At 55.8% G+C, this 115,343-nt stretch carries 76 protein-coding genes (1 of these 76 running past the window's edge); 34 read left to right on the forward strand and 42 right to left on the reverse strand.

Translation table 11 applies throughout. The features are described from left to right. The first annotated feature begins 173 nt into the window (after positions 1-173). Both P1X16_RS25995 and P1X16_RS26000 read left to right on the forward strand, forming a co-directional pair. Positions 174-3,455 (forward strand): SusC/RagA family TonB-linked outer membrane protein, encoded by a 3,282-nt coding sequence (locus P1X16_RS25995; protein WP_277235250.1) that lies wholly within the window; start codon positions 174-176, stop codon positions 3,453-3,455. 19 nt (positions 3,456-3,474) lie between these two features. Next, complete coding sequence (locus P1X16_RS26000; RefSeq protein WP_277235252.1) at positions 3,475-5,181, forward strand: RagB/SusD family nutrient uptake outer membrane protein; 1,707 nt, start codon at positions 3,475-3,477, stop codon at positions 5,179-5,181. A gap of 324 nt (positions 5,182-5,505) precedes the next feature. On the opposite strand, the gene P1X16_RS26005 is transcribed toward P1X16_RS26000, so the two are convergent. Continuing rightward, the gene (locus P1X16_RS26005; protein WP_277235254.1) at positions 5,506-6,354 is read right to left on the reverse strand and encodes an N-acetylglucosamine kinase; all 849 of its coding nucleotides are present in this window, start codon (positions 6,352-6,354) and stop codon (positions 5,506-5,508) included. A gap of 361 nt (positions 6,355-6,715) precedes the next feature. Here P1X16_RS26005 and P1X16_RS26010 point away from each other — a divergent pair, with 361 nt between their 5' ends. The 4 genes from P1X16_RS26010 to P1X16_RS26025 all read left to right on the forward strand — a co-directional run bounded on the left by P1X16_RS26010 (position 6,716) and on the right by P1X16_RS26025 (position 13,438). Continuing rightward, complete coding sequence (locus tag P1X16_RS26010; protein ID WP_277235256.1) at positions 6,716-8,491, forward strand: class I mannose-6-phosphate isomerase; 1,776 nt, start codon at positions 6,716-6,718, stop codon at positions 8,489-8,491. A gap of 58 nt (positions 8,492-8,549) precedes the next feature. Then, complete coding sequence (locus tag P1X16_RS26015; RefSeq protein ID WP_277235259.1) at positions 8,550-9,350, forward strand: DeoR/GlpR family DNA-binding transcription regulator; 801 nt, start codon at positions 8,550-8,552, stop codon at positions 9,348-9,350. Between the two features lie 131 nt (positions 9,351-9,481). Further along, on the forward strand, positions 9,482-10,879 hold the full coding sequence (locus P1X16_RS26020) for a sugar porter family MFS transporter (protein WP_277235261.1): 1,398 nt from the start codon (positions 9,482-9,484) through the stop codon (positions 10,877-10,879). A 183-nt stretch (positions 10,880-11,062) separates the two neighbouring features. Further along, the gene (locus P1X16_RS26025) at positions 11,063-13,438 is read left to right on the forward strand and encodes a GH92 family glycosyl hydrolase (protein WP_277235263.1); all 2,376 of its coding nucleotides are present in this window, start codon (positions 11,063-11,065) and stop codon (positions 13,436-13,438) included. A gap of 45 nt (positions 13,439-13,483) precedes the next feature. On the opposite strand, the gene P1X16_RS26030 is transcribed toward P1X16_RS26025, so the two are convergent. From P1X16_RS26030 to P1X16_RS26060, 7 genes are all read right to left on the reverse strand, one after another. Further along, on the reverse strand, positions 13,484-14,488 hold the full coding sequence (locus P1X16_RS26030) for an AraC family transcriptional regulator (RefSeq protein ID WP_277235265.1): 1,005 nt from the start codon (positions 14,486-14,488) through the stop codon (positions 13,484-13,486). 68 nt (positions 14,489-14,556) lie between these two features. Continuing rightward, entirely contained in the window at positions 14,557-15,378 is an 822-nt protein-coding gene (locus tag P1X16_RS26035; protein WP_277235267.1) for an SDR family oxidoreductase, read from the reverse strand. Between the two features lie 244 nt (positions 15,379-15,622). Further along, positions 15,623-16,528: a helix-turn-helix transcriptional regulator gene (locus P1X16_RS26040; RefSeq protein ID WP_277235269.1), complete on the reverse strand. Its 906-nt coding sequence runs from the start codon at positions 16,526-16,528 to the stop codon at positions 15,623-15,625. 81 nt (positions 16,529-16,609) lie between these two features. Next, complete coding sequence (locus P1X16_RS26045) at positions 16,610-17,593, reverse strand: aldo/keto reductase (protein ID WP_277235270.1); 984 nt, start codon at positions 17,591-17,593, stop codon at positions 16,610-16,612. 58 nt (positions 17,594-17,651) lie between these two features. Continuing rightward, a complete protein-coding gene (locus tag P1X16_RS26050; RefSeq protein WP_277235272.1) occupies positions 17,652-17,849 on the reverse strand; it encodes a hypothetical protein in 198 nt (65 codons plus the stop codon). A 329-nt stretch (positions 17,850-18,178) separates the two neighbouring features. Continuing rightward, on the reverse strand, positions 18,179-19,219 hold the full coding sequence (locus P1X16_RS26055; RefSeq protein WP_277235274.1) for an NAD(P)-dependent alcohol dehydrogenase: 1,041 nt from the start codon (positions 19,217-19,219) through the stop codon (positions 18,179-18,181). Between the two features lie 111 nt (positions 19,220-19,330). After that, on the reverse strand, positions 19,331-20,254 hold the full coding sequence (locus P1X16_RS26060; RefSeq protein ID WP_277235276.1) for a helix-turn-helix transcriptional regulator: 924 nt from the start codon (positions 20,252-20,254) through the stop codon (positions 19,331-19,333). 173 nt (positions 20,255-20,427) lie between these two features. On the opposite strand from P1X16_RS26060, the gene P1X16_RS26065 reads away from it, so the two are divergent. From P1X16_RS26065 to P1X16_RS26075, 3 genes are all read left to right on the forward strand, one after another. Continuing rightward, positions 20,428-21,318, forward strand: a complete 891-nt coding sequence (locus P1X16_RS26065) for a helix-turn-helix domain-containing protein (protein WP_277235278.1) — start codon at positions 20,428-20,430, stop codon at positions 21,316-21,318. A 51-nt stretch (positions 21,319-21,369) separates the two neighbouring features. After that, a complete protein-coding gene (locus P1X16_RS26070) occupies positions 21,370-22,107 on the forward strand; it encodes an SDR family oxidoreductase (RefSeq protein ID WP_277235280.1) in 738 nt (245 codons plus the stop codon). A gap of 114 nt (positions 22,108-22,221) precedes the next feature. Beyond that, on the forward strand, positions 22,222-23,169 hold the full coding sequence (locus P1X16_RS26075) for a zinc-binding dehydrogenase (protein ID WP_277235282.1): 948 nt from the start codon (positions 22,222-22,224) through the stop codon (positions 23,167-23,169). A gap of 57 nt (positions 23,170-23,226) precedes the next feature. Here P1X16_RS26075 and P1X16_RS26080 read toward each other — a convergent pair whose 3' ends face one another. Beyond that, positions 23,227-23,655, reverse strand: a complete 429-nt coding sequence (locus P1X16_RS26080) for a transcriptional repressor (RefSeq protein ID WP_277235284.1) — start codon at positions 23,653-23,655, stop codon at positions 23,227-23,229. A gap of 188 nt (positions 23,656-23,843) precedes the next feature. Here P1X16_RS26080 and P1X16_RS26085 point away from each other — a divergent pair, with 188 nt between their 5' ends. From P1X16_RS26085 to P1X16_RS26100, 4 genes are all read left to right on the forward strand, one after another. After that, positions 23,844-24,689 (forward strand): chromate resistance protein ChrB domain-containing protein, encoded by an 846-nt coding sequence (locus P1X16_RS26085; RefSeq protein ID WP_277235286.1) that lies wholly within the window; start codon positions 23,844-23,846, stop codon positions 24,687-24,689. 99 nt (positions 24,690-24,788) lie between these two features. Next, on the forward strand, positions 24,789-25,601 hold the full coding sequence (locus P1X16_RS26090) for a DUF2490 domain-containing protein (protein WP_277235288.1): 813 nt from the start codon (positions 24,789-24,791) through the stop codon (positions 25,599-25,601). A 365-nt stretch (positions 25,602-25,966) separates the two neighbouring features. Next, on the forward strand, positions 25,967-27,010 hold the full coding sequence (locus P1X16_RS26095; RefSeq protein ID WP_277235290.1) for a DUF1259 domain-containing protein: 1,044 nt from the start codon (positions 25,967-25,969) through the stop codon (positions 27,008-27,010). A gap of 413 nt (positions 27,011-27,423) precedes the next feature. Continuing rightward, positions 27,424-27,684, forward strand: a complete 261-nt coding sequence (locus tag P1X16_RS26100; protein WP_277235292.1) for a hypothetical protein — start codon at positions 27,424-27,426, stop codon at positions 27,682-27,684. A 99-nt stretch (positions 27,685-27,783) separates the two neighbouring features. On the opposite strand, the gene P1X16_RS26105 is transcribed toward P1X16_RS26100, so the two are convergent. The 16 genes from P1X16_RS26105 to P1X16_RS26180 form a co-directional block, all read right to left on the reverse strand. Beyond that, the gene (locus P1X16_RS26105) at positions 27,784-28,383 is read right to left on the reverse strand and encodes a BLUF domain-containing protein (RefSeq protein WP_277235293.1); all 600 of its coding nucleotides are present in this window, start codon (positions 28,381-28,383) and stop codon (positions 27,784-27,786) included. Positions 28,384-28,766: 383 nt separating this feature from the next. Continuing rightward, positions 28,767-31,895 (reverse strand): T9SS type A sorting domain-containing protein, encoded by a 3,129-nt coding sequence (locus P1X16_RS26110; RefSeq protein ID WP_277235294.1) that lies wholly within the window; start codon positions 31,893-31,895, stop codon positions 28,767-28,769. A gap of 577 nt (positions 31,896-32,472) precedes the next feature. Then, the gene (locus P1X16_RS26115; RefSeq protein WP_277235295.1) at positions 32,473-35,196 is read right to left on the reverse strand and encodes an ATP-binding protein; all 2,724 of its coding nucleotides are present in this window, start codon (positions 35,194-35,196) and stop codon (positions 32,473-32,475) included. A gap of 147 nt (positions 35,197-35,343) precedes the next feature. Further along, positions 35,344-36,300, reverse strand: coding sequence for a glycoside hydrolase family 43 protein (locus P1X16_RS26120; RefSeq protein ID WP_277235296.1), 957 nt, complete (start codon positions 36,298-36,300; stop codon positions 35,344-35,346). 47 nt (positions 36,301-36,347) lie between these two features. Then, a complete protein-coding gene (locus tag P1X16_RS26125; protein WP_277235299.1) occupies positions 36,348-38,837 on the reverse strand; it encodes a glycoside hydrolase family 95 protein in 2,490 nt (829 codons plus the stop codon). A 205-nt stretch (positions 38,838-39,042) separates the two neighbouring features. Further along, positions 39,043-40,974 (reverse strand): alpha/beta hydrolase-fold protein, encoded by a 1,932-nt coding sequence (locus P1X16_RS26130; protein WP_277235300.1) that lies wholly within the window; start codon positions 40,972-40,974, stop codon positions 39,043-39,045. A gap of 79 nt (positions 40,975-41,053) precedes the next feature. Continuing rightward, entirely contained in the window at positions 41,054-42,400 is a 1,347-nt protein-coding gene (locus P1X16_RS26135; protein WP_277235302.1) for a family 43 glycosylhydrolase, read from the reverse strand. A gap of 175 nt (positions 42,401-42,575) precedes the next feature. Next, positions 42,576-44,165 carry a glycoside hydrolase 43 family protein gene (locus tag P1X16_RS26140; protein WP_277235304.1) on the reverse strand — a complete coding sequence of 530 codons (1,590 nt, stop codon included), beginning with the start codon at positions 44,163-44,165 and terminating at the stop codon, positions 42,576-42,578. 57 nt (positions 44,166-44,222) lie between these two features. Further along, entirely contained in the window at positions 44,223-46,151 is a 1,929-nt protein-coding gene (locus P1X16_RS26145) for a glycoside hydrolase family 97 protein (protein ID WP_277235307.1), read from the reverse strand. 56 nt (positions 46,152-46,207) lie between these two features. Further along, positions 46,208-48,160: an alpha-L-arabinofuranosidase C-terminal domain-containing protein gene (locus P1X16_RS26150; RefSeq protein WP_277235309.1), complete on the reverse strand. Its 1,953-nt coding sequence runs from the start codon at positions 48,158-48,160 to the stop codon at positions 46,208-46,210. A gap of 109 nt (positions 48,161-48,269) precedes the next feature. Next, a complete protein-coding gene (locus tag P1X16_RS26155; RefSeq protein WP_277235310.1) occupies positions 48,270-49,952 on the reverse strand; it encodes a glycoside hydrolase family 43 protein in 1,683 nt (560 codons plus the stop codon). 64 nt (positions 49,953-50,016) lie between these two features. Continuing rightward, complete coding sequence (locus P1X16_RS26160; protein ID WP_277235311.1) at positions 50,017-52,380, reverse strand: glycoside hydrolase family 127 protein; 2,364 nt, start codon at positions 52,378-52,380, stop codon at positions 50,017-50,019. Between the two features lie 151 nt (positions 52,381-52,531). Continuing rightward, positions 52,532-53,662, reverse strand: coding sequence for an endo-1,4-beta-xylanase (locus tag P1X16_RS26165; protein WP_277235313.1), 1,131 nt, complete (start codon positions 53,660-53,662; stop codon positions 52,532-52,534). A gap of 377 nt (positions 53,663-54,039) precedes the next feature. Continuing rightward, positions 54,040-55,992, reverse strand: coding sequence for a sialate O-acetylesterase (locus P1X16_RS26170; RefSeq protein ID WP_277235315.1), 1,953 nt, complete (start codon positions 55,990-55,992; stop codon positions 54,040-54,042). Between the two features lie 418 nt (positions 55,993-56,410). Further along, positions 56,411-58,219, reverse strand: coding sequence for a RagB/SusD family nutrient uptake outer membrane protein (locus P1X16_RS26175; RefSeq protein ID WP_277235317.1), 1,809 nt, complete (start codon positions 58,217-58,219; stop codon positions 56,411-56,413). A 164-nt stretch (positions 58,220-58,383) separates the two neighbouring features. Then, the gene (locus P1X16_RS26180) at positions 58,384-61,500 is read right to left on the reverse strand and encodes a TonB-dependent receptor (RefSeq protein WP_277235319.1); all 3,117 of its coding nucleotides are present in this window, start codon (positions 61,498-61,500) and stop codon (positions 58,384-58,386) included. Between the two features lie 1,352 nt (positions 61,501-62,852). On the opposite strand from P1X16_RS26180, the gene P1X16_RS26185 reads away from it, so the two are divergent. Next, positions 62,853-67,004: a hybrid sensor histidine kinase/response regulator transcription factor gene (locus tag P1X16_RS26185; protein ID WP_277235321.1), complete on the forward strand. Its 4,152-nt coding sequence runs from the start codon at positions 62,853-62,855 to the stop codon at positions 67,002-67,004. 112 nt (positions 67,005-67,116) lie between these two features. On the opposite strand, the gene P1X16_RS26190 is transcribed toward P1X16_RS26185, so the two are convergent. Then, on the reverse strand, positions 67,117-67,701 hold the full coding sequence (locus P1X16_RS26190; protein ID WP_277235323.1) for a TetR/AcrR family transcriptional regulator: 585 nt from the start codon (positions 67,699-67,701) through the stop codon (positions 67,117-67,119). Positions 67,702-68,085: 384 nt separating this feature from the next. Further along, the gene (map, locus tag P1X16_RS26195) at positions 68,086-68,850 is read right to left on the reverse strand and encodes a type I methionyl aminopeptidase (RefSeq protein WP_277235324.1); all 765 of its coding nucleotides are present in this window, start codon (positions 68,848-68,850) and stop codon (positions 68,086-68,088) included. A gap of 460 nt (positions 68,851-69,310) precedes the next feature. On the opposite strand from map, the gene P1X16_RS26200 reads away from it, so the two are divergent. The 6 genes from P1X16_RS26200 (at position 69,311) to P1X16_RS26225 (ending at position 75,736) form a co-directional block, all read left to right on the forward strand. Beyond that, entirely contained in the window at positions 69,311-69,880 is a 570-nt protein-coding gene (locus tag P1X16_RS26200; RefSeq protein WP_277235326.1) for a biliverdin-producing heme oxygenase, read from the forward strand. Next, positions 69,877-72,177, forward strand: a complete 2,301-nt coding sequence (locus P1X16_RS26205) for an ATP-binding protein (RefSeq protein WP_277235328.1) — start codon at positions 69,877-69,879, stop codon at positions 72,175-72,177. Before P1X16_RS26200 ends, P1X16_RS26205 begins: the two co-directional genes overlap by 4 nt. Next, entirely contained in the window at positions 72,178-72,624 is a 447-nt protein-coding gene (locus tag P1X16_RS26210; RefSeq protein WP_277235330.1) for a response regulator, read from the forward strand. A gap of 7 nt (positions 72,625-72,631) precedes the next feature. Then, positions 72,632-73,882, forward strand: coding sequence for an ATP-binding protein (locus P1X16_RS26215; protein ID WP_277235332.1), 1,251 nt, complete (start codon positions 72,632-72,634; stop codon positions 73,880-73,882). 151 nt (positions 73,883-74,033) lie between these two features. After that, positions 74,034-74,639, forward strand: a complete 606-nt coding sequence (locus P1X16_RS26220) for a Crp/Fnr family transcriptional regulator (protein WP_277235334.1) — start codon at positions 74,034-74,036, stop codon at positions 74,637-74,639. Positions 74,640-75,001: 362 nt separating this feature from the next. Beyond that, the gene (locus P1X16_RS26225) at positions 75,002-75,736 is read left to right on the forward strand and encodes an SDR family oxidoreductase (RefSeq protein WP_277235336.1); all 735 of its coding nucleotides are present in this window, start codon (positions 75,002-75,004) and stop codon (positions 75,734-75,736) included. Positions 75,737-75,994: 258 nt separating this feature from the next. Here P1X16_RS26225 and P1X16_RS26230 read toward each other — a convergent pair whose 3' ends face one another. Further along, positions 75,995-76,717, reverse strand: a complete 723-nt coding sequence (locus tag P1X16_RS26230; RefSeq protein WP_277235338.1) for a DUF434 domain-containing protein — start codon at positions 76,715-76,717, stop codon at positions 75,995-75,997. A 456-nt stretch (positions 76,718-77,173) separates the two neighbouring features. Between P1X16_RS26230 and P1X16_RS26235 the strand changes: the two genes are divergently transcribed. Further along, positions 77,174-78,631, forward strand: a complete 1,458-nt coding sequence (locus P1X16_RS26235) for a hypothetical protein (protein ID WP_277235340.1) — start codon at positions 77,174-77,176, stop codon at positions 78,629-78,631. Between the two features lie 49 nt (positions 78,632-78,680). Here the strand turns inward: P1X16_RS26235 and P1X16_RS26240 are convergent, their stop codons facing one another. Then, positions 78,681-79,244: a hypothetical protein gene (locus P1X16_RS26240; RefSeq protein ID WP_277235342.1), complete on the reverse strand. Its 564-nt coding sequence runs from the start codon at positions 79,242-79,244 to the stop codon at positions 78,681-78,683. A 688-nt stretch (positions 79,245-79,932) separates the two neighbouring features. Beyond that, positions 79,933-80,196, reverse strand: coding sequence for a hypothetical protein (locus P1X16_RS26245; protein WP_277235344.1), 264 nt, complete (start codon positions 80,194-80,196; stop codon positions 79,933-79,935). Positions 80,197-80,681: 485 nt separating this feature from the next. Here P1X16_RS26245 and P1X16_RS26250 point away from each other — a divergent pair, with 485 nt between their 5' ends. Next, positions 80,682-81,626 (forward strand): site-specific integrase, encoded by a 945-nt coding sequence (locus tag P1X16_RS26250; protein WP_277235346.1) that lies wholly within the window; start codon positions 80,682-80,684, stop codon positions 81,624-81,626. An 836-nt stretch (positions 81,627-82,462) separates the two neighbouring features. Here P1X16_RS26250 and P1X16_RS26255 read toward each other — a convergent pair. Together P1X16_RS26255 and P1X16_RS26260 are read right to left on the reverse strand one after the other, a co-directional pair. Further along, a complete protein-coding gene (locus P1X16_RS26255) occupies positions 82,463-83,041 on the reverse strand; it encodes a Crp/Fnr family transcriptional regulator (RefSeq protein ID WP_277235348.1) in 579 nt (192 codons plus the stop codon). 430 nt (positions 83,042-83,471) lie between these two features. After that, a complete protein-coding gene (locus P1X16_RS26260) occupies positions 83,472-86,327 on the reverse strand; it encodes a pitrilysin family protein (RefSeq protein WP_277235350.1) in 2,856 nt (951 codons plus the stop codon). A 284-nt stretch (positions 86,328-86,611) separates the two neighbouring features. Between P1X16_RS26260 and P1X16_RS26265 the strand changes: the two genes are divergently transcribed. From P1X16_RS26265 to P1X16_RS26275, 3 genes are all read left to right on the forward strand, one after another. Next, complete coding sequence (locus P1X16_RS26265) at positions 86,612-87,586, forward strand: NADP-dependent oxidoreductase (protein WP_277235353.1); 975 nt, start codon at positions 86,612-86,614, stop codon at positions 87,584-87,586. Further along, positions 87,583-88,491: a helix-turn-helix transcriptional regulator gene (locus tag P1X16_RS26270; protein ID WP_277235355.1), complete on the forward strand. Its 909-nt coding sequence runs from the start codon at positions 87,583-87,585 to the stop codon at positions 88,489-88,491. Before P1X16_RS26265 ends, P1X16_RS26270 begins: the two co-directional genes overlap by 4 nt. A 278-nt stretch (positions 88,492-88,769) precedes the next feature. After that, the gene (locus tag P1X16_RS26275; RefSeq protein ID WP_277235357.1) at positions 88,770-92,099 is read left to right on the forward strand and encodes a malectin domain-containing carbohydrate-binding protein; all 3,330 of its coding nucleotides are present in this window, start codon (positions 88,770-88,772) and stop codon (positions 92,097-92,099) included. 254 nt (positions 92,100-92,353) lie between these two features. On the opposite strand, the gene P1X16_RS26280 is transcribed toward P1X16_RS26275, so the two are convergent. Together P1X16_RS26280 and P1X16_RS26285 are read right to left on the reverse strand one after the other, a co-directional pair. Then, positions 92,354-95,974 carry a M1 family aminopeptidase gene (locus P1X16_RS26280; protein ID WP_277235359.1) on the reverse strand — a complete coding sequence of 1,207 codons (3,621 nt, stop codon included), beginning with the start codon at positions 95,972-95,974 and terminating at the stop codon, positions 92,354-92,356. Next, positions 95,971-96,897: an ABC transporter ATP-binding protein gene (locus P1X16_RS26285; RefSeq protein WP_277235361.1), complete on the reverse strand. Its 927-nt coding sequence runs from the start codon at positions 96,895-96,897 to the stop codon at positions 95,971-95,973. Before P1X16_RS26285 ends, P1X16_RS26280 begins: the two co-directional genes overlap by 4 nt. Before the next feature lie 264 nt (positions 96,898-97,161). Here P1X16_RS26285 and P1X16_RS26290 point away from each other — a divergent pair, with 264 nt between their 5' ends. Both P1X16_RS26290 and P1X16_RS26295 read left to right on the forward strand, forming a co-directional pair. Further along, positions 97,162-98,184: a histidine kinase gene (locus tag P1X16_RS26290; protein ID WP_277235364.1), complete on the forward strand. Its 1,023-nt coding sequence runs from the start codon at positions 97,162-97,164 to the stop codon at positions 98,182-98,184. Then, positions 98,153-98,881: a LytTR family DNA-binding domain-containing protein gene (locus P1X16_RS26295; protein ID WP_277235366.1), complete on the forward strand. Its 729-nt coding sequence runs from the start codon at positions 98,153-98,155 to the stop codon at positions 98,879-98,881. Before P1X16_RS26290 ends, P1X16_RS26295 begins: the two co-directional genes overlap by 32 nt. An 81-nt stretch (positions 98,882-98,962) precedes the next feature. Here P1X16_RS26295 and P1X16_RS26300 read toward each other — a convergent pair whose 3' ends face one another. After that, the gene (locus tag P1X16_RS26300) at positions 98,963-99,844 is read right to left on the reverse strand and encodes an SDR family oxidoreductase (protein WP_277235368.1); all 882 of its coding nucleotides are present in this window, start codon (positions 99,842-99,844) and stop codon (positions 98,963-98,965) included. A 52-nt stretch (positions 99,845-99,896) separates the two neighbouring features. Then, entirely contained in the window at positions 99,897-100,535 is a 639-nt protein-coding gene (locus tag P1X16_RS26305) for an NAD(P)H-dependent oxidoreductase (RefSeq protein ID WP_277235369.1), read from the reverse strand. A gap of 237 nt (positions 100,536-100,772) precedes the next feature. Between P1X16_RS26305 and P1X16_RS26310 the strand changes: the two genes are divergently transcribed. Next, the gene (locus tag P1X16_RS26310) at positions 100,773-101,132 is read left to right on the forward strand and encodes a helix-turn-helix domain-containing protein (protein ID WP_277235371.1); all 360 of its coding nucleotides are present in this window, start codon (positions 100,773-100,775) and stop codon (positions 101,130-101,132) included. A gap of 344 nt (positions 101,133-101,476) precedes the next feature. Here the strand turns inward: P1X16_RS26310 and P1X16_RS26315 are convergent, their stop codons facing one another. From P1X16_RS26315 to P1X16_RS26330, 4 genes are all read right to left on the reverse strand, one after another. After that, positions 101,477-102,010, reverse strand: a complete 534-nt coding sequence (locus P1X16_RS26315; RefSeq protein ID WP_277235373.1) for a YbhB/YbcL family Raf kinase inhibitor-like protein — start codon at positions 102,008-102,010, stop codon at positions 101,477-101,479. Between the two features lie 263 nt (positions 102,011-102,273). After that, positions 102,274-103,125, reverse strand: coding sequence for an AraC family transcriptional regulator (locus P1X16_RS26320; RefSeq protein ID WP_277235374.1), 852 nt, complete (start codon positions 103,123-103,125; stop codon positions 102,274-102,276). 433 nt (positions 103,126-103,558) lie between these two features. Continuing rightward, positions 103,559-103,876: a hypothetical protein gene (locus P1X16_RS26325; protein WP_277235376.1), complete on the reverse strand. Its 318-nt coding sequence runs from the start codon at positions 103,874-103,876 to the stop codon at positions 103,559-103,561. A 55-nt stretch (positions 103,877-103,931) separates the two neighbouring features. Next, complete coding sequence (locus tag P1X16_RS26330) at positions 103,932-104,792, reverse strand: ParA family protein (protein WP_346771269.1); 861 nt, start codon at positions 104,790-104,792, stop codon at positions 103,932-103,934. A gap of 1,441 nt (positions 104,793-106,233) precedes the next feature. Here P1X16_RS26330 and P1X16_RS26335 point away from each other — a divergent pair. Together P1X16_RS26335 and P1X16_RS26340 are read left to right on the forward strand one after the other, a co-directional pair. Continuing rightward, positions 106,234-107,070: an AraC family transcriptional regulator gene (locus P1X16_RS26335; protein ID WP_277235379.1), complete on the forward strand. Its 837-nt coding sequence runs from the start codon at positions 106,234-106,236 to the stop codon at positions 107,068-107,070. Positions 107,071-107,473: 403 nt separating this feature from the next. Continuing rightward, positions 107,474-108,211, forward strand: a complete 738-nt coding sequence (locus tag P1X16_RS26340; protein ID WP_277235381.1) for an SDR family oxidoreductase — start codon at positions 107,474-107,476, stop codon at positions 108,209-108,211. Positions 108,212-108,683: 472 nt separating this feature from the next. On the opposite strand, the gene P1X16_RS26345 is transcribed toward P1X16_RS26340, so the two are convergent. Both P1X16_RS26345 and P1X16_RS26350 read right to left on the reverse strand, forming a co-directional pair. Continuing rightward, positions 108,684-109,613 (reverse strand): replication initiation protein, encoded by a 930-nt coding sequence (locus tag P1X16_RS26345; protein ID WP_277235382.1) that lies wholly within the window; start codon positions 109,611-109,613, stop codon positions 108,684-108,686. Between the two features lie 1,195 nt (positions 109,614-110,808). Beyond that, complete coding sequence (locus P1X16_RS26350) at positions 110,809-111,687, reverse strand: HD domain-containing protein (RefSeq protein ID WP_277235384.1); 879 nt, start codon at positions 111,685-111,687, stop codon at positions 110,809-110,811. A gap of 298 nt (positions 111,688-111,985) precedes the next feature. Between P1X16_RS26350 and P1X16_RS26355 the strand changes: the two genes are divergently transcribed. From P1X16_RS26355 to P1X16_RS26370, 4 genes are all read left to right on the forward strand, one after another. Next, positions 111,986-112,423: a MarR family transcriptional regulator gene (locus P1X16_RS26355; protein ID WP_277235385.1), complete on the forward strand. Its 438-nt coding sequence runs from the start codon at positions 111,986-111,988 to the stop codon at positions 112,421-112,423. Next, on the forward strand, positions 112,420-112,926 hold the full coding sequence (locus tag P1X16_RS26360; RefSeq protein WP_277235387.1) for a GNAT family N-acetyltransferase: 507 nt from the start codon (positions 112,420-112,422) through the stop codon (positions 112,924-112,926). The genes P1X16_RS26355 and P1X16_RS26360 overlap by 4 nt, the downstream gene beginning before the upstream one ends. 544 nt (positions 112,927-113,470) lie before the next feature. Beyond that, the gene (locus P1X16_RS26365) at positions 113,471-114,844 is read left to right on the forward strand and encodes a sugar porter family MFS transporter (protein ID WP_277235389.1); all 1,374 of its coding nucleotides are present in this window, start codon (positions 113,471-113,473) and stop codon (positions 114,842-114,844) included. Positions 114,845-114,868: 24 nt separating this feature from the next. Then, positions 114,869-115,343: the start of a DUF5107 domain-containing protein gene (locus P1X16_RS26370; protein WP_277235392.1), read on the forward strand. 2,861 nt of this gene lie beyond the right edge of the window; the window shows 475 of its 3,336 coding nt (coding positions 1-475); the start codon lies at positions 114,869-114,871; the stop codon falls past the right edge of the window.

A 115,343-nucleotide genomic window follows, 5' to 3' on the forward strand; every position in this document is an offset into this window, starting at 1 on the left:
ATGGCTGCTCGCAATAGACCTTCGTCATAGCCGGCAGCAGCGCCTTGCTGCCCCTTCCCTTTTGATCCTTAGTTGCAGTTTAACTAGTTGGTTTTCTGCTAAATAGCACGCTTTCAACAGGCGTAATAGGACCCTGTTTTTTCTTTAACTCCCACCGCAATCGTTTTCTGTGCATGAAAAACAGCTTACTTTTTTCGAAGCGACTTGGGTATCCCCTGCGGGTACTAGCGCTCCAGTCTGCTTTAGCTCTGCCACTGACTACCGTGGCCATTGCTAGCCCAAGTGTGGCGCAAGAATTAGTTCTGGAACGTCGCGTGACGTTTCAGGCCGAGTCGCAGACCATTGAATCGGTGTTGAACACCTTGGAGAAGCAGCTAAACGTCCACTTCGTTTACAGTCCACAGCTCATTGGCTCGGATCGGCGGGTAACGTTGCGCGTCACCGATAAGCCGCTGGCGCAGGTGCTCAGTGAACTGTTGGCCCCGCGCAAGACGCAGCTGGAAGTGCGCAAAGGGCGGGTAATTCTCAGTCAAGCCCGACCCGATGCCAGTGCTGCCGATGTACCCGTATCCGGCCGTGTTACGCAAGGCAAAGGCCAGGGCCTACCCGGGGTGACCGTCGTGGTGAAAGGCACCACGCAGGGCACTACGACCGATGTTGACGGAAACTTTTCGATGACAGTGCCCGCGGGCAGCGTGTTGCAATTCAGTTTTATCGGCTTCAACCCCAAGGAGGTTACCGTGCAGGAAGCCACTACGGGGCTTGAAGTAGCCTTGCAGGAAAACAGCCAGTCCTTAGATAACGTGGTGGTTATCGGCTATGGTAGTCTCGATAAAAGAGAAGTAACTAGCACGGTTACTCACGTCGACAACCGGGATTTATTGACGGTGGGCGCTATCAATCCGCTTACGGCCTTACAAGGCAAGGTAGCGGGCCTTACCATCGCCAACGGTTCGGCCGCTGATCCGAACTCGCAGCCTAGCATTCAGCTGCGGGGGGTCTCGTCGCGCAACGCCGGACTGGGCCCGCTTATCGTAATCAATGGCGTACCCGGGGGCAACCTGGAAAACATCAACCAGAACGATATTGAGTCCATTGACGTGCTCAAGGGCGGTGCGGCCTCGGCCATTTACGGCACGCGCGGCGGCAACGGCGTGATTGTGGTTACCACCAAAAAGGGTACTAAAAACAATCAACTCGACTACAACGCTTACACTACGTTTGACTACGCGACGCTACAGCCTGAAGTGCTTTCCGCCGACGAGTTTCTAGCTCAGCAGCGCGGCACAGATTACGGTGCTAAAACGAATTGGCAAAAGGAACTCACCCGTAGCTACGCCTTCGCGCAGAAGCACTCTCTTAGTGCGTCGGGGGGTACGGAAAACAGCAATTACCGGGCTACGGTCGACTACCGCAATGCCGAAGGCATTGACGTGCGCTCGGGCCGTCAGGAGTATGGCGCGCGCATTTCCCTGAACCACAATGCGCCGAGCAAGCTTTATTCCCTTGGGCTGAACTTCGCCCCACGTTACGTTAATATCCGCAACGCCGATTACGGCAGCTTCGAGCAGGGACTGACGCTGAACCCGACGATTCCGGTGCGGGATCCGAATGATCCAACGCGGTATAACACAATTCAAAGCGGATTTGATGGCCGTTTTAACCCGGCCGAACGGCTGCAAACGGAATTGAGCGGCAGGGAAGGTAAAATCTTAAACTTTGACGCCACCTTTAAGCTCAACATCCTACCCACGTTGAGCACCCAGGTTACGTACGGGCAGTTTACCACCGACAATTTTGACTTCTTTTTCCGGCCTTCTACTTCCACGTTTGCCGCGCAGAATGAAGGGGGTATGAACTCCGCTAGGCGTAACTACAGCCGCAACGACCAACGTAGTCTGGAGTGGATAGGCAACTACTCCCTCGACGTGCAAGATCATTCCTTGCAGGCTTTAGCGGGGTACTCGTACCAATATTTCACGGGCGAAGGCAACGAGATTTACAACCGTGATTTCCCGTCCGATGCCCTGACGTACAACAATATTGGCACCGGATTATATGGGCAGATAGCCGGCCGCAACGATGTGCGCAGCTATAAAGATGACTCCAAGCTGATTGCTTTTTTCGGCCGCGTCAACTATTCGTTTAAAGACAAGTACCTCATGTCCGCCAGCTTGCGCCGCGAGGGCTCAACCAAGTTTGGCACTAGCAACAAGTGGGGTAATTTCCCGGCGGCGTCCGTGGGTTGGCGCATCGGGGCAGAACCCTTTATGGCCGGTCAGGACTGGATAAACGAGTTGAAGCTGCGGGCCGACTACGGCGTGACGGGCAACCAGGATTTCGGCAATTACCGTTCGCTGCTTACCTACACCGGGTTCGGGTATTACATGTTTAATGGCACGTACTACCAAGTATACGGGCCCAACCAAAACCTCAACGACAACCTGCGCTGGGAAGAAGCACAGAACTTTAATTTGGGGGTTGATTTTGCCCTCTTCAATAGTAAGCTTACAGGTAGCGTAAACTATTATACCCGTCGAAATAAAAACCTGCTAGGCGACTACAGGGTGCCAATAGCGCCCAACCCGCAGCAATTTACGTATGCTAACGTGGGCAACTTGGATAACTCGGGCGTGGAAGTGCAGATAAACGCACCTATTATCAGCAAACCCAACTTTCAATACGCTATTTCCTTTGCTGGGGCAACAAACGGTAACCAGTTCGTTTCTTTCTCTAACAACCAGTATCAAGGTGGAAAATTTATTGATGTAGTAGGCTTGCCTTCCCCCGGCTCACCTGGTAATGCGCAGCGTCTGGAAGAAGGACAGCGCGTCGGCTCGTTCTACATGCTGAAGTCGGCAGGGGTTGACGACGGCGGCCGCCTGCTGGTATATACAAAGGATGGCAATATCGTGCCGGGCAACCAGGCAACTCTTGACGACCGGCAAGTGGTGGGCAATGGCTTACCGAAGTACACGCTAAGTCTAGGCAACACGTTCACCTACAAGAACTTTGACGCGTCGGTTTTCTTTCGGAGCGTGCTGGGATTTGATGTGTTCAACACCCGGGCTTTCTACATCGGCACTCCGGCAACGCAATCCAACGCCAACGTGCTGACTTCGGCTTACGATGACAGCAAGTACGCCAAGCTCACCAGCAACACAACCACCAGTGTGCTGTCTGACTACTTCCTGGAGCGGGGTGATTTTGTGAAGCTGGACAACGTGAGTTTGGGTTATACTTTCCAGTTCAAGTCGAAGTACGCTCGCTCGCTGCGTCTGTACGCCGCGGCCAAGAACGTCCTGACGGTAACGGGCTACACGGGTGGTGACCCCGACATCATTCCCGTTAACGGGCTGTACCCGGGTATTCCCACAAATTCCGACAATAACGGCACCCGTCAGTACTACCCTTCCACTACGCAGGTCCTTTTTGGTCTGCAGTTCGGTCTCTAAACGCCTCTCTCTGCATCCTATGAAATCTATCAAAACGTACGCCGGTTTTTCGGCGGCCTTGCTACTGGCCGGGTTGAGCAGCTGCACGGACCTGGACGAAACTCTGTACGACCGCACGACGGCCGACAATTTTATTCAAACTAAAAATGACGTGTACCGGGTTTTTCTGCGCACGTTCGAGCACGGCTACAACACCATCCAGGGGGCGCCCTATCAATTACAGGAGTTGAGCGCCGATCAAATCATGACGCCCAACCGGGAAGGTGACTGGTTTGATGGCGGGCAGTATGCGCGGGCCCACTACCACACCTGGACCATACAGGAAGGCTACATCAACGACACCTGGACGCTGCTAAATCAGGGTATTGTTTTAGCGACGAACTCCCTGGAGGATATTCAAGCTCTTGACCCAACTCGATTTAATCTGCCGGTGGCGGAACAAAAACAGCTCATTGCCGAGCTGCGCGTTATGCGGGCCTGGTATCATCTGCGCTTACTGGACTTGTTCCGCAATATTCAGCTTATTACTAAGGTAAAAGGCGAAAAAATAGGTCCGGCGCAATCAACGCCCCAGGAGGCTTACGCCTTCATTGAAACGGAGTTGAAGGAAGCCCTACCCGACTTGCTGGCGAAAGGAGACCCGGGTACCGCACAGTTTCAAGGGCGCTGGACCAAGGCGGCCGCGGCCGCCCTACTTGGTCGCCTCTACCTGAATGCCAACGTGTATATCGGCCAAGACCACTATGCTGATTGCGCGACGGTGTGTCAGGATATTATCGGCGGTAAATACGGCTCGTATGCCGTTGAGAGCCGCTGGGATGCCCCATTCGACTGGAACAATGACCAATCGTCGGAAACTATTTTTGCCTTCCCGGGCTCGTTTGGCCGCTCGCACTGGCAGTACGAAGGGGGCATGTACTTCTGGGGGCTTCCCTACAATGTGCCGATCCGATACATGGGATTCACTGATTTCGGTAGCGGCAACCCTCGGTACGCATTGCAACCGGGCCACGATGTCGATAACAGAGAATACCCCTTTGTGCAGGGCAAGCCCTTCGTTAAGTTTCAGAAGTACGCCGATGATGTGCGCTTGACCAACTACAAGAACTTGGGCAATAGCAAGCGCGAAGGCATGTTCTTGCAGGGCTACCTCACCTACAACAACAACCGGGATACCGTCAAGAGTACCCGCGGCTACACGCTATATTTGCGCGACCAAGTAGGTTTGTTTAAGTACACGAAGCCTAACCAAGTGCTAGCCAACAAAACGTCGGATATGAACAACGCCGACCAGAACTCGGGCATCTTCATGGTGAAGTACCCCTTCTATCCGTCTACCGACCCCAACAAGATTGAGGCAGATTACGCGGAGATACGCTTGGCTGAAATAGTTTACATGCTGGCCGAGTGCAAGTTCCGGGCGGGTGACCGCGCAACCGCGGCGCAACTACTCAATACGGTACGGCGCCGTAACTATCCAACGGGCTCGGCTAGCCTGTATCCTGCCGGAGGAGCTACCCTCACCGAGCAAGAACTGCTCGACGAGTGGGGCCGCGAATTCATCGGGGAAGGCCGCCGGCGCATTGACCTCATCCGCTTCGGTAAATTTAACACCACTACTTGGTGGGATAAAGCGGCCGATGCCGACGACCACACCAAGATCTACCCTATTCCGCTCAACGCACTCAATGTTTCGCCGCAACTCGTTCAAAATCCTGGATACTAATTTGTGCCCCGCTCTTAACTAGAATTAGCGGCCTCAAACCGTAGAGGGCAAAGCAATCAATCATGTCATAGCAAGTTGAATTCGACTTGCTATGCCATGATTTTGCGTAAAAGTGAGGAGCACAATCGAGCTACTTAAGCAGACACTTATTGTAGTCAGGCTACGGATACTAACGAAACGTAAGGTCGCGTAACGTGCTAGAAACAAATAGCAATAGGAGGATTTAGGTGTACGACGTGCACTAAATACTCCTATTATGGCGCCTTATACATCTCCTGCTCTACTTCCATACTTGCCGTGTGAAGGCACGTCTGGGCTGAAAAGTCAGGATGCCTCTGCTAAGTGGTAGGAAACTAGGTCGTCGATAGGCGCGCAGATGATTTTGCCGACGGTCATTCCGTGCGCCGTGGCTACTTGGGTTAGCGCATCGCGGAAATTATACCCGACCGACCCCACACAGTTGAAGGTATACGCCTGATAGTTGGAATATTTGGTAATAATATTTCGGAAGAATAGCTCAAATGCCTCCTTCACCACTTGCTGGCAGTAGCTTGAACTATGGTTGTCGTAGGCAAACTTGGCGAAGCTGGCTACGAATCGATTTGGAAAGGGCTGGTTGTATAGATGGTCTAAAATAGCTTCCCGCTCTAAGCTGTAGCTAGTTCGAAATTCTGCATCCAAATCAGTAGGCATCAGCCCGCGCAAATAGTCGCGCAGTAGTTGCTTGCCAATAAAAGCGCCACTGCCCTCGTCGCCCAGAAAATACCCCAGTGAATCTACATTGTGGGTGATCTGCTTTCCATCGTAAACGCACGAGTTGGTGCCGGTGCCGAGAATGGCCGCAAATCCTGGTCGACGACCGAGCAACGCCCGCGCCGCTGCCAGCAAGTCGTGGCCCACAAACACGCGAGCCGTCTTGAATACTGCTTGCATGGCATTGGCCACGGTAGCCACTTGCAGCGGTGAAACCACACTAGCCCCGTAGTAGTGCAGTTCCGTGACGTCAGTTGTGACCAGCGTGGTCGGCAGGTTTTGCTGCAGGGAGGCAATTATACCCGCAGTGCCGATAAATTCTGGATTATAGCCCTCTGTGTGAAAAAAGGAGCGCTTGCTGTGCGCATCGACTAGGCACCAAGTGGTCTTGGTGGAGCCACCATCTGCTATCAGAATCATGGAGATAAGTAGGGGAAAGAATGGGTGGCGATACGCAAACGAACAGAGCCAGTGAGTTGCTTTTTTAAGCTCGAACAATCGAATCCAGTTGAAGCCACTGGTGTATGAAGGCAAAGTAAAATTATTTATGATCGTTTTTACTTGAAACGATCATTTTATTATCAATATTTGTGAAACAAGTCTCGGTATCAATAGTACATCACCAGCTGATATTTGGAGTGGCTTAGACAACAGGCGTAGCTGCGTAAGTGAAAAACTGTGCGATTGAAGCACACTCGATTGGATTCGAGTCAGGAATCTTAAGCCGGTTGCTTAATGAGTGCCAGTATTCTCTTCTATTACATTCCCAACTGCTAGCGGCATGCGCTCCTCCAACTACGACAAGTTTCCCTTTGTGCCAGTAGCAGCGGAGGCTGATGCTTGCCAAACCGGGTGGCTTGCCATTATGGGCGCGCTGCAAAAGGCACTCCTGGCTAAACCAACTATTCCCGGCCAACCATTGGTGCTAGTGGTAGAATGCTACCCGGGCACCGACCTGCGGCAACTACAGCAGGAGCTAGTGCAAGCGTTGCAGCCAAGTCAATGCCTGATAGCCAACGATTTATACCGGCCTGCTAGCGAAATCGACGCTATGGTAGCAGGTCCGCTCACCGACGACCCCGTCTTCGGCCGGCTGAACGGGCTAACCGTAGCCGATTTCTTCGACCCACAGAAGCTGCAAACGGCGCAAGCGGCCTTGACTTCGGCAGCGGGTCAGTTGGTGGTTGTAATCGGTACTGGCGCTACGTTGGTGTGCCCAACTCCTACCGTGCTGGTGTACGCCGACCTTGCCCGCTGGGAAATTCAGCTACGGCAGCGGCGTGGCGAAATCGCCAACCTAGGTACCGACAATTTTACTGAAAAAGCTAGCCTGAAGTACAAGCGAGCCTATTTCGTGGATTGGCGCGCGGCCGACCGCTTGAAAAAGCAAGTGCTACCCCGCGCCGACTTCCTGCTCGATACCAACGACCCTGCTGCTCCCAAACTCATCAGCGGCGCCGACTTGCGGGCTGGGTTGGCGGCCACCGTGCGGCGGCCTTTCCGGGTGGTGCCGTTTTTCGACCCCGGCCCGTGGGGCGGACAGTGGCTGCGCGAAGTCTGTGACTTGCCTGATGGTCCGGCCAACTACGCTTGGGGCTTCGACTGTGTGCCCGAAGAGAACTCGCTGCTGCTAGGTTTTGGGGAGGCGCGCGTGGAAATTCCGAGCATCGACCTGGTTTTCGCCCATCCCCGCGAACTACTAGGAGAGGCCGTGCACGGGCGCTTCGGCACCGAGTTTCCCATCCGCTTCGACTTTCTCGATACCATGGGCGGCGGCAATCTGTCGCTGCAAGTGCACCCGCTCACCGAGTACGCCTACGATAAATTTGGCCTAGCCTACACCCAAGACGAAAGCTATTATATGCTGGATGCCGAGCCGGGCGCAGTGGTGTACCTAGGTTTGAAGGAAGACGCTGATTTCCCGGCTATGCTGGCGGATTTGCAGCGTGCCCAAGACGACAGCACCGCTCCTTTCCCCGCGGCCAAGTACATCAACGAGTTTCCGGCGCGTCCCCACGACCACTTCCTGATTCCGGCGGGCACTATTCACTGCTCGGGCGCCAATGGCATGGTACTGGAAATTTCGGCTACCCCCTACATCTTCACCTTCAAGCTATGGGATTGGGAGCGGCTAGGTCTTGATGGTCGGCCCCGGCCCATCCACCTAGCCCACGGCGCGGCCAATATTCAGCCCGACCGCACCACAGCTTGGGTGGAACAGCACTTAGTGAACCCTATAGAGCCCGTGGCCTCCGGCCTCGGCTGGCGGGAAGAGCGCACGGGCCTGCACGAGCGGGAGTTCATCGAGACGCGCCGCCACTGGTTTACGGATGTGGTGCCGCACCACACCCACGGCGGCGTACAGGTGCTCAACCTCGTGCAGGGCTCGGAAGCCATTGTCGAAAGCCCAAGTGGTGCCTTCGAGCCTTTCGTGGTGCACTACGCCGAGACGTTTATCGTGCCCGCTGCGGTAGGCGCCTACACCATTCGGCCCCACGGCTCGGCCATCGGCACTGAGTGCGCCACCATGAAAGCCTACGTGCGCACGCAGGCCTAGGGCCACTATTCGACGGCCAGCTTTACCTGTAGAATAATCTAAAACCCCGCTACTGATCGTGTCCGACTTACTGACTTCCGATAATGCCGCTGCGCTGCGCGCCCAAACCATCATCGAAAAGTTGCTGCACACCGGCACCGTAGCCGTCGATGAATTGGCGGCGCAATTTGGTGTGTCGGTGGCTACAGTGCGGCGCGACCTGGTAGAGCTGGAGCAGCGCGGCCGGCTCCGGCGCACGCACGGCGGCGCGGTGCCGCGGGAGCCGCTGCTGTACGAGCCCTTTCGCTACAACTCTAGCTTTCATGAGCAGATTGACCGCAACCTAGCCGAGAAGCGCCGCATCGGGCTGGCTGCCGCGGCCCTGATCCAGCCGGGCGAGACAATTTCCCTGACCGCCGGCACCACCACTACCCAAGTCACGCGCAGCCTGCGGCCGGAAGCCAACGTGACCGTCGTTACTAACACCGTGAACGTAGCCATGGAACTGAGCCACCGCAACGATGTGCGCGTGTTCGTAACGGGCGGCTTCCTGACGGGCGGTTGGTTTTCGCTGGTGGGACCCGCCACGGCGCAGGCGCTCAGCCAATTCTTTGTTGATAAAGTCTTTATCGGCGTCAACGGCATTGACGCTGAGAAGGGCCTGACCTCCCTGCACCCCGAGGAAGCCGCCGTGATTCAAGTCATGGTACGGCAGGCGAAGCGCCGCATTGTGGTGGCCGACCACACCAAGCTAGGTACCGTTGCCACGGCCCTCATCTGCCCCGCCGCGGAGGTGCATCAGCTCATCACGGACTCGGGCGCTACCGAGGCTCAGGTAGCTCCTTTTCGCGCGCAAGGAATAGAAGTGCTGCTGGTGTGAGCCACTTAGACTAGCAACCCCGTCGCTTATGCCTAGCCTAGGTTGGGGCGGACGACGGCACTTAACTAGGCGCAAGCTTATGAGCGCCTCCTGCATGACACTACTCACTAGCTCCCCACTCCCCACCCGCTATGCCTCCTCAAGCCTCTTCCGGTTACGTTCCCCGCGCATCTGTAGCAGGGCCACCATCCCCCGCTGCCGGCCCAACGGGTAGTGCCGGCTACGTGTATCTGATTGCGGCCGTGGCGGCGCTAGGCGGGCTGCTCTTTGGCTTTGATACGGCCATCATCAACGGCGCTTTGGTCTTTTTGAAGAAGGACTTCGGCCTGACCGATTCGCAAACCGAGCTTGCGGCTAGTGCCATCCTATTCGGCGCGGTAGCCGGCGCGGCCATTGCCGGTTGGCTCACCGACCGTTACGGGCGCCGTCGACTGCTATTTGCGGCCGCGCTGCTGTTCACGCTTTCGGCGCTGGCAGCGGCAGTGCCCCGCACGCTTACCGAGTTTGTGCTGGCGCGGCTAGCGGGCGGCCTCGCTATTGGGGTGGCCTCGCTGCTGGTGCCGCTCTACATTGCCGAAATTGCCCCGGCACGTATCCGCGGCCAACTCGTGACGCTCAATCAGTTGGCCATCGTAACGGGTATTCTTCTGGCCTACGTTGCTAGCTACTACCTAGCCGAGCTAGGGTTAGCGTCGTGGCGCTGGATGTTTGCGGTAGCGGCTTTGCCTTCGCTGCTGTTTATGCTCACGCTGCTGTTGGTGCCCGAAAGTCCCCGCTGGCTGCTAGGCCGGGGCCGCGAGGCCGAAGCTATGGGCACCCTTACCCGCCTCAATGGCCCAGCCGCCGCGGCCACCGAAGCCACCGAAATCCAGGCCGCCCTAGCTGCCGAACGCGGCGAAGAAGCCAACGTGTACCAACCACGCTTGCGCCGACCCTTGCGTATTGCGGTGGTGTTGGCGGTGTTGCAGCAAATCACGGGCATCAACACGATTCTGTACTACGGCTCCATCATTTTCACCGAGTACAACGGGCAAAGTGCCTCGTCGGCCATCGGGGCCAACGCGCTTATTGGGGGTATCAACTTCGCGGGTACCGTGGTGGCGCTGTTCGTTATCGACCGGGTAGGGCGCAAGCCGCTGTTGCTCTTTGCGTCGGGGGGCATGGGGCTGGCGTTGGGTGCGCTAGTGGTGGCGTTGCAATTGCACGCGCCAGGACCCTTGCTGCTAGGCCTCATCATGCTCTACGTAGCCTGCTTCGCAGTAGGGCTAGGGCCGGGCGTGTGGGTCGTGATTACCGAGATTTTCCCGAACGCTGTGCGGGGCCGGGCAGCCTCACTAGCTACGGTCGCCCTGTGGGTCGCCTGCACGCTTATTTCCTATACCTTCTTGTCGTTGGTGAAGGCTGCCGGCCTAGCTGGTGCTTTTGGGCTTTACGCGGCGCTTTCGGCCTTCACCTTCCTCTTTGTGTGGCGGGCCGTGCCCGAAACCAAGGGCCGCAGCCTGGAAGAAATTGAGCGTGGCTGGCAGTAGCGAATCAGGCCCATGTCGAGTTGGGTCATGCTGAGCGCAGCCGAAGCATCTCGCTAGTATGGTAAACTCATTAGGCACCACAACGTCAGCACGCGAGATGCTTCGGCTGCGCTCAGCATGACGGGCAGAAGAGATGTTGACTTTCTAACCCCGCTACTTTACCACATTACTTAAAACCGTTATATGAAGCTCTCATACCCTGCCGGCGTGTTGCCCTTGGTGCTGCTATTGGCCGTGGGCGAAACCAGCGCGCAGAGCGTGCTGAAGTACGTGAACCCCAACATCGGCACGGCGCACAGCCGCTGGTTTTTCTACACCCCGGCGGCGGTGCCCTACGGCATGGCCAAGCTAGCCCCCTCCACCAACGGCCACTACGGCAACGCTTCGGGTTGGGAAGCCGTGGGCTACGACACGCGCCAGAACTCCATCGAAGGGTTTGTGCACTTCCACGAGTGGCAAGTGGGCGGCGTGAGCTTCATGCCCACCACGGGCGAGCTGCGCGTGAAGCCCGGCGACCTTGACAAGCCAGACTCCGGCTACCGCTCGCGCTTCGACCGCAAAAACCAAGTGGCCGAGCCCGGCTACTACAAAGTATTGCTCGACGACTACGGCATCACCTCCGAGCTGACGGCCACCAAGCGGGTCGGCTTTCACCGCTATACCTTCCCCAAAAACGACCAAGCGCACATCATTCTCGACATCGGCAACAAGCAGGGTGAAAGCGACGAAGTGACCGATGCCAGCATCCGGATGGTAGACGCTACGCACGTGGAGGGTTTTGTGAATACCTACCCGAAGTACGTGAAAAACTATGACCCCCAGGGCAAGGTAAACATGTACTTCTTCGGGGAAATCAGCAAGAAGCCGGCTAGCGTAGGAGCGTTTACGGCGGCTGGCACGCAGGCAAATACAAACTCAGCTAAAGGAAAAGGCGCGGGGTTAGTGCTTAATTATCAAACCACTGCACAGGAGAAGATCGAACTGAAAGTAGGCCTCTCGTACACCTCTATTGCCAATGCGAAGGCCAACCTGATGGCCGAGGCTCGCACCCTGACCTTCGATCAGGCCCGCACCGCGGCGCAAGCTACCTGGCAGCGCGAGTTAGGTAAGCTTGCCGTGGAAGGCCCCGATGAGCAGAACAAAACCAAGTTTTACACGGGCCTGTTTCACGCCTTGCTAGGCCGCGGCATTGCCAGTGACGTGAACGGCGACTACCCCAAGCACGGCGGCCAAACCGGAAAGCTAGTAGCCAGCGGCCCCGGCCCTAAGCCCGAGTTCATCAACACCGACGCCATCTGGGGCGGCTACTGGAATCTCACGCAGCTTTGGGCGCTGTCGTACCCCGAGTGGTATGGCAACTACGTGAACACGGAACTGCAAGTGTACCGCGACCGGGGCTGGTTCGGCGACGGCCTAGCCAACAGTGAGTACGTATCCGGGGTGGGCACCAATTTCGTGGGGCTAGCTATTGCCGGCGCCTACCAGGCCGGCATCCGCAACTACGACGTGAACCTAGCCTACCAAGCCGTGCGCGCCAACGAGCTGAACTGGCGCAACCGCCCATTTGGCTCGGGCAAGATGGACGTGAAGGCCTTCACGCAGTACGGCTACGTGCCCTTCAAGGAAGGCTACAAGCAAGACCAAGGCGTATGGTACAAAACCGATTCCACGGGCGCCTACTTCTCTAATTCGCACACGCTAGAGTACAGCTACAGCGCCTTCGCCGCGGCGCAAATGGCCAAAGGCCTAGGTAAAAAGACCGATTACGAGCAGCTCATAAAGCTTTCTGACGGCTGGAAAAAGATTCTGAATCCGCAGAACAAGCTCATGCAGCCCAAGCTGGCTGATGGCACCTTCGCGGGCAACTTCAAGCCCTATGAGCCGTGGCGTGGCTTCCAGGAAGGCAATGCCATGCAGTATTCCTTCTACGTGCCGCAAAACCCGGCCGGGCTTATTGCGGCCCTAGGTCGCGAGAAGTTCAACAACCGCCTCGATAGCATCTTCACGGCCTCGGCCAAGACGGGCTTTGGCGGCGGCAAGGAAATCGACGCCTTCGCCGGCGTCAACGCCATCTACAACCACGGCAACCAGCCTTGCCTGCACATCAGCTGGCTGTTCAACTTCTCAGGCCAGCCCTGGCTCACGCAGAAATGGACCCGCCAGATTTGCGATGATTTCTACGGCACCGAGCCCATCCACGGCTACGGCTACGGCCAGGATGAAGACCAGGGGCAGCTAGGTTCGTGGTACGTCATCACGGCCCTGGGCTTATTCGACGTGAAAGGCTTCACCGATGGCCGGCCCATTGTAGAGCTAGGTAGCCCCATTTTCAGCAAGGCCACCATTCAGCTAGGCAACCAGAAAAAGCTGGTAATTGAAGCCAAAAACACCTCCAAGGAAAACGTGTACGTGCAGAGCGCAGCATTCAACGGCAAGCCGCTCGCCAATTGCTGGCTGTATCGCGACGAGCTGATGCAAGGTGGACAACTGGTATTCACAATGGGCAGCCAACCCAACAAAACATGGGGCACCAAAACCCCTCCACCGTCGGCACAGTGATTGCGGGCCGGGCTACAACTAAAAGTGCGCCCATCACAACTTGCCTTAGCGAGGCTGCTGTGCGTGCCGCCCGCTGTCGGGGGTAGTGCCAGTCCACGTTCTGTACGCGCGGTAGAACGAGTTCGGCTCGTCGAAGCCAAGCAGGAAGGAAATTTCGGCGGCGGGCAGGGCGGTCTTCTCGAGATAATGCTGCGCAAGTGCCGCGCGCGTTTCCTGCAAGAGTTGCTGGTAGTTGGTGCCTTCGGCCTCTATGCGGCGCTGAAGGGTGCGCTTGCTTAAGGCGAGCTTCTGCGCCATGGCCTCCAAAGTGACCAGACCGCTCGGCAACCCTTCTAGCAAGGCCGCCCGCACGCGCTTGCTAGTTGTTACGGCCGCGTCGAGGTCGGCTAGGCGCTGACGCAGTTCGGGCTCGAAGGCGGCCCACAGCGGCTCGTTCGAGGTAAGAAACGGACGCCGCGCATCAGCCGCCGTAAACAGTACCCGATGCTTGGCACCCCGCCGCAGGGGCGCGCCGAGAAAGGCCTCGTACGGCGCTAAGGGCGAAGGTAGCACTGGGGTTGTGACCTCAACCGGGCGCACCAATTCGCGCGTGCCCAGGCGCGCAAGCGTCACGCAAAACAGCAGCTCCATTACCACCAAGGACTCGGGAGGTAGCAAGGGCGCGTCGAGCCAGATTAGCTCCATCGTCAGTAAGTCGCGCCCGGCGGTGACGTCGAAGCGCAGGGGCGCAACCAACGTCTTGTAACGCGCAATGCGCTGTGCCGCCACCAGCAGGTTGGGGCTACAGAGCGCCGCAAACAGCGGTGGCGAAAAGGATTCACTGCGAACAGCTTCGCACACCCGGATGGGAAGGAGGGCGTCGCCCATCTCCGCTTCGATACCGTTCCAGAGTCGGTAGTATGCTTCGGAGGCCAGCCGCGCAGTTGGTTGCTGCAGCAGGTCGTCGGGCAGGCCAGCGCGCCGCAGCACATTGGCAGGCACCACATCGAGGTCTTTGAGCAGTGTGCGCCAGGTTGTATCAAGCGCATAGCTATGTGTAGGGGTCGCCATGGGGTGCTAAAAGTAAGCAGGTATCCATCACCTTGCACTGTAGTCGAGGTGGCGCAGTTAAGCCTAGCTCACGCGCCAAGTCCCAACTGCGCTTTTATGCCGGCGAAGAACGTGGCGTCGTCGGCGGCGCGGCGGCTGGCCAGAAGCTGCACAGCGTCCTCACCGGCTTCGTAGCGGAGCTGATCGGTGCCGTCGGTTGTGGCGGCGTAGACAATCTCGGCAATATGCTCGGGCGACGAACCGGCCGCCATCATCGGACCGAGCACATCGAGCACGGCTTCTACGAATGGCTGGTATTCGGGCAGTTGTGGGTCGTTGCTGAAGTCGAAGGAACGGCCCCCGAAGTCGGTTTTTATGCCGCCCGGCTCGATGATCTTCACTTGTATTCCGAGTGGACTAAGTTCGTAGTGCAGCGCTTCGGAGAGACCTTCCACCGCGAACTTGGTGCCGTGGTAGAGCGTGCCGAGCGGGAAGGTCAGCCGCCCGCCTACCGATGAGATGTTGACGATGGTGCCTTTGCGATTTTGGCGGAAGTGAGGCAAAAGAGCTTGCGTAGTGGCCAGTAGGCCGAGCACGTTCACGTCGAACTGACGCTGAATTTTCTCGAATGGAGTAGCTTCGAGCGGGCCGTACGCGCCGTAGCCGGCGTTGTTGATAAGCACATCGATGCGCCCAAACTTGGCTAGACCAGCGTCGACCGCCGACTGGATGGAGCTTGGGTCCTGAACGTCGAGACGCGTGACGAGCACACGTTCGATCTGGCTGAATTCGGTTTCATGCTCGGGGGTGCGCATGGTGGCAATAACGTTCCAGCCCTGGGCGTGGAAGTGCTTGGCGGTGGCCCGGCCGAGGCCACTCGAAGTACCGGTGATAAGGATGGTGTTGTTCATGGCGTGCTTCCGTTAGTGTAGCACAAAGTACCGGCGGAACAACACCGTTTACTGTAGCAAGCCGCGCCATTCTACTATCCAATTGCGCCACCTACATATTCACACGGGCAAGGAAGGTTTTCACCTGCTCTTGGCTATTAACCCCGGCTAAGAAAGCACAACACGCGACCATACTCACTTATAGTGAAGCGGGAAATGCCTTACAAGGTTGAGTGCCTAGTCTCTGGTAAACAGCGCTCAGCTTTTATTGCGCTGAGAAGCGGAAGGCAGCTGGCGTGAGGCCCGTTTTGCTTTTGAACAAGCGCGTGAAATAGTGCGGATAATCGAACCCGAGCTGAAAGGCTGTTTCGTTGACCGTTAGCGAAGTGCCGAGCAGCAACTGCTTGGCGCGTTCAATGAGGGCGTGATGCAAGTGCTGCTGCGCTGTCTGGCCGGTGAGCGCGCGCAACATATCACTCAAGTAGGCAGGCGAGACGTGCAGCGCTTCAGCAAACTGCTGCACTGTGGGCAGCGGGGAGTTGCTGGCTTGCGCAAAGTGGGTGGTGAGTTGAGCTTCGAAGCGACTAAGCAAATCGTGCTCGGCCAGGCGCCGGGTAAGAAACTGGCGGTGATAAAACCGGTTGGCGTAGCCTAGCAGCACCTCTAGCTGCGCGACTAGTAGGTCTTGGCTGAAGGCATCGAGGGGTTGCTCGTACTCATGCTGCATGCTGCGAAGTACACTTTCCAACAAGCTTTCTTCCTTGGCCGAGACGTGCAGCGCCTCGTGCACTTGATAAGAGAAAAACCCGTAGCCCGTGATTTTCTGGCCCAACGGGTATTTGCGCAGCAGGTCAGGATGAAACACCAAGGCCCAGCCGCTCATTTCCGAAATGTCGAGGCTGGCATCGGCCATCACCACCTGACCGGGCGCCAGAAACGTGAGCAGGCCATCATGAAAATCGTAGGTCTGGCGGCCGTAGTACACGGTGCCCTTCAGCCCGCGCTTAAGGGCAATCGTGTAAAGCTGCGCTACGATTGGGGCGGGTATAGCCTGCCCGCTTATTTCAGATAAGTTAATGAGCGTGAGTAAGGGATGTGCCGGCGCGGGCAACCCGTAGTAGCGGGTGTATTCCGTAACCGTGTGCAGCACCTGAAAATCAGCGGGTTTCATGAGGTGAAGATAATATACGCGTAGTAGCCCGAAGCCAGGTAAAGAGCAAACCTAGCTTCGGGCTAACAACGGGGCCGCTAACTAAGCGTAGGCTGCCCCGCTTACACTGCCTACGGGCAGCACGGCGTCTAACTCGGCTAGCTCCTGCTGGCTAAGCACGATGTTAACGGCGGCCACGTTTTGCTCTAGGTTTTGGCGGCGCTTGGTGCCGGGAATAGGCACCACCCCTTGGGCCAGCACCCAAGCTAAGGCCAACTGAGCGGCGCTCACCTGCTTCTGGGCGGCTAGGCTCTGGATTTTCTGCACTAGCTCCAGGTTTTTCTGGAAGCTCTCGCCTTGGTAGCGCGGCAGATTACGACGAATATCAGTTGGGGCAAAGTCCTCGAATTTGGTAATCTCGCCCGACAGAAACCCGCGGCCCAACGGGGAGTACGCCACGAAGCCAATGCCCAGCTCGCGGGCCGCTTGCAGCACGCCGTCTTCCTCCACGCCCCGGTCGAAAAGCGAATACTCGGTTTGCAGGGCCGTGAGCGGGTGCACAGCGTGCGCCCGGCGCAGGATATCGGCCGACACTTCCGAGAGGCCGAGGTAGCGCACTTTGCCTTCTTCTACCAGCCGGCTCATAGCGCCCACGGTGTCTTCAATGGGTGTGTTGGGGTCGAGGCGGTGCAGGTAGTACAGGTCGATGTAGTCTGTGCCGAGGTTGCGTAAGGAGCGCTCCGCGGCTTTGCGCACATACTCGGGCCGGCCGTTGAAGCCCCAGGTAAGCTGCTCGTTGTCGTCGACTTCGTAGCCGAACTTGGTGGCAATAATGTACTGGTCGCGCTGACCAGCGGTGGCCTTGGCTAGCAGCCGCTCGTTGAGCAGCGGGCCGTAGAGGTCGGCGGTGTCCAGAAAGTTCACGCCTAGCTCGCGGGCCCGGTGAATAGTGGCAATGCCTTCGGCTTCGTCGGGCTTGCCGTACACGTCCATGCCGGCTAGGGTGGTCATACCCATGCAGCCGAGGCCTTCTACGGGTACTTCCAGTCCCTGGCTGCCCAGGGCTACTTGAGGGAGAATGTTCATGGTATGCTGATAAGAAGGTAGAAAGTGGGGTGCTTGTGCCTGTTTTGATGGAGCCTCGTTAGTGAGAAACAGTCGCGTAAAGCGGGTACTGGTGCTGGTAGCAGCTGCCATCGGCCCGGCGCACGTTTTCGTGGCCCACGATGTCAGGCCCGTTTCTGGTAATGGCCAACTGCTGCGCCAGCGTTTGCTCGTAGCGCGCCCGATTTTCAGCCTTCCCTATGAAGGCTGAAACAAAATCAACTGCCGTGCTTCTCATGGAAATAAGAGGCAGTATGGTGCCGCATCCGCCTCGTCGCCGATCCAACCGGCGAACGAGAAGATGCTACTGCTTTACTCCTCAAAGGTCAGGGGCGTAGTGCTCAGGTGAGCCACACAAAACCCTGGATGTATAACACAAATCCCGGCCATGAGCACCCCCTTTCTAAATACGCTGCGAAGGCCGCCCTAGCGTATAAAAAGTGTTTTGCGCTCGGGACCGGCAGGAACTCCAAGCTGTCCTGCAACGAGGACCTTTTCTTACCGACTACCACCGGCGCGCCCGCGCCGCCATTGGTTTCAGATGCTGTAGGGCAAGACAGTTTCGTGCTACAAGGTGGCCATATCAATAACAAACCGGTAGCGTACGTCGCCCTTCAGCATCCGCTCGAAGGCGGGGTGAATGTCTTTGATAGCAATGAGTTCGATATCGGCCACCAGATTATGCTCGGCGCAGAAGTCCAGCATTTCCTGTGTTTCGGGCAGGCCTCCCGCGCCCGAACCCGTCACGGTTTTGTTGCCGTTGGCGAGGGCAAACGAAGGCACTTGCAAAGGGGCGAGCGGCATGCCCACGTTGATGTAGGTGCCGTTGGTAAGCAGCATGGGCAGGTACAGATTAATGTCGTGGTCGGCCGCTACAGTGTCGAGAATAAAATCAAACTGACCCTTCACAGCCGCCGCTTCCTCGGAGTTAGTTGTCACCACAAAATGGTGCGCGCCTAAGGCTTTGGCCGCCTCCCGCTTGGCTTCGGAGGTGCTCAGCACGGTCACCTCGGCCCCGAAGGCTACCCCGAACTTCACGCCCATATGCCCCAGGCCACCGAGGCCTACCACGGCCAGCTTGTGGCCAGGGGCTACTTTCCAGCGGCGCAGGGGCGAATAGGTGGTAATACCCGCGCACAGCAGCGGGGCAACGGCTGCTAAGTCCAGCTTTTCGGAAATGCGGTGGGCAAAGTCTTCGTGCACTACGTTGTGGTTGCTATAGCCGCCGTAGGTGGGCAGCCCGTCGTGGCCGGTGCTGTTGTAGGTCTGCACCGGGCTCACTTGGCAAAACTGCTCTTGGCCATTCTCACAATCGGGGCAGTGGCGGCACGAATCGACCATGACGCCCACACCGGCCAGGTCGCCAACCTTAAACTTGTGGGCATGCGCTCCCACGGCCAGCACGCGGCCCACCATTTCGTGGCCCGGCACCATCGGGAACTGGCCTGGTCCCCACTCGTTGCGGATCAGGTGCCAGTCGGTGTGGCACACGCCGCAATAGAGAATCTCGATCTGCACGTCGTGCGGCCCTAGGTCGCGGCGTTCGAAGTTCCAGGGAGCCAGATTGGTTTGCGCATCAGGGGCGGCGTATCCTTTGGCAGGTAGCATAAGCAGGGAAGTAGAGCGTTAACGGATGGACAGAATGTTGCAAAGGTCTAACCGCCCCGATCGGCTAGTGCAGCGAATACCTAACCACTAGTTGTAACATTCAAACCCTACTCAGGTGGCCTTCTGTGCTTGCAGCAACGCCGTGCTGGCCCGCCGGAAGGCCGCTGGGGAAGTACCCGCGTGCTTGCGAAAAAAATGGTTGAAATACGTCGGGTCGGCGAAGCCTAAGCCCTCGGCAATATCGGCCACGGGCCAGTTTGAATACCGTAACAGCCGCTTGGCTTCCTGCGTGATGCGCAAGGCCAGATGGCTGCTGGTCGGTCGACCCGTGGCCTCGCGCAACACCCGGCTCAAGTAATTTACGTGCACGCCCAACCTAGCCGCACAAGCCTCGGCAGTGTGCACGGACAGCGGCTGGGTAGGCGACGAGACGGGAAACTGCGCCTCTAACAGCTGTAGGAACTGGGTGGCCAGCCGGCTGGCAGCGGTGGCATCGGCCAGCGGCGACAAATCGGGCTGCATGCGCAAGGCCTCGTGCAGCAGCAAGTGCACATGCGTGCGCAGCAGATCGAGCTTGTAGCGGTACGTGGAGCTTACTTCGGCCAGCATCTGCTGAAAGAGCTGGGTGAGAAAGGTGGCTTGCTCGTCGGTAAGCAAAAAGACTGGGCTGGCGCCAAGCTGAAACAAAGGCGACTCCTGCCACGGCACGCTGTACCCGGGACCAGGCATAAACTCGCTGGTGAACAGGCAGCAATAGCCACTCAGGGGTGTGATGGGCGTGCACGAATACGGGGCGAGCGGGTTGTAGAGCAGCAAGGCTGGGCTTTCGATTTGCAGCGAGTGCCCTGCGTACTGCAAGTGCGTGGTGCCGCCCGTGTAAAGACTGATTTGGTAAAAATCGCGGCGACTATAGGGCAGGCTCTGCGGGCTAACCCCGGTGGCGATGGGGAAGACATTGAACGGCTGCGGCAGCTCCGGCAGGTGCTCCCGCAAATAGTGCTGGTGAAACTCTTTGAGGGACTCGCTCGGCAGCATGGTTGGCAATGAAAAACAGTGGAGAGGTAGCCGCTAAGGGCTATTCTGTGGGGAATATAACTAGGTAGCCGGCTTGTGGCTGTCCATGCTATTCAACAGTTAAAAACGCAAGTAGCCCTTTGGCTGCTGGCAGTGCGGGCGCAGTTGTAGCTGCAAAAAAGTAGATTTGGGATATGGCTACGCTTCACCTTGAACAGCAAGTACCGGTTTATTCTTTAACGCCGCAGCAAGCAACCAGCAACCGCATGTTTCAGTTGGTGCGCGGGGAAGGTACGCTAGCGTACCGGTCGGACATGCTACTCCCCCACCGCAAGGACTACTACGTGCTGGTATTCGTGCAGCGGGGCGGCTGTCGGCACTGGGTGGATATGACGCCCTACGTGCTCAAAGACAACACTTATTACTTCACGGTCCCGGGCCAGGTGATGGTGAAAGAGGCGCCGCAGCCAATGTGGGGAACCAGTTTGGCATTTACCACGGAGTTTCTGGCCTTGCAGCAGCACGCCTCCCTGGCAAAGCTGCCTCTGCTTCAGAATCTGCAGAACGGGCATGAATTACTGCTTACGGCCACGGATGTGGCTTTTGTGGAAGACACGCTCGGTAAGCTTCACGCCGAATACAATAGCCCCGGCGAGTGGCAGCAACCTATGCTCACTGCCCACTTAACGGTGTTGCTCACCTATTTGAGCCGGCTCTACACGCAGCAGTTTCCAAGTACCGAACCCTCTGCCGACAGGCTGCTACTCCGGCACTATCAGGCCAAGATCGAGGAGTGCTTCCGCGAGCAACACGAAGTAAGTACCTATGCCGCTATGCTGAATATCTCTGCTGGTTACTTAAGCGAAGTGGTGAAGGCGCAGAGCGGCAAGCCGGCCATTGCCCATATTCAGGAGCGCGTGGTGCTGGAAGCCCGGCGCCTGCTATTTCATACCCACCAGTCGGTCAAGGAAATTGCCTTCGAGCTTGGGTTTGCTGATGCCTCCTATTTCAGCCGCTTCTTCAAGCGCGAAACCGGCCTTACCCCGGCCGAGTTTCGGGCTAGCAGCCGGGAAATGTACCCGTGATACCGCAGGATGTGCTGCAAGCCCGCCGAGTAGCCCCGGTAGCTTTGCCGTATGAAAAAAGCACTCATCACCGGAGCCAACAAAAGCATAGGCTTGGAAACCGCCCGCCAGCTAGTACGCCAGGGCTATTACGTATACCTAGGCAGCCGCGACCTGGAAAAGGGCCGGCAAGCCGTAGCGCAACTACACGCGGAAGGCCTTACCGAGGTAGAACCTATCCAGCTCGACGTAGCAGATAACGCCTCCGTCACCGCGGCCCGCCAGTTAGTAGGCCAGAAAACCACTGTTCTCGACGCACTCGTCAACAATGCCGGCATCAATGGCGGCATGCCGCAGTCGGCTCTCGAAGCCGACCTGAGCGCTTTCAAGCGGGTGTTCGACACCAACTACTTTGGCGTGATTGCTGTCACGCAGGCCTTTATCGACTTGCTGCGGCAGTCGCCGGAGCCGCGGATTGTGAACGTCAGCTCAAGCCAAGCCTCGCTCACCCTCCATAGCGACCCGACCTACAAGTATTACGCGCACAAGGGCGCCGTTTATCATCCTTCCAAGTCGGCCCTCAACATGTACACCATTGATTTGGCGTACGAGCTGCGCGACACGCCCTTTAAAGTGAATGCGGTAGATCCGGGCTTTGTTGCTACCGACTTCAACCACCACCGCGGCACTGGTACTGTGCAGGAAGCCGGCGCCCGGATTGCCAAGTATGCCCTAATTGGCGCCGATGGTCCGACCGGCAAGTTTTTCAGTGAAGAATACAACCCCGAAACCGGCGAAATTCCTTGGTAAACCAAGCTAACGAGGTGAAGTAAGCCCAGGGAAAGCAAAACCACCGGCAGTACAGCAGCCAAAAGGCTGGCAGTAAGCTGCCGACTGATAGATCCGGTTTAGAGCAACGCATTTATGAAAGCAGTACAATTTTTTGAACACGGTGACGCCGATGTATTACAGCTCGTTGACTTGCCAACGCCCCGGCCGGGGGCTGGCGAGGTGCTGATTAAGGTAGTTGCCGCCGGGGTCAACTACGCCGACATCTGGCAGCGCAAAGGCAGCAATTTAACGCCCCTGCCGCTGCCCTACGTGCCGGGCTACGAGGTGGCGGGGGTTGTTGAGGCGTTGGGAGATGGGGTAACGACGGTGCAAGTTGGTCAGCGGGTGATGGCCATGCTGGCTAGTGGCGGCTACGCCGAGTATGCCGTGGCCCCGGCCGCACAGGTCTTTTTGTTGCCGCCAAAGCTAGGCGACGCGCAAGCCACGGCCCTGCTGGCGCAGGGCCCAACGGCAGTGGGCTTGCTCAACACGGGAAATTACCCGTCGGTGCTGGTGCTGGCGGCGGCCGGGGGCGTGGGCTCCTTGCTGGTGCAGGTAGCCAAAAACCGAGGCCAGCGTGTGATTGCCGCCGTAGGCAGCGAAGCTAAAAAAGTGGCCGCGCGAGTTAGCGGAGCCGATGCCGTAGTAAGCTACGCCGATGCCGACTGGGTGCAGCAGGTGCGCGACGCGACCCATGGCCAGGGCGTGGCCGCATCTTTTGATGCCGTGGGCGGCAAAGTAGGCACTGAGGCCCTGCTAGCCTTAGGCGCGGGTGGCACCGCCGTGGTGTATGGCGCTGCCAGCGGTGAACCCACGCAGTTCACAGCGCAGCAGCTTATCGGACAGACGCAGGTGGTACGGGGCTACACCATCTTTGCCGAGATGGCAAGGATTGGGGAGTATACCCGGGAACTACTAGGCTATTTCCAGGCCGGCAAGCTGCATTTACCCGTGCAGACTTACTTAATCAGCGAAGCCCAGACGGCGCACCGCGACTTAGAATCCCGGCAGACGCAGGGGAAAGTGGTGTTGCTTTTCTGAGTTGCGGCAATGCTCAGCAAGCGAAGGGCTGCGTCTCTGAGCAGCTACAATCTTCCTTTAAGCAGGCTGACATTCGCGGCATAAGCCGGCCAGCAGGTAGTCGCGGCTCTTGGCCTCGAACTTATCCGGCAGCGTTACCGGTGGAATAGCTACCTGATTTAGGCAGTAGATGTGCTGGCAGTTGGTGCATTTGAAATGCACATGATTGTCGAAATGCGCATGGGCACTACACTCAATCGAGCAGGCGGCATACCGAATAACATCAGTGGCGTCAATCACCCGATGCACCAAACCGCTTTCCTCGAATGATTTGAGCGTTCGGTACAGCGTAATGCGGTCCGTATCCGGCGGCAACAGTCGCTCGATGTCACTGCCCGACAAAGCAAACTGCGCATCAGCCAGAATCTGCAGAACAGCCCGGCGGACGGGAGTTTGGCGGAGTGAGTGACGAGTGAGCGTTTGCGCAATGCGGTCGGTGGAGGCCATAGCGAGCAGCTAAAAGAAATAGAGGGGCAAAGATTGAGCGGTTCCGAATAGCAGATCAACACCTACAAAAGTAGCGAAGTTGCAACGGCGGCCTCACTTTGCGAAACAGTGGTTCCTTTCAAGGTGCGTATTGTCGAAACAGGCTAGCTTCGTCCCAGTCGTACAAGAGGAAAGACGTTTTCTGAACTATGCAATGGATTACCCGCGAGCGTCCCAAGATTGACCGCCTGGCCTGCCCCTGGCTGATTCTGCGCTTTATCGACCCAACCGCCGACATCGTCTACGTACCCGCCGAGGAGGTTGTGCCCACAGCCGAGCGCACGGGCGCTATTCCATTCGACGTGCCGGGCGTGGAGTTCACGCACTACGGTGCCGAGTGTACCTTCGACTACTTCTTGCGCAAGTATCAGCTCCGCGACCCGGCTTTACTGGCCTTGGCTCCCATTGTGCGCGGGGCCGATACCGACAACCACGCCCTTGCCCAGCAGGCCGCGGGCCTTTGGGCCATTTCGGCCGGCCTGGCCTATAATCTCCCAGACGACCAGCAACTGCTCCAGCAGGGCCTAGTGCTCTACGATGCGCTTTACAGCTGGGCCAAGCACTTGCAGGGCCAGTCGCACACCCAACAGCCAGAAGAGCAATTGCTGCTGCAGGTCTATACGGCCTACCTGCAACGCACACAGGACCGCAACGCTACCCCTCCCACGTGGACGGTGCAGTTGCGCGAGCTAATTCAAGACCACCTCGATACGAACCTAGCGCTGCGCCTGACCGAGGTAGCCGAAACGCTCCGGGTGAACCCCACCTACCTTTCCCGCGAATTTGGGCGCTACTTCGATAACCTCTCTTTCGGCGAGTACATCCGCAAGCTGCGCATCGACAAAGCCCAACACCTACTCGACACGACGGCCTACTCGGTTGGGGAAATTGCGTACCTGACGGGCTTCTCGGATCAGAGCCACTTCACCCGGATATTCAAGCAGCACCTGGGGCAAAGCCCAGCGGCGTACCGCAAAAAACGAGCGTCGAGGTAAAGATTCTACCAATGGAAAAATCTGTTCTATTTTTCCGGGCAAGCGGGTCCTAGCATTGCGGCGGGAGGCAGCACTTTCATTCTGCTGCCTCCTATTTCTATGCCGTATTCCCGTTTTTCTTCCGTAGCCGCCGGCAACTCGTGGTACCCTAGAGTAGTGGGCCTCGTGTGCCTGCTGCTTGTTGGGCTGCCCGTGCGGGCGCAAAAGCAATTTGTGCAGGAGCGCCAGACCTGGGTGGGCTACTTCAACCAAACGCGCTTTTCCCCGCGCTGGGGTACCTGGACCGACCTGCACTTGCGTCTGCACGACGATTTTGTACAAGCCAAGTTTCAGTCCGTGGCCCGGGTGGGGCTGACCTACTACCTCACCGACGACGTGCGCCTAACCGGTGGCTACGCCTACGTGCACCACTTCCCCGACGGCGCGCGCACCATCAGCCAAGCCGAGCACCGGCCCTGGCAGCAGGTGCAGTGGTTTACCAAGTTTCCCCAGGCCCGGCTGATGCAGTGGGTGCGTTTAGAGGAGCGGTTTCGTCGCCACATCGAGCGCAACGAACGGGCCGACGAGTTCGACTTCAACTGGCGCGCCCGCTACAACCTAGCCCTGTTTGTGCCGTTGACCAAGCGTAAATTCGAGCCTGGAGGCTGGCAGTTACTACTCAACAACGAGCTGATGGTCAACTTGGGCAAGGAGGTGCGCTACAACTACTTCGACCAAAACCGCGCCTTCGCGGGGGTGGTGTATCAGGTAAACAAACACGCGCAGCTACACGCTGGCTACATGCACCTGTTCCAGCAATTGCCCGCCGGCACCACGTACCGCAACCAGCATACCATTCGGCTATTCTTCTTCCACAACCTGGATTTACGCCGAGAAGTGGAGGCGCCCGCCGGCACTTTACCTCCCAAATAAGGCTTTGCCTAAGCCAAGACCAGCTAGCAGTATTCAGCAAAACAAGCTGCCGTACCCACGCCACGCGTTGCCAGTCCCGCTGTGTTGACGCACCACACCGCTTCCTAGGGCGCACCTTTAAGGATTTTGAGTTATGAAGTGGCTACGTGCGAGTGGCTAGTTTTTGGGCCATTTCGGTTAGCCTGTGCTATAATTACCCAAAGGCCGAGCAGTAATTGGCCATAGGTCTGCTACTTTACGACGCGAGCTATAGTTGAACCAGGCACGTGCCAATCAAGTGGTGCGCTCCTGGCTTAAGTAGCAGTTACGTATCACAACTGTACCGAGTGTTCGGCCACTTCATTTCGCTTCTTTTCCCACCCGCCATGAGCTTCTTGACTTCCCGCCGCGACGCGCTACGTACTACTGCCCTGTTGGGTGCCACCTCCCTCTTGCACCCTGCCACTACTCTCGCGGCGGTTGCCATAACCGCTAACGGCAAGACCCCGCCGCTGACGGCCGCCGACCGGGCGGCAATCGATGCGGCGCTGGGCAAGAAAGGTGCCTACAACGAAGCGCAGGCCACGCACGTGGTCAGCTTGCCGCGCAACGACTTGAAGATGCAGCTCAAAGGCGAGCCGGTGCCTATTTCCTTCGGTTTTGGTGGCTGGGTGGCCATCAAGTACACACTCGACGGGAAGTCGGCCATGCTGATGAGCGACACGGTGCTGCTTCAGGAAGAAGTGGCTCCCTTAATGGATGCCGCCCACGCCAACGGGCTGGATGTTGGGGCCGTACACAACCATTTCTTTTACGAAGAGCCGCGCATCTTCTACATGCACGTGCACGGCATGGGCAGCCCGGCCGAGTTGGCCCGCCAGTTTGCCGCCACTCTGAAAAACTCCAAGCTATTGCCAGCCAACCAGCCCGCATCCGCAACGGCGCCTAGCGCGGCCACTGGCAACACCGGCACGCCCGCGGCTAGCACCGCGGCCCCCACGGGCAAAGAACTCTTCGACCTGTCCGCTTTAGACAAGATAGTGGGTTACCAGGGGGCAGTGAACGGACCCACCTACAAATACACCGTTGGCCGCGACGACCTGCAAGTAGTTATGATGAACACGGAAATGACTGCCGCCATCGGCCTGAACTCCTGGGCCGCATTTGCCGGCAAGCAAGCCGACGCGCACATCGCTGGCGACATTGCCATGCTGGAGGCGGAAGTGAACCCAGTCATTAAAGCGCTGAGAGCCCACAACCTAGAGGTAGTGGCCTTGCACAACCACATGCTCTTCGACCAGCCCCGCATGGTGTTTCTGCACTATTACGGTCGTGGTCCGGCGCCGCAGCTAGCCACCGGATTTCGCGCTGCACTCAACCAACTCGGTAAAGCCAACCAAACCCACGGCATGGGCAACATGAAGCATTAAGCGCTACGCCGAGCCACTCATCCTGAAAGTATTTTTCAGGCAAATGACCTTGTACCAGCCGCCTCACGCACAATCGGGGGGCCGCCCATACTACTATTCACGTGTGAGCAGCCTCGGTTCCACAACCATTATTGCCAGGGCAAACGCTTGGTACCAGCCTTGAGCAGAGAGTTTTCAACCTAACCTATTGGTTAATTTCCTCGCTTGATTTGTCTACCATACTCCATCTTTTATGCTAGTGGCGAAGGAATAGACTTTGCTTGACCGATATATAGCTTCGGCAACCATAGGCATCAACTTAAATGCGTGTTTACTGTACTGCTAAGCACATGTATATTTTGCATTCTGCCTGGGCCTGAACATGCCATGGAACAATCAGCCAACCTGAGCAGTTAGGGGCCCGTTATAGCAGAATGGCAATGTATACCGGGTACCCCTTCCACTCCCGCCACCGCGGCATCGGGATTAGTGATGTGTATCACTCCCATCCGGCATGTCAGGTAGCCTCAAGCATTGCCTTGGAGTATCGATTGCCGGGTAATCCGCTCGGCTGGCCCGAGTGTTCGTATTGCGCTGTGCACTTCGCGCCACGTTCTACTATCCGGCCGGTGCACACGCTGCGTATTGCTTCTTCCCTCGATTTAGATTCTAGTGATGAGGTTTCGCCCACGTAGCACTAGCAATAGAAAATTGCTTCGCGACGTCTCCCTTACAGAGGGTACTAGCCTATTACTTGTCATTGGGTTGGGTCAATTTCAGCTACCATGGCGTGGTTAGCGGGACCGATATGTGCCCAAGTGTTGGAAGGCGTCGAGCAGCGTAAGCAGGTGCGGCTCGGTGATGGGCACCTGGGGTACGACGAGTTGCTGCTGACGGGCTTCGAGGTAGCTGATAAGCCAATACATCTCCAGCGGCGTGGAATGCACATACGCCATACGCCAGTCGGCAAACCAGCGTAGCGGGCCGGGTCCCCGACTAAGCGTGCGCACATGCTGGTGCCGCTTGTCGTGTTGGATTTTGGCGTAGAGCGTCTGCACGGCTTCTTCGGACCCTTCCAGCACCTGCACGAAAAAGCCGTCGCTGTAGCAGAGCAGGCCTGTAATGTCGTGCTGCTGGTTGTAGGTCCGCGACTCGTCGAGCAAGTCGTTGAGTTGTGCCTCGTGGAAAGGGTAGCGGGCCTGGCTGCGATACAGCACGTGGTACACTCGCTGCTCGGAGAGCGTCAGCAGCTGGACTAGGCTTAACTCACCTCGCACGTAGCGCTCCAAGTGCTCCTGCTCGTCGGGCCCGGGGGCCAAATATGTTTCCTCAGTTAGGGTGAGGGCCCAGGCCAAAGCCCGCCGGCGGTATGCTTCGTCTGGTTCTTGTTTCATAGGAGCTTGCTATACAAGCCTATACGGCCCTCTTGCCAACAGGGCGGCTACGGCCGAGCTACCGGCAGGCCAGGAGGGACAACGTGTGTACTCCTCCTGGCCCATAAAGCCCGAGCTTAAAAAGAAGGCAATTATACCCGCTCTGCAAAGAGCATCAGTTGCCCGCAGGTAGTGAAGGGGCACTATAGTCATAGCTCGTTTTGAGTTCAACAAACCCATACTTCTCCGAAGAAACTGCCTAAATGTGGCGGTGTACACTAAAGCCACAGATGAAATGCTGTGCCTGGCAAATGTTGTGGACAAAGAGGCCGGTTGCTTGTCCTCGGAGAACAAGCGAAAGGCAAGAACACCCAAGAACCTGAGGCAACAAGTAAGCTCAGAGGCTAGTGAGCAACGAGCACCCGTACGGTCTGGCGCTGCCCATCAACCAGCAAAGAGCAAGTGTACAAGCCTGCGGGTAGCTTCTGGCTAGCCAAAGGCAATTCGTAGTACTGGCCTTTGTGCACGGTGCCTTCATACAAGGTAGCCACCTGCTGGCCTAGCTGATTGTAGAGCTGCACCTGTGCGGCCCCGTCCAGCACCGGGCGGAAGCTAATTTTGGCTGCGCCGGCCACTGGATTTGGGTACACCGCCAACTCTTGCAGTTCCCTGCTCGGAGCCATAACCGTGAGCGGCGCACTGGCTATTACCGCGCTGCTGGTTGTTGGTGCTGTTGTCAGGGGCAGCGGGCCACCGCCGTTGTTTTGGCCGTACTGGAGCGTAGCGAAGTCGTAGCCGGTGTCAGGGCTTAGCGAGTAGCCGGTCACGTATACGTTGTTGCTCGCGTCTACCCTGATAGCCGCTGCTTCATCATAGCTGCCGGCTCCGTCGTAGTGGGCAGTCCAGCGTACTTCCCCGTTGCCGAGGGCTCCGTACTTGACGGTGGCGTAGTCGTTGGTGCCGTCGGCGTTGTACGAGAGCCCCGTTACATAGGCATTGCCAGCAACATCCACGGCCACTGCTTTGGCCTCGTCGTAGCTGTTGTCGGCTCCGTTGTAACAGGCCTGCCACAGCAGCTGCCCGTTGGCCAGCACGTGCGTGGCATAGTCGGCACCGGTGCTGCTGTAGGAGGTGCCTACCACAACAGCATTGCCGTCGCGGCTCACCGCTAGGTCGGCCACCACATCATCGCCATTGCCAAGCCCATTGTAGCGGTAGTTCCACTGCGGCTGACCCGTACTCGTTCGGTAGGCCGTCGTTCCCATGTCGTAGCCCGTACTGCTGCCTCCGTCAGAAGTGCCCGTCACCACAACACTAGTTTCCTGCATGCCGGCCAGCGCCAGCTTGGCTGCTTCGTCGTAGCCGTTGCCCGGGCCGTTATAGGTCTGTTGCCAGAGGAGCTGGCCACTAGGCGCATACTTGAGGGTGGCGTAGTCGCTTTGCGCATCGGAGTAGGTCGTGCCCGTCACGTACACATTACCAGCCAAGTCAACTACTAGGTCCGCTGCCAGGTCATAGCTGTTGGCCGGGCCATTGTAGCGCGTGGCCCAAAGCAGCTGGCCGTTGGTATTGTACTTGAGGGTGGCGTAGTCGTAGCTGCTGGTGCTGCCATTATCCGAAGAGCCGGTCACGTACACGTTGCCTATTCCATCGACCTCCACCTTGGCAGCTAAGTCATAGCCGTTGGCGGGCCCGTTATAGCGCATTACCCACAGTTGCTGGCCAGTAGACGAGTACTTGATGGTGGCGTAGTCGCTCTCGGTGGCACTGTAGGAAGTACCCGAGACGTACACGTTGCCCGCGGCATCGACTACCACGTTGGTAGGCAAGTCCTCGTTGTCAGCCGGGCCGTTGAAGCGCGCCTCCCATTGCTGCTGCCCGTTGGCATCATACTTCACCGTCGCGTAGTCGTAATTGCGCCCGTTGTAGGCGTAGCCCGTCACGTACACGTTACCCGCCGCATCGGTTGCTACATACTTGGCTACTTCGGCACTGCTGCCCGTGCCTTTGAAGCGGGCTGCCCACCCCTCCTGTACGCTGTTCTGCGCATACGTGACGGTTGTGTTGCCGCTTCCCACGTACACGTTACCGGTTATATCCAGCCCAATAGTGGTGGGCACATCATTGCTGTTGTTGGGGCCATTGTAGCCTATTTGCCACTGCTGCTGCCCGGCAGACGTGTATTTAACAGTGCTAAAGTCGTTGTCTCCTCTGCTACTAGCCGAGCGGCCGGTTACGTACACGTTGCCGGCCCGGTCGAGTACAAGTGCCGTTGCGGCATCTGCGCCGTTGGCAGAACCATTCGCGCGAGCCACCCACAGCTGCTGGCCCGTGGCTCCATCGTAGCGGACCGTGGCAAAGTCTTGGTTGGTGTTGTCTCCTTGCGAGCTGCCCGTCACAACTACGTTAGCCTCGGCATCAAAGCTGAGGGCCGTTGCGACATCGCTGGCATGGGCTGGGCCGTCGTAATTTGCTTCCCAAAGCCGCTGACCGCTGGCGCCCGCATACTTCACAGTCGCGTAGTTGTTTGCCGCCGTGCCGGTAGTCAGCACATTGCCGGCGGCATCCACCCGTAGATCGTTGATGTCGCTGGTGCTTTGCACCGTCCACTGGAGTTGACCGCTGACCCCCGCGTACTTTTTGATGGTATAATTGCCGTACAGGCACACCCCCCCGCTAGCATCCGCGGCCAGCCGCTGGGTGTCGCCTAGCTCAGTCTCTGGTCGCATCACCGACCAAAGCTGCTGCCCCGAGGGCGAATACTTCATCGTAACGCGCTGAAAAACAAACGTAGTAAAATCCGAACTCCAACTTCCCTCCACGTATGCGTTGCCAGCTGCGTCAACGGCCAAGTCTAGTATCGACGACACCCGGGCTCCCTGCATGTTCTGGATCCAGGCTAGGTCCCCAAGAGGCGTGTACTTGAGGGTAAGAAAGCCAGCGAAGGCGCGCGCGACACGCCGATCATAGGTACTCGTTGAACCCGTCACGATAACGTTACCAGCGGCATCCACAGCCAACGCCACGGGTCGGTCGTCGCTAGAAGTACCGAGCGATAAGTTGTAGTTGTCGTAGCTCCGTTCCCAAAGTCGCTGACCGCTGGGCGAATACTTTACAACCAGAAAATCGGTATTGGCGGAAGGTCCGGTTGTGGGCCCAGAAGTCGACCCAAACAAGCCGGTCAAGTACGTGTTGCCGGTCCCGTCCACCACCCGATCAACCAAGCTAAAGTAAAACCCTGGGGCAGGTTGATAATTAATAACGGCAACTCCGGCTTGGGTGACGGCTTCGGTAGTGACCGTGCGGGCCTGATCTTGGCGTTGGCTGGGACGGGAAGCGCCAGGCTGGGTTAACGGCAAGCGTTTCGTTGGCCTTACTTCTAGTGGATAAGCAGTATGTCGTAGCACTGGCGCACCCGCGGGTACCGCGAGCTGCAAGGATTGAGGCGTGCGAGCGGGCGCCACTTGGGCCTGCGTGGTGGACCCGCAAAGCCAGCCGGCCACGAGTAGTAAGGAGGTAAAGGATAGTTTCATAGCAAAAAGGAAAGAAGGTGAAGATCGAGGAGTACAAAACACGCGAGGCCGGATTACTAACCGCGTGGGTGATGGGGGCTAACGTCCTGGTAATGAAATAGCCTATGGTAAGTAGCCAGCAACTTAAGGAACTCTCTACGGGGTCATGGTAGCCGAGCCAGTATATCAAATATCTGGCATGTATGGATTGTCTACAACTCTTAACTCTACTGTAGTTGCAGTATAATTTGGGGGTTATTGCAAGGAGCCAGTGCCCCCTATTTATTGCTATGCATGCTCTCCCCTGCCCTTAGGACTGAGGTTAACTAAAGACAACGTCGAATTGCGCCAGTTCCGCACCGATTATCTCCAGCAGCTACCCTAATCCGACTGTGGACTTCGCCTAGGCGTGCCTAACCAAGCTAGCCATCTTGGTTTTGATGCTGCAAGTCATCCTGCCCGACGGAGGACTGGCCGAGGTGGAAGTGGTCATGCACACCGTATTTGCGCTGCCGACCGCAATTGTCCGTTTCAGAAAACAACGCTTGGAAGATATCTACGCTAATAAGAGGCTGGCTAGGCGTGGCTAGCCAGCCTCTTATGAATTGAGCGGTAGCTCAATGGTAAACGTCGTACCCTGCCCTTCCGCACTCGTGAAATGAATGTGGCCTTGGTGCAGTTCGACAATAGTTTTGATGATAGACATGCCCAAGCCCGTGCTACGTTCCCCCCGCAAACCGGGCCGCCGGGCGCTGGTGAACTTCTCGAACAGACCGGCCTGCAGCGCCTCCGGGATGCCGATGCCCGTGTCCGCTACCTGCACTATTGCCTGGTCTTCCGATGCCCACACGCGTACCGTAATCGTGCCCCCATCGGGCGTAAACTTGAGGGCATTGCCGAGCAAGTTGTTGACAACCTGCATAAACTTGTTTTGGTCCAGGGTCACGTACAGGGGCGCTTCAGCTGGCTCGAAAACAAAACGCTTGCCCAAATACTGGGTTGAACTCTGGTATTGCTCGAGCACCAACCGCAGCTTTTCCACCAAGTCCACTCGCTCGCGCTTAAGCTCCACATTCACGGAGTCCAGAAATTCCTGATCGATGAAGTCGCGGATCAGGTTGACACTATCGCGGCACAATACGCGCATGTGCTCGATCATGCCCGTGAGTTCGGGGTTTGCCAGTGGGGCAACGGCCTGATGAAAATAGTCGCTCATTTGCTGCAGCACCGTGAACGGCCCAGCCAAATCATGCGAGAGTATTTCCAGGGTCGTGTTCTTCTTGGAATTGTATTTGTCGGCGTGCCAGAGCATGATTTTGGTGGCTGTAATGTCCTCAATCATGCCCCCGATTTGCGTTTGGCTGTCCGCACCCACCAGCCGGTGAGGCGTGACGCACAAATGCTGGTCTGAACCCGCAGGCGTGCGCAGGCGTAATTCGAAAGGCTCCTGCAACTGACCCGCGCCCCAGCGCCGCCAGCAGTCGACCACGTGCTCGTAGTCGTCGTAGTGCAGGGTTAGCTCATCCCAGAGCGTGCGGCCGCTTTTCATCTTGAAGTCCCAAGGCAAGTGGTGAAACCACAGCAGGTACTCGTCGGGGCAGGTAGCGGGGTTGTTAAACTGTGTGGCCAGCGGCTCGTAGTACTGGCTCACGGCGTTGCTACCCGCAGTGGTACGGTCGAAGCCCACCCCTTTGGCATCGGCCTGATGGTAGTAAGGCGGAGTCCAGTCGGCACGCATCTTGGGCGGTGCCCACCAGGGGCCGGGACCATAGTGGTCGTGGGTAGCCGACATAATGTGGTGCAGGCCTAGGGGCATAGAATAGTTCACGACGGCTTCCCGGCTGTCCAGCATCAGCTGCGTTATCGGCGCCAGAAAGTTGGTAATCCATTCGGGGGCCGTGGTGGCGCTGGCCGCCGAGCCGGTAGCTCCGGCAAAAGTCAGTTTCAACCACTCGTCGGCAATCTGGGCGCTTTTCATCTGGTTGTTCCAGGCCAGCCGACCAAAGGCGTACCAATTGGCTTGGCCGAAGTACTGGCCGGTCCAGTTCCTGTCTAGGCCTGTGTTGGCAACGCCGGCCATGGCCGTGTGCTTTTGCGGGTATACGCTACCATCGGTGCAGCGGGCCACCGTGCTGCCGGGGCCCGCTTGGTAGGTGTCACTACCTAGGCACTCCTCCCACATGGTCGAGAGAAAGGCTAGGTCAATAGAGTGGCCTAGGTACTCCTGCGTAATCTGAAACTCAGGCATCACAGAGGTCTTTTTCAGCGCCCCAAAGAGCGGGCTAAACGGCTCGCGGGGCTGAAAATCGACGGGCCCGTTTTTCACCTGCACAATCACGTTGTCGCGGAATTTGCCATCGAGGGGCACAAACTCATTGTAAGCTTGCTTGGCGCGGTCTTTATCGTTGGGGCTGTACACGAAGGCCCGCCACATCACCAAGCCGCCGTAGGGCCGCACGGCCTCGGCCAGCATATTGGCGCCGTCGGCGTGGGTGCGGCCGTAGTCCTGCGGGCCGGGCTGGCCTTCACTGCTGGCTTTCACCAGGAAGCCGCCGAAGTCTGGAATCTGTTGGTAAATCTCCTTTGCCTTCGCCTGCCACCACTTCCTGACGGCTGGGTCCAGTGGGTCAGCCGTTTTTAGGCCACCCAGCAGGACTGGCGACGAAAACTTTACCGCTAAATAGGTCTTCACGCCATACGGCCGCAGCACGTCGGCAATAGCTTTCGTGCGGCCTAGGTATTCAGCCGATAAAATCAGCGGCGAGGCGTTTACATTGTTGATAACGGCACCGTTGATGCCCACCGAGGCGTTGGCACGGGCGTATTCCTGCCACAGGGTTTTGTCGCGGCTGGTCGTTACAAACGAACTGTCTTTGCGCCAGAAGATGGATTTACCGGCGTAGCCGCGCTCTACCGACCCATCGGGGTTATCCCAATGGTTGAGCAGACGGTACTCGTAAGAAGGGTTGGAGAGGCCATCTTGCGCGGCCTGGCCGGTTTGCTGGCGCCGCAGCAGCTCAAACACTCCGTATAGAATTCCCCGCTCGGTAGTGGCCTGCACGCCCTGCGCGCTCAGGCGAAACCCGTCGTGTTTGATAGCCTTGTCCTTCTTAAGGCTTAGCGTTACGGTGGCGCCGGCGTTGCCATGCCAGTTTTGCTGAAGCTCGCGCTTGGCGGTAGCAAGCAAAACCGAGTTAGTAGCAGGCGCAACCACCGTGACCGGCGTGGCCGCGTGCGGACGCAGCCAGAGTTGGTGGCCGTCTTCGGCCTTCAGGCCTAAGGCTGCGCCTGTCAGCAGGATGCTAAGAAGGATTCGTTTCATGTTGAGGCTTTCCTTATTTCATTCTTGTCAACCCAACCTCCTAGGTATTTCCTGGCATCCATGCCGTAGCAAAGACACTTGGATGGGGGCATGGGCTGTTCGATAATGGTTGCGCGCATGACTGCGCAAGCGCGTAAGCAACAGGCGCTACTTTACCGGCGCTACCCCCTTGGTCGTCTGCACTATTTTCTGGATGGTACCGTCGGCGTTGTAGTGCAGGTCGTCCACGCAGATGGAGCGGCGGTAGCTGCCGCCGGTGGGCAACGAGCCGTTGTGGTAGAAGAAGTAGCTCTTGCCCTTGTAGTCTATAATGCCGGGGTGGGTGGTGAAGCTGTTCGGCACGTTTTCCTGGATGATGCCGCGGTAGGTCCAGGGGCCGGTGGCGCTCGGGGCCGTGCAGTACTCTATCATTTCGGGTTTGGTGCCGGCGGAGGCGTACACGAGGTAGTAGAGCTTTTTGCGCTTGTACACCCAGGGGCCTTCGATGTAGTTCTTGATATTCAGCACCGTGATGGGGCCAGCCAGCTCCGTCAGGTTGTCCTTGAGCTTCACCCAGCGGCAGCTTAGGTTGCCCCAGTACAGGTAGGCCTGCTTGTCATCGTCGATGAACACGGTGGGGTCGATGTCGTCCCAGGCGTGCGGCTTGTCCTTGGTCATCTCGTTGACAATAAGCGCCTTGCCGATGGCATCCTTAAACGGTCCCGTAGGGCGGTCCGACACGGCCACGCCGATGGCCGCGCCGCCCTGGCTATTGTCGTCCTTCTTGTGAAAGGTGGCCACAAACCAGTAGAACTTGCCCTTGTGATACACGCACTGCGACGCGTAGGCATCGCCAGTGGCCCAGGAGAAAGTACGGGGCGAAAGGCGCGTGCCGTAGTCTTTCCAGTGCACCATGTCGGTGGTGGAGTAGATGCGCCAGTCGGGCATTTTGTAGTTCGTTTCCTTCACCGAGGCCGTGTCGTGGCCGGTGTACAGAAACAGCGTGTCGCGGTACACCAGCGGCGCCGGGTCGGCTGTGAACACGTCTCGAATAATCGGGTTTTGCGCCTGCGCAGGCAGATAAGCTCCGAGGGCCAGCAGGGCGACGAGCAAGGTATTTTTCATAGGGCTAGGTTGTAGCTAGGGAGGCGGGGTAGGAAAGAGCCGCCGAGCTAGCGGCCTTTTAAGGAATAAGTTTGGCCGGCTTGGGTGGGAAAATCATACACGAACGACGGCGCCAGCGTGGGCTGCTTAGCCGTGGTTTTGCTGGATACCAGCGGCGCCTTAACGGGTAGGGTTTGGTAAAACGGGTTGGGGTTTTCGCCCTGCGCCTCCCGCAGCTTCAAGCCGCTGGCTGCCGCTACCGCGCTGTGCACCCGCACGCGGCAGTTGCCGCCGAGGCGCGAGGTGATGCGCACGCGCGTCACTTTGCCTTTGTTCCAGGCTAGGTCTACCACGTAGCCGCCGCGGGCCACGAGGCCGGTTACCTCGCCCGTGGGCCAGGCATCGGGCAGAGCGGGCAACAGGTCGAGGGTGCCATCGTAGCTCTGCACGAATAGCTCGGCTAGGCCGGCGGTGCAGCCGAAGTTGCCGTCAATCTGAAACGGCGGGTGCGCGTCGAGCAGGTTGGGGTAGGTGCCGCCGCCTTCGCTCACGCCGCCGGGCTGGCTGCTCCGCAGCCGCAGCTGCTCGGTGAGCAGTTTGTAGGCGTGATTGCCGTCCTGCATACGGGCCCAGAAGTTCACCTTCCATCCCATCGACCAGCCCGTAGACACGTCGCCGCGTTGGGTGAGCGTCACGCGGGCAGCCTCAAACAGCGCGGGCGTGCGGTAGGGCGAAATCTGCCCGCTCGGGTACAGCCCGTAGAGGTGCGAAATGTGGCGGTGCTGGTCCTTGGGGTTGTCCACGTCTTGCAGCCACTCTTGTACCTGCCCGTATTGGCCAATCTGCATGGGGGGCAGCCGCTCGCGCAGGGTGCGCAGGCTATCGGCGAAGGGTTTATCTAGCTGAAGCAGCTCGGCGGCCCGGATGGTTTTCGAAAACAGGTCGAATACCAGCTGGTTGTCCATGGTGGTGCCAGCTACCAACGCAATCTGCTTGCTCTGAAGCGGATAGGTGTTTTCAGGCGACACTGAAGGCGCTACGACCAGCCAATGGTGGGTAGGCTCTTCCTGCAAGGCATCGACGAAGTAAGTAGCTGCGCTCTTGAGTACAGGGTAGTAAGTGCGCAGAAACTGCTGGTCGCCGGTGAACTGGTAATGGTCCCAGAGGTGCTGGCTCAGCCAGGCGCCGCCCATGGGCCAGAGGCCGTACTGCGGCGGGTCGACCTGCCCGGTGATGCGCCAGATGTCGGTGTTGTGGTGCAGGGCCCAGCCGCGGGCGCCGTACATCTGGCGGGCGCTCTGTTGGCCGGTCACGCTCAGGTCCTTAATCATGCCGAACAGCGGCTCGTGCAGCTCGGTCAGGTTGGTGACTTCGGCGGGCCAGTAGTTCATTTCGGTGTTGATGTTCACCGTGTACTTGCTGTCCCAGGGGCCCTTGAGTTGGTCGTTCCAGATGCCTTGCAGGTTGGCCGGCTGCCCGCCCGGTTGCGACGAGCTGATGAGCAAATAGCGGCCATATTGGAAATACAAAGCCGCCAGCGCGGGGTCGTGGCCCTGCGCAAAGCCGGCGATACGCTCGGGGGTAGGAAGCTGCGCGGCGGGCGTGACACCTAAGTTGAGGGTCACGCGGTTGAAGTAGCGTTGGTAGGCCGCTACGTGGTCGGCCAGGGCCTGCTTGTAGGGCTTGCGCACGGCGGCGGCTAGGTAGGTCGTGGCCCGCGCAGCTGGGTCGCCGCTCACGTCGTGGTAGTTATTGAAATTGGTGCCGATGGAGACATAGAGCGTGGCGCTGTTGGCGCCCGCTATGCGGATGCCCGCGTCCGTAGTTTGCACGGTGCCGCCTTCGGCCACGGCTTGCACGCGCGTTTGGAAGCGAATTTGGCCTTCCTGGCCTTCGTGCTCACTGCCGCGGCCATCTAGCACCAGTTGGTCTTTTTCGGCGTGCCGGGTGTACTGCATCAGGCTTTCCTCACTCAACTGGCAGCTTATTTGGCCCGGCTTGCTGGCCGTGAGGCGCACGATAATCACCTGGTCGGGCAGGGAGCTGAATACTTCGCGGCGATAGGTCACCCCTCCCACCTCGTAGCTAACCGAGGCCACGGCCCGGCTGATATCTAGGTCGCGCTGGTAGTGCGTGGCGTTGTCGTGGCCCGGAAAGTCGAGGTACACATTTGACGCCATTTGGTAGGGCATGCCGCTGTTGCCAGCGGGCTGCATCTTGGCTTGCGCCAGGGCCTGCGCCTCTACCAGTTGCCCTGCTAGTAGCTGTTCGCGGAGCTGCCGCACCACGGGCAGGGCGTCGGCTTTCACGTTGTTGTTGGGGCCGCCGGCCCAGATGGTTTCCTCGTTTAGCTGGAGCCGCTCGCGCTGAGGCGCGCCAAACACCATGGCCCCCAGGCGGCCGTTGCCGAGCGGCAGGGCCTCGTTCCAGTTGGCGGCGGGCTTATCGTACCACAGCCGCAGGGGGGTAGGCTTCGATTTAGCCGACACTGCCCCTAGGGTGGTTGCCCAGCAAAGCAGCAGCAAAGAGGCTCTGGCCGACCAGTGGAGTGTCCTCATAAGTGGTGGGATGGGCGCTGACTCTTGAAAGAGTGCAGCGTTAGAATGTATTTGGAGACCTACTAGAACGTCATGCTGAGCTTGCCGAAGCATCTCGCCAGTGTGGTATATACTATTCCGGCGTCAGCACGCGAGATGCTTCGACTGCGCTCAGCATGACGGCCTTTATTACTTAGTAATCAACTCGTCACTTGTACCTAGCCTCCTAAAACAGCTTCTGCGCAAACATGTACAAATCGTGGCGCCAGACGGGCCAGGTGTGGCCGCCGGGGTACTCGCTGTAGGCGTATTTGATGCCGAGCTCGTCCATCTTGGCACGCATCACCTTGTTGTTGGCGTAGGCAATGTCTTCGGGCCCACCCATCGAGAGCCACAGCTGCTTGAGGTTGGTGTTAATGGTGCTGGCGTTGGCTTTCATGAAGGCATACTGCGGGTCCGACAAGGCCGCGTTGTTTGCAAAGAAACCCGAACTGAACACCCCTAGGTAGGCGAACTGGTCGGTGTTCTTCATGCCAGCATAGAGCGTTTGCAGGCCCCCGAGCGACAAGCCCGCCAGCGCCCGATTCTGAGCGCCGGGCGCTACGCGGTAGTTGCTTTCCACCACCGGCATCACCGTTTGCTTTAGCTCGTCTTCGAAACGCTTCAGTACCGGCTCGCCAAAACCGGCTAGGCCACCGGGGCCGCCCATGTTGCCGTCCATCATCACGATGAGCATGGGTTTAGCCTTTTTGTCGGCAATCAGGTTGTCCAGAATGATGTCGGTTTTGCCTTGCTTGGCCCAGCCGGTTTCGTCTTCGCCGCCGCCGTGCAGCAGGTACAGCACTGGGTACTTGGCAGCCGTATTGGCGTCGTAGCCCGGCGGGGTGTACACGAAAAACCGCCGCCACGAGTTAGTGATTTTAGAGAAGTACCGCCGCTCGCGCACCTCGCCGTGGGGCACGTCGCGCAGAGCGTAGAAGCTGGTGCCGCGGCCCGGAATCTCGATGCCGCTGGCCATGCGCCCCATTCCGTAGAAGGTGTCGCTGGCGGGGTCGGCGATGGGTAGGCCGTCGAGAATGAGCGAGTAATAATGCAGACCCCGGCTCAGGGTGTCGGTGGTCGTAGTCCAGGTGCCGCTGCTGTCTTTCACCATGTCGTATTTGCGACCTAGGTCTAGCTGCGCTTTCTGCACGCCGGGCGCTTTCAGGCGGAATACGGCGCGGTTGTCGGGCAAAATCTGCGGGTACTTGGCGTTGCGCACGTTGGTGGTGGCTTGTGCGCCTAGCACCGTATAGGTGGGCAGCGCCGCCACATCCACGGGCTTGAACAAGAACTGCGAGAACATGTACAGTCCGTTTTTCCAAACCTTGAAGTCGTGCCCGCCCGCTTCAAGGTAGTACACGTGCGGCACGTTGTGCTCGTAGAGGTAGTCGTGCGTGCGCTGGCTGATGGGCAGCAGGCCGTCGGCGTCGCCGCACGAAATCCAGAGCAGCTTCAATAGCTTTTTGGCTTTGGCAGGGTCGGGCACCAGCTGCTCGGGCATCTTGGTGTTCGGGGCCGACGAAAAGCCCCCTACCCAGGCAAATTTATCGAGGTTGCCCAGCCCAAAATCCAGCGACTGCCCCCCGCCCATCGACAAGCCGGCAATAGCGCGGTTCTCGCGGGTGGTGAGGGCCGGGTAGTGCTTTTCAACGTAGGGAATGAGGTCGGTCAGCAGGTCTTTCTCGAAGTTGGCAAACGCGGCCACCTTATCGGGCCCGTAGATATTGCCGATGGGCCGGTCGTCTTTCATGGCCCGGCCGTTGGGCATCACCACCAGCATGGGCTTGAGCTTGCCTGCTGCGTACAGATTATCTAGAATCACCTGCGGGTGCCCGCCTTTGAGCCATTCCTTTTCATCACCACCGATGCCGTGCAGCAAATACAGCACCGGGTACTTCTTCTTTTTGGAATAGCCCGGCGGCGTGTACACCAGCGCCTTGCGCACCGTGCCCACGGTTTTCGAAGTATAGCTGATGCTGTCGATGCGGCCGGTGGCAATGCCTGCGGCAGGCTGGTCGAAGCTCTTGGGCGCTTCCATCGGCGCTATTTTTTGGGCAAAAACGCTGCTGGCGCTCAGCAGAACCACGCCCAGAACAACAGGAAATGTGTTTCTCATAACTTAGATAGAAGGCCTTGCGGACCTAGGTAGCGGGTGGGAAAATCAGATAATTTGCAAGCAGCGGCTTCTGCCCCGCCTACTCAAACTTGACCCAGTCAATCTCCACGGGCGTGTTCGTTTTAGCGGACACGACCAGCGTGTGCGTGCCAGGCTTGAAGGCGGACAAAGGCGCTTTCACTTCCTGCCACTGGCTGCCCTTGGGCACGGTTACTTGGGCGAGCACCGGGCCGGTGGCCCCATCTGCCCGCAGCTGCACCGTGGCGCCGGCGGCCGCCATCGTGCGCAGCGTCACCGTCTTGAGTGGCTGTTTACCGAAGGCTACCCCGTTGTATTGCACCCAACCCTGGTTGTTGGCAAACACGGTTTTCCAGCCTTGAAACTTGTTGGCAGTATCGAGGAAGGCGATGTTTGCGCCGCTGCTGCTTAGGCGGCTGTAGCGGTCGAGCTGGATTTTCTGCTTGGCATCGGTCAGACCTACACCGCGCAGGGTGGGTATCACTTTGCGGATGGCACCATCGGGCTCGAAAAACAGGCTATCTACTCGGACCGACCGATTTTTGTCGAAGTTGGGCGACAGGTCGTTGTGGTGGTAAAACAGGTACCACTGGTTCTTAAAATCCAGCAGGGAATGGTGGTTGGTCCAGCAGCCCGTCGGCGACTCGTCCATAATCACGCCCTTCACGGTGAATGGCCCTAGGGGGCTGGTGCTGGTGGCGTATTCGAGGCGCTCGGTTTTGTTCTCAACGTGTGGGTACGTCAGATAATAAATTCCCTTGCGCTCAAACAGATAAGGGCCTTCCTTCAACCCTTTGGTGGGCAGTTCACCCAGCGTTTTGGGCTCGGAGGCTAGCTCCAGCATACTCTCCTTCAGCTTAGCCCCGTAGATATTGCCCTGCGACCAGTACAGGTACGCCTGCCCGTCCTTGTCGATAAACACGTTGGGGTCAATGCCGCGCACGCCCTTGATGGGCAGCGGCTGCGGCACAAACGGGCCGGTGGGCTTATCCGACACGGCTACCCCCACCGTAAAGCCCTTGCTGATGGTCGTGTCCTTAGGAGTAGTCGGGAAGTAGAAGTAGTACTTGCCGTTGCGGTACATGCAGTCGGGCGCCCACATGCTGTAGCTGTCGGGTTTCACCCACGGCACTTTGTTCTGGGTCACAATTACGCCGTGGTCGGTCCACTCGGTGAGGTTGGCCGAGGAAAACACGTGGTAGTCCTCCATCACAAACCAGCCGGCCCGCCCGTGCCCGGGAGTGGCCCTAATATCGTGCGACGGGTACACGTACACTCGACCATTAAACGCCCGCGCCGTTGGGTCGGCCGTGAATTGATTGGTAATAAAAGGGTTCTGCGCCTGAGCAACGCCTCCCCACAGGCAGGCTAGCCCAGTTAGAATATAAGACAGTCTACGATTCAGCATGAGGGGCAGGAATTTCGGATAGGTTTAAAAGGGAAGGCCGTCATGAAAAAGAAGGGCGTCATGCTGAGCTTGCCGAAGCATCTCGCCCGCTTCGTTGGTATACTAATCAGACGAAGCGGGCGAGATGCTTCGGCAAGCTCAGCATGACCGATCTAGGTAGTTGTTAAGCACACGCTTACTTGGTCCCGGTAGTCTTGTCCGTAATGCGGAAATAGTCGAAATCGGCATAGCCGCCGGGGTTCTTGGTAGCGTAGTTGAACAGCCCAAACCGGTAGCCCATAAAATGCGGCAGCGTGTACGCCATCTTGAGCGGGGCGCCGATAGCTTTCCACGTTTTGCCATCGAGGCTGTAGAAGAAAGTCGCCACGTCTTTGCGCTCCGTGAAGTCACATTCCGCCTTGAAATACACCGTGTTCTGCGTAAGCGGCAGGCGCTGCAACTCCACGGGCTTCTCTGATTCCGCGCTAATCATGACGATAGATTTAGCGCCGTTGCGGTAGTCTACCCCCACTAGGCCGTACCGTTTTTGCAAGAGGGCTAGTCCCGCAAAATCCCCGTCTTTCAGGTGCGATATATCCAGAGCCGTAGTGCCGACGCAGGTCGGGCCGATGGTGCGTTGAGTCAGTGTGTTGCGCGCCAGCAGGAAAGTGGTGTCCACGCGGTCCGTTTTGAGGCGCAGGTAGCCGGGGCGGTCGGTGAGCGACCAGAGCGAGTTTTCGGGATTGTGGTTCCATTGCCATACCAGCGGCAGGGCGGGCTCGCCCTTGCGCCGGGCAAATTCATCCGACGCTACGATGCCCGGAATCAAACCTTTGCTGGGGGGTAGGGCCAGCGCTTGGGGCACCTTGCCAGCCGTGCCGAGCACCGGCCAGCCATCGGTCCACGTTACGGGCACCAGGTACGGAATGCGGCCCACGGCCCCATAGTCGCGGAAGAGGTAGGAAAACCACCGCCCGTCGGGCGTGTCGATGAGGCCGCCTTGCGCTACCCCTAGGTCTTGCAGCGCCACTCGGCCTTCGTAAGGGCCTGTGAGCTTATCGGCCCGGTGGACCACCACCGTGCGCATGCCGTCCTTCGGCCACGTGATGTTGAATAGGTAGTACTTGCCCTTGATTTTGAAGAGCTGAGAGCCTTCGGCTTGCAGATTGATATTCGGGCCGGCTGGGGCGCTTGCGTTTTCGATAAGTACCTGCTCGGTGGCGCCGGGCTTCACGCCAGAGGCGTCGGCCGTCAGCTCTATCAGCCGCAGCTTGCCCGCGCCAAATACCAGGTACACGCGGCCATCATCGTCGAAAAACAAGGAATGGTCGTGGTAGCTCGGCTTGAACGACACGGCTTTCCAAGGCCCTTTTTCGATGTTCTTGGTGGAATAGATATAGGTTTTACCCGTCGTTTGGGCGAAGGTCGAGACGTAGTACGTGCCTTGGTGAAACCGCAAGCTGCTCGCCCACGACCCGCGGCCATAGGTGCTCTTGCCGTTGCGCAGTGTCAGCTCGTCCTGGCTACCTAGCGTGTCGGAGGCGTAGCTGACTAGCTGCCAGTTCACCAAGTCCTTAGACTTCATGATGGGCACACCCGGACTCATGTGCATGGTCGTGCTGCTCATGTAGTAGGTGTCCCCCACCCGTAGCATCGACAGATCCGGCACGTCGGCGAAAACAACAGGATTTTGCGCCTGCTTCACTTGCGCCAGTAGCTGCGAGCAATAGGCAGACACGAGGAATAGAGTTACAAGTAGAAAACTTCGATGGAGGAAAGAAGCCATGGGCAGGAAGTGACGGGGACAAGGGTAAAATTAGAACGGCTTAGGGTGCTGGCCTGACTAGGGCTGTACCACGAAGCCGCCCCGCGCGGGCAGTGTTACGCTGACAGTATTGCCCACCACGGCCCGCGTGCTGAAGCTGCGGTTGGTGTCCCCGTCGGTGATGAGCGTGCCGCTCTTTAGGCCTAGTTTGCCTAGGTCAACCTGAATGGTTTTGGGCGCGTCGGTGGCGTTGATGCCGGCCACGTACCACCCGCCGCCGGGCGCCTGGCGGGCCAGCACCGCGTACTCGCCAGGGAAGCCGTCTACTAGCTTCACGTCGGCCCAGCGGGGGGGTAGCTTTTTCACGAAGTCTTGCACGTAGGCGGGCTGTGCGGCCATGCCCTCAGGCACCTCGGCGTAGTGCTGAATGCCCGACTGAAACAGCACCGACAAGGCCAGCTCAAAGGCATTGGACGTGCGGCGCTGCTTGCCTCGAATCTCCGAAAAAGCCATGGGCGTGAAGTCCATCGGGCCCACGGCATTGCGGGTGAAGGGCAGCGTAGCGCAGTGGGTAGCCTCCTGGTCGGTGTTGCGCTGGTCGAAGGTCAGGAATTCGAAGCCCTTCACGGCTTCCATGGTCATCAGGTTGGGGTAGGTGCGGTTCCAGCCCCTGGGCAGAGTAGCACCGTGAAAATTCACCAATAAGCCAGCCTGGGTGGCGTCAGTCAGGATGTCCTGGTAGTAGTTCATAAACGACTGCCCATCGCCGCCAAAGAAGTCGATTTTTACCCCGGCCACGCCCATCTGCTTGAGGCGGGCAAACTCCTTGCGGCGGCTCTCAGGCTCAAACATTACATTGGTGGGCGTTTGCGGGGCTTGGTTCCAGTGCCCGTTCGAGTTGTACCACACCAGCAAACCCACGTTTTTAGAGCGGGCATACTGGGCTAGCTCCTGGGTTTTGTCGTAACCGATTTGCTTGTCCCAGAGGGCATCGACTAGGCAGTAGCGCCAACCCATGTTGGCGGCGTAGTCGATGAAGCGGCGCTGCACGTCGTAGGTGGTGTTTTGGTCGCCCATCAGCACCCACGACCACGACGATTTGCCGGGCGCGTCGGTAAGTACGGGCGTTTTAGCGGGTGCGCTTAGGTCGGTCGTCAGCGTCGATTCGACGATGGGCGCTAGCGAATTGCCGACTACTACCACGCGCCAGGGCGTGCTCCACGGCAGGCGACTTTCGGGCAACAGGGCCGCGTCGGGCGTGGTTTTTTCGGGCGGCTGCGGGAAGGCCACGGCGTACTCGGCATCAGGCGACTCATGGGCTAGGTGGGTGCCGGCGTAGGTACGGCCCATGCCGGCCTCCGTCAGCAACACCCAATGCCCGTTGGTTTGAAACAAGGCCGGAAACGACCACCCTTGCCCGATGGTAGACGGCGTACCCGCCGCTATGCCACGCTGGTAATTCTCCTCATACGAAGGCTGTGTATTGGCAAAGCCAGTTTGGGCTTTGGCGTGCGGGTGCAGCCAGCCCTTAGCTCCAGTTGGCAGGTGAAACGTGGTGCCCTCGGCCGTGATGCGCTGCACCTCCTGGCTAGGACCTTCCAGCACGTACTGAAACGCTACCCCATCATTCGACACCTGAAACACCACACTGAGCTGCGGCGAGCCGGCGGCTCCCGCGAAGTGCAGCACGCGCCGGTTAGCCCGGTAGCGGCAGTTAGCCCGCTTGTCGGTGGCCAGTTGGTAGTCGTCGGCCACGGCGGTTTGCTTGTCAGCTTTGGTCAGCTTTAGACCTTGCGTGAGGTCGGCGCTGGCAAGGCGGAGACCTAGGTGCGAAGGACGTAGCAGCTCAGCCTGGCGGTAGCGCACGGCGTAGGTGGGCTGGCCCTGGGCTGTAATGTTTACGGTCACTTGCACGGCCCCGTCAGGGCTGCTGATAACAACGGGGCCCGCAGCCTGGGCAGTAGCAGCTGCCAACATAGCCGCGCCAACAAGAAAAAAGAAACGCATAGTCAAGTAGTTAAAAAGGAAAGTGCGGCACTACAGCCACACACCGCAGGCAGGCGCTACCGCTTGCCCGGCACCCGAATCACGGTGAGCGAGTACGGCGCGGCGGTATAGGTAAAACGCTTGGCGGCTTTATAGGCAGTGGCCTTAGGCATCACCGTTTTCGGACTGGTAAAGTTGTTAACGGCGTCCTTTGGACCGGTGAGAACCGTGCGGGTAGCAGCGGTTTTCAGCCCGGGAAAACGCGTCAGGTCAATGCTGAAAAGTTGGGGGGTAGCCACTGTGTTCACCAGCTTCAGGATGATGTCGCCGGACTTTGCATCGCGCACGCACGATGCAGCCACGGTGGTGTCGGCGGTGGCACCCGTGGGCAACGTCACCACGCTAGCGTGGTAGGTATCGCCCTGGTTTTGCCCGAAAAGCTGCTGCACCTGGTAGTTGACGGAGGGCGCTACGGTGGTATTGGTGAAGTAAATAAGGTCGGTTTTCCACTGCGTGTGGCCTTCTTTGGCCAGCAGGGGGGCGTAGGAAGCTAGCTGAACTACGTCGCCGTTGCGCTCCAGCGACGTCATGTAGGCCGCTTCGGCCAGCGCGTGGTACAGCGTGTTGCCCCAAGAGGCATATTCGCCCACGTACACCTTGGACTTGCTACGGTCGTAGCGGTCGTAGCGCTGGTTATTGGTCATAAACCACCGAGGCGTTTCGTAGTAATGCTCGTCTACCATCGGCACGTTCAGCTGGTTAGCAAAGGCCCAACCCTGGTCGTAGTCCTCTCCTTTCGGACCGGGCCCGACGGTGCCGATGATGGTGATTTCAGGATGCTGGCGGCGCATGGCGTCGTAGAGCAGCTTGAACCGCTCCCGGAACTCGGGCGTCTGCTTGTCTTCGTTGCCAATGCCAATGTAGGTAAGCCCAAATGGCTTGGGGTGGCCCGCGGCGGCTCGCTTAGCGCCCCAGGTCGAACTAACCGGGCCATTAGCATACTCCACTAGGTCTAGCACATCCTGGGTGTAGGCCTGCATGTCGGCTATCGGCAGGCACTGCTGGCCGGTGCTCCCAATCCGCCAAGTACCGCCCGAGTTTTGGCAGCTTACGCCTGCGGCCACCACCGGCAGCGGCTTGGCCCCAATGTCTTCGCAGAACTGGAAGTACTCGAAGTACCCTAGGCCCGCCGTTTGGTGGTAATTCCAGATGTTACGCTGGCCCTTGCGCTGCTCCAGCGGCCCGACGGTTTTTTTCCAGTCGTAGACATTATCTAGGCCATCACCGTGGGCTAGGCAGCCGCCGGGAAACCGGATAAACTTCGGGTGGAGGTCGGCAATGGCCTGCGCCAAATCGGCGCGCAAGCCGTTGGGACGATTCCGAAATGTCTTTTGGGGAAACAATGACAGCATGTCCAGGTCTAGTACCCCCTTGCTAGTGGCCAATACCACCAAGCTAGCGGCGGCTTCGGTAGCGCTGGGGGCCAAGGTAGCGTGGAGATGCTGCCATTCACTGGCCTGGGCCGACAAGTTGGTTTCGGCCAGCACCGTCCCTTTCGGGTCACGTAGCTGCACCAACAACGGCACAGCCGACGATGACTTCAGGCGCGCCCACATCGAAAAGTTGTATTTCTCCCCCGCCTTCAGCGGAATGCCATCGAACCCCACGTTTTTGAGCCCTGCTCCTTTCTGAAACGGCGTTTCTACCTGCAACTGCACGTAGTGCGGATTGTTGGCGTGCAGGGGCACCGTGCTTTCCACCGACAGGCTGCCCGTGGCAAAACCCTCCCGGAGAAACTCCCAACTAGTGAGCGGGTTCCAGCCCTCGTGGTCGCCGGGAGCGTACTCGAAGGAGCGGTTTTGCACTAGCTCGGCGTAAAGGCCGCCATCGGCCGCGTAGTTGATGTCTTCAAAGAAAATACCGAACAAATCGGGGCTAATGGGCTTGCCGCCGGCCGGGGCCTGAGCCGCCACCGGAGCAGCCAGTATTGCACACGCCGCCAGGGCAGTTAAAAACGAGCGTTTCTTCATGACCAAGGATGGGCACCATGCCCGGTGCAAAAGCAGGCGGACATGGTGCCCCGTAGGGTAGGTGGGAAAAGAGTAGCGTATGCAGGCGCCCCGCTGCGCGGCTGGAGCTTTATTGCTTGTACACCGGGTCGTTGCCCTCGTACTTCAGCCACTTAAAGGAAGCCGTATTGGTTGTAGGCTGGCCCGAGGATGTGGCGTACATCCCAAACGTGCAGCCAATGAAGCCACCCGCCACCTGCGTGCTCAAGAACTTGCCATCGACCTTGTCCTTGAGGGTCGTCCAGGTCTTGCCATTCTCCGAAAAGCTGAAGTTGTAATCAGCAGCCTGAGCCTGAATGCGCAGCTGCACGCTCGCTGTGGCCGACTTGAGCGGCGCTTGGGCCAGCAGTTCCGGCTGCTTGGCATCGGCAGTGCTTTTAAACAACTGCAGCATCGGCTTGCCATTGTCTACCGACTTGCAGAGGTAGTAGAAGTGCTTCTCGTCCTGGAAGATGGTCAGGCCCGCCTTTTCGTTGGCCGATTTCGGCGCGAATGTCAACTCGGTTTCGGCGGTGCAATACATGTGCTGCTGACGCTTGCCGATGAAGGCCGGATTGCCAGTTTCGGCCACCGTTTCGGGTTTCAGCTTCAAGGTGAGCCCTTTGGCCTTGCTCAACGAGAAATTGGTGCTATCGACCGTGCGCAAAAACAGCAGCGCGGGGTCTAGCTGCTTCTCGAAGGTGAGGGTGTACTTGAAGTTGCCACTCTGCGGCAGCGCGCCGGGCTGCTTCACCTCGGGGAAGTTGGCCTTGTAGGAGTATTGCACCCCATTTGGGCCGGGCACCGTTACCGGCCAATCATCTTTCCACTCCACAGGCACGATAAACGTTTCGCGGCCCGTGTTGTAGAAGTTGCCCTCATAAGGCCGCACCGCTAGGAAAATGGCGTAGGTCTTGCCATCCGGCCCTTCCACAAACTGCGCGTGGCCGGCCGAAGTGATGGGGTCTTTGCGGTCTTTGGGCAGCTCGCGCTGCGAGAGGATGGGGTTTTTCTCGTAAGGCACAAACGGACCTAGGGGCGCCTTGCTGCGGAATACCACCTCGGTGTGATTGACCGACGTGCCGCCCTCGGCCGCGTAGAGGTAGTACCAGTCGCCGCGCTTCATCAGGTGCGGGCCCTCAATCCAGACGGGCTTTTTGCTCAGATCAACGCCACCATTCACCACAATTTTGGCTTCGCCCACGGTTTGCAGCGTTTGAGGGTTCAGCTCGATTATCTTGATGGAGCGGTGGCCGTCGTAGAGGGGTGTGCCGGGCGGGTCGCTGTTGTAGATAACGTAGGCCTTGTCGCCCTCGAAGTACAGCGAGGGGTCGATGCCCTTCACTTCGGGCAGGAAAATAGGGTCGCTCCACGGCCCGGCGGGATTTTTAGCTGTCACCACGAAGTTGCCCTTGTGGTCAATGAGGGTGCAGGTGACGTAGTACGTGCCGTTGTGGTGCTCGATGGCTGGCGCAAACAACCCCCGAGTCATCCGGTCGCCCATAAAGGTCATTTGCGAGGGCCGGCTAATGACGTTGCCGATCTGCTTCCAGTTTTTCAGGTCTTTGCTGTGCATGACCGGAATGCCAGGGAAGTAGGAAAAAGTGGAATTCACCAGGTAATAATCCGTGCCGACGCGAATGATGCTCGGATCGGGGTAGAAACCCGTCATGATGGGGTTAACCAACTCAATCGATTGAGCAGAGGAAACTGTGTTTTGTAGCAGCAAAGCTGCCAGGGCAGGGAGAAGTACCTTCAGTCGCGTAAAGAGCATGCTATTAGGTTCGGGTGGATGTTCTGAAGTGTTTGGTAGGGGTGATGTCTAACTGAGGAAAGGCTTACTTAAGCAGCCGCACGTCGTAAACGCCGCCCGCCGTAGAGCCCGCCGCCGCCACAAACTTTACGGTGAGCGTGGTGGCCGCATCCCGGCGCAGGGCTTCGGGCAAGGCGTACTCCACGTCGTAGAAGTCGCGTTGTGGGTTGCCTTCCAGAGACACCTTCGCTAGGGGCGCCCCGTTGATTAAGATGGTGAACTGCCGGTTTTTATCACCCCCGGAATACGTGACACGGAGCGCGCGGGCTGCCTTATTGGGGTTGCGCAAATTGTAGCTAAACCAACCAGCGGCATGCCGCCAGTGGCGGTTGCGGAAGGTGCCCGTCTCGGATTGCTCCCCCTGAAAGCCGTGGTCCGACTCGGGCTGTTGCTCCCCGGGCGTGACTTGGTCGATGGTGCGGGCCTCCAAGGCGCGCTTCTCGGCGTCGCGGCGGCGTATTTCTTCTTTGCGGGCGGCTAGGCCTTCAGGAGTTGTCACGGGCCAGTACACCATATAGCGCGCGTCGTGAATCTGGTAGAAGGGTACCAATTGCACGTTGCGGTTGCGGTCAGATTCGACTAGGCCAGTGGCTGTAAACGTTAGTGGCCGCCCAGCTACCGGTTTGATGCTTTCGGCTACGTTCTTGCTGGTAGAAACGAGCACGGGGGCGTCCTCGATAGGGTAGAGCGGCCCACTTGGCACGTGCGCCATGCGCTGGCCATTGGCGCGCAGGCCGGCCAGGTCGGTGGTGTCGGTAACGGCCGCCAGCACCACCGGTCCATGCACGAAGGATACCCAAGACGAGTGGTCGGGCAGATACTCTGCTTTAGTTTCCATGGGCAATACCACCGTTACTACGTCGCCCGAACGCCACTTGCGGGTCACGGTCGCGTAGCCCGGCGACGTAGTGGTGGCGGCCACCGGCTTGCCGTTGACCTGCACCGCCATCTTACCGGCCGGCAACCAGCCGGGCTGCCGGATGCTAAGCGCAAACGTGCGCGGCTTTTTCAACTGTAGCTGCAGCTGCGAGCGTTCTTCGAAAGGAAACGTCGTTTGCTGCGTGAGGGTGAGGCCCTGCTCAGCCCAATCAAGGCGCGAGGGCACAAACAAGTTCACCAGCAGCTCTTGCTGCTTACGATGCGCGTACACCAGTTCGCCGTACTTGCCGTGGTTTTCCAGGCCCGATCCTACACAGCACCAGAAACCTTCCTGCGGCTCGGAATACACACGGTAATGGCGAGGGCGCATGGGCGTGAAGTACACGAAGCCGCCCTGCCCGGGATGCTGCGACGAGAGAATGTGGTTGTAGAGGGCCCGCTCGTAGTAGTCGAGGTAGCGGGTGGAGGCGCTGGTGAGATACAACTGCTTGGTGAGCTTGAGCATGTTGTAGGTGTTGCACGTCTCGGGGCCTTCCGTGCTTTCGAGCATGGAGGTGAAGTTGTCGGCCGGGTTGAAGTGCTCACTGACGCTGTTGCCGCCAATCGACACTGTGCGGTTCTCTACCACAGTTTTCCAGAAGAAAGTGGCGGCGTTGGACCAGGTAGGGTCGCCGCCTACCTCCGCGATGCGCTCAAAGCCAATGACTTTCGGAATTTGCGTGTTGGCATGCATGCCGTTAAGGACATCCTTTCCTCCCAACAGCGGCTCCAACACCGCCCGGTGCGAAAAGCGCTGCGCCAACGTTAGGTACTTAGGGTCGCCAGTGATGCTAGCTACATCGGCAAACACTTCGTTCAGGCCCCCATGCTCACTGCGCAGCATATCCTGAATTTGCGCGTCGGTGAGGTTAGCCGTGAGGTCCAGGCACCAATCCGTCAGCTTGACGAGCATGGATTTGGCCTTGGCATTGCCCCCAATCAGGTAGGCGTCGCGCAGGCCGGCGTAGGTTTTGTGTAGGTTGTACCAAGGCACCCACTTGTTGTTCATCCCGAAGCTGTTGGCCTTGATGTTGCCGGCTTTCACCTGCTGCCACATGGCCTTGCCACCAGGTACGCCGCCGAGGTAGCCATTGCCGTTTTTCTGTTGGCAGGCGTCGAGCGCATCAATCATGTAGGTGAGGCGCTGCTGTACCTGCGCATCACCGGTGGCCGCGTACATCAAAGCCAGCGCCGAGAGATAGTGTCCGCCGATGTGGCCATCGAGGCCAGTGTTTTCCCAGTTGCCGTAGCGTTCCGCCTTTGGCTGAATGCCGGCTTCCGTTTGGTAGGGAGCCAGTAGCCGGTCGGGGTTGAGGGCTAGCATGTAGGCTTTATCAGTCTGCTGCGCCTGCTGGAACGGGCTTTCTAGCAAGTGTACTGCCGATACCGGAAAGCTCTCCAAAACTGTTGTTTGACCACTACCTAGCAGTGGCAGCAGGCAGGTAGAGAGCAGCAAAAATCTATGTTTCATGATAATCGATTGTTCAGTTCTTCGCCCTAACGGTCGAGCGCCGAAAATTGGCTACTATCCAACGCTTATCACACATTCAATTAGCAAAAAAGAAGACCCAACCGGGACCATGACAATTGGTTGCTAGGTAGCAACTCACACTTGCAGCGGCTTACATCTTGTTTTTCGCCGTCTGAAGCACCGCCTGGAGAGCAGGTTTGGGTTGGTAGGTGCGGTCGAATAGGAGTGGGTAGCTGGTGCGCCCTCTGATGGGCCAGTCGTTGAGCCAAGAGTCGGCATCTGTTACACCCCACAAGGTGACGCGGTCAATGACGTCGCGGTGCTTATGGAACAAGGCAAACAAGTCGGCGTAGCGTTTGGTCAGCTTTTGCTGCACCGAGTCAGGTAGGCCAGCGGTATACACGTTGTATTTAGCATCGGCGGCAAAGTTTTCGGCAATGTCGGCCCCTTGGCGCCGGCTAGGGTTAGGAAGCACGTCGATGTCGAGCTCCGTGAAATTCACGTGCACCCCGAGCTTGGAGAAGGCCACAATGCTGGCTTCCACTTGCTCGATGCTCGGCTTGGTCAGGCCATAGTGACCTTGCATGCCGACGGCGGTTACTTTGATGCCTTTGGCCTGCAAGCTTTTCACGAGCTTAATGACGCCTTCCCGTTTTTCGGGGCGGTAGAGGCTGTAGTCGTTGTAGTAGAGCTCAGCTTTGGGGTCAGCTTTGTGCGCATACTCAAAGGCTTTGGCAGCGAAGTCTTCGCCTAGGATTTCCAGCCACTTGGTTTTGCGTAGGTCGCCCTGCTGGTCGTCAATAGCTTCATTTAACACGTCCCAACCGCCGATTTTGCCCTTGTAGCGGCCTACCACGGTATTGATGTGCTCTTGTAGGCGCTTAAGCAACACCTCCCGGCTGGCGGGCTGGCCGTTTTCGTCTTCGAATACCCACTTGGGGGTTTGCTGGTGCCACATCAGCGTGTGGCCGATGATGAACATCTTGTTTTGCTGCCCAAACGCCACGTAGTCGTCGGCGGGCTTGAAGTTATACTTGTCGGGCTGCGGGTGCACAGGTCCCCACTTCAGTAAGTTTTCGGGGCTGATGGTGTTGAACTGTTGCTGAATCAGGGCCGTCGACTTAGCGTCTTGCCCACTGCTTTGCTTGTAGTTGAGGGCCGCCCCGACGTAAAAGTCTTTCTTGAACACTTCTTTCAACGTCGGTTCCGCCTTCTGAACGAAGTTCATTGCTACCCCGCTTAACGCCAGGCAGAGCACCGAATAGATAAGTTGCTTTTTCAAAGTTGAAGGGGAAAGTTTGCTGCTGGTCGTTGTCTTAGGTTACTGATACTATTTCAGAACCATTTACGCACTTACCTGTAACGAGCAGGGGCTCTACTGGCTCTTACCCGGCACAAACCTCCCCGACCGGTCCCTCCCATTGGGTTCCCACACCCTTAAGAGACCAGCCGGTTCGGTTTTAGCCATGGTAGCACGCGAGAGAGTGCCTCGCACAAGTAGAAAACCTCCCCAACCGGTCTTCCCCATAGGGTTCCCACGCCCTTTAAAAGACCAGTTGAGTCGGTTTTTTCGTTTAGCTACGGTTGTTGCGTTATTATATTCTTTGCGGCTAAGGTTACTTATAGCTCGCCGAAGGAGTTAACTGTAGAGGCTTGCGTTTACTGAGGCTGAATGCTGGCTTGAAAAGGGGAGGCAGGTAGGCCTTCCCGGTTGTAGAGGTTAGCGCCTTCAGGGTTGTCGGCCCAAGCATACCGCACGGATACCGGGTTGGGCACCTGGTCGCTCCACACCACCACCTGATTGCCTTCCAGCTTGGCTTTGGCCCATACATACTTATGGTCGGCACCGGCAACGGCGAAGTGCCGTGGTTCGCCGTCCTTCGTTACCAGGCCGCTGCCAACGTTTGAAAACTTGAGTGTTACCTTGTTTCCAGCAACTTGCATGGCTTGGTACAGTGGGCCCGAATACACTACCTGCCGGTCTCCGTACGCTACTTTTTCGGCGGCTAGCGCTAGCCGCTGACCAACTGGCTGCTTAGCAAGCGGATGAATATCGTTCCACTCTCCGAGCCCGAGCGTAACGGCCATGCCGGTGTAGGGCATTGCCAATAAACGCCGCTGACTTTCGCGCAGCTCGGCCCACCCACTCTCACTTGGCTCTTTTCTGGTAGCCATGAAGTCGGGCAGCTGCACATACAGAAAAGGTAGATTGGGTTGCTGATAATGCTGACGCCAGTCGTTGATCAAGCTGGTCATCAGGGCCTGGTAGTCCTGCGGATGACCAGCGTTCGACTCGCCCTGATACCACAGCACCCCTTTAATGGCGTAGGGCAGGAGTGGCGCAATCATGCCGTTGTAGAGCCCGCCGGGCAGGAACTGAAAGTAGGTAGTGCTGGGGGCCGGGGTTGTACTGGCTCCTAGCTTGTAGTGCCAAGGCCCATTCAAATCCAAGCTTTGCCCGCCGGCCCGAAGCTGGTAGAGCTTCTCCGGCGTGAACCCGCCCCGCCCGCTGTTATTGATGACGCGCACTACAATGGTATTCCTGCCCGGCACCAGCACGCCCGAAGCAATCGTGTACTTACGCAGGTCGTACTGAGAGCCGGCCGAACCCACCAACTGACCATTGACGTAGGTGGAATCTGAATCGACTATGGTGCCGAGTTCTAGCTGCGCAGGGTGGCCCACCATGCTGGCGGGCACATGCACTTCCTTGCGAAACCACACCACGCCGTTGATGGGCCCCAATCCTTGGTATGACCAATACCCAGGCACGTTCATGGTCGGCCAATCGGTGGCGCTGTACTGCAGGCTAGACCACTTCGTCTGGTTTGGTGCTTCTCCCTGATCGGCTTGGTGCAGCCGTTGCTGCCAGGCGCGGGAAGTTTCTCGTTCGCGCACCTGCACCTCAGCCAAATAGGCACTGTCCCGGTACTTCTCGCTTTTCTGCTCGTAAACCGGAAACTGCTTAAGGGCTGCGGCGCTCAGCCAAGCCTCGGCTGGAGAACCGCCCACCGCGTTTTTTATCAACCCAATGGGTACTTGGTACTTGGCGTAAAGGTCTTTAGCGAAGAAATACCCTACGGCCGAAAACTGGCCGATGCTCTGCGGCGTGGCGGCCATCCAGCGGCCTCCTGTTACGTTTTCCTGCGGCCCCTGGAAGGCGTAGCGCATGGGCACCAGAAACTGCCGGATGCGCGGGTTGTTGGCCGAAGCCATTTCCTCCGGGTACTTATCCTTTACGCTACTCATCGGCATTTCCATGTTCGACTGGCCCGAGCAAAGCCACACGTCTCCCACTAAAATGTCGTTGAGTTGTACCTGGTTGCTAGCCTTCAGCGTCATGGTGTAAGGCCCCCCGGCTTTCAGAGCGGGCAAGGCAACCCGCCATTTTCCCGCGGGGGTAGCCGTTGCCTGGTAGGTTTTACCCTGGAAAGCAACGGTCACCTTTTCGCCTGCGCTAGCCCAGCCCCAGATAGTAACGGGCTGCTCGCGCTGCAATACCATGCCGCTGCCTACCAAGTGGGGCAGCCTGATCTGGGCCTGCGCCGGGGCTGCCCAAACTGCTGCTACACACGCACTGGCCGCAACTACGGTTTTATATTTTGCTAGCATGCACAAATTCTGTGGAAATCTAGAGGATAACTCCTCTTCGTTAGTAGCGCTAGCCGACCTAAGAGCCATGCAGGCTGGTTGACGTTTGCTCACCAGCTACTAGTAGCCGGGGTACTACGTGATTTGTCTGCTGATGCGGGCAGCTTCCTGCTGCAGGATAGGCCGCAACCTGTAAAACGGCCAGACATGCTTGGCTGCATCCAAGCCATAGCTACCCGTATCACCGGAAACAGGTCATGGATTTGACGCCACAAATGCGAGCCTATACTTCTTCGCACGTTCTTTCATCAGCTTGCCGATATGTACGCGTGCGGCATTCACTTCCTTATCTATACCTTGTTGGTATAGACAAGAAAACGGAGTAGAAAGAGTGGCTGCTTCATACGAGTAGCCACTCTTTCTACTCCATTGCATTAGGCTATTGATAGCCTGGGTTTTGATAGGCAGCTTTTACATCAGCCGGTACATCCAGTGCATCAAGCTGGCCCTGCGGAATGGGACGCAAGTAATGATACGGCTGAATGGTACGCGTTACGGTAGCCGGCGTATGGTCACCGAAGTTGTTGCCGCCAATACGGTAGGTTCCAGCCAACTCATTCCACTTTTGGGTGCGCACCAGATCAAACCAGCGGTAACCTTCACCGAAGTACTCGCGCGAGCGTTCTGCCAAGATATAATTAATGTCTATGGTAGCCGGAGTGGCCGCAACCATAGCCGCGCTGTTATCCTGCACCTTGGCTACGTTGCCACTGTTGTCAAAGCGCCATTTGCCGGCCCGGGCCCGAATAACGTTAATCAGTTCTCGTGCGCTTTTGCCTGCTTTGGTGGTTGCTCCTTTTACGGCTGCTTCCGCTGCTACAAAGTATAGCTCAGAGAATTTGGCGATGTAATACGGGCGTGTGCTGCCAGCATTGGGAGAGCCCAAGCCCGCACCATTATCCGTACGATAAGGGCCAAGCTTCCACAGACCTGGATAAGCAATTCGGCTGATGCCATTCGGCCCAATTACCCAATCTGCTCTGCCAGGCAGAACGCCTCCGCCTACGCCACTTGCGCCTGCTCCGCTAGGATAGGTAATGGCAGTAGCCGGCTCTGAATTCAGGAACGTCAGGATAGGATCACCCATGCTAACTGGCAGGTTATTGGCGTTGTACAAAGTCGTCTCCGGAACGCCTGTTCCTCTAAGCCAGTTGCCGCGGTACACCGTGGTAAAGGTACCATCGTAGCGAGAATCGTTGGTTTTGTCGGCAAACGTAGTGGTAATGGCGCCGATGGTAGGAGCCATACGCACCCAAGGACGACCCAGCGGCTGCACTGCTTCCCGCTGCACGGAAGAGGCATTGCCTGTTCCGCTGGCTCCTGCTGTTTTGAAGCTTCTGATAGAGGGATAGTTCCAGGTCAGCATCCAGCCAGCGAAGTTATCAGGGGCACCGCCACTACCATTGCTCAAGTCACCTGCGTTATAGAACTGGCTGGATTCAGTATGGTCAGCGTACAACATCGTTTCCGCGTTGCGGTCATTTGTACCCACGTTCACATCGTAGTACGTTGGCTGCAAGCGGTACTGCCCCGGGTTGTCGATACCATCAGCTGCTATGTCATACGCCTTCTGATAATACCATTTGGCATCATGTCCGTCCGGATCTGTGCGTTGAGCCGCTGGATAGGTCGGAATGTTATTCGGGTTCTCAAGCCACCAAGCATAGGTTAAGTAGGCTTTTGCCAAATACAAGCGAGCAAGCGTCTTGGTGACGCCACCGATAACGCGCGGAGCCGCCGGCAAATCGTTGATTGCGATTAGCAGATCCGGGAAAACGGCTTTGGTATACACTTCGGGTACCGTGTTGCGTACCGAAGTTCTAATCGGGGTGGTATTGAATTCCAATTCTCCAGATCCCAAATCCAGTGGCACGCCCCCGAAGGTTTGAACCAACAAGAAGTAATCAAAGGCTCGGAAGAACCGTGCTTCAGCAACTAGGGCCGGCGAAACGGTACCCACCGCAGAGGCATTTTTAATAATGCCACTAGCCGTATTGATGTTGGGGAACGCCGTAAACCACACTCTGTCGGCGCGGCTGTTGTTGCCGTTGAGCGCCGCTCTGCCTGAGAGGTCCGCGGCCAGAAAGTTCTCGTCGGCGCTTTGGCCGTAGGTTACTTCATCCGTCCCGGTTTCGGTGGTGTTATAATAGTACGCCTCTCCATAGATGTAGCGCAGGTGAGCATACATAGATGTCAACCCTCCGCTAACACCTCTTTCGGTTTGAAAAAAGCCTGGCTCGTAAAAACTTCTGGGCTGTTCCTCTAGCAGATCCGTGCATCCAGGCGCGGCCATCAAGATTACCGCCGACCCAATTAAGAATATTTTATTAAAACGTTTCATGTCTGATTTCCTTAGAAGGTAAGGGTGAAGCCGGCGAGATATGTGCGGGTGGCCGGGGCGTTAGTTCCCAGTGTCAAGATGCGGCTGAGGTTGGCACCATAGGCTACGGCCGCATTCTCGTTGCCACGCGAGTTGGTTTCCGGATCCATGCCCGACTCTTTCTTGTAAGGCGAGAAGAACACAAACGGATTCTGGGCCGTGGCGTAGAGACGCATTCTGCTCACACCCTTACTTTTCAGCCAAGTGATATTGTCGAAGTTATAGCCGAGGGTAATGGTGCGTATCTTCATATACGAAGCATCGAAGTACCCAAGCGTGCTGCCATACTTCGGATTGTCGCTGCTTCTGGGACCAGCTGGATTAGGATATTTGGCATCCGTGTTATCAGGAGTCCAGTAATCCACCTTCACGTTGTTGCGACGACCGGTCAGCATGTTGAGGTAGCCGGCCGAGCCGTAGATGGTGCTGTTGAGCAAGCCACCTTCTTGGAAGATGCCTACTACACTCAAATCAAACCCTTTGTACGCAACCCGGGTATTGAACCCGCCTTGAAAGTTGGGATTGGTATCCAGAATTTGCCGGTCTGCTGCGCCAATGGCTCGGGTAGGGGTGCCATCTGCATTGTAGTCGCCGGTGTATTTCACCTTAATCATACCCGGGGCTCCGCCGGGCTCCAGAATGTCCCGGTATGGATCCTCTTGCTGCCACAACCCTACTTTTTCGTAGTCAAAAACTACGTTGATCGGTTTTCCAACGAACCACCAGTTGTTTTCATCCCTGGGCTGGTTCCCCGCGAGCGACGTAATCTTGTTGCGGTTGGCATACATGTTAAGGCCCGCTTCCCAAGTCCAGCCGTTGAGATTTTCCAGGATTACCCCGTTCAATGAAAGCTCAATGCCTTTGTTTTGGGTAGAGCCAACGTTGGCCGTATAGCTCCCTACGCCTGAAGTGGGCGGCAAGCCTACGCTGAGCAGCAGGTTTTCGGTTTTGGTAACGTAGTATTCAACCGTACCAGAAAGACGGTTGTTCAGGACCGCAAAATCCACCCCGTAGTTCCAGGTTTTCGAGTATTCCCAACCCAATTTTGGGTTAGGCAGCTCGCTCACATACAAGCCGGTCTGGTAGCCAGTCGGGCCAAAGTTGTAGGGTCGGGTCGCTAAACGGCCCAGGGTAGCGTATGGGTTAACAGATTGGTTGGACGTGACGCCATAGCCAGCCCGGAACTTCAGCATGTTCACAGCCGAAACACCCTGCATGAACGATTCTTTAGCTACGTTCCAGCCAACCGATACGGCGGGGTAGGTGTTCCATTGGTAGCCCGGCGAGAGGCGCGAAGAGCCGTCCGAACGAACCGTAGCTGACAGCAGGTACCGGTCGTCATAGGAGTACATCACGCGGCCCATGTAAGACAACAGACCAAATTTTGTATACCCTTGTTCGCCATTATTGGGTAGGGAGATTTCGCCGGCGGCCAATGATAGGTTGTAGAACTGGAAGGCGTCGGAAGGAATATCCCGGGCATTAATCTGCGACCGGTTGAACACGTTATTGGAAGCCGAGTACAGGGCTATTGCATTTATATTATGCTTCCCGGCAAAAGTGCGGTCGTACGACAGGATGTTTTCAACGGTATAATCGGTCGTAACGGAGTTGCTAACCGAGCCCGTAGAAAGGTTATCCGGATTGTCAGAGCCGATGCCCCGCCCGGTGTAAGAGCCACCCTGGCTCTGCCGATAATTTACGCCCAGATTGAGGCGATACTTCAATCCGTCTACTCCCGGAATCTTAAACTCTCCGAAGATGGAGTTGTAGCTGGCAAAGCTTCTCGATTGGCTTAGCCAGTTATCCTTGTTAGCCTCTACGACATCCCTGTCGTATACCCACTGATTATCCTGTACCATGCTGATAACTCTTTTCAAAGAGCCATCCGCGTTGTACGGATTGGAAATGGGTGTTGCAGCCAACGTGCCGTATATACCTACGTTGCCGCCTTCGGTTAAACTGTAGCTGTTGTTCGCCGTGAAACCCACACGAACGTACTTGCCAACACCCTGGTCGAGCGTTCCGCGCACGGAATAACGGGTGTACTGTTGGGTTGGAATGACACCTTCTTCCTGGTAATAACCCGCGTTGAAATTATAACGCCCGTTCTGCGTACCGCCGGAAACCCCTATGTTTTGGTTGACCTGTATACCCGTTTTGTAGAGATTATCCTGCCAATCAGTATTCACGTCAGGCGACTCATCCAAGCCAAACTGCGGAACGCCGTTGGTTGCGTACAGGCCTGCTGCCTTTCGAAGCTCAACAAATTCGGCCCCATTCATCATGGGATATCGGGAGAAGAGTGTTTTCGCGCCAACGAAGCCATCATACGTTATTTGCGGCTTCTGACCCACTTTCCCGCTTTTGGTGGTTACCAAAACAACTCCGTTTGCCCCGCGAGACCCGTAAATAGCTGTGGCCGAGGCATCTTTCAGAATGTCAACACTCTGGATGTCGTTGGGGTTGATGTCGCCGATAGAGCCCGGAAAAGGAATGCCATCCAGTACGATCAACGGATCATTACTAGCAGTGAGTGACCGTACCCCACGGATCCGAATCTGCGTGGCAGCGCCCGGCTGGGAGGAGGTTTGCGAAAACTGCACACCGGGCAATCGACCTTGCAGAGCCTGCGAAATGTTAGCAGCAGGCACTTCGCGCAAGTTCTCACCAGTAATAGAAGCTACTGAACCCGTGACGGCTTCTGCTCGCTGCGTACCATACCCTACCACCACTACTTCATCCAGCGCCTTGGTGTTGGTAGCCAGCGTGACGTTTACGGTGGCACCGGAAATAACTACCTCTTGACTGATGAAGCCAATGGCACTAAACACGAGCGTGCTGCCAACCGGAGCCGACAGTGTAAATCCTCCGTCCCCATTGGTGGAAACACCGTTGGTGGTGCCTTTTTGCAGAACGGTAACACCAGGCAGGCCTTCGCCCTTGTCAGCAGTTACTCGGCCCGACACCGTTTGGGCAGTTTGGGCCATGGCGGAGGTTGTGGCTAAGCCAACGAGCAGTGACGCCGCCACTCGCTTAGCGAGGAGCGGAGTGCTGTGCAGCGTGGTTGCGCATAGAAGTTTTTTCATGGTTGGAATGGTGGGGTTATGGGTCGTACTAAACTTTTAGATCTTGGAGAGTTGCCCTCAGCTGACAGGCAGTATCAGTCAGTTAAGCAAGGCCGGCATCTTTAAGTCACAATCGATTGTGCATGCGCAATAAAGAGCGACAGCTGTAATAATCGGAATTTCAAGAAGCCGTAATGGCACCTTAATTCTGACGAAGAGCAGTGCTCTGAATAACTGCTAGCACTCTCTCCACGGCCGAAGCCAGCTTCGGGTAATTTAAGGTGCTACAAGCCGTTGCTAATTTCACTTGGTGGTACTCAAGAACTGTTACTAAGTGGGCTAATGCTTGCGCGAAGCCCTTCAAGTGGAAATAGCTAGTATTCGTAATCGATTAGTAAAAATCAAACAGCTGTTTAATCTCTACCACTAGAAAACAGACGAAAGTGAGATAGTGGAAAACAGAGAAAGTTGAGGATTTTATCCCTGCTGGGATAGTGTCAAAGGTATTCTCTACAAAAGCGCAAGCATTCTTATATTCTTACAACGGATGTAAAAATCTACGGCAGAGCTACTGACCATAATATTGCCCTTTAAGAAGCTACAGAGGCGTTTTAGTATACATATGTGTTATTTCGCTGTACATTCATTGGCTTCTCAGCTTGAATCGTTTTAGCAAAGATTTGTCTAGTTGAGAGTAGGTATTGTACACTATGTTGCACTAACAATCTTTTGTTTGTTTCCCGATTTTTAGGAAAGCTAAAAACAGTGGACGGAGAACTCCACGCATTAAAATTGGGAGGTCACACCACTAATAACATGCCCTTTACTTTCGCTTGGATAAGCTTAAATACGAAGTAATGCCGAGCTTTCATACTCACAAATTGTAAGTTCCACTCGGTAGCTTCTGAGTGCCATGCAGCGGTTGAAAATCGATTTGGGTACTCTTTAAAGGACGCATAGCTCGCCTGCGAGAGTAAGTAAGTGGCTATGATTTGCTGACTCGCATAGCCTGCATTTTTTTCGGCGCTGTGTAAGTATCCCTGCTTATAACAAGCATACTCTATCTTAATCTTAGGGCTACTTAGTTCTTGTTTTTACGCAATGGTTTGCGTTAACTAGCATCGCCCAATTAGACGTGACTTTTTGGTCGCGCAATTCGGCACATCGGCTTTGCTCGCAAGCAAATTTTATCTTTGTTAATCTGGTTATATGATCTAACTGGCTAGAGCTTGTTGGCAGCTGCTACAAGGTCAATTACTCTATTAACTAGAGCTGCCTCGCTCAGTCTAAGGCACTACGGTATAGGGTCTACAAAACCCTAGCCTCAAAAGGCAGTCGCGGCAAGAAGCGATGCATTACTCTTTAACCTCGACATGAGCAGGAAATTCTATCACCTCAACTACGCATTCCTTGTTCGAGCCTTCCCAATTCTGTTGGTGTGGGTGCTGCTGCTTGTGCGTGAGTCTGCTTCTGCTCAAGCGCAGGATGTTAAGTTCACGGCGTTGACTACGAAAGACGATTTGTCTTCCAATACCATCAACGCCATCCTCAAAGATCAATACGGCCTGCTCTGGTTTGCCACCGACGGAGGATTGAAAAAATACGACGGGCAGGAGTTTAAGACCTACCAACTAGGGGCCCCCAAAGCGGTTGGCTTTCAAGCCAATGACATTTCCGCCCTGCATGAGGACGAAGCAGGTCGGTTGTGGGTAGGAACCATGGGGGGAGGGCTTTTTACTTACAACCGGCTTCAGGATACCTTCAGGCCTTATACGATAGGCAGCAAGACTACCCCGCTCGATAATAAGTACATTAAGTCTATATGTAGTGATGCTTCCGGCACTATTTGGGTGGCCACTATCAATGGCGTACAAACCTTAGACCCGCGAACCGCTAAGATTACTCGAGTTTCCTTGGTTGCGCCCAACCAGTCGAGAACGTTGAACCCTATATGTGTCTATGCGGATCGGAAGCACAGAGTTTGGATTGGCACCGAAAGCGGTCTGTTCTCTTACAACCAAGCTACCAACTCAATACAGTCTTTCAAGCACGACCCAACTAACACCCGTAGCTTGGTCAGCGACACCGTTAACACCATAGCCGAAGACCAGCTTGGGCAACTCTGGATCGGTACTAGCAATGGCTTAAGCCAACTTTCTGCCGACGAGGCAAGCTTCGATAATTTTAAATTCAACTATGCCAACAAGCACACGATTGGCAGCAACCACATCTATACGATAGCCGCTGACCGTGATGGGAGCATCTGGCTCGGCACTGAGGGAGGCCTCGACATCATGGATGTCAGGACCAGAAAGGTGGCGCGCTACGTTCACAACAGCCGGGACATCTACAGCTTAAACAGCAAATCGGTCCGCAGCATATTCATTGATCGGCAGGGTATTCATTGGATTGGAACGTACCAGGGAGGAATCGATAAATACGACCAGAACCTTACTCTATTCAATGTTGAGCGGAGCAGTGAGCTTGATCCGTTTGGACTCAATGCTCCTTTTGTAACGGCCATAGCCGAAAATCGCAACGGCAACATTTTCGTGGGTACCGATGGGGGCGGACTGAACGTGTATAATCTGAAAACGAGACTATTCAGCCACGTTGAACTCAAAAGTCAGGAGAGGCTTAATCTAACTGGCTTACCCATTCTGAGTATGCTGCTCGACCGGCACGACCAGTTATGGATAGGGACCTTCAGACACGGCCTGTTCATATACGACACCCACACCGGCCGCTACCAGCAACTGCTTGCCAAACAGAGCTCTTCGTCTCTGAATAGCAACGATATTTTCTGCCTCAAAGAGGACCACAACGGCAACATTTGGATCGGCACGAACGGGGGCGGCGTGAATGTGTATAATCCTACCACTAAAAAGATTACCAGATTTACTGCGCGGCCTAAAACTGCCGAGGACAAACGCTTGCCAGTCAACAACTATATAAGGGCAATTGAGGAAGACTCGAACGGCAATATTTGGATTGGCTCCACTGGCAGCGGCATTGCGGTGTATCGTCCCGTCGATCAGCAGTTTACGGTTTACAATTCTGCTCGTACCGGTTTTGCTTTAGACCGGATCAATACGCTTCAAAGAGACCGTCAGGGTACTATATGGATTGGAACTGCTGGCGACGGTTTGTACCAGTTCGATATTCATTCCAGCAAGCTGACTGCTTTTCCTAATCAGAAGGGTTTGTCAGATAACTTCATTCATAAAATTCTAGAAGACGCAAACAGTACCATCTGGCTTAGTACCGGCCAAGGCATCAGTAGACTAGATACCAAGCAAAATAAAGTCGTCAACTATTCCCGCGACAACGGTCTGCAAGGCAAGGCATTTCTAAATAATTCCGGCATTAGATCCTCTAGCGGATTGCTCTTCTTTGGCGGGATTGAAGGGTTCAACTACTTCGATCCTTCCCGCATAAAAGTTAACCGCAATATCCCGCGGGTATTACTGACCGATCTGAAAGTTGACAACAAATCCGTAGTTGCGGGGGAGCAATCAGCGCTTCGGCAGGCTATAGCCGTGGCCAAGGAAATCGATTTAGATTACAAGCAAAACTTCTCTATCAATTATGCGGCTCTGGATTACACATTGCCCCAGCAAAACCAATACGCTTATAAGCTGAAGGGCTTCGATCAAAACTGGAATTATGTAGGGCCTACTACTACGGCTTACTACACCAATCTAGATCCTGGGGAATATGAGTTTCAGGTTAAAGCCAGCAACAACGACGGGATTTGGAACCAGAATGGGGCTTCCATCAAGATTACGATTCATCCTCCCTTCTGGAGAACCTTCTATGCCTATGGGCTATACGTTGCCCTGATTGGGTTTGCCCTGCTTTATAGCCGCTACCGGGGCATCAAACAACTGAAAAAGGAATTCGAGCAGCAGCAGGAACGCAAGCAAGCCGAGCGGGCCCGCGAATTGGATTTGCTGAAAATCAAGTTCTTAACGAATTTAAGCCATGAGTTCCGCACGCCTATTTCGCTGATTCTAGCACCAACCAACAAGCTGCTTTCACAGCAGAAAGATCCGCAGAGCGCCGGACAGCTGCAGGTCATCAGGCGCAACGCGCAACGGCTTTTGCATCTGGTAAATCAGTTGCTGGATTTTCGCAAGCTAGAGGAGCACGAACTGCAATTGAATTTGTCGGAAGGAGAAATCACCTCCTTTGTTGAAGAAGTAGCCAATTCCTTCCAAGATTTGGCTGAAATTAAGAAGGTTAAGCTGTCGCTACGCCTCTCTCCCGAAAAGCTATTCGTGCGTTTCGATTACGACAAGGTGGAACGGATTCTAGTGAATTTACTATCCAACGCCTTCAAGTTCACGCCCGAGGGCGGAAACGTGAGCGTGGAACTCTCAGCGTCACCGGGGCCCGCGGCCACATCGGAAAAGACGGTTCGCATTCAGGTCGCCGACACGGGTATTGGCATTTCACCTAGCGAGCAGAATTTCATCTTCGAGCGGTTTTTCCAGGGCCATGAGCTTACTTCCGTTTTACACCAAAGCAGTGGTATTGGCCTCTCCATCACAAAAGAGTTTGTTGAACTGCACAACGGCTCTATTACCGTGGAAAGTGAACTAGGCCAAGGCACTACCTTCACCGTCGAACTTCCACTCTCAACCTTTACTCCGGCTGCTGAGCGCGAAAAGGAAGTTGAGGTCGAACCGTTACAGCTTGTCGCGGGAAGTAAACTGCCGGCCCGGCCCCTCAAAAAGCAGAAAGTGGGGGAGTTGCCTCATCTTCTGCTAGTAGAGGACGACGATGATTTCCGGTACTATTTGAAGGACAATCTAAAGGATCAATACAAAATTACGGACGTGTTGAATGGTAAAGACGGCTGGTACAAAGCCCTTGCCTGCCATCCCGACTTGATAATTAGCGATATTACCATGCCCTTTATGGATGGGGTAGCTTTAAGCCGAAAGCTGAAGTCAGACAAGCGAACCTGCCATATTCCTATCATTCTGCTAACGGGGCTGACGCGGGAGGAAGAGCAGCTAAAGGGGCTCGAATCGGGCGCCAATGATTATTTAAGTAAGCCTTTCAACTTCGAGCTACTGCACGTCAGAATTAAGAATTTACTGGAATTAAACCGCATACTAAAAACAACTTATACCAAGCAGCTCCAAGTTGTTCCTAGTCCGGTACAGATAGAGTCGAGCAGCGAGAAGTTTCTTAATAACGTAGTGCTGTACATCGAGAAAAACCTGAAAAACACCAACTTCTCGGTAGAAGACCTAAGCGAACATTTCGGGATGAGCAGAGGCTCGATGTACAACAAAATCCTGGAGTTGACGGGCATGCCACCCGTCGAGTTTATTCGCTCGTTTAAGCTAGACCGGGCGGCTGTGTTGCTGCAGGAAAGTGACTTGAACATTTCCGAGGTAGCTTACCGTGCCGGATTTGCAACTCCCCACTACTTCACAAAATCGTTTAAAGCTAAATTCAGCGTCTTGCCTTCGGATTATAGAAAAAGCAAGAAGCAGAGCATGGACAGTTAGTCTTTAGTTTCTGCCATTAGCTTCCTATCTGCTCGATTAAAGGCAGCACAAATGAATGGGCAAGTGGTAGGGCTGTTGCTGCTAAGAAACTTCTTTACTTAGTTTAACAACTTTAAGGCATGAACGGCTTAAGGCTTATGACCACGCGGCGGATAGAATCCAGATCTACGGCGGGGCAAGACCCTAAGTCCTCGGAGAAGGTTGCCGCCGGCTCGGGGGCTCCGAATAGTGCGCGAGTAAAGCGCGGATACAGCAATTGCGCCAGCAGTTGCTGCGCTACTTGCTTACTAACGTCATCAGCCACGCCCTGCCGTTGGTGAAGGAAGTTTGCCACCCGTTCCTGCACGTTTTCGAACATAGCTTCGTGCAAGCGTACGGCGCCCTGCGGAAACCGCTCGGCTTCGGTAATGGCAAGCCGAAAAAGGCGCAAAGGCTTGCTAGACAAGACGGTTTCGAGAAAGCGGGCACAGAACAGCACCAACGCCTGCTCTGGGTCGGGGGCGTAGTCGGCCGGCTCGCGCAGGTGGTCGAGCTGCAAGTCTAGCACTAACTCAAACACAGCCAGAAATAGGTCCTCTTTGCGCACGAAATGGGCATATAGGGTGCGCTTAGTGGTACCGGCGTGCGCGGCAATACGGTCCATAGATGCCCGCTCGAAGCCGGATTCTAGGAATACTGCCTTAGCAGCGTGCAGCATGTGCGTCCGTAATTCGGGCCCACGTTTGACCATCTCTCATGTTGTTAACCAGGCAGCACTATACCAGCCTAGCACAAAAATCAGATTTACCAGCCGGATCTACACTACTCTTCTTTGGAGCACATGCCAGGATATACACATGTTGCCTAAGCAGCTGCTCTTCTCACGGTTGATTCAACACAGATATACCCGGCTGCTCTCGGCACCGGGGTCAGAAGTAAGCTACTTTAAAAGTCTCTCACCTTGATGGCAGCATATTGATGGTTACGTTCGAGGCTGCAAAAATTACTGTTGGTCAGCTCTAAGGCTAGAGCCACAGAACTGACCTTTTTCCAGTGATTTCCTCTTAAGATCTAGGTTGTAGCTTGAGGGCACTTATTCAGCTTACTCCCAAATACTGTTTGCCTCCGTCAGGATGATAGGCTGGCCATCGGTGATAACAATGGTATGCTCGTGCTGAGCCACGAAGCTACCATCTTTAGTAGCGAGGGTCCATCCATCGCTGAGCTGGTGGGCTAGTGAGGCGCGGGTGGAAATAAACGTTTCCACCGCTACCACCGAGTTCTTCTTGAAGCGCTTTAGGTTGTAACGGTCGTAATAGCAGGGTATTTCCTTGGGCTCTTCGTGCAGACTGCGTCCGATGCCGTGCCCTACCAGGTTTTTTATCACCCGATAACCCGCTTTACGCGCTTCTCCTTCAATTAACCCGCCAATATCGGCAATGCGTACCCCACCGCGAATGCGGCTTAGGGCCGTGCGCAAAATTCGCCGGGAAGCATCAACTAACGGCTGGTGCTGGTGAATATCGGTCCCGAGCACAAAGGAGCCGCCGTTGTCGGCCCAGTAGCCGTCCAGCTCAGCCGATACATCTATATTCACTAGGTCGCCTTCCTGCAGCACTTTACGGTCTGAGGGAATGCCGTGCGCCACCTCATTGTTAACGCTGATGCACGTCCAGCCCGGAAAGCCATAGGTAAGCCGCGGAGCCGATTTAGCACCCAGTGCGGCCAGGATACTGCCGCCGTATTCGTCTAGTTCCTTGGTGGTCATGCCTGGCTGGGCGTACTCGCGCATGTGTTTGAGCGTGGTGCCGACGGCTTGGCTGATGCGTTGCAGGCCGACTAAATCTGCTTGAGAGGTAATAGACATAGGGCGTAGGGACTAGGTTTTTGACGTGATGGCGCGTTGCACCAACTGCAATAACAGAAAACGGTGCTAATGTATGTTGGCATTTGCTTTTAAGCATTTTCCGAGCGCCCTGCTTGCAGCCATTGTTGCCTTTAACGTTTCGCCAAGGCTTTCTGCACAAACTCTTTTAGTAACCACCTAGTAGCGTCAGCCCCACCCGCACAAGCTGGCTGACTACCCCGCAAAATTTTGGGATAATTATAATACAGCGGGCTACTCTTTCTGACACTAACTTATAGCATAATCCTCTTATTAGGCATTCCTAATAACCTCTAAGTCAATTAGTAGCTGGATTTTGAAGCTGGTTGTTGCAATGGATTTTGCGGGGAACCTTAGTTAACAAGGTCAGTAAGTGCCACCTCTTAGCTAAGCTGCTCTGAGCCACGTGCCGTAACTTGCGTAACCATTGCTATTTGCTTGCATGACTACGTCTCTATCAGCTGATATTTTGGCTCGTTTGCGCGCTGAAACTCGTCCTTACCACGAAGCACTCGAACAAAACAGTTTCAACCAAGCCTTATCGGCCGGCGTGCCGACGCAAGAGCTTACCAACTGGTTTTTGCGCAAAATGTACGGCTTTCTCGTACCCTACGAGCAACAACTCCGGCAGCATTCCTGGCCGCCAGCCTGGCAGGTGGAGCGCCGCTACCGGGCTCACCTAATCTTGCAGGATCTGTCCGCTGAGGCTAGCTCCGCGGCTCTCCCACTGTGTGTTACCATGCCACCACTGCATACTTTGCCCGAGTTGCTTGGCGCCATGTACGTTCTCGAAGGCTCCACCCTAGGCGGCCAGGTTATTGCCCGGCAACTAGCCAAGGCAGGCATCACTACCCGCACCTACTTTAGTGGCTATGCCGATCAAACGGGCCCCATGTGGAAGTCATTCTGCCAGCTGCTGAATGAGGCCGCAACGGAAATTAATCAAGACGAAATCGTGTTGTCGGCCCGCCGCACATTTCAACATCTAGACGCCTGGCTGAACCACGAATGAGCTATACCGACGAGCGCCTGCTAAACGCCGAAATCAACTTAACCAACTGCGACCGGGAGCCCATTCATATCCCTGGTTCAATACAACCCTATGGCTTCGTGCTCTGCCTGCACGAGCAGACGATGCAGGTCGTGCAAGCCAGCGAAAACACGTTGGAGCTCCTTGGCATTGCGGCCCCCGACTTACTTGGGGCGGGATTGGAGCAGCTCTTACCAGCCGAGCAGGTAGAGGCCATTGCACACCTGCGCCCCACGCTCGGTGTGACGCCGAAGCTACTGGGCGTGCGTCTCGATAAGGTAACCGGCCAGCCATTCTACAAAATCATTCTGCACCGCTACGATCAGCTGTTGTGGCTGGAGTTTGAACCAGTAGCCGATGCGCCGACCAGCACCTTGGATTTGGGCCAGCTCAACGAGGCCCTGGGGCAGATGCTGTCGGCCACGCGCGTGCTGGAGTTTTGCCAGCACGCGGTGGAGCAGGTACGCAGCATCACCGGCTTCGACCGGGTGGCCATCTACCGCTTTGCCGGAGACGAGAGCGGGGAAATCATTGCCGAAGCCAAGCACGAAGACCTAGAGCCGTGGCTAGGCTTACACTACCCCGCTACCGACATTCCGAAGCAGGCGCGGGCTATGTACCTAAAAAACTGGCTTCGCTTTATCCCGGACGCGTCGTATGTGCCGGCCCCGCTAGTACCAGTCAACAACCCGGCCACCAACCGCCCACCGGATATGACCTACGCCGTGCTGCGTAGCGTGTCGCCTATACACTTGCAGTACTTGCACAACATGGGCTCGGCGGCCACCATGACCATCTCGCTGATCAGTGACGGCAAGCTCTGGGGCATGGTCACGTGCCACCACCGCACCCCGCGGCTGGTGGGCTACGAGCTGCGCGACCTTTGCCAGTTTCTGGGCAAAACGTTTTCGGCCCTCATCAAAACCAAAGAGCAGTACGACGAACAGGAATACCAGCTGCGCATCCGCGAAACGCAGGTGCATCTGCTCGAACACGTATCGAGCAGCGTCAACTTCGTGGAGGGGCTCTATCGCCAGCACCCCACCGTGCAGGACGTGTTCGACTGCGGGGGTGCCGCCATCTGCTTCGACGGGGAAATCGTGCTGCTTGGCAACACACCTACCCAAGCCCAGGTGCAGGAGTTGCTGGCCTGGCTGCAAGAGCAGCCGCCGCAAGATGTGTTTCACACCAATTCCTACGTAGCGCACAACCCGGTGGGCTTGGCCTTGCGACCCACGGCCAGCGGAATTATGGCCATTTCACTGGCCGATGCGCCCGGCAACTACCTGCTCTGGTTCCGGCCCGAAGTGGTACAGACCGTGACCTGGGCGGGGCAGAACAGCAAAGTGGAAGTTCTCGCCGACGGCCAAGCATTTCTCTCGCCCCGTCAGTCGTTTGAAGCCTGGAAACAGTTGGTGGAAAGCACGGCAGCCCCCTGGAAGCCCATGGAAATCGAGGCGGCCAAAGAGATTCGTCTGCACATCTCGGATGTGCGCTTGAAGGTATTCAACGAATTGCAGGCCCGCGCCGCCCGCCTCAGCCAGCTCAACTCCGAGTTGGAGCGCAGCAACGACGAGCTGGATTCCTTTGCCTACGTAGCTTCTCACGACTTAAAAGAGCCACTCCGCGGTATTCACAACTACTCGCTGTTTCTGCTCGAAGACTACGCCGACCAACTTGATGCCGAAGGCGTAAGCAAGCTGCAAACCTTGGTGCGGCTAAGCCAGCGCATGGAGAATCTGATTGAGTCGCTACTGCAGCTTTCGCGGGTGGGGCGGCAGGATTTGACAGTGGAAGATGTGGATATGAACGAGCTAGTGGCCGAGGTGGTGGAACTGCTGGCGCCGCGTTTCGAGCAAACTAACACCACCGTGACCGTGGCCCATTCGCTACCGGTTATCCGTTGCGACCAAGTACGTATGCGCGAGGTCTTCAACAATTTGCTGACCAATGCTATGCGCTACAACGACCACGCCAACAAAACCGTGGAAGTGGGCGTGTTACCTGCCGAAGCAGCTGGACAGAAAGGGCTTGCCAACCCCGACGATTTTTACGTTTTTTACGTACGCGACAATGGCATTGGTATCGACCCCAAGCACCATTCCAATATTTTCAAGCTCTTCAAGCGGTTGCACGGGCAGGAAAAGTATGGGGGTGGTACGGGCGCTGGCCTAGCTATTGTCAAAAAAATGGTTGAAAAGCATGGCGGCACCCTGTGGGTGGAATCGACCAAAGGGGAAGGCGCCACCTTCTATTTCTCGCTCTCTAAACACGTATAAGTGTCTGTTTTCCCGCTCAAACCCATCCTCGTCGTGGAGGACAGTGCTGAGGACTTCATGGCTATCAGCCGTGCTTTCCGCAAGCATGCCCTGCGTAACCCGGTGCTGCGCTGTGAAGACGGCGACCAGGCCCTAGAATATTTGCAAGGCTACGGCAAAGCTGTGGGCTGGCCCCTGACGCTGCCTGCCATTGTGCTCCTCGACTTAAACCTACCCGGCACCGACGGGCGCACGGTGCTCGGCAAGCTCAAGCAAGACGCCCAACTGCATTCCATTCCCGTAATCATCTTCAGCACCTCCTCCAACGAGCGTGACATCGAAGACTGTTACGAGCTGGGGGCCAACACCTACCTAACCAAACCGATTGAGTACGCCGCCCTGGAAGAGAAAATTCGACTAACCATCCACTACTGGCTGGAAGCCGCTACCCTACCGTTTGCCAATTAGCTTTCTAGTGAAAAAGATTTTACTCGTTGATGACAACGAGCTCGACCGGGTGCTTTACAAACGGTATTTAAGCAGACAGCAACACTACGAGCGGATGGAGCTCTACGAGGCTGCTTCCGGAGAAGAGGCCCTAGCGCTGTTCGAAACCATTCAACCTGATTGCGTGCTGCTCGATTACAACCTGCTCGATACGGACGGGTTGACGCTGCTACTCGAACTCAAGAAACTAGCGCCAGAAAATCTCTGCGCGGTCATGATTACGGGGGGTGGCAGCGAACAGCTCGCCGTAGGAGCTCTTAACAGTGGAGCGTTGGATTACTTGGTTAAGCAGCAATTCGACCAAGAACTGCTGTGTAAAACTGTAATGCACGCCATCGAGAAAAACGAATGGCGGCAGTACATGGCTCAGTACCACGTCGAACTAAAGAGTGTCAACCACCAATTGCGGGCCTCAGTGGAAGAACTGACCACCGCCCGCCAGCAGATTCACCACCAGAATACGCTGCTCACGCAAACCAATCAGGAGCTAGCGTCCACCAACCAAGAACTGGCCCGCACCAACGCCGATCTCGACAACTTCGTGTTTGCGGCGTCCCACGATTTGCGGCAGCCAGCAAACAACCTGCGGGGCCTCTTCGAAGAGCTGCGCAGCGCGGCCACCATCTCGGACCCAGATGCGGCCCAGATGTGGCGGTTGTTCGATGATTCGTTGCGGGCACTAACCACCACCATCACCGAACTAGCCGATGTGGTACAGGTAGCGCGCCAGCCCGACGAGCAGGTAACGGAACGTATAACATTTGAAGACGTTACTGCGCACATACTGCAAACCCTCCATCCCGAAATCAAAGCGGCCCACGCAGTAATTGAGACGGATTTCACGGACTTGCCGGAATTGCCCTACGGACGCAGCAATCTGCGCACGATCATGCTCAACCTGGTAAGCAACGCGCTCAAATACCGGCATCCCGACCGGGCGCCGCGGGTGCAGATTCGGACCTACATAGCCATGGGACAGCCTGTGCTGGAAGTGCAAGACAATGGTCTTGGAATCGACTTGCAGCAGCATGGCAATGACTTGTTTCAGCTGTTCCGCCGTTTCCATCCGCAAGCCAACACGGGAACAGGCGTTGGCTTGTTTCTGATAAACAGGCTGGTGCAATCACAAGGTGGCCACATTGATGTGGATAGTCAGCAGGGCGAGGGCACTACGTTCCGGGTATTTTTGCAGGGTGCCCAGCAAGAAATGGTTGCTTAACTCGCAGCAACAAGCTTGGTTGAACGTTTGGGTTAAAAGGTCATGGTTACCTTGTTTTTTACCCGATGGTAACTGCTGCCCGCTTCCAAGACCTGACCTTTGGTACGGGCCGTTTGCCTGGAACTCCTCTAGGCGTTACCCGCTACTCTACATGATTGACTCGCCCCTCGATACCTTTCTGCTGCAATTCTACCCCTTTAGCTTGCAGCAACTTCAACTCATCCGGAATCAGGCCGTGGCGCGGACCTACCAGCCGGGAGACTATTTCTCTGAGGCGGGTCGGGTGGCGCAGGAAATTGGCTTTATCGTGGCGGGCGTGTTGCGCGTTTGCTATTTCGAGCGGAATGGCACGGAAAACACCAAGTACTTTGTGGAAGAAAACCACTTTGTGGTGGACTTGCAAAGCTATCAATTCCATCAGCCCTGCACCGAGTACGTGCAGGCCGTAACGGAGGTGCACCTGCTCGTGTTCAAGGCCCGCGCGTGGCAGGCTCTTAGCCATACCATACTCGTGTGGCCGCAGGTCGAGCAGAAGCTCTTCACGCAAGCGCTGTTGGAAAAAATGAACCGGCGCAGCGCGCTGGTCAGCCCCAACGGGGCCACCCGTTACGAGCAGTTCCTGACCACGTTTCCGGGGCTGGCTAATCGCATTCCGCTCGCGTACCTGGCGTCCTACATTGGCGTCACGCCGCAGTCCCTGAGTCGTATTCGCCGCAGGCTGGGTAGCCTGCCGGGTGCCCCGGAGGCCACCACCTGACCCCCTCGCTTTGTTTCGCTCTCCGACCAGCCCGGTGTACTTCAGGGTTTAGCTACACGCTACCAGGTAGTAGTGCTTGTGTTATCCTGCAACTGGTTTGATAGCAAGAGGCGGGTGGCATAACGGCCCGCAACACCACGCTGTTGAGCAGTTGGCTGCGCGGCGGTAGCGGGGTTCTGCCCGGTTAAGAGCAGCGAAGCAGGCTCGCCAGCCCCTGCTGCCAGGTTCCCTCAGCGGGGTGTTCCTGCCAGCGTCATCTGCTTTTTACCGGCCGTTCTGTTGCTTCCTTATTTACCTAAAGGTAAGTAGCCCGTCCAGCAGCCGTTGGACCTTTGCGCTGTACTTACTTCCTCACACAGCGCATGAAACATGTTCTTATTACCGGTGCCAACAAGAGCATCGGCCTGGAAACCGCCCGCCAATTGGCGCAGCAGGGCTATTTTGTGTACCTCGGCTGCCGGGACCTAGCCAAAGGGCAGCAGGCAGTAGCTAACCTGGCCGAAGCCGGCCTCCCCCACGTCGAGGCTATTCAACTTGACGTCTGCGACAAAGCCTCCATTCAAGCGGCCGCAAAGACTATCCAAGCGAAAACCAACGTCTTGGACGCGTTAATCAACAATGCGGGCGTGCTGGGCCAGATGCCGCAAAACGCCTTAACTACCGGCACTGACCAGATACGAGAAATCTTCGACACCAACTTCTTCGGTACCATCGACGTGACGCAGGCCTTTCTGGAGTTGCTGGGGCAGGCGCCGGTTCCCGTCATTGTCAACATCACCTCGGGACTGGCCTCGCTCACCTTGCAAAGCGACCCCACCTGGATTCATGCGCCCTATAAACTAGCGGCCTACGGTTCCTCGAAAACGGCGCTCAATGCCTACACCGTCTTCCTGGCGTACGAGCTGGGCGCGAAAAACTTTAAAGTCAATGCCGTCGACCCGGGCCAGACGGCCACCGATTTTACCGGCTACCAAGGGGGAGCAGTAACGGATGCGGCCCGGTTCGTCGTGCAATACGCCACGATCGGTGCGGACGGCCCCACCGGGAAGTACTTTAGTCGGGATGCACCAGCTGGTGAAACCGAAAGCCCTTGGTAGTCAAGGTGTATTAGCAGCTTCCAAAGACCAAAGGCAACTCTATTCGAGTTGCCTTTGGTCTTTGGAAGCTAGTGTCGTCATGCAACCCTATCCTAAAGCGGGCGTCGACCATCCGACGATTCACATTTGGACCATACTTTTGAATTTAAATAAGGCTAGCAATAGTCATTTGCCAATAAGGCATCACAAGGGTCCGGCATGCTACCAGACCTTTCGTGTTATGGCTAACACTTAGGGCGCAAAATCTTCGAAACCACGCTAGTTACTCCCGTCCAACTCAAGCAGCCAAAGCGACGGCTCAGTTGCCAACGCCAAGGCAGCCAGATTAAGCCAGGTCCCGGCGCGGTCGAGTACGGCCGAATCGGAGGTGATCACCACGTCGGTGGTTTCGGCCAGCACCCGGTCCGGGTTCATCACAACTTCCGCCGTCCAGGGCAGACCTAAAGCGTGTCCCAATTCGCGCAGGCGCGCAGCGAGCCGTCCGCTATTGGAAACAGGTTGATCGAGCAGCCACCGCACGGGCCCAGGCGCGATAGGTTGTAGCGCAGTGGCGGCGAGCCGGATGGCCCGGTCGGTTTCTTGCACTGCTCGGTAAGTGCCATGGATGCTCGATAAGTCGCGCAGGGCGCCGTCGCGGCCCCGCAGCACCACCCCGCCGCTCAAAGCAGTTTCGATGGTAATAATCAGGTTGAAGCCGTCGATGAACACGGGCCGGCCCTCCAGGTCACCAGGCAACTGCGTGGCGGCGCGGCCGACGCGCTGCTCGTCGGTACAAGCAGCGCGACCCACGGCCCAGCGCTGGCGCTCCGTCAGGGCGTACCGGTCGCCGACCAACTTGAGGGTGCCACCCGTCGGGTACCCACGCGTTAGCAGCCACGATGTTTCTTCTACGGCGCGGCGCAGCACTGGCACCCACTCGGGCGCAAACAGCCGCTCATCGGCAGGATGTGGGCCACGGTGGCGAGTATCGGCAGAACGCATAAGTAGACGTGAGAAATAAGCAGCTTTGTCACCAAACAAAGAGAGCAAAATTTTCCTATTAAGCCTACAGTCCACTTAGGTGCGTGTGTCTTTACCAAGGAATTACACTAGTTGTAGGATTGTATCCTCACCGACGAATTTCCCAGTTGGGCCGTTGGCATTCGGAGGGGCCTATTATGCTATCCGTGCGCGAGCTTCCTGACGGTTCCGCGGTGTTCATTATAGTCGGCCCGGCCAAACCGCATTCACCCAAAAAAGGGGTATTCTGCAGATCATACGTCAAATTACTGACGGGCAGCTTTCACCGATTCGCCATCACTGACGTTGATCTGAATGGCTTCCACTACCTGCAACCCTTTGGCTTTAGGGTCACATGTTTGTGTGATTGTTTGCGCTTTATAAAGGAGCCATCTTCGCTCTACCTTGTTTAGGCTTGATGCTCTTGTAGCGCGCCCGTTGCCCTGGGTCCGCCACGTCCAGAGTTCAACTGCCATTGAAGCCAAAAAGCGGCTTACGTACGGTGATTTCGTGGCTTACCTAGCCGGCCCTGCCCTCTCGACTCTTTTTGCCATGGCGACCAACAACGAAACCGCAGTGGATCGGCTCTGGAGCCGGCTTAAAAACAACAAATACTTGGCCCTGCTCATCGTTGGGGCGAGCGTCACGACCAGCATCGTTTCCTTTTCTGACGGGTTTCTAACTTCTTGGCGGGCCGTCGATGCCTTAATTCCGGATAAGCAGCAAACCGCGCTGGAGAAGTCGGGAAGTTTAGAAGCCTCGCAAAGTGTATTCCCTTTCAGCTCAACTTATGAGGTGGCCGACAACGCTGAGAGCAACCAACTCACCTTATCAAAAGACAACCTTGTGGTGGATTTCGGGCTTGGTAATCGGCCCGGCAACTTCGTTTATACGCTCCAAAAGAAAGGCCACCAACTCGTTATTAGTCCTTACAACTCCTATCTGCTGGACTTGAAAAAGGGCCGGCCCGTCACGCCAGTAAATTACCGGTGGACTCCCTTTGCCTTTCAATTTCCCGCCCTGGATTTTCAAGTAATCAACCATTCTTCGGCAACCGTTTTTTTCAAGAAAGCGGTATTCAATGTTTCCAGGAGTGTCCCGGATTCGTTTCCGCTGATCTTGCTCAACGAGGGCTATAACATGCAATTGCCCATACAAAATTTAGGGTGGGGTACTGCACACAACTGCCAACTCTTATTCAAGCTGCTGCCGCCCGAAGCGCCCCCCAGCTACGGGCAGGGCTATCAGTACCAATACGTTATAGGAGATTTCAAAGCAGGCTCTATATCTCTAGATCTGCGGCCTTACTTCCAGAAGCTAGGCGTAAAGCTGGATGTACTAGACAAAGGGTACGCTTATTCCTCCTATCAAAGAGGAGAGGAGTTTTACACAATCATCGACGAAAGTGGGCATGAAAAGAAGCTCAGCAGCCAAGCGTATGAAAACCGCCTGCGGGAGGCGCGTGGCTCTTTCCGCGACGGAGTAGCTAGGATCGTAGGCGAATTGCAGTTTGAAGGTCTTACCGCGGCGGGGAAGAAAGTACCAGAAAAGGTGAGGTTTTCAGGGCTGGTTTATTTTAGTGATGCAGTGGCTGGGGCGCCTGCGTCACCTCATTTTGCCTATACGGTGCAGCTGGAAGCAAATCAAACTGATTATCAAAAGGAAGTTTCCCTTTCCCAAGTAATCCGACCACAAGAGGCGGCCCACTTCAACCTAAAACTATTTGCGCCCCAGTCTTCGCGCCATTTCTTCACGTTGACCTTAATTTATGACGACAATAAGCAATTCACAGCCCCCAACATCGCCCTTAATTATCTGATGACCCGAGCTGACTCTTCGTTTGTCAGAGAAGAGCAATTACTGGCTGAAACGGCCAGTCAATTACCGGAGCAATAAGCTGGTGAGTGAAACTGCCCAATATCAGCCCTTTTACCCTTAGTCTATCTTAAGCCGCAGCTTTGCGACGTTCTGACTCTGCCTTGACGGCGGCCTTGAAGCCCTCGTGGCCGTGCAATTGTGTGTACGCTTTCCAGACGGTGCCCGGGGCATCCCCCTGCCGCAAGCGGTTCAGGGCCTCATTGAGCAGGTCGGCTTCCGCTGGTTGTTGCGGGGCGGCTTTCGCTTCCGCCGTTAACTGTTCGGATTCTTCCTCTCCAAAGAAGCCGTGTTGGTAAAGACCTGTGAGCTTGAGCACTGCCCGGCTCAAGGCCCGTTTCTCGGCTGTCTCAGCGAAGTAGCTGTTTTTGCAGTTCTCAGGCACGGCGCTGCCATAGGTTTCAACCGTGGCCTCGTCCATGGTGGCAACTGCCTTGATAACGGCGTATTTGGGTTCGAGTTTGAGAGCCTTATAGCGCACTTGAATGCCGTAGTGAGCCTGCACTTTTTCGATACCAGAGCGGGTCAGGATGGTGTAGTGCTGGTGTTGAAATACATCTTCCTTGACTAGGCCGCACTCTTTGTAGAGGCTATTGAGTTTATCGGCTTTGGTGGCGGGGGCTTGTTTAGCCATAGCAGTCTACGGGGTAAAGGCGTACTGAGAAGGAAGCGGCGTCAGCAGGGCGGCATACTCCCTACGGAAGGCTTGTCGCACAGTTGCTCTACAAGCGTAAACTAAGAAAAACCAACGAACCCGTTAGACCAAGTCTAGGTACGCACCAGCAAAACTAGGCTCAGCAATAAGCGCGGCTAGTCAAGCAGTGATTAGCCAACAAGGATATTTATGTTTTATCTACCCACTTTACTACCAAGTCATGCGAGGAAAGGCGTTGCAACTACTCTCAACTCCTGCGAGAGCAATTGCAACGGCTCCTGAAAAAGCAGCCTATTCAAGTAGTAAAACAAGTAGCAGGCAAGCTACCAGCACCAAGCAGACGAAGAGGACTAGTCGCAAGCGAAGCAGAAAACGGATTCTAGCCCGCGTTTTTTGTACTGCGTTATTCCCTGAGTTGCAGCTCACAGCAAGATTAGCTCCGCTGTAAGAGCCAGGGTAAATACCACGCAGAACAGCACTGATAAGCCTAATTCATCACGCAAGCTATAGGGAGTAAAATCTTTTTCCATCGAAGGGGCCAACACACTAACTAAACAATGTACAAACACACATGGAATAGAACAATTACTATGCCAATGCGGCTTGCAGAAGTCAGTACTTTCCTTTTTCGATGTAAGCAGAAACAGCCAAATGAGGTGCTAGCCTGCTATTCTGGAGTCAGATCATCGAGCTTGATAGCGGCTGTATAATCATCGAGAAACTCCGTGCCAGTAGAGGTTCGCAGCTTCTCTACCAGCACGTTGTCCTCATGGTTGTAGAACATTTCCACGAAGAATTCACCTGACATGTGGTAGAGTACCAGCGTATTCTTGCCCTCGTAACGCGTGGCGATATGTCGGCCCTCATCCCACACCAACTCAATTTGTTCCAGGAAGGGTAAGGCCCGGAAGTCAGCGTGTGAGGTCGGCATAAGTAATAGAGCGTGATAGGTGTGAAAAAGCTTGGCAAGTTACAACTAGGCACTCGTCGCGACTTGATAAGACGGTTGCTAACGGCTATACGCTGTTAAGGCTGTTGGTATACCTGTCGCTAGGGAGTTGTTACGAATAAAATAGTTGAAATGCCGATGCCACATATCTGCCTAGCCCACCTCCTGATTCGTCTTGCGCTAGACGACTAGCGCTGTGATGCGCAGATTGGTTGCTTGTTTACTTCGTTCATCACAATCCCATTTTGTTAGCACCGGTAACCAAACGGCGAAAACGAAATGTGCCAAGCCTAAGCCGAGTTGCTTTGGCAATCTGCAAGAGGATTCACCTCGAACCTTACAAAAAAGCAACGTACTTCATAAGGTCCGATAAGTAAGATTTATCGGACCTTATCGTATCTTGTCCTTGCAGAGTTTATGTGTGTTGTCCACTCCTTATATATAGCTCCATGAAGCAGTCCAGTAGTATGGTTCCCGCAGCATCGTACTTGCCGTCCTTGGCGGAACTAGCCGAGCACACGGCGCGCTACGTGGAAGCAGGCTTGGCGGGCGCTGCCAACACAGCCAAAGCCTACGCCGGCGACCTCAAGCGCTTTGGGACCTGGTGCGCCGAGCACGGTTTGGAGCCGCTGCCGGCCTCGGTCGACACGCTGGCTGGGTTTGTGACCCACTTGGCAGAAACCGGCAAAAAGGTGGCTACCATCCAACGCCACTGTGCGGCCGTGAGCAAGGCCCACGCTCTGCACGGTGTAGACTCGCCCACCGACGACAAGAAGTTCAAGATTCTCTTAGAAGGCATCGCCCGCCTGAAGGGCGTGCGGCAGAAGCAAGCTCTGGCTTTTACGCTGGCCGCCTTTAAGCGTATTGTCAAAAGCATCAATGCACAAACCCTGGCCGGCAAGCGCGACAAGGTAATCTTGCTACTCGGCTTTTCCGGGGCCTTTCGTCGCTCGGAGCTGGCGGCGCTCAACCTGGAAGACCTGAGCTTTTCCGAGGAAGGCTTGCTAGTCGACCTGAAAAAGAGCAAAACCAATCAGCTGGGCGAACACGAGGAAAAAGCCATCTTCTACTCGCCCGAGCTACCGCTCTGCCCTATCCGCTCCTTGCAGGCGTGGACGAAAGTGCTCGGCCGCACGCATGGCCCCTTATTCGTGTCGCTGCGCAAAAACAGCCAACTCACCGAGCGCCGGCTCACCGACAAGCATCTAAATTTAATCGTGCAACGGTATTTGGGCTCCTCGTTTTCAGCACACTCTCTGCGGGCGTCCTTTGTGACAATAGCCAAACTAGCCGGGGCCGATGACTCGGAGGTGATGAACCAGACCAAGCATAAGACCAGCGAAATGATTCGCCGCTATACCCGCCTCGACAATGTGCGCCAGCATAACGCGGCCCAAAAACTAGGGTTATAGATAGCCGGTTTGGAAATAATACACCTTGGCTGTCCTTGAAGAGCGCGCGGTGAATCGTGGCGCGCGGGTTAGAGCTATCGACTTCTACCGAACATCATTACCTGAACTGTAGAGGTGGTTTTATGTGAAAAAGGGAGTTAATACGGAAAGAGAAATGAGGGTTTCTACCGACATCCTAGCAATGTATCGGGAGGTATTTTGCCGTAACAAATTTTCCGTTTTTCTCTCCCCATGTTTACCCTTCCTCTCAACTCAGACCAACAGGAGGAGCGTCAGTTAATTGCTAGGCACGCAATGGTGGAGTTTCAGCACAGTGGGGGCACTATTACTCCCGAAATGAGGAAACTTCTCCAACTATATACTGAGGGGTACTTAGAGGTACCCGAGCTCTTCCGCGTAGCAGCGCAGCGGGCTGAAAAAGCATTGGCTTTAGCTAGTTCAGTTGTTGTTCCTGCTTATTCAGTTCTACCCACTCCCCCGCCCGATAGATTTAATGATTCTATTGAGGCAGATACAGGTATGAAGACGACTCCCTGATTAGTGTTGTTTCATCCGTCCACAAACATCTACAAGCCCCGCTACTAATCATAGTGGGGCTTTTTGGCAGTTTAAGGCTTATAAAAGCTATTATTTAGAACATTGAAACGTAGCAGCTTTTGCCACGCTTCACGCGCCGTGGACTAGTCTGGCTAGCTGTCACACTTGAGTGAAGGACGTAGACGGATTTACTTAACCTGCACGTCGGGCTTCGCCACCTGAGCAGATAACGGGTACCAATACCTACCTCTTCAAAGCCGACAAGCAAACTGAACCCACAGCTGAGAGTGCAACGCCACTTATGAGCCTGTGCGACCCCGAATGCGACTCAGCGATTGGGGCTTGACGCCCACGTAGGAGGCGATGTAGTACTGGGGCACGCGCTGCTGCAAATCGGGGTAGGTGCGTACGAAACGGGCGTAACGCTCCTCGGGCGTCTCTTCGTAAAACGACGTGAGCTGCCCGAGCACGTCCGTGAACAGCGTCTCGGCCACCAAGCGGCCAAACCGCTCACCTTGGCCCACCTCGCGGTAGAGGCGCTGCAGGTTGTCGTAGGAAATAGAAAGCAGGCGCGCCGGCTCGAGGGCCTGAATGCCGTGCGCGGCGGGCTGGGCCGGCAGAAAGCTGCTGTAGTCGCCGATAAACTCTCGCTCGCGGCCGAAGTAGAACGAGTGCTCCTGCCCGTCGCGGTGGCGAAAGTTGTGAAAGACGCCTTCCACTATGAACGCGACTTTGCGGCTCACCTGGCCCGGGCGCAGAAAGAAGCCCCCCTTGGGCAGCTGCTCGGCCACGAATAACTCCGTCAGCAAGATTTCCTCAGCGGGAGTGAGCGTCACGAAGCGGCGAACAACGGCAAGCAAACTTTCATGCGGTGTCATGGCAAAAGGAGGGTAAGCAGGAAGTTCGCTCAAAGTAGAAAATAACACACAAGTTGCGTTGGTAGCCTAGTAGTCTTGTTCCTCGGCTGCCGGCTTCCGATCCGTTTTGCTGCTACCCTACAAGTTCCTTCGCTCCTCTTCGCCACGGTGCTGCCGCACCATCGGCTACCGCACGGCGAGCCGTTGCCTACCAAGTCAGCCTACTGCAGTAGGCAACCCTTCCCGCATCAAGTCACCTAGAGCTGGTGCCCGAGCAGCACCCGACCAACCTGCTCCGCCAATCGACACAGCTTATGAGGCCACTCTATCAGTTGCCTGCACATGCGCGCATGATCGTCTTTCTTACGAGCTTTGGCCCCTATCGAGGCACACGGCTCAATTGGGTTCTTATCAGAAAGACAATACACGCGCAGTACTCGCAGCTAGGTTTCTAGTTTACTGGCGCGCCGTTTTTGTCTAGCATCGTGACCTTGCCGTTGGCGAACTTCTTCACTTCTTCATACTGCGTGGCTTTGTCGCCCACTACCACGTACACCAGCTCTTTTTCCTGCATATACTTGCCGATAGTAGCTTGAAAATCCGCTACTCCCATTTGCATCAGCTGTTGCTGGTCGTCTTCCAAAAACTTTGGCGCCTTGTTGAACTTGCTGATGCGGCGCAGGATGCCCAGCTTAGCCCCCTGGCTTTCGTAGACCAAGGTATTGCCTTTCAAGATTTTGCTTTTAGCAATTTCCACGTCGGCCGGGCTGAAAGTGGGTCCGTAATCGGTCAGCAGCTGGCGAATGAGCTGCAAGGAGGCGCCGGTAGCATTGGCGCGCACACTGGTTGAGACCACAAAGGGAGCCATTTCCTTAAGCTCCAGCACCGAGGAACTAGCGCCGTAGGTGTAGCCTTTCTGGATGCGCAGCAGCTGGGTCAGGCGCCCGCTGGCCCCGCTGCCCAGCACGGCGTTGGCGAACGTGGCTTTGCTCAGGTCGGGGTCGGCGCCGGTTAGGGCCAGCTTGCCGATGTAGAGCACCGACTGCTTGGCATCGGGCACATCAATGAAGTACACGTTGCCACCTAGGGTTTGGGCAGGTATGGCCTGCTTGGGCATAGCTACTTGTTTGGCGGCCCAACTCGATTCCAGGGGCTTAAGCGCCGCGGCCACCGTGTTTTGATCGATGGCGCCCACCACATGCACGGCCGCCCCGGAAGGCGAAATATTAGCGTTGTAATAGGATTTTAAATCATCTAAGGTGATGCCAGCCGTGGTTTCTAGCGTGCCGATGCTCGGGTAGCCTAGGATATGGTTGGGGCCGTACAATAATTTGAGAAAGTTCAGGTTAGCCACCGCCGCTGCATTTGCTTCTTGGCCTTTCAGGTTGGTGGCCAGTGAGCTTTTCAGGCGCGCAAACTCGGCCGCATCCCACCGGGGCTGCAGCAGCATTTCCTGCACCAGCGCCAAGGTTGGCGCGAAATTGCGGGCCAAACAGCGCGCCTGTACCCGAATTTCCTCGTTGGTACTGTTGACCGAAATGGTGGCCCCCAGCAAGTCAATAGCCTCTTCCAGCTGGGTCGGGGTTTTCTGGGCCGTGCCCTGCATGAGCATCTGAGCCACCAAAGAAGCAGTACCAGCTTTGGTGAGCGGGTCCAGGTAATGGCCGCCGGGAATAGTTACGTCGAACGAGACAAGCGGAATTTCGCGGTTGTCGATGCCGTATACCTTCAGACCGTTAGCCAGTGAAGCATTCCAGATGGCAGGTACTTTAAACAGCGGCGTCTCGAGGAAAGGCGGCTCGGAACGGTCGTATTTGGTCACGGTCTTCTCGAATACGGCCTCTTTGCCCTGCCCCACGTCCTCGTTTTGCACCCCCGAAACTACTTTTTCCTGGTACACCGAAGCCAGCTGCGCCCCCTGCACCACCAGGCTTTGCTGGCCCTTGGGCACCACGCTGGTCATCACGTAGGGCTTGCCTTTCAGATATTGGTTGTACACGCGCATCACGTCGGCACGGGTTACAGCCTGGGCTAGTTTCGCGGCTTTGGTGATATGGGCCGGGTCACCGGCAAACTCGTTGTCGCGGCCCATCTGCAGGGCTTTGCTTAGCACCGATTCTACGCCGGAGTACAAGTCGGTTTCGATTTTGGCGCGGATACGGGCTAGTTCGGTATCGGAAAAGCCCTGGGTTTCAAACCGCTTCAGGCCCTCTTGGATGGCGCTGTGCACCTGCTGCAAACTCGTGTTGGGGTTGGCTCGCACTTGCAAAATGAACTCGCCGGCCAGCTCACTGCTATATTGATAGGCTCCCACGTTGGGTGCCAGCTTTTGCTCTTCCACAATCACCTTGTAGAGCGGCGAGTTGCGGTTGCCGGCCAGCAACTGGCTTAGCACTTCCAGCGCGTAGGTGTCGCGGTGGTACTCCTGAATGCTGGGAAACACCATTTGCAGCTGTGGCAGGCGAGCAAAGTTGTCTTCTAGGTACAACGACTTCGTCTGGGTCAGAGCGGCCGGCCGGGGCGCAAGGGGCTTAACGGCTGGGCCCTTCTTAATCTCCCCAAACCAGCGCTGCACCTTGGCTTTGGTTTCGGCAATGTTGATGTCGCCGGCAATTACCAGCGTGGCATTGTTGGGGCCGTAGTACTGATGGTAAAATTCCTGCACATCGGCCAGGGTAGCGGCCTGCAAATCGGGCAGCGAGCCAATCACGGTCCAGTTGTAGGGGTGGTCAGCGGGGTACAGGTTTTTGCGCAGCACTTCGTTGGTGAAGCCGTAAGCCACGTTGTCGTAGTTCTGGCGCTTCTCATTTTTCACTACCTGTATCTCGCGGGCTAGGGCTTCGGCCGTCACGGTCTTGATCATGTAGCCGAGGCGGTCCGAGTCGATCCACATGATTTTGTCGAAGGCATCCTTGGGTACCACTTCGTAGTACTGCGTGCCGTCGTTCCAGGTGCTGCCGTTGCGCTGTCCGCCCCATTCTTCAATGAGCTTGCGGTTGGCACCCACCGGAGCATTCTCCGAGTCGTTGAACGACATGTGCTCGAAGAAGTGAGCGAAGCCCGTTTTGCCAGGCTTTTCGCGGTTGGAACCCACGTGCATGACAGTAGCAAAGGCGACAATCGGGTCTGAGTGGTCTTCGTGCAACACCACCTCTAGGCCATTTTCCAGCACAAACTTCTCGTAAGGCAAGGCAAAAGAGCTGGCCTTGGTCGCGGCAGGCTTCTTAGTGGTTTGGGCGTGGGCCGAGGTGGCCAATGAGGCAGCGGCTAGCAGAAGGGCCGCAAGAGTATTCGTGTTGTGACGCATCGTCCCGAGCATGTGGCGGATAAGAATAGTAATAGTAGTTCTTAATTAGATAGTAAGTAAGAAGAATGTGGCAAAACAATGCTCAGGCAGTTCGGGGTGCTGCTCGTTTTGAGAGGCGCCTAGCCTATACCTAATCCAGCGCGAATCAGCGCACAGCTAGGTACATGGTACGGGGTACGGCGGCTTACCTCGTCCTTTTAGCTAAATCAAAGGGCATTCTGGCTAAACCTGCCGGGCAAGTGGGGTCGACCTTTGTAGGGTCTACAAAACGATAATAGCTCTTTATGAAAGCGGTAAGAATTCATGCCTTTGGCGGCCCTGAGGTTTTGCAACTAGAAGAAGTAGCGCGTCCGGTACCGGCGGCAGATGAAGTACTGATTAGGGTGTATGCCAGCGGCGTAAATCCTGCCGACTGGGTAGCCCGGCAAGGCGGCAACGACGTTCTGCGACCCTACCTAAAGCTACCAATGATCTTAGGCTGGGACGTGTCTGGCACAGTAGAGGAAGTAGGCAGCGAGGTAACTGCCTTTCAAAAAGGGAATGCTGTGTACGGGCAGCCTGGTTTTCCCGGCGACGGAAGCTACTCCGAATATTGCGTAGGCAAAGCCAATCGATTTGCCCGTAAACCTAAGAATATCAGTTTCAACGAAGCTGCTGGGGTGTCGCTGGCCGGCCTCACAGCCTGGACGGCCCTCTTCGAGCACGGAAAGCTACAACCCGGGCAACGCATTCTAATTCAAGGAGCCTCGGGTGGAGTAGGCAGCTTCGCGGTACAGTTTGCCAAAGCCAAAGGAGCCTATGTGATTGGCACTGCTTCGGCCAGTAACATAGACTATGTGAAGCAGCTGGGGGCCGACGAAGTGCTCGATTATCGAAACCAGAAGGTGGTGGAGCTGGTACGCGACGTGGACGTGGTGTTAGAAACCTCGCCGGTGCGCGATAATGCGGCGCGCTTGAAAGCGGTGGCCGTGCTGAAGGAAGGCGGCACCTTGGTTAGCGTTAACGTAGATTTTCCGTTCAACGACGAAGTGCTGGCCGCCCTAACCAGCAAACAGGCTCATGGCGTGCTATCAGTTAATCAACCTAAGCAGGAATGGCTAACCGAAATCACTCAGCTCATCGAGCAAGGCCAAGTAAAGGTGTTTATTAGCAAGGTGTATCCGTTGAAACAAGTAGCGCAGGCTCACCGCGAAAGTGAAACTTGGCACGTACGGGGCAAGCTGATACTAGAAATAAGAAAAGACGGCGAGCCGCTATGAGGCATTTCAAGACGATAAGCGAGTTTCATGCGTTTCGGAAGTTGCCAAAGCCGCATCATCCGCTACTGAGCGTACTCGATGTTAGCACCGTTCCGCAACTCGACGACGAAGAGCCGAGCAAGTTGCTCCTGGATTTTTACGCTATTTCCGTGAAAAGAATGCGGAACGTCCAGAGCAGCTACGGGCAGCATACGTTTGACTTCAACGAAGGCATCCTGTCGTTTATGGCGCCCAAGCAGGTGTTTAGTATGGCGGTTGCAAACAAAGAAGAAGTTGTAGAAAAATCGGGATGGGTGCTCTACATCCATCCCGATTTTATCTGGAATACACCACTGGCCAAAACTATAAAGCAATACGATTTTTGGGATTATTCTCTGCACGAAGCCTTATTCCTATCAGCCAAGGAAGAGGCAATCATCCTTAACATCATTCTGGCTATCGAGCAGGAATACAGTTCTAACCTTGACCGGTTTAGCAAGCCAATCATTGTCTCGCAGGTGGAAAGCTTACTGAATTATGCGGACCGCTTTTATCACCGGCAGTTCCTTACCCGGGAAAAAGGTAACCACCAGGTACTGGAACAAGTAGAAGCCTTGCTGCGCGAGTACTTCAACAGCCCTGATTTAATTGAAAGAGGCTTGCCCACGGTTCGCTACGTGGCCGACTGCCTGCACCTGTCGCCCAAGTATTTAAGCAACCTCCTGCGCGTAGTGACCGGGCAAAACACCCAGCAGCATATTCATGCCCGGCTGATAGCCAAAGCCAAGGAAAAACTATCGACTACCACCCTGACCGTCAGCGAAATTGCCTACGAGCTAGGATTCGAGCATTTGCAGTCGTTCAGCAAGTTGTTTAAGACGAAGACCAACTTGTCGCCACTGGAATTCAGGGCCTCGTTTAATTGACAAGCAACTGACCTCTGGTTTGCAGCTCGACTCAGCTTCCCTGAAATGAAACAAGGAAGTGGATGCCCGAAGAGCTCTTGTTGTAGCAGTCGGGAAATAAAGCGCTCTACCTGCTGTCTTGATTTGCACAACCAATTAATTGGGACGCTGTCGATTGCTTCTTTAATATAATTTATTCATTATAAGGTAATATTCTTTCGCTAACCTTGCATTGAGCCAGTAAGTTAACCCGCTGCTTTCCGCCGCCTGGCTACTTCTACCCTTATCGCTTGTCGCCTATGAAAGCAATCTTTACGTTCCTGGGATGCTTGTTGGTCACCTTCCTAAGTGAGGCGCAGACGTTTACGCGCACCGAACTGCCTACGGGCTTAACCACGCCCTGGGAAATGACCTACGGGCCCGACAACTTCCTGTGGCTAACCGAAGCCGGCGGCCGCGTTTCCCGGGTCAACCCGACGACCGGCGAGAAAGCCGTGGTCTACACCGCGCCGGATTATTTTAGCGGTTCCCCGCTAGAGCAGTCTCCCTACTGCTTCCAACCCAACGTGGGCACGGGCACCCTGGGGTTGGCCCTGCATCCCGACTTTACGAGCAGCTCCAGCGCCTACATCTACTACGTGTACTCCTACAACAGTGGCACGGGGCAGGCGCCGAAGACGCAATTTAAAATTGTGCGCCTAACCTGGGATGCCAGCAGCCAACGGGTGGTGGCCAACCTGGATTTGGTACGGAACCTGCCCACGGGCTACGACCATTTAGGGGGCCGGCTACTAGCCATCAAGCAGAACGGGATTCCGTACCTGTACTTCACCACCGGAGACAACGGCATCTCCGACGCCAATAGCCCGGACTGCTACGTACCGCAAACCACCAATCCCAATAACCTGGCCCAGGACCCGGCCGCCAAAAACGGGAAAGTGCACCGCTTCAACATCGACGGCACCGTACCGAGCGACAATCCTATTCCCGGCAACTCCTTTTTCACCCGCGGGCATCGCAATCCGCAAGGGTTGGTGTACAATCCCGTCCGGAACGTAGTGTACGACATCGAGCACGGCGACCGGACGGATGACGAAATCAACGTGCTGGTTAAAGGCATGAACTACGGCTGGAAAAACGTGCGGGGCTACCACGGGGACGACAACTACCCGGGCGAAGCGGCTTACATTCAGGCGTATGTACCCCACCCTTTGATTGCCAACGATCAGCTGAAGCCGGCTATGTACGCCTGGTGCGCCGTGCCGCAGCCCACCAACCCCAACTCAGCGGATTGGTGCTCGGTCGCCCCTTCGGACGGCCTCTACTATGGCAGCAGCGCTATTGCGCCCTGGACCAACAGCCTCCTGGTAGTGACCTTGAAATCAGGCACGAATACGTTGCCGCAGCTCTACCAGTTCAAGCTAAACCCGGATGGGGTTACCTTAGCCCCCTCCACGCCGGAGGCCCCGAACCCTAGAACGTTTTTCAGCGCCGACCAAGCCCGCAATGGTCGGCTCCGGGACATTGCTGTTTCCCCGGATGGCCAGAAAATCTATTTGATCAACAATAACTTCGGGGGCACGGACGCCGACAAGATTGTGGTCTACTCGTACGTGCCGCCGACAACTCCCAACCAGCCGCCGGTAGCCAATGCTGGCCCCGACCAAAGCCTGACCTTGCCCACGAGCAGCACGCGCCTGATCGGCTCGGGTAGCGACCCCGACGGCTCGATTGCCAGCTACTCCTGGACGCAAGTCAGCGGCCCCAACCCGGCTAGCTTTTCCAGTTCCAGTGAAGCGCAGCCTACCGTCAGTGGGCTTGTGGCCGGCACCTACGTTTTCAGCTTGGTGGTGACCGACAACCTTGGCCTGCGCAGCGCTGCCAGCCAGACCACGCTCACCGTCAGCCCCGCCCCCTCTTCCCCGGGCACGGCGCTCTATCGCATCCATGCCGGCGGCGAGCAGGTGACCACTTCGCTCGGCACCTTCGCCGCTGACCAGTACAACGCCGGCGGCACCACCTTTGCCACCGACCAACCCATTGCCGGTACCACGGAGGACGCCCTCTACCAAACCGAGCGCTACGGTCAGCAATTTGGCTACGCTTTCCCCGTCAGCCGGGGCCAGCAGTACCAGGTGGTGCTTCACTTTGCCGAGGTCTACGCCACGCAGGTCGGCCAGCGCGTGTTCGACGTAGCCCTGGAAGGCAATACCGTGCTCGACAACTACGACCTCTACCGCAAAGCCGGGGCCTACACCGCCACCACCGAGCGCTTTACGGTAACCGCAGCCGACGACGTACTCAATCTCGACTTCAGCTCGCTGGCCAGCGCCGGCGGAGTAGACAACGCCAAAATTTCGGCTATTGAGGTGTATGGCCCGAGCACAACCCCCCCGACGCCAACGGCGGTGTTGCGCCTGAAGGCCGGCGGCGGGCCACTTAGCACGAGTGTGGGCACGTTTGCCGCCGATCAGTACGCGACGGGTGGGTCCGTCTTCGCGACCGACCAAGCCATTGCGGGCACCCAAGACGACGCCTTGTATCAAACCGAGCGCTACGGCAGCTTCACCTACAACCTGCCCGTGCCCAACGGCACCTATTCCGTCAAGCTCCATTTTGCCGAGCTCTACTGGGACGCCGCGGGGCAGCGGGTCTTCAACGTGGCCGCCGAAGGCACGACCGTGCTCCAGGGCTATGACATTGTGAAAAAGGCGGGCCCGTTGACGGCCACCACCGAAACCTTCCCCGTCACCGTCACCGACGGGCAACTCACCCTGGCCTTTGCCCCCGGCGCCGCCGGGGTAGACCAGCCCAAGGTGTCGGCCATTGAAGTGCTGGAAGCGGCCCCGACGGCCGTGCTGCGCCTCAAGGCCGGGGGGGATGCGCTGAGCACCTCGTTTGGCCGTTTTGCTGGCGACCAATTCTTCGCTGGTGGCAGCGACTTCGCCACCGATCAGCCGATTGCCGGTACGCAGGATGATGCCTTGTACCAGAGTGAGCGCTACGGCAGCTTCCTCTACAGCCTGCCCGTGCCCAATGGCACGTATACCGTCAAGCTCCACTTCGCCGAGCTGTATTGGGACGCCCCGGGCCAGCGCGTGTTCAACGTAGCGGCCGAGGGCACCCCTGTGCTCCAAGCCTATGATATCACCAAAAAAGTAGGCCCGCTGACGGCGACCACCGAGTCCTTTTCAGTCACGGTGACCGATGGCGTGCTCTCGCTGGCCTTTGCCCCCGGCGCCGGCGGGGTGGATCAGCCCAAGGTGTCGGCCATCGAAGTGCTCAGCGCCGGACCCGCGCTACAGGCCGCGGCGCGCCCGGCCACTAGCCCGCTGGCCGCCGTTGCCGCGGCCAAGGTGCCCGTCTACAGCGCTCAGGTGAAGCTTTATCCCAACCCGTCCTTTGATGGGCGGGTCACCGTCGAGCTGCCGGCTGCCTTCGGGGGCGAGGTCAGCTACTCGCTGGTCTCCTCGCTGGGCACGACCCTGAGCCAGGGCCAGCGCACGGTTTCGGCCGCGGGGCAGTTGTTGACCTTCGACTTCTCGCAGCAGCTACCAGCCCAAGGGCTCTACTACCTGCATCTGCGGGGGAAGAAAGGCCAAGCTCACCTTAAGCTGTTGCGCAACTAGCGCTGGCCTTCCGCGCCGAGGTGCCTGGTTTGCGCGCCAATAGCAAGCAAAGCCGCCATTCTGGTGAGCCACCGATTTAAGCTAGCTGTTGGCCAAGGGCTAATAGTAGTATGCTGAGCGTCGGGCACTGTAACGGGCGCCTAGGTAAAGCGAATTGTCACTACGGAGCCTACCTAATTAGTTCATGGCTGAATTATCGGCTTCTCGCAAATGAGGTTTGCTATTACAGTCAGGATTGGAAAGCGCTCGAAAGACTAGTTATTTGGCTTTACCGCTTTGTAATTATCTAGTAGATTCCAATCAATCAACAAACTGCGGGGGTCGACACCAACTTTAGCGGGTCGGGCAGCTACCGTCAACACGATGGTTTGCCGGCCGGAATGGATGAGGTGCTTTTTCAGGTAAAGCGGCTTGCCTACTTCCGCTTTACCTCCGGCGGGGGCAAAGACGCCGATTTCCACCCACTCCCGCATCGGCAGCTTGGTTTCGGCGCCGACGCTGTCCACTATTGATTTGCGGGCCTGCACGTGAAGCGTTACCTGCCAAGTGCCGTCTTTTAGGGGTTTGGTGGTGGCGGTTTCCGTTGCCATTTCCCAAAAGGTGTTGGTCGCAAATAAGTCGTGCAGCAGCGGCTGGAGCGAGTCTGGCGTTGCTGTCTGTAGCTCCTGGTAGAGGTCCAGCGACGTGGGCCGGGGAATGGTTCCGGGGCGGTGGTTTGCCAGCAACTTCCGAAGCGCCCCGTTTACCCGGTCCCGGCCGATACATTGGCTAAGCGCATACAGCGCCAAGGGCCCTTTGCGATACATCTGGTACCAATCGTCGGCCTGCAGCAGCGGCAAGGCGGCGCGGGTGCGCGGGGTTTCGTTTTCTTCCCGCAAGAAACTCAGGAGCCGCCCGAGGTGCTCAGCCCCGTACTTATCCTCCAGCACGCCCATAGCCGAGTACCACGCCAAGCTTTCGGTAATCAGGCCGGCTCCTGCCACATAGGCTTGTTTGAGCTGGTTGCCCCACCATTGGTGCGCTACCTCATGCGCCACCACGGCCGTCACCAGGTCGAAGCCCTGTGGATCTGCCTTCGGGTTCAGGAGGAAAAAGCCTTCCTCTGCCGTAATATCGATGGGTGCGGCGTGGTGGCCGAAGTCGTAGCCGGCATGGGCCACAAAGCGCAGCTGCCGGTGTGGGTAGGGACCAAATTGCTTGGTGTAATAGTCCAGCGATGCCTGCGCGCTCCGGACCATTCGCGCGGGGTTCTCCGTCATTCCCGGTGGATAGAAAACCTGGATGGCCACTTCCTGCGCCGGGCTTGCTGCCGGGTTGCGCCATTTCCCTTCCTGCACCGCGTAGCGGGCCGAGAAAAAGGTATATTCATTGCGGATGGGCGCATCTGTGGCATAATGAAAGTAGCGGCGGCCACCTTTACTCCAGGTTCGGCGCAAGGTGCCCGGCGCTACCACCGTCTGGTTGGCATCCGTCCCCACAATGGCCTCTAAGTTGATTTGCTCGGGAAACGGAGCGTACCGGCGGGCCGCCACGTCGTAGAGTGAGGCAGTGGCGGGCCGAGGTGCCAGACCGTACGCTTTTCGGGCGCCGGCCTCATCCAGCTCCCGGTACGGCTGGTACCCAATGACGGGCAGCCACTCCATGTTCCGGAAGCTGCTGCCCTTTTCAACCATCTGCACCTCGGCGCCGCTGTTGGAAAAGCCCCGCGCCTGGTGCGTTACCTGAAAACTCAGGCGCAGTGAATCGCCAGGGGGCAGAGGCTTCGTCAGGGTATAGATGCGGTAGCCAAGCTCCTTGTCTACAAGCACTTCCTTCGCTGGATGATTGAAGTGAATGGCGGTTGTTTCCACGCCGGCTCCCGTTGCCAGATGAACCGTATCAATGGGAACCCGGCTGTTGTTCATCAGCCGATAAGTGCCCCGTATTGCCACCGTCCGCTGCTTGGTGTACAGTTCTACCTGCAGGCTGACACCAGTCAGCAGGGGCTGCGGTACGTTCTGGTACTGGCGGTAGCGCTGCTCGTAGGCCGCCCGTTGCGCCGTGGCGGCGGAAGTACTAGTGTAGTCGTGCAGCACGTTGGTGTTGTAGAAAATAAAGCCGCCAGCCGCTAACACACCGCCAGCCGCCAATACCGCCACTCGTGCCACAGAACCCGTGAAGCGCCGACGGGCCAGTCGGAACCGAGCGGCTACGCCTCCTTCCCGGCCGCGCACCCAGAAAAGCACGGCCACCACCGCGAGCAAAAGCGCCCACGCCGCCCAGTAGCCTTTAAACCACAGCCAGGGCGCCAGCGTCGGCCCAAAGCCGACCATGTCGGTGTACGTCCAGGGCGGGCTGGCGGCAAAGACAAGCAGCTTGTGCTCTACCCCCAGGGTAGGTGCAAAAACAATACCTCCATAAACTAGCAGCGCCACTAGATGCCCCACAAACTTTTGATTCACCAGCACGTGCACGACGAGGGCCAGTAGGGCAAAAAGCAGGCAGTCCACCAGTTGCAGCCCGAAAAGGGTTTGCAGGTACAGCCCGATTTCTGGAGTGGCACCTCCTATGGCCACCTGCGCCACCACGCCGGCCGTCATCAGCAAGGCCAGCCACGCCACCAGCACCAGGCCTAGCGCCAGAAAGTGACTCAGCAGCAGCACCCATTCAGGCACCGGAGCTGCGTTAACAAGGTCCCCTAGGCCAGCTTCCCGTTCCCGCCACACCAGTTCCCCGGCGTAGAAAATGGTGAGCAGCACGATGATGATCCAGAAACGCTCCGGTTGCGCCAGGGAAGCAGTCAAATAATCCACGACAAAGTCGGTGCGGGGCAGCAAGGGCGTACCGCGGCCCTTCAGGTTGCCTTGCACCGTCAGCCCAACTACCAGGGCCAGGACAGCCAGCAAGGGCAGCCCAGCCCGGCTTTTGGCCAGCTGCAGAAAGGCATGCCAGGTGAGTAGGCGCAATTGGTGCAGCTGCGTGACCCAGCCATGTACCCCCTGGGTTGGCGGCAGCGATTCTCCGTTTTTCCAGTGCAGCTTCTCCCGGAACGGCGCCGTCGGCGTTGGGTGGTTTCCCGCTTTCTGCTTGGAACTTGTTTCGGGTAATGCCAGCTGAAACCGGAAATAGGTGACCGTAAGCAGGCCCAGCGAAATGCCGAACCACAGCAGGCGGTTGGCGAGAAATGAGCCCTCAAGCAGCAAAAAACGCGTATTCTTCTCCCGCGGGGTCCAGTCGTTGGACAGATGACTCAGCACCGGGCCAAAACTCATCGGGTCAGCCAGATTTCCCCATTCTCCCCCTTTTTCCAGCAGCGGCCATATCGTGTAGGCCGCCGCAAACAATGTCGCTCCGACCAGATAACTAGCCAAGACCCGGCGGCTGAGCGCCGCCGCTGAAAACTGCATGGCTGTCGCGAAAAAGGCGTTGGGCAGCGCGATGAAGCAAAAGGTAGTCAGGTAGGGGGCCACCCGGAACGGATCCAGAATCTCGGCTTCTACCCCGGCAAAGTGCATGGCTAGCAGCATACCCGCCGGGATGGCGAGTAACTGGAGCGCACTCAAAGCAAAGGCGGCCAGGTACCGCCCACCCAGGTAGGCGGCTTTGCTAGCGGGGGCCACGTAGGTGAGCAAATGCATACGGGTCTGCACATCGCGGGCCGCTGCCTCGCCCGCCACGGAAGCACCTAGTACCAGCCAAAACACGCAACTGATAACCGTGACGGCAGCCATGACGATAGGCGCATTCAGTGAAATGTACCCGTCCCGCGCATCAGGAGCATAGTTGGCAACAACAACCAGAAACGTGATGAGCAAAATAACTCCGAAGTAGAGCCAGGTAGTGACCCGGCGCAGCTGGTAGCTGAATTCCAGCGCGAAAATCCGTTGGAACTTCATTGCCCTACCATTTCCGTTTGCTGCTTGATGGCCGGACCGAAGCAGCCCGCCATGGCGCTGAAATAGACATCCTCCAGATCTGGCTCCGCGGGTTCAAAACTGTTGCCGGGCCTTTCTGGGCTGTACACGTGCACTAGGGTGCGGCCGCCCAGCAGCTTGGCCGAAACAACCTGTTGCTCCTGCTCCAGCGCGTGCAGGCTAGGTTTATCGATCAGCCGGCGCCAGATGCGGCCTCTTAGCGCAGCCACCGCTTCCAGCGGCTCGGACTCCAGCAGAATCTGACCCTGGTTGATGATGGCCATATTGGTGCACAGCTCCGCGACGTCCGCCACAATGTGCGTGGAGAGAATCACGATGCTGTTTTCGCCCAACTCGCTGAGCAGGTTCAGGAAGCGTACCCGCTCGGTTGGGTCCAGGCCAGCTGTGGGCTCGTCCACGATCAGCAGGCGGGGGTTGCCCAGCAGGGCTACGGCCACCCCGAAGCGCTGCCGCATGCCGCCGGAGTAGCCGCCGAGCTTCTGCTTGCGCTTGTCCCAGAGGTTGGTTTGCCGGAGCAGCGCTTCGGTGGTTGCTCGGCGCAGCGCCCGGTTGGTAATGCCTTTCAGCACCGCGAAGTAATCGAGCAACTCTTCCGCGCTGGCTTTGGGGTACACGCCGAACTCCTGGGGTAGGTAGCCGAGCGTCTGGCGCACTGCTTCCTTCTGATGTACCACGTCGATATCGCCCAGCAGGATGTGCCCCTCGTCGGGCTCCTGCAGCGTGGCCAGCGTGCGCATGAGGGTGGATTTGCCCGCACCGTTGGGGCCCAGGAGCCCATACATGCCCGGCGGAATGCTCAGCGACACATTGTGCAAGGCCTGCACGCCATTCGCATACCGTTTGGAGACATTGCGGATGGTCAGGCTCAGCGGGTGCTTTTCCATTTTAGTGCGGTTGCTTCGGTTTAACTTTTACCAAGAAGGAAGCAGCACACCATGACCGGTACCTGCTTTCTCTATTTCAGTTCGAAGCAATTGGTGCCAGTAGGAAAAGCAAAAACCGATATGCTAGTGCGGGGAAGCAATCGACCAAGGGCGGCTTTGCTTCCGCCAACGCACTTGCAGGCTCCCTTTTACCTCTCGTAGAGTAGGATGGGCACCTGGTCGAGCCGGCAATCCGGGTACAGCAGGAACACGCAACTTTGTACCATGGACCGAGTCAAAAAAATCTTCCAGCTAACTCACCTGTTCGTCTGGCTTTTGTTCGCCTGGTTGATAGGCCTGCAACTGGCTAGTGACAACGATATCTACTGGCGTAGCACCACTGCCGCGTTTATAGCGACTTGTCTGTACGTTTTTTACAGCCATTTCTATCTATTAACCCAGTACACGGGCAAGAAGAAAGTCAAAGACTACTGGATCCGGCTGGCGGCTATTGTGCTGACCGGGCCCCTACCTTTTTTGCTTTTGCACCAAAGGGCATTCGATGCTGGGTACTATTTCATGCAACTGGTTACGGTAGCTGTTTTTCTCTTCTTGAGTTGGCTGGCACGAGTCACCGAGACGCTAGTGCTCAATACCATCAGGAAAGAGCAGCTGGAGAAACAAGCTGTGGAGGCAGAACTCTATTACTTGAAGTCGCAGATCAACCCGCACTTCCTCTTCAATACCCTCAACAACATCCACACCCTGGTGTACAAGCAGGCCCCGGCGGCCCCGGATGCAGTCATGCACCTGGCTTCGCTGATGCGCTACATGATCTATGAGTCCAACGCGGCCACGGTGCCGCTAGCCCGGGAGTTAGACTACTTGCGCGATTACGTGAGCTTGCAGCAGCTGCGCTACAAGAACAGCCCGGTGGTTGACCTGCAACTGGAAGGCGAGACGGGAGCCTGCTACATTGCCCCCTTGCTGTTCATCCACCTGCTGGAAAACGCCTACAAACACAGCCCCGCCCGCCTGCAGCCCGGCGACCTGCAGGTCAGGGTGGAAGTAATAGAGGATACCCTGACGTTCAGCGTGCAAAACCCGGTTGGCAAAAAGGCAGCTACTACGCTGGAAGAACCGGGGGGCATCGGATTGCCTAACGTCCGGAAAAGGCTGACGTTGCTTTATCCGGACCAACACACGCTAAGCATTCAGCATACCGGCGAAATCTTTACGGTCCTTCTTACCATCCACGGTCTTCACGCCCAAGCTCATGAAAGAAAAGCTCACCTGCTACATCATTGAGGACGAGCATCTGGCCCAGGAAATACTAGAAGAGTACATCCGGAAAGTTTCGTTTCTGGAGTTGAAGGGTTCTTACGTGAGTCCCTTGGAGGCCGCCGCGCCGTTGAAGGCAGACCAACCCGACCTGCTGTTTCTCGACATCAACATGCCGGACTTGGACGGGCTCAGCTTCATCCCGATGCTGAACCCCAAACCCCTAATTATCCTGACTACCGCCTACGACCAGTATGCGCTGAAGGCCTATGAACTGGAGGTGAGGGACTACCTGCTAAAACCCTTCACGTTTGAACGGTTTTATAAAGCTGTACTGCGCCTCTACCAAGAGCAAAGCCCTCGACAGGCCCTGGAGAAAAAGGAGGAAACAGCAGAAGTGAAGCAGGAGCCGGAATATATTTTTCTAAAGGTGGGCCACCGCATGCAGAAATTGGCTACTCGTGATATTCTCTTCGTGGAAGGCATGAAAGACTATTTACAAATTCATACCACGGAAGAAAGGATACTGACACTGTTGAACTTTGCCAAGCTTGAAGAACTGCTGCCGGCCCAGGATTTTGTCCGCGTGCACCGGTCTTTTTTGGTTGCTCTCAACAAAATTGACCACATCGAGAAAAACAGAATTCACATTGCCGACCATATTATTCCCATCAGTGATACCTATGCCGAGGCTTTCTACAAAAGGCTGAGAGGATTCCAATAGGCGGTGCCTTCAATAAAGCAGAACAGCTCTGGCCAGGTCGCCCTCTGAAGGCAAGGCGACCTGGCTGCATATGCTTAGCCGCTACTTATTATACACTTGCGCAATGAATTGGGCTGTAGTTGTGGGCTTTCTTCCCAAGAAAGCCGCTAAGGTCGAATCCTCTACATCTATCATCCCCTGGGCCACCGCCCTCCCCCACGTCGTAAGCATGCCGATATACATTTCCGGCACCCCGAATTGCTTAAGCGTGGCTTGAAATTCTTCGACCGGAGGAGACTGATAGCGGACGTCTTTGCCTAACGTGGCGGACAGGTCCTTGGCTATGTCCTGGAAAGAGGTGGACTCGGTGTTGGTCAACACGTAGCTTTTGGTTTCATGGCCCGGCGTGGTGAGGACATGGGCCGCGGCTTCGGCCAGTTCCTCCCGGAGCACCCAACTAGCTTTCCCTTCCCGGGCAGGAAACAGGAGTACGCCCGTCTCGGCTACCTTTTCACCCACAAAGGGTAAAATCATTTCTAAATAGATGCCATTCTGGAGGATGGTGTAGGCAATACCACTGTCTTTAATAAACTGCTCAGTTTGCGCATGCGAATCCAGAAAATCGGCAATAGCCGAGTCTTGAATTCCTGGCTTGGCTGCAAAAGATGTGTACACAAGATGCTTCACTCGCGCCTCTTTAGCCGCTTTAATCACGTTGGTATGGTGAATGGTGCGGTTGGCTATGGCCCCCCTATCGTTGCTGGAAACCAATAAGAGTTTCTCTATGCCTTGAAACGCATGTACGAGTGAGTCACCGTCCGTGTAATCCCCGACGCGCAATTCAATTCCTTGGTCTTGCAGACTTTGGCCTTTCGCGGGGTCTCTCACCAGGGCCGCAATTTCTTGCGGCTTTACCCCTTTTTTCACTAGATGTTCAATGGCTTTCGCGCCATATTTACCGGTTGCGCCTGTAACTAGAATCATGTTGCCTGGTATGGAAATGCGTTGGAAACTGCTGAAATGCTGGCCCGCCTACCTAGGCGCCCTGCACCATGGCCGAGGCTTGTTGAGTATTAGCTGGTACAATCACGCTGTCGAGGCCTTTTTGCAGGGCAGTGGGTTCGTACTCGGGTAGTTTGACGCCTTCGGTCCGGGCCACGGTAACGTCGGTCATGCCCAGGAAGCCGAGCATCCAGCGCAGGTAGGGAATGGCAAAATCGTAGGGCTGCATGGGCCCTTCCGAGTAGATACCGCCGCTGGCTAAGGCCAGGTACACTTTCTTGCCGGTAATGAGCCCCTCCGGGCCGGTGGGTGTGTAGCGGAACGTGCTATTGGCCCGCGTGAGGTGGTCGAGCCACGACTTAAGCGAAGAGGCAATGGTGAAGTTGTAGAACGGCACCCCAATAACGAGGACATCGGCGGCCATGACTTGGGCAATGGCTTCGTCGGAATGGCGCACAGCCTGCTGCTGCTCGGGCGAGCGGCTTGCGGCCGGCGCGAAGTACGCTTGCAGGTGCGCTTCCTCGAGGTGGGGAAACGGCTGGGTAGCCACATTGTGCACCACCACCGTGCTACCGGGGTTGGCGGCGGTAAGCTTGTCGATGATGCCCTGGCTGAGACGCGTGCTGTAGGACTCGGCCCCGCGGGCGCTGGAAATGATTTGCAGAATCTGCATAGGTAAAATGAAGGTAAATGAGGTATAACCTGCGTGCTAGCCGCCCCTGGCCCACCGGCCACCGACGACTGCTCGCCCACTGCGTACCCAAGTGTGCTGCTTGGTACTCAGGTTACCTCAAGTAATCAGTTGGCTCTTTGTTTGTACCTTGCTGCCACTTCAGATTACACGCTGGTAGCCTGATTACCAGCAGGTAATCAAGGCCTACCGAGCTCTTATTTCCTTCTCGCTTCTTCCATGACTAAATCCGAAACCTCCGACTGCGTCCTGACTATGCAGGCCTTGCGCAACGCCTTATTGGTCGTTAATGGCAAGTGGAAGCTTCAAATTATCGTAGCGCTCAATGCTGGCACCCGGCATTTCCGCGGGCTAGAGCGGAGCGTGCCGGGCATCTCTACCAAGGTGCTGGCCAAGGAGCTTAAGGATTTGGAAGCTCATCACTTTATTGCCCGCACGGTGCACCCCGGCCCGCCCGTGCTCGTGGAATACCACGCGCTGCCCTATGCGCGCACGCTTGACCCCGTGATTGAGGTCTTGAAAGTGTGGGGCCTGCAGCATCAGCAGCGCTTAGACGCAGGCAACGCAGTGACGGTCTAGCAAGCCGTTTCAATGCCGGTTAGGCCTTTTTCAGTAAGCACAGCTGCTACAGTTGTTGAGTTATCCCCTGCCCTACACATACTGAAGTCGAGAACATACTTGACCAGGCTTACTTTCGCGCCGTTATTTTCAACACGCTTCAAACGCCCCAAGGGCTTAAGAAACGCCAGCAAATTGCTAGCGTTTCTTAAGCCCTTGTTGTAAAAAGCTAAAGAAGACAGTTAGTCAGTTACAAGTATTGTCAATTCCGATGCTACCCGATACGGGCCACGCGTTGCTATTAGCGCTCCTATTTGCACCTTGCCTGCAGGCCAGCAGTGGGTAGCTAACCATTCATTTGTGCCTTACTGCTTTTGGCCGTAAACCACCAGCGAAGCTTTGGCTAGGGTGGTAAAGTGTAGGTTGAACCCTACAAAAGCGGGGGTGGCTGTTTTATCTAGTTCGAGGTTGGTGCTGAGCGCATGTACCGTAATCAGATAACGGTGGGCAGGACCGTCGTTGGGGGCGGCGCCCATATAGCCAGGTGCGCCGGCGTCGTTGTTGCTTTGCACCGCTCCCTCCGGAAGCAGGTTCTTGCTAGGGTCGCCCGCGCCTGCCACTAACTCGCGGACGTGGGGCGGGATGTTGAATACCACCCAGTGCCAAAACCCACTGCCGGTCGGCGCATCCAGATCGTAGATTGTTAGGGCAAAGCTTTTGGTTTGGGCGGGGGCATTTTCCCAGTGGAGTTGCGGAGACTGGTTTTCGCCCGTGAAACCCATGCCATTTGCGTAGTGCTGAATAGCCAATTGACCGCCTAGCTCTTTGCTTTTCAAGGTAAATGATTGTGCCACTGCATTGTCGCTTGTTGTCGTGGCGGCTGCTTCTGCTGTTGTCATCTTTTCGTGATTAGGTTGAGATACAATGCAAAAGTCGGGGCGCGGACCGGGCGCGAACGATAGGCAATCGTTCAAAAAGTATGGCAAAACGTTCAATATGAACCAGGCTAACGAAGCCAGCTAGCCACTAGGCTGTTTCCCGCTCTACTAACAGCATACTTAGGCACGCCAAGCAATTTTAGGCTGCACTTATCGTTCTCTTGAATGCACTGAAACAATGTTTCACGCTGGATTTGCCTTCAGTTCAACCGGGCCGAACCACGTTAAGCTGACAATTGGTACTGCTTGGGAGTCACGCCATATATCTGCTTAAAGGATTGTATGAAGCTGGACACATTTTCGTACCCGAGTTCATCATATATCTCACTCACTTTGCGGTCATCCTGCCGGAGCATTTTAGCGGCTCTTTCCATTCTTTTTCCCATCAGCCATTTGCTTGGACTGTTGCCGTAAATCCGGGCAAATCGGCGTTTAAATGTCGACAGACTCATGTTGCACAAGAAGGCAAGTTCTTCCACGGTGATGCTGCTGCTTATATGCGAGGTAACGGCCTGGCGAACCAGCAAATCATCGTTTGCTTCGGAGCTCATATTTCGCAGCTGCTGCATCTGTCCCGGATAGTGCACAGCAAGGTATAAGAACAGTTCTTCCAGCTTCACCTTCCGCAGTTCGTGGTAGATAGGCTTATCACTACTGAGCATGCTGTCAAGCGAGCGGGTGAAATTCACCAGAAACTCGTCTTTTTCCAGGAGCAGAAACGGCTGCGGATCTAACTGCTTGGCTTGTTGGCCGAGCAGTACAGCATGACGAGCAAAGAAATCAGACAGCAGATTGTTATCGAATAAAACCATAATGCTATGGTAATCGGCCTGTTCTGAAGCTGTCTTTTCACTCATGAGGCAATTTCCGGCAGCCAGCAAAACAAACTGGTGGGGCTTGACGCTCACCTGGGCACCAGCAAAATGCACCGTCTTTTCGCCATCTAGCAAAAAGGTAAACAGGTTTTGTTGCAGCGTTATTTTGGTTTTAGTCGCGGGCGCCTTAGTGCGGTAACGCACAATAGAAATAGCTTCGTCCGCTCGTTTAAGTGGTAATACGTCAACGTACTCGTTCATAGGGCACATAAGCTAAAGGATTAGCTAAAAATAGGAATAAGCGTTTCTAGCCGTATCAGACGTAACCACTTGTCCTAATAGTAGCCTTAGTTTTAGGTCGGCTTGCTTACAGTCGCCTTGCTGCCAAAGCCATAGCAATAGACTCCTCTTCTTGGCAGGAGGATGTAAAAGTATAGCTGGTTCCAGCATCGGCGGCACCAAGGAAACCCAGGAAACGTTAAACTTCGCAACCGAGCACAACACCGTGCCCAACATCAAATTGATGCCAGCAAAGACATCACCCACGCCTACGAGCGCATAATCAAAAGCGACGTGCGCCACTGTTTGGTACTCTACTTGGCGCCTTTGTAGTCACGTCAGCTTTTGAAACTTTGTGCCCCTACCCTTGTCAAGCGCCTAGCATTGATTTGAGTATAAACTTGGTTAACAGTCTCTAAAGCAACTTACGTTTCACTTTCTCTTTATGTGGTAGTTCCTTTTGGGAATCTGGCCGGAGCGCGAAATACTCCGTCAGAGCCGCTTCCAGAATGGCGCTCATATCCTCCCGACTCCAAAACGAAAGCTGGTGCAGTTGCTGGAATATGTCTGCCGGCAGCGTATTGGTGAACCGGATCTTTTGCGAGGTTGACGCTACTGCCTCCGGCTCTGGCTGGACCGCAGGCGCCGCAGGAGTTGGAGTCAGTAGTAAATCGTCCGGATTCGTTGGAGCGGCCACAAGGGCGTTAAGGTTGAGCTTAGGTTTGGCAGCCATATTGAGAAGTTTTTATGCACGATGCATAATATACATACGATGCAGATAATGTTTTCTATGCAGCTAATATTTCCTGCGTTAGCGCCTCGTAATCGACGAGGGCATTGCTTTGGGGAGCTGTTTCGTATAGCGACTGGCGCTGCACCTGCGCCTCAGCAATAGCCACATTGTCGCGGATCGTCGTTTCCATAACTAGAGGTCCTAGTTCAGGGTGTTCTTTCATCATGGCCACAAAGCCATGGTGGAGGTTGCGACGATAGGTGGGAGAATATTTGGTAAGGAAGATGCCCCCAACGCTTAAAGTAGGGTTGTAGTTCTTCTTGATTTTAGCCACCAATTCCAGCAAACTCTGCACGCCCTCAAAACTGAAAAGCTCCGGTTGCGTTGGGATGAACACCTTCGTAGAAGCCGTGAGGGCGGCTACTGACAGCGGCGAGTTAGGAGAAGGCGGTGTATCAATTAGTACGTAATCCACCAGTTTATCCAAGCCGTCCAAAGAATTCTTGAACAGCATAGGATAAGCCATATCGGCACCTAATACTTTCTCGGCAGCAACAAGCGAATCGGTAGCGGCTACCAACCACAGCCTCTCTCCTACAGGCTGCATGACGTCGACCAAAGTGGCAGTTCCATTTACGACGTTGGTTAGGTGCTTGTCGGCATTTACCAAGGGGAGGCACCGGGTTAAGTTGCGCTGAGCATCGGCATCTACTAGCAAGACCCGATGGCCCGCGTGCGCTAAGCACTGCCCTATTGCCCACACGGAGGTGGACTTTCCAGTCCCCCCCTTTCTGTTCGCCATGGTTAATATCTGCATTATATTCCAGCTATGTGTCATACAGATCGTAAACATAGTATTGTTTATAAGTATAAAAAATAAAACCTTCTCCATATGCCTTATGCATATAATATGCATAAGGCATATGGAGAAGGTTTTGTTGTCCTTCCGCTTTCAATTGCTGTCATCTGTGCTGCCAAAATAATCTTTCGTAATGGCACTCCAACCAAGGCTACTAAGTATCCTGTTTGCCTCAAGCATTGGCATTTGGCTATAGATATTTAGCTTATGCGGCAGGCAGATGTCCGCCTGAGAGGCGTAGCAACGAGGAATTGCCTCATAAGAACTTGTAGATACCTATTCTAACTTCTCCAGCTGCTTATAACCTGGCAGAATATCTTCCTCATATTCCTAATGCATATCATATGCATCAGGAATATGAGGAAGATATTCTGCCAGGTTTGCTTTATAATCTATCCTAATAATGCAGATTGATTAGGCAAGCAATAGATAATTAATTGTTTAGCTGAGTTTATTTAAGTGGCATAGCAACATGACTACGTTGAGACTACTACGTTTTTAAGAAGCCCGTGGCAACAGACTAAGTAAGCAACAGGAAATAAAGCAGCGAAACAGTGAGGCTAATACCTATCCTAGCGAGCTTGGGACATTCACCTGCTAACCTTGCCATATTACTTAACTTCTCTTAATTATAATATGGACAGTATTCCTTATACATATGATATGCATAAGGAATACTGTCCATAAAACCGTATTATTGGCATTCGTTCTCAATGAAAGGTGGTTGCACCCATTCCTTCTCTAGTGGCTGTAGACGATGAGCATATTCTTGGGATTTATATTTTTCTCTAGTGGGGTAGGAGAGGGGTTTTACGTCCCTGGCCATGAGCGCAGGCATATTTTTCACGCGGCCCCAAACATGAACCTCGATGCGGCTCCCATATCCTAGCATTTGCAAATCATACGCTACGTGATAACACTGCAATGGTCGCGCCGCTACGTTGCTTGAAGCTTTTTATGGCCTTAGGCGAGCAGAGTTCGTCCAGACTGGCGCAGCAGCTAGAGCGGCCATCATCAAACTTCAGCTTACCAACAAGGGGAACGTTGGCCAGCGCTTGCCCCTATGGGACAAGGTAGGTTGTCTTTGCTACCATCAATCGGCACTAGAATGGCCTGCTGCACCCTTTGGCTAGAATGTGCATGCTCTGCGTCAGATTGTCGACGTTGTAGGCCGCAAATCTCAGCCGCAGGTGCGAAGCTCTTGCTTCAGTTGCCATATGTAGCGGCGGCCGTCTCTTAAACCTAGGCCAAGCTATCGGTACTGCGTGCTGAGTTGAGCTAAGTGAAAATTTGCTGGCCCCCAATCAGGAAGCTGGCTCATGGCAGCCAAGGGTCATTCCACCTGGCCGAAAGCCAACACCGACAAGGTGGACTACTGAGCAAAGCAAATTCGGCCTTTTAGGCAAAACGCTCCTGCTCTGGGCTAACTACTTTTGTAGTGTTGGCAAGCACTTCCCGCAGAAGCAAGCTTCCTGGCAAGTTCTAGCTCCTATTCTCCATGACGTTCAAGCAGATAAATTCCTACGCAGCAATGGTGGCAGTTTGTAGCGGCGACCAGCGCTACGGAGGAGAAATAAGCTTCGATGACAACGTTCTAGTACGCGTGTTAGCCGGCGAGTTGAAGGTGGTGCAGGCCGACCGCACACTCTACTGCGCAGCGGGTGACACGGTGCTATTACCGCGCAAGCAGCCCGCAACGCTGATTAAGTATCCGAAAGACGGAGCTGCTTACCAAGCTGTGGTAATGAAGCTGCCTACCGCGCTGGTACGGGCCTATTACGCGGAGAATGCCCCGGAGCCAGCCAGAGCTATTACCACCGACGTTCTGCTGTATCCGAAAAGCCCGCTGTTGCAGAGCCTGTTTGCTTCTTTGCTTCCCTACTTGGAGCTAGAACACCAGCTACCCGAAAAGCTCTTAGCGGTGAAGATAGCCGAGGTGCTAGAGATTTTGCGCAGCCTCGATAAGAGCAGCGATGGGGTGCTGGCTGACTTTTCCGAACCTGGCAAAGTTGACTTGGTCGAATTTATGGAAGCTAACTACCGGTTCAATATTCCTTTGACTAAGTTCAGCTATCTAACCGGTCGTAGCTTGACCACCTTTAAACGAGACTTTAAAAAAGCTTTTCAGCTTAGTCCACAGCGCTGGCTTCTGCAAAAAAGGCTCGAGTTAGCCCATTACCAACTCGCAGAGAAAAGAAGAAAGCCGGTGGAGCTGTACTTGGAAGTAGGTTTTGAAAACCTAGCTCATTTTTCGTACGCCTTTAAAAAGCACTTTGGCTACACTCCGACCGCCCTAATCGGGCAAGGGGAGGGCCACCGGCAGGCAGCGAACTGAAAACAAGACACTAGATCCAAAACAGTACCCTTCTATTGACTTCTAGTAGCTTCTAGCAGCCCGTGGCATAAGTGTTATGCACCGCACACTACCCTGTACGATGCTCGAAAGCCCGTTGGGCTTTCGCCGCTAAGTCATGCCGTTGGCTACCTAGCGGCCAAAAAGTTGATGCTTATCCGTGGTGCACCCTCCGGTAGGCACCAACTCCCCAACAGCAACTACGCTATCTGCCGGAAGAAGAGGCACTAGTACGTTGCGCTTTCAGAGCGCGCCTTCTGTTTAGCAAGCACTTTACAGAGTATACATAAACCTCTCATTGATAAGGCTATATCATTAGCCATGTTGTCTAACTGGAATGGTTCAGTTGGTGAGTTTTTCTCCCTACATTCACATACTTAAGCACATGAAGTCAGCATTGGTCACCGGTGCGAACAAGGGCATTGGCCTAGAAGTCGCCAAACGACTCGCTCAACACGGATTTTTCGTGTATATCGGTAGTCGTAACCTGGAAAGCGGACAAGCCGCGGTTCAACAACTCAAGGCTCTCGGGCTTACGAACCTCGAAGCCGTCCAATTAGATGTCACCAGTACCGATTCTATTCGGGCAGCCCGCGTAGTAATTGGCGAAAAAACGCCGGTTCTGGATGTGTTGGTCAACAATGCTGGCATCTCCGGTGGGGTGCCCCAGCCGGTCCTACACACCACACTCGAGCAGTTCCGCAGCGTGTTTGAAACCAACGTGTTTGGGGTGGCTGGGGTCACGCAGGCGTTTATCGACCTACTAGAAAAGTCGCCGCAGCCCCGCATCGTCAACGTCAGTACTGCTATGGCGTCCTTGTCGTTGAACGCCGACCTTCATAACGATGATTCCACCAACCGGTATCCGGTGTACCAGTCGTCGAAAGCGGCCCTGAATATGTACACTATCCATCTGGCCCACGCCCTGCGCAACACTCCTTTCAAAGTCAACGCCGTCTGCCCCGGCTATACCAAAACCGACTTCACAAACCAGCAAGGCACGAGTACGGTGGAGGAGGCAGGCCAGCGCATCGTGAAGTACGCACTACTTGGCCCAGACGGACCCACAGGCAAGTACTTCAGTGAAGAATACTTCCCCGCTCCGGCAACGTGCCCGTGGTGATAGCCAACGATTAAGAAGCGTTGCTTTATTGCTAAGACGGCCAGCGTATGCTTTTGAACTTCTCTCTTCCTTTCTTTTTTGACTTATAAAATCTATTCTTTCGCTTATGCCGGCAGGGAAGTGAACAGCTTCAAAGCCAACGTTTATGGGTTTGGGGTTAGTAGGGGAGGGGGTAGTCACCTCAATTATGCCCCTAGGTGGTTAGCTGAAGCTTCAATAAGTCATTAGCCTTCCTGCGAATTTGTTTCCTACTGGAAGCCGGCAAAAGCGGTACAAGAACTCTAGCCTAGGGGGTATACTCCTCGATTTTAAGGCAGAATGAAGCGCAACAAAGGAAGAGCTTATCAATGCTTCCCAAAGTTACCCGTATAATCTCCATGTCAGCTATGGCAAGCTCTGGAGCTACACAGCTTATAAAAGCTATTAATTCGCAACTTTCTGGCTTGACAATGGACGTCAGCTACTATGCTGCTTACCGTAGACCCTGCATTTTCAAGAATAGGCCACCAGGATTCTTGGTGGCCTTAATTTTGTCGGTCTTGAGCTTGTAAACAAAGGCAAACAAGGCTTCAATATGCTTAGGCGACTGCAAAATATCCTGCACCAGTTTCCCTTCCGCAATACCTAAGTTTTCTAGGTGCTTGCGCGCAACCTGCATTTTGGCGTCATCAGCCTCTAGCTCGAAAGGAATTGGTAGTTGTTGCGGGAGTTGCGCGTTGACGTAGAATTTGATGCTTTGATAAGAGCGGCCTTTCTTTAGCAGTTCGTACTTGACGCGCAGGTCGGTGTGCTCGTTAATTTGGTTGGTGGCTACGTCGAGCACGTACTTCTGCAAAGCCGAAATTTGGGCGTACTGCTCTGGTTCTCGACCTGCGGGGTCTTTGAGTTTGAGCATGGCTTTGAATTCATCTAAGCTATACGTTTTGGTTTCCCCGACATCCTTCCACTGCGAGGCTAGCTGGTAGATGCGCTTGGCGTACTTACTACTCAAGCTAAAAGCGGCCTGCAAGCGGTAGGAGGTGAAGTTGCTTTTCAGATCGATCAGGAAAGGCCGCATGCGCTCCGAGATTTCCAACTCAATAGTGCCTTCCCCCTTGCGGTAGAGGGCCGAGGCTAGCAGACTCACTTGCAGTAAGGTTTTGCCATTCTCGATGTGATAAACCCGGCTGTTAAGATTCTCGGTGGATTCGAGTAGTTGCTTGTAGTTCCACGTACGACCCGTGATTTCCATCAGTTCCTGCACCCGGATTTCATAAATGGTGCCGGCCTTGTCCTGCTTGGTGAGCTTGGAGAGCAGCGAAAAGACGATATCCATCTCGCAGGCACTCATTTCGTAGCGGGCCGTGGTCAGCGCGTTGTGCTGCCGAATTTCAATTGGAACGGTGGGTTCGGGTGCGGCCATAACTACCAATAGGATGATATAAAACAAACATAGAGTTTAATTTCTAAAGTAATAGAAGCTGATTTTGCTTCTATCATTAAGGGGAAAAGACTCATGTTCGCCTGACTTATAAAAGCTATTAGTTTAACTTATAAAACCTATTAGTTGAGACAGACCCAATCCTTGCTCGCGGCTTATAAAACCTATTAGTTTGACTTATAAAATCTATTAGCTAGGATATATTAAACAGCTTCTAATTCACTTTTAGAGGTATTCTTATGCTCTATATCACATAAGACTGCTCTAAGTTGTAGCCTACTCTAAGCAGAACTTGCAGCCCAAAGCCAGTTAATCAAATGTGCTAGTAAAGCGCCTAATTTTCCGTGAAAGATTTCAGTTTTCACCGGGTGGTTATAGAATGGAGGCTTACCGCAATTGCTTTGGTACAGCTAACCCGATTGCTACTAGCTGGTTCCCATCTTAGGGATTGTGAAATTCTATAACAGGTGGTAAACTCACTCTTGTGACTCAATGTATTTAGGAAGCGTCGAAACCGCTCTTCATTGAACTAATGACACGGGTTTAGCTTATAAAAGCTATTACTTCATGGAAGGCTAATCCTGTGTTAAGGAAAGCAGCTACCGAAAAAAATAGGTTTTATAAGTTGGCTTTCGTTTATCAGTACTTCGGAGAGCTACGTTAAACGAGTTTGCAACTGCCTTTGTAGTCAATCTGGAACACCTCAGTGGAATTTGAGACTTATAAAACCTATTAGTAAATCCATAATTATAGGCGATAAGTGATCGAAGAGGGTATTATAGCAGAAAAGGGTAAAAAAATTTTAGTAATAGGTTTTATAAGCTAGTGAATAGATTTTATAAGTGTAGTAATAGGTTTTATAAGCTAAGTAATAGAGTTCATAAGCAGAAGTAATAGGTTTTATAAGCTAAATAATAGATGCAGTGTTAATAGCTATTATTTCAGAACCTAGAGTCAAACTAATAGCTTTTATAAGCTGGCGTCTCTTAAAGGTAAGGGCACGTTAGAACTCCGTGAAAGCAAGTAGCATTAGTAGCAGAGCTTAGCAATATGAGCTCAGAGTCTGAGAACTGCTTTTTATATAACGGTATAGAGTGACCATAATCAGGAATAAATGAGGGTTTATAGTGTATGGTCCTCATAGTGGCTCTACTGTAAGCCGTCAGGCCTTGGCTTCTTACGGGAGTGCTGATAAGCGAACTACCTGCTCGCCGCTTAGAATCTCGGGGTCTACTAGCCGTGGCTTCATCGGAATGGCAGGGCCGGGTGCCTGAGTGCGCAGCCAGGCGGCGTATTGGTCCGAGACGGGCTGCCCGGTAAGGTCGCACAATCGGCTGAGTAGGTAGGCGTCGTCCTGCTCGAAGTCGGTTAGCGTTAGTTGGCCGGTTGCGTAGTAGGGACGGATCAGCCCACGCAAAAACTGGTTGGACGCTTGGCTTTGCGCCCCCGCAAAGTAGTGCTCGGTTAGGTAAGCATACTGCTGGCTAAACCAGCGAGCATGGTCAGCGCTGCCAACAACAATGCGGCCTTGGTGCACGCGCAGGCCCTGCAAAAACCAGGCGATGTCGTCCTTGGCCAATACACCTACCTGATGCAAGTCGCGCAGGGTATAGTCGAGGCGGTCGGCGGCTAGGTTGGGCAGCGGTTGTTCGAGTAGGGTAAATTGGTCGAGGTCGAGAAAGTCGTGGTAGTGAAAGTGATGGCGGGCCAGCGCCGCTTGAATCTCGGGGTGCGCTAGCACGGCTTCGTAGCGCTGCTCGTGGTAATCTTCTTCAGCCGCCTCCAGCACATAGTCAATCAAGTGGGAGAAGGCTGTGTGCGATACATCGTGCAGCAAGCCTGCTAGTTGCTCGCGCAGGCTGCCGCCTAGGCGCTGGATTAGCAACATCACCCCGACCGAATGGTCGAAACGCGTATGATTAATAGCCGGATCAGCTAAGATGATGGCTCCGCCCTGGTGAATGCCCCGCAGACGCTGCAACGGAGCTGTGTGTAATAGGTCGATAACAGCATCCGCTAGTTTTACCGAGCCATAAAGTGCATCCTCGTAAAGCATAGTTGATAAACTAAAAACTGCACTCTCTGTAGTCACAACCAAGGTCAATGGTTTATAGCTGCAAGTACGCGGACTGTTTATGGACGGCAGCTATCCTGCAGAGAGTTTAGTCAGTAGCCACACAGATCTGCTTAGTTCAATAATTCTTCGCTTGTTCAATAGGTCTGAACTAGCCTGGCCTTAACCTCTCGCAGCAAATAGAACTAGGTACGTGAATACAAGGAAATAGTTGACATAGTCAACTATTTCCTTGTACCTTTACTTCAGGTTCTTCCATAAACCTTACAAGGGAATCATCGTGAGTGAAACCGCTAGCGCCATTGCGCAGATTAGAGCCTTCAACCGGTTTTATACCGACCTTATTGGCTTGCTCGATAAGCATTTGCTGCACAGCGATTACTCGTTGGCTGAAGCACGCATCCTTTACGAGATTCAAGCCAGCCAGCCCATAAGCGCTTCGCACATTATGGCGAGCATGCACATCGACAAGAGCTACCTGAGCCGCGTGTTGAAAAAGCTGGAGAGAGATAAGCTAATACGTAAGCAGAGTTCGGCGCGCGACGCCCGCACGACCCTACTGTCGCTGACTCCTGAAGGGCTGGCCGTCTTCACTACCCTCAATCAAGCCTCGGACGAGCAAATCAACGCCTTGCTCCGTTCGCTGCCGGCCGCACAGCACCAAGAGCTAGTGCAACACATGCAAGCCATCATCACCATCTTACGCCCAGCCCCATGACTCTGTCCAGCACGCTTCCCGACATCCGGATACGCAAGGAACTCCAGCCCGGCGACCTTGGGTATATAGCCTACCTGCACGGCCAAATATATGCCCGCGAATGTGGGTATGGCCTGCATTTCGAGAGTTACGTGCTTGCAGGCCTGCAAGAGTTTGCCGAGCAGCACGACCCCGCCCAAGACGCCGTTTGGATTTGCGAACACGACAATAAAATTGTTGGCTTCCTGATGGGCTTTCACCGTGCCGATAGCGTGCAGCTGCGCTATTTTATTTTCCTACCTGAGTACCGGGGCCTTGGGCTGGGCAAGAAGCTGATGCAAGAATTTCTGGCTTTCATGCGCACGAAAAACTATCGCCAAGCCTATCTGTGGACCACGCGCGAGCAAACGGCGGCTATCGCCCTGTACACAAAATTTGGCTTCCAACTAACCGAAGAAAAAAACTCGATGGCGTTCGACAAACAACTAGTAGAACAACGCTACGATTTATTGTTAGCTGCCTGATGCATTAAGATAAGTAGCATGTACTCTTAGCTTCCATTACTCACCGGTGCTGCGATACTACTCACGTCGAATCTTCTTGTTGTCGCGCATTATCCATTTTGAGCCACGTCTTAGAAGAAGCGCATTGTATTAGCGTCCACCAGACCTTGGCAAGTGTAAGTCGACTTCGTAGATCCGACTTGCAACAGACACATCTAACAGAATCTTTGCCTCTGGAAGCCTCTTTGATTATAGGCTTAAACGAAGAGCGAGAAAGTATGCCGTAAGGGCGGCCTATGCTAGTCTCAGACTTGTTAGAGCATAGCCAAGCGCGCTAGCTTGTTCACTTCCGCGCTTCAAAATCAATCAAACGGGTACAATCGTTTTGTCCATCTTTTTCGTTGGAATAGCTATTTGTTGCTGCGGGCGAGAATGCCAATTTTGGCAACTTCAGAGAATCGTATTCGGCTTTGCCCGTGCTTCGGCCCTCTGATGCTGCCCTGCTCGCGGCCATACGGCACGAGCGTTTTGACCTGTTTTTCCCGCCCGCGTTTCCGTTCTTCCCATGCAATCCGCCCGCACTGCGCCTTTGGGCGCTTCTGACAGTGTTGCCGTCAATACTCCTTACGTCCTAGGTATATCGTTTATCGCCGCGCTGGGGGGCTACTTGTTCGGGTTCGACTTCGCGGTGATTTCGGGGGCGTTGCCCTTCTTGCGCAGTGAATTCGCCCTTACTGCTTGGTGGGAAGGCTTTTTGACGGGCTCGTTGGCGCTGGGCTGCATGGTGGGTTGCTTAGGGGCGGGCCGGTTGGCCGACGCGTATGGGCGGCGGCCGGGGCTACTGCTGGCGGCCGGAATTTTCGCGCTGTCGTCGTTGGGTATGGCGGGGGCTGCCGGGCTGGTCAGTTTTGTGTTGATGCGTTTTGCAGCGGGTATTGGGGTGGGCATGGCGTCCATGCTGAGCCCTATGTACATCGCCGAAATATCGCCGGCCAACGTGCGGGGCCGCAACGTGGCCATCAACCAGCTCACCATCGTGTTGGGCATCTTGGTCACCAACCTCATCAACTACGCGCTATCCAACAACGGCCCGAACGCTTGGCGCTGGATGCTAGGCCTAGGGGCCGTGCCGGCCTCTCTTTTCTTGCTAGGCGTGCTGTGGCTCCCCGAAAGTCCGCGCTGGTTGGCTACCCACGGGCAGCTAGCCCGCGCCGAAGCCGTTCTGCACAAGCTCGGCAACGTCGCCCTCGTGCGTGCTACCCTAGCCGACATGGCTGCTACGCTGGACGGCCCGGTACGGCAGTCGTACCGCCAAGTGTTGGCGCGCAGCGTGCGGCCGGCGGTGGTCGTAGGCGTCACGTTGGCGGTGTTTCAGCAACTCTGCGGCATCAATGTGGTGTTCAACTACACCTCCACCATCTTCGCCGCAGCGGGCGCCGACTTGAACCAGCAACTGCTCGAAACGGTGGGGATTGGCTTGGTCAACTTGCTGTTTACGCTGGTGGCCATGGTGCTGGTCGACCGAATTGGTCGCCGGCCGCTGCTGCTGTTTGGCTCCTTGGGGTTGGCCGTGTTGTACGTGGTGCTGGCGCTGCTCTTACAGCAGCACGCCGCGCCGGGGCTGGTGTCGGTGGCGGTGCTGGCTGCCATTGGCACCTACGGGCTGTCGTTGGCGCCGGTGACCTGGATTGTGATTTCCGAGATTTTCCCCAATCACATCCGCGGGGTGGCTACTTCGGTGGCTACGGTGGCGCTGTGGGGCAGCTACTTCGTGCTGGTTTTCACGTTTCCGGTGCTGGCCGAAGCCCTAGGTTCTTACGGGCCTTTCTACCTCTATGCGGGCATCTGCATGCTAGGCTTCTTCTTCATCCGCAGCAAGGTGAAAGAAACCAAGGGGCAAACGCTGGAGCAGGTCGAGCGCACCTTCGCCGGACATTAACTTTCATTTTATACCCTGGCCGTTATGAGCACCTCCGCAGTTCGCGTGTGGCAGGAAACCATCACTATTCCCACGTACGCCATCGGGGAGCCCGACCCGAACCCCATGTTTTTCGAGAACCGGGTGTACCAGGGCAGCAGCGGCGCGGTGTACCCGTACCCCATCATCGACAAGGTGTACGACACCAAAGCCGACCAGCAGTACAACGGCCTTTTTCTGGAAAACAAGTACCTAAAAATTCTGATTCTGCCAGAGCTAGGGGGGCGCGTGCAAATGGCCTACGACAAGCTTGCGCAGCGTCATTTCGTGTACTACAACCAAGTAATTAAGCCGGCGCTGGTGGGGCTGACGGGCCCGTGGATTTCGGGCGGCATCGAGTTCAATTGGCCCCAACACCACCGACCTAGCACGTTTCTGCCCGTCGATTTCCGGCTGGAAGAGCAAGCCGACGGCAGTAAAACCGTGTGGGTGAACGAGGTGGAGCGCATGTTTCACACCA

Origin of the sequence: Hymenobacter sp. YC55 (genome assembly GCF_029433095.1) — a bacterium.
Lineage (GTDB): Bacteria > Bacteroidota > Bacteroidia > Cytophagales > Hymenobacteraceae > Hymenobacter.

What these genes read in the sequence shown, in the direction of transcription:
- P1X16_RS26250 (WP_277235346.1), top strand. Translation starts at nt 80,682, where the DNA reads ATGGTTCCCGCAGCATCGTACTTGCCGTCCTTGGCGGAACTAGCCGAG.
- P1X16_RS26070 (WP_277235280.1), top strand. Translation starts at nt 21,370, where the DNA reads ATGAAAAAAGCACTCATCACCGGAGCCAACAAAAGCATAGGCTTGGAA.
- P1X16_RS26080 (WP_277235284.1), bottom strand. Translation starts at nt 23,655, where the DNA reads ATGGCCTCCACCGACCGCATTGCGCAAACGCTCACTCGTCACTCACTC.
- P1X16_RS26240 (WP_277235342.1), bottom strand. Translation starts at nt 79,244, where the DNA reads ATGGCTAAACAAGCCCCCGCCACCAAAGCCGATAAACTCAATAGCCTC.
- P1X16_RS26190 (WP_277235323.1), bottom strand. Translation starts at nt 67,701, where the DNA reads ATGCTGCACGCTGCTAAGGCAGTATTCCTAGAATCCGGCTTCGAGCGG.
- P1X16_RS26105 (WP_277235293.1), bottom strand. Translation starts at nt 28,383, where the DNA reads ATGAAACAAGAACCAGACGAAGCATACCGCCGGCGGGCTTTGGCCTGG.
- P1X16_RS26000 (WP_277235252.1), top strand. Translation starts at nt 3,475, where the DNA reads ATGAAATCTATCAAAACGTACGCCGGTTTTTCGGCGGCCTTGCTACTG.
- P1X16_RS26320 (WP_277235374.1), bottom strand. Translation starts at nt 103,125, where the DNA reads ATGAACGAGTACGTTGACGTATTACCACTTAAACGAGCGGACGAAGCT.
- P1X16_RS26170 (WP_277235315.1), bottom strand. Translation starts at nt 55,992, where the DNA reads ATGCTAGCAAAATATAAAACCGTAGTTGCGGCCAGTGCGTGTGTAGCA.
- P1X16_RS26245 (WP_277235344.1), bottom strand. Translation starts at nt 80,196, where the DNA reads ATGCCGACCTCACACGCTGACTTCCGGGCCTTACCCTTCCTGGAACAA.
- P1X16_RS26360 (WP_277235387.1), top strand. Translation starts at nt 112,420, where the DNA reads ATGACTCTGTCCAGCACGCTTCCCGACATCCGGATACGCAAGGAACTC.
- P1X16_RS26065 (WP_277235278.1), top strand. Translation starts at nt 20,428, where the DNA reads ATGGCTACGCTTCACCTTGAACAGCAAGTACCGGTTTATTCTTTAACG.
- P1X16_RS26060 (WP_277235276.1), bottom strand. Translation starts at nt 20,254, where the DNA reads ATGCTGCCGAGCGAGTCCCTCAAAGAGTTTCACCAGCACTATTTGCGG.
- P1X16_RS26115 (WP_277235295.1), bottom strand. Translation starts at nt 35,196, where the DNA reads ATGAAACGAATCCTTCTTAGCATCCTGCTGACAGGCGCAGCCTTAGGC.
- P1X16_RS26305 (WP_277235369.1), bottom strand. Translation starts at nt 100,535, where the DNA reads ATGCAGATTCTGCAAATCATTTCCAGCGCCCGCGGGGCCGAGTCCTAC.
- P1X16_RS26285 (WP_277235361.1), bottom strand. Translation starts at nt 96,897, where the DNA reads ATGGAAAAGCACCCGCTGAGCCTGACCATCCGCAATGTCTCCAAACGG.
- P1X16_RS26315 (WP_277235373.1), bottom strand. Translation starts at nt 102,010, where the DNA reads ATGACAACAGCAGAAGCAGCCGCCACGACAACAAGCGACAATGCAGTG.
- P1X16_RS26205 (WP_277235328.1), top strand. Translation starts at nt 69,877, where the DNA reads ATGAGCTATACCGACGAGCGCCTGCTAAACGCCGAAATCAACTTAACC.
- P1X16_RS26005 (WP_277235254.1), bottom strand. Translation starts at nt 6,354, where the DNA reads ATGATTCTGATAGCAGATGGTGGCTCCACCAAGACCACTTGGTGCCTA.
- P1X16_RS26085 (WP_277235286.1), top strand. Translation starts at nt 23,844, where the DNA reads ATGCAATGGATTACCCGCGAGCGTCCCAAGATTGACCGCCTGGCCTGC.
- P1X16_RS26310 (WP_277235371.1), top strand. Translation starts at nt 100,773, where the DNA reads ATGACTAAATCCGAAACCTCCGACTGCGTCCTGACTATGCAGGCCTTG.
- P1X16_RS26020 (WP_277235261.1), top strand. Translation starts at nt 9,482, where the DNA reads ATGCCTCCTCAAGCCTCTTCCGGTTACGTTCCCCGCGCATCTGTAGCA.
- P1X16_RS26010 (WP_277235256.1), top strand. Translation starts at nt 6,716, where the DNA reads ATGCGCTCCTCCAACTACGACAAGTTTCCCTTTGTGCCAGTAGCAGCG.
- P1X16_RS26145 (WP_277235307.1), bottom strand. Translation starts at nt 46,151, where the DNA reads ATGCGTTTCTTTTTTCTTGTTGGCGCGGCTATGTTGGCAGCTGCTACT.
- P1X16_RS26095 (WP_277235290.1), top strand. Translation starts at nt 25,967, where the DNA reads ATGAGCTTCTTGACTTCCCGCCGCGACGCGCTACGTACTACTGCCCTG.
- P1X16_RS26200 (WP_277235326.1), top strand. Translation starts at nt 69,311, where the DNA reads ATGACTACGTCTCTATCAGCTGATATTTTGGCTCGTTTGCGCGCTGAA.
- P1X16_RS26075 (WP_277235282.1), top strand. Translation starts at nt 22,222, where the DNA reads ATGAAAGCAGTACAATTTTTTGAACACGGTGACGCCGATGTATTACAG.
- P1X16_RS26280 (WP_277235359.1), bottom strand. Translation starts at nt 95,974, where the DNA reads ATGAAGTTCCAACGGATTTTCGCGCTGGAATTCAGCTACCAGCTGCGC.
- map (WP_277235324.1), bottom strand. Translation starts at nt 68,850, where the DNA reads ATGTCTATTACCTCTCAAGCAGATTTAGTCGGCCTGCAACGCATCAGC.
- P1X16_RS26185 (WP_277235321.1), top strand. Translation starts at nt 62,853, where the DNA reads ATGAGCAGGAAATTCTATCACCTCAACTACGCATTCCTTGTTCGAGCC.
- P1X16_RS26055 (WP_277235274.1), bottom strand. Translation starts at nt 19,219, where the DNA reads ATGCTACCTGCCAAAGGATACGCCGCCCCTGATGCGCAAACCAATCTG.
- P1X16_RS26330 (WP_346771269.1), bottom strand. Translation starts at nt 104,792, where the DNA reads ATGCATATTATATGCATAAGGCATATGGAGAAGGTTTTATTTTTTATA.
- P1X16_RS26045 (WP_277235270.1), bottom strand. Translation starts at nt 17,593, where the DNA reads ATGAACATTCTCCCTCAAGTAGCCCTGGGCAGCCAGGGACTGGAAGTA.
- P1X16_RS26325 (WP_277235376.1), bottom strand. Translation starts at nt 103,876, where the DNA reads ATGGCTGCCAAACCTAAGCTCAACCTTAACGCCCTTGTGGCCGCTCCA.
- P1X16_RS26180 (WP_277235319.1), bottom strand. Translation starts at nt 61,500, where the DNA reads ATGAAAAAACTTCTATGCGCAACCACGCTGCACAGCACTCCGCTCCTC.
- P1X16_RS26040 (WP_277235269.1), bottom strand. Translation starts at nt 16,528, where the DNA reads ATGAAACCCGCTGATTTTCAGGTGCTGCACACGGTTACGGAATACACC.
- P1X16_RS26025 (WP_277235263.1), top strand. Translation starts at nt 11,063, where the DNA reads ATGAAGCTCTCATACCCTGCCGGCGTGTTGCCCTTGGTGCTGCTATTG.
- P1X16_RS26130 (WP_277235300.1), bottom strand. Translation starts at nt 40,974, where the DNA reads ATGAGAAACACATTTCCTGTTGTTCTGGGCGTGGTTCTGCTGAGCGCC.
- P1X16_RS26155 (WP_277235310.1), bottom strand. Translation starts at nt 49,952, where the DNA reads ATGCTCTTTACGCGACTGAAGGTACTTCTCCCTGCCCTGGCAGCTTTG.
- P1X16_RS26030 (WP_277235265.1), bottom strand. Translation starts at nt 14,488, where the DNA reads ATGGCGACCCCTACACATAGCTATGCGCTTGATACAACCTGGCGCACA.
- P1X16_RS26350 (WP_277235384.1), bottom strand. Translation starts at nt 111,687, where the DNA reads ATGCTTTACGAGGATGCACTTTATGGCTCGGTAAAACTAGCGGATGCT.
- P1X16_RS26260 (WP_277235350.1), bottom strand. Translation starts at nt 86,327, where the DNA reads ATGCGTCACAACACGAATACTCTTGCGGCCCTTCTGCTAGCCGCTGCC.
- P1X16_RS26335 (WP_277235379.1), top strand. Translation starts at nt 106,234, where the DNA reads ATGACGTTCAAGCAGATAAATTCCTACGCAGCAATGGTGGCAGTTTGT.
- P1X16_RS26275 (WP_277235357.1), top strand. Translation starts at nt 88,770, where the DNA reads ATGAAAGCAATCTTTACGTTCCTGGGATGCTTGTTGGTCACCTTCCTA.
- P1X16_RS26270 (WP_277235355.1), top strand. Translation starts at nt 87,583, where the DNA reads ATGAGGCATTTCAAGACGATAAGCGAGTTTCATGCGTTTCGGAAGTTG.
- P1X16_RS26365 (WP_277235389.1), top strand. Translation starts at nt 113,471, where the DNA reads ATGCAATCCGCCCGCACTGCGCCTTTGGGCGCTTCTGACAGTGTTGCC.
- P1X16_RS25995 (WP_277235250.1), top strand. Translation starts at nt 174, where the DNA reads ATGAAAAACAGCTTACTTTTTTCGAAGCGACTTGGGTATCCCCTGCGG.
- P1X16_RS26100 (WP_277235292.1), top strand. Translation starts at nt 27,424, where the DNA reads ATGGCAATGTATACCGGGTACCCCTTCCACTCCCGCCACCGCGGCATC.
- P1X16_RS26345 (WP_277235382.1), bottom strand. Translation starts at nt 109,613, where the DNA reads ATGGCCGCACCCGAACCCACCGTTCCAATTGAAATTCGGCAGCACAAC.
- P1X16_RS26290 (WP_277235364.1), top strand. Translation starts at nt 97,162, where the DNA reads ATGGACCGAGTCAAAAAAATCTTCCAGCTAACTCACCTGTTCGTCTGG.
- P1X16_RS26120 (WP_277235296.1), bottom strand. Translation starts at nt 36,300, where the DNA reads ATGAAAAATACCTTGCTCGTCGCCCTGCTGGCCCTCGGAGCTTATCTG.
- P1X16_RS26230 (WP_277235338.1), bottom strand. Translation starts at nt 76,717, where the DNA reads ATGCGTTCTGCCGATACTCGCCACCGTGGCCCACATCCTGCCGATGAG.
- P1X16_RS26175 (WP_277235317.1), bottom strand. Translation starts at nt 58,219, where the DNA reads ATGTATGCTCACCTGCGCTACATCTATGGAGAGGCGTACTATTATAAC.
- P1X16_RS26110 (WP_277235294.1), bottom strand. Translation starts at nt 31,895, where the DNA reads ATGAAACTATCCTTTACCTCCTTACTACTCGTGGCCGGCTGGCTTTGC.
- P1X16_RS26265 (WP_277235353.1), top strand. Translation starts at nt 86,612, where the DNA reads ATGAAAGCGGTAAGAATTCATGCCTTTGGCGGCCCTGAGGTTTTGCAA.
- P1X16_RS26050 (WP_277235272.1), bottom strand. Translation starts at nt 17,849, where the DNA reads ATGAGAAGCACGGCAGTTGATTTTGTTTCAGCCTTCATAGGGAAGGCT.
- P1X16_RS26295 (WP_277235366.1), top strand. Translation starts at nt 98,153, where the DNA reads ATGAAAGAAAAGCTCACCTGCTACATCATTGAGGACGAGCATCTGGCC.
- P1X16_RS26035 (WP_277235267.1), bottom strand. Translation starts at nt 15,378, where the DNA reads ATGAACAACACCATCCTTATCACCGGTACTTCGAGTGGCCTCGGCCGG.
- P1X16_RS26220 (WP_277235334.1), top strand. Translation starts at nt 74,034, where the DNA reads ATGATTGACTCGCCCCTCGATACCTTTCTGCTGCAATTCTACCCCTTT.
- P1X16_RS26125 (WP_277235299.1), bottom strand. Translation starts at nt 38,837, where the DNA reads ATGAGGACACTCCACTGGTCGGCCAGAGCCTCTTTGCTGCTGCTTTGC.
- P1X16_RS26300 (WP_277235368.1), bottom strand. Translation starts at nt 99,844, where the DNA reads ATGATTCTAGTTACAGGCGCAACCGGTAAATATGGCGCGAAAGCCATT.
- P1X16_RS26255 (WP_277235348.1), bottom strand. Translation starts at nt 83,041, where the DNA reads ATGACACCGCATGAAAGTTTGCTTGCCGTTGTTCGCCGCTTCGTGACG.
- P1X16_RS26090 (WP_277235288.1), top strand. Translation starts at nt 24,789, where the DNA reads ATGCCGTATTCCCGTTTTTCTTCCGTAGCCGCCGGCAACTCGTGGTAC.
- P1X16_RS26150 (WP_277235309.1), bottom strand. Translation starts at nt 48,160, where the DNA reads ATGAAGAAACGCTCGTTTTTAACTGCCCTGGCGGCGTGTGCAATACTG.
- P1X16_RS26225 (WP_277235336.1), top strand. Translation starts at nt 75,002, where the DNA reads ATGAAACATGTTCTTATTACCGGTGCCAACAAGAGCATCGGCCTGGAA.
- P1X16_RS26160 (WP_277235311.1), bottom strand. Translation starts at nt 52,380, where the DNA reads ATGAAACATAGATTTTTGCTGCTCTCTACCTGCCTGCTGCCACTGCTA.
- P1X16_RS26135 (WP_277235302.1), bottom strand. Translation starts at nt 42,400, where the DNA reads ATGCTGAATCGTAGACTGTCTTATATTCTAACTGGGCTAGCCTGCCTG.
- P1X16_RS26340 (WP_277235381.1), top strand. Translation starts at nt 107,474, where the DNA reads ATGAAGTCAGCATTGGTCACCGGTGCGAACAAGGGCATTGGCCTAGAA.
- P1X16_RS26140 (WP_277235304.1), bottom strand. Translation starts at nt 44,165, where the DNA reads ATGGCTTCTTTCCTCCATCGAAGTTTTCTACTTGTAACTCTATTCCTC.